Source organism: Pseudomonas sp. NPDC087697 (genome assembly GCF_044743155.1).
Lineage (GTDB): Bacteria > Pseudomonadota > Gammaproteobacteria > Pseudomonadales > Pseudomonadaceae > Aquipseudomonas.
In genome coordinates this window covers 115,343-224,514 of record NZ_JBIUVW010000004.1, presented here as the reverse complement: position 1 = coordinate 224,514, position 109,172 = coordinate 115,343, and the positions used below count along the sequence as shown (strand labels likewise).

At 57.6% G+C, this 109,172-nt stretch carries 92 protein-coding genes and 2 pseudogenes (1 of these 94 cut by a window edge); 43 read left to right on the top strand and 51 right to left on the bottom strand.

All coding sequences use genetic code 11. The features are described 5' to 3' along the window. The first annotated feature begins 217 nt into the window (after window positions 1-217). Window positions 218-448 (top strand): VF530 family DNA-binding protein, encoded by a 231-nt coding sequence (locus tag ACIPIN_RS05405; RefSeq protein ID WP_123425128.1) that lies wholly within the window; start codon window positions 218-220, stop codon window positions 446-448. A gap of 9 nt (window positions 449-457) precedes the next feature. Next, complete coding sequence (locus ACIPIN_RS05400; protein WP_401116304.1) at window positions 458-1,117, top strand: Pr6Pr family membrane protein; 660 nt, start codon at window positions 458-460, stop codon at window positions 1,115-1,117. Between the two features lie 95 nt (window positions 1,118-1,212). Here ACIPIN_RS05400 and ACIPIN_RS05395 read toward each other — a convergent pair whose 3' ends face one another. Both ACIPIN_RS05395 and ACIPIN_RS05390 read right to left on the bottom strand, forming a co-directional pair. After that, entirely contained in the window at window positions 1,213-1,998 is a 786-nt protein-coding gene (locus tag ACIPIN_RS05395) for a siderophore-interacting protein (protein WP_401116301.1), read from the bottom strand. Then, a complete protein-coding gene (locus ACIPIN_RS05390) occupies window positions 1,995-2,573 on the bottom strand; it encodes a PadR family transcriptional regulator (protein ID WP_401116298.1) in 579 nt (192 codons plus the stop codon). The genes ACIPIN_RS05395 and ACIPIN_RS05390 overlap by 4 nt, the downstream gene beginning before the upstream one ends. Before the next feature lie 534 nt (window positions 2,574-3,107). Between ACIPIN_RS05390 and ACIPIN_RS05385 the strand changes: the two genes are divergently transcribed. From ACIPIN_RS05385 to ACIPIN_RS05360, 6 genes are all read left to right on the top strand, one after another. Beyond that, a complete protein-coding gene (locus ACIPIN_RS05385; RefSeq protein ID WP_401116295.1) occupies window positions 3,108-3,596 on the top strand; it encodes a CS1 type fimbrial major subunit in 489 nt (162 codons plus the stop codon). Window positions 3,597-3,705: 109 nt separating this feature from the next. Then, window positions 3,706-6,228 (top strand): CS1-pili formation C-terminal domain-containing protein, encoded by a 2,523-nt coding sequence (locus tag ACIPIN_RS05380; RefSeq protein ID WP_401116292.1) that lies wholly within the window; start codon window positions 3,706-3,708, stop codon window positions 6,226-6,228. Window positions 6,229-6,251: 23 nt separating this feature from the next. Further along, window positions 6,252-7,508 (top strand): hypothetical protein, encoded by a 1,257-nt coding sequence (locus ACIPIN_RS05375; protein WP_401116290.1) that lies wholly within the window; start codon window positions 6,252-6,254, stop codon window positions 7,506-7,508. A gap of 59 nt (window positions 7,509-7,567) precedes the next feature. Then, window positions 7,568-8,311: a molecular chaperone gene (locus ACIPIN_RS05370; protein WP_401116287.1), complete on the top strand. Its 744-nt coding sequence runs from the start codon at window positions 7,568-7,570 to the stop codon at window positions 8,309-8,311. Between the two features lie 40 nt (window positions 8,312-8,351). Next, window positions 8,352-8,840: a CS1 type fimbrial major subunit gene (locus tag ACIPIN_RS05365; protein ID WP_401116284.1), complete on the top strand. Its 489-nt coding sequence runs from the start codon at window positions 8,352-8,354 to the stop codon at window positions 8,838-8,840. 62 nt (window positions 8,841-8,902) lie between these two features. Further along, window positions 8,903-9,976, top strand: coding sequence for a hypothetical protein (locus tag ACIPIN_RS05360; protein ID WP_401116281.1), 1,074 nt, complete (start codon window positions 8,903-8,905; stop codon window positions 9,974-9,976). A gap of 292 nt (window positions 9,977-10,268) precedes the next feature. Here the strand turns inward: ACIPIN_RS05360 and ACIPIN_RS05355 are convergent, their stop codons facing one another. Both ACIPIN_RS05355 and ACIPIN_RS05350 read right to left on the bottom strand, forming a co-directional pair. Beyond that, a complete protein-coding gene (locus ACIPIN_RS05355; protein WP_401116278.1) occupies window positions 10,269-15,416 on the bottom strand; it encodes an NEL-type E3 ubiquitin ligase domain-containing protein in 5,148 nt (1,715 codons plus the stop codon). 82 nt (window positions 15,417-15,498) lie between these two features. Then, a complete protein-coding gene (locus tag ACIPIN_RS05350; protein ID WP_401116275.1) occupies window positions 15,499-18,642 on the bottom strand; it encodes a transglycosylase domain-containing protein in 3,144 nt (1,047 codons plus the stop codon). A 562-nt stretch (window positions 18,643-19,204) separates the two neighbouring features. Here ACIPIN_RS05350 and ACIPIN_RS05345 point away from each other — a divergent pair. Next, a complete protein-coding gene (locus tag ACIPIN_RS05345; RefSeq protein WP_401116273.1) occupies window positions 19,205-20,623 on the top strand; it encodes an amino acid permease in 1,419 nt (472 codons plus the stop codon). A gap of 142 nt (window positions 20,624-20,765) precedes the next feature. On the opposite strand, the gene ACIPIN_RS05340 is transcribed toward ACIPIN_RS05345, so the two are convergent. Continuing rightward, a complete protein-coding gene (locus ACIPIN_RS05340; RefSeq protein ID WP_401116270.1) occupies window positions 20,766-21,890 on the bottom strand; it encodes an OpgC family protein in 1,125 nt (374 codons plus the stop codon). A 199-nt stretch (window positions 21,891-22,089) separates the two neighbouring features. Here ACIPIN_RS05340 and ACIPIN_RS05335 point away from each other — a divergent pair, with 199 nt between their 5' ends. The 5 genes and pseudogenes from ACIPIN_RS05335 to ACIPIN_RS05315 form a co-directional block, all read left to right on the top strand. After that, window positions 22,090-22,566, top strand: a complete 477-nt coding sequence (locus ACIPIN_RS05335; protein ID WP_401116267.1) for a GtrA family protein — start codon at window positions 22,090-22,092, stop codon at window positions 22,564-22,566. Then, entirely contained in the window at window positions 22,563-23,504 is a 942-nt protein-coding gene (locus ACIPIN_RS05330; protein ID WP_401116265.1) for a glycosyltransferase family 2 protein, read from the top strand. The genes ACIPIN_RS05335 and ACIPIN_RS05330 overlap by 4 nt, the downstream gene beginning before the upstream one ends. Before the next feature lie 40 nt (window positions 23,505-23,544). Then, window positions 23,545-25,050 (top strand): glucosyltransferase domain-containing protein, encoded by a 1,506-nt coding sequence (locus ACIPIN_RS05325; RefSeq protein WP_401116262.1) that lies wholly within the window; start codon window positions 23,545-23,547, stop codon window positions 25,048-25,050. Continuing rightward, on the top strand, window positions 25,044-26,576 hold the full coding sequence (locus tag ACIPIN_RS05320; protein ID WP_401116260.1) for a glycosyltransferase family 39 protein: 1,533 nt from the start codon (window positions 25,044-25,046) through the stop codon (window positions 26,574-26,576). Before ACIPIN_RS05325 ends, ACIPIN_RS05320 begins: the two co-directional genes overlap by 7 nt. 166 nt (window positions 26,577-26,742) lie before the next feature. Next, window positions 26,743-27,426 (top strand): annotated as a pseudogene (locus tag ACIPIN_RS05315) (glycosyltransferase family 39 protein); the annotation flags it as partial. A 1,189-nt stretch (window positions 27,427-28,615) separates the two neighbouring features. Here the strand turns inward: ACIPIN_RS05315 and ACIPIN_RS05310 are convergent. From ACIPIN_RS05310 to ACIPIN_RS05300, 3 genes are all read right to left on the bottom strand, one after another. Beyond that, entirely contained in the window at window positions 28,616-28,900 is a 285-nt protein-coding gene (locus tag ACIPIN_RS05310; RefSeq protein ID WP_401116257.1) for a putative quinol monooxygenase, read from the bottom strand. Between the two features lie 56 nt (window positions 28,901-28,956). After that, a complete protein-coding gene (locus tag ACIPIN_RS05305; RefSeq protein ID WP_401116254.1) occupies window positions 28,957-30,573 on the bottom strand; it encodes an FMN-binding glutamate synthase family protein in 1,617 nt (538 codons plus the stop codon). A gap of 114 nt (window positions 30,574-30,687) precedes the next feature. Next, window positions 30,688-31,488: a response regulator transcription factor gene (locus ACIPIN_RS05300; protein ID WP_401116251.1), complete on the bottom strand. Its 801-nt coding sequence runs from the start codon at window positions 31,486-31,488 to the stop codon at window positions 30,688-30,690. A 125-nt stretch (window positions 31,489-31,613) separates the two neighbouring features. On the opposite strand from ACIPIN_RS05300, the gene ACIPIN_RS05295 reads away from it, so the two are divergent. Both ACIPIN_RS05295 and ACIPIN_RS05290 read left to right on the top strand, forming a co-directional pair. Continuing rightward, complete coding sequence (locus ACIPIN_RS05295; protein WP_401116249.1) at window positions 31,614-32,435, top strand: carbon-nitrogen hydrolase family protein; 822 nt, start codon at window positions 31,614-31,616, stop codon at window positions 32,433-32,435. A gap of 206 nt (window positions 32,436-32,641) precedes the next feature. Further along, window positions 32,642-33,967 carry an APC family permease gene (locus ACIPIN_RS05290; RefSeq protein WP_401116246.1) on the top strand — a complete coding sequence of 442 codons (1,326 nt, stop codon included), beginning with the start codon at window positions 32,642-32,644 and terminating at the stop codon, window positions 33,965-33,967. A 70-nt stretch (window positions 33,968-34,037) separates the two neighbouring features. On the opposite strand, the gene ACIPIN_RS05285 is transcribed toward ACIPIN_RS05290, so the two are convergent. From ACIPIN_RS05285 to ACIPIN_RS05265, 5 genes are read right to left on the bottom strand one after another with little or no spacing between them, the layout of a single operon-like run. Continuing rightward, window positions 34,038-35,423, bottom strand: a complete 1,386-nt coding sequence (locus ACIPIN_RS05285; RefSeq protein ID WP_401116243.1) for an ATP-binding protein — start codon at window positions 35,421-35,423, stop codon at window positions 34,038-34,040. Continuing rightward, on the bottom strand, window positions 35,420-37,231 hold the full coding sequence (locus tag ACIPIN_RS05280) for a DAHL domain-containing protein (protein ID WP_401116240.1): 1,812 nt from the start codon (window positions 37,229-37,231) through the stop codon (window positions 35,420-35,422). Before ACIPIN_RS05280 ends, ACIPIN_RS05285 begins: the two co-directional genes overlap by 4 nt. Continuing rightward, window positions 37,228-38,187, bottom strand: a complete 960-nt coding sequence (locus ACIPIN_RS05275; RefSeq protein WP_401116237.1) for a cytochrome-c peroxidase — start codon at window positions 38,185-38,187, stop codon at window positions 37,228-37,230. Before ACIPIN_RS05275 ends, ACIPIN_RS05280 begins: the two co-directional genes overlap by 4 nt. Before the next feature lie 48 nt (window positions 38,188-38,235). Further along, entirely contained in the window at window positions 38,236-40,107 is a 1,872-nt protein-coding gene (locus ACIPIN_RS05270) for a putative bifunctional diguanylate cyclase/phosphodiesterase (protein WP_401116234.1), read from the bottom strand. Further along, entirely contained in the window at window positions 40,104-42,410 is a 2,307-nt protein-coding gene (locus tag ACIPIN_RS05265; RefSeq protein WP_401116231.1) for an EAL domain-containing protein, read from the bottom strand. The genes ACIPIN_RS05270 and ACIPIN_RS05265 overlap by 4 nt, the downstream gene beginning before the upstream one ends. Window positions 42,411-42,673: 263 nt before the next feature. On the opposite strand from ACIPIN_RS05265, the gene ACIPIN_RS05260 reads away from it, so the two are divergent. The 5 genes from ACIPIN_RS05260 to ACIPIN_RS05240 all read left to right on the top strand — a co-directional run bounded on the left by ACIPIN_RS05260 (window position 42,674) and on the right by ACIPIN_RS05240 (window position 47,573). Beyond that, window positions 42,674-44,008: an HD domain-containing phosphohydrolase gene (locus ACIPIN_RS05260; protein ID WP_401116228.1), complete on the top strand. Its 1,335-nt coding sequence runs from the start codon at window positions 42,674-42,676 to the stop codon at window positions 44,006-44,008. A gap of 148 nt (window positions 44,009-44,156) precedes the next feature. Beyond that, on the top strand, window positions 44,157-44,591 hold the full coding sequence (locus ACIPIN_RS05255; RefSeq protein ID WP_401116225.1) for an NUDIX domain-containing protein: 435 nt from the start codon (window positions 44,157-44,159) through the stop codon (window positions 44,589-44,591). 25 nt (window positions 44,592-44,616) lie between these two features. Next, window positions 44,617-45,255, top strand: a complete 639-nt coding sequence (locus ACIPIN_RS05250; protein WP_401116222.1) for a LysE family translocator — start codon at window positions 44,617-44,619, stop codon at window positions 45,253-45,255. Window positions 45,256-45,260: 5 nt separating this feature from the next. Continuing rightward, window positions 45,261-45,758 (top strand): GNAT family N-acetyltransferase, encoded by a 498-nt coding sequence (locus ACIPIN_RS05245; protein ID WP_401116219.1) that lies wholly within the window; start codon window positions 45,261-45,263, stop codon window positions 45,756-45,758. A gap of 192 nt (window positions 45,759-45,950) precedes the next feature. Beyond that, window positions 45,951-47,573 (top strand): hypothetical protein, encoded by a 1,623-nt coding sequence (locus ACIPIN_RS05240; protein WP_401116216.1) that lies wholly within the window; start codon window positions 45,951-45,953, stop codon window positions 47,571-47,573. A gap of 117 nt (window positions 47,574-47,690) precedes the next feature. Here ACIPIN_RS05240 and metR read toward each other — a convergent pair whose 3' ends face one another. Next, window positions 47,691-48,608, bottom strand: a complete 918-nt coding sequence (gene metR, locus ACIPIN_RS05235) for a transcriptional regulator MetR (RefSeq protein ID WP_103400858.1) — start codon at window positions 48,606-48,608, stop codon at window positions 47,691-47,693. Between the two features lie 108 nt (window positions 48,609-48,716). On the opposite strand from metR, the gene metE reads away from it, so the two are divergent. Further along, window positions 48,717-51,026 carry a 5-methyltetrahydropteroyltriglutamate--homocysteine S-methyltransferase gene (gene metE, locus ACIPIN_RS05230; RefSeq protein WP_401116213.1) on the top strand — a complete coding sequence of 770 codons (2,310 nt, stop codon included), beginning with the start codon at window positions 48,717-48,719 and terminating at the stop codon, window positions 51,024-51,026. Between the two features lie 229 nt (window positions 51,027-51,255). Continuing rightward, a complete protein-coding gene (locus tag ACIPIN_RS05225; protein ID WP_401116210.1) occupies window positions 51,256-52,290 on the top strand; it encodes an alpha/beta fold hydrolase in 1,035 nt (344 codons plus the stop codon). Window positions 52,291-52,406: 116 nt separating this feature from the next. Here ACIPIN_RS05225 and ACIPIN_RS05220 read toward each other — a convergent pair whose 3' ends face one another. From ACIPIN_RS05220 to ACIPIN_RS05195, 6 genes are read right to left on the bottom strand one after another with little or no spacing between them, the layout of a single operon-like run. After that, window positions 52,407-53,804, bottom strand: coding sequence for a sigma-54-dependent transcriptional regulator (locus ACIPIN_RS05220; protein WP_401116207.1), 1,398 nt, complete (start codon window positions 53,802-53,804; stop codon window positions 52,407-52,409). Further along, window positions 53,794-55,572 (bottom strand): ATP-binding protein, encoded by a 1,779-nt coding sequence (locus ACIPIN_RS05215; protein ID WP_401116204.1) that lies wholly within the window; start codon window positions 55,570-55,572, stop codon window positions 53,794-53,796. Before ACIPIN_RS05215 ends, ACIPIN_RS05220 begins: the two co-directional genes overlap by 11 nt. Further along, window positions 55,572-56,696, bottom strand: coding sequence for a GNAT family N-acetyltransferase (locus tag ACIPIN_RS05210; protein WP_401116201.1), 1,125 nt, complete (start codon window positions 56,694-56,696; stop codon window positions 55,572-55,574). The genes ACIPIN_RS05215 and ACIPIN_RS05210 overlap by 1 nt, the downstream gene beginning before the upstream one ends. Before the next feature lie 14 nt (window positions 56,697-56,710). Beyond that, a complete protein-coding gene (locus tag ACIPIN_RS05205) occupies window positions 56,711-57,574 on the bottom strand; it encodes an alpha/beta hydrolase (protein ID WP_401116198.1) in 864 nt (287 codons plus the stop codon). Then, complete coding sequence (locus ACIPIN_RS05200; RefSeq protein WP_401116195.1) at window positions 57,571-58,965, bottom strand: aspartate aminotransferase family protein; 1,395 nt, start codon at window positions 58,963-58,965, stop codon at window positions 57,571-57,573. Before ACIPIN_RS05200 ends, ACIPIN_RS05205 begins: the two co-directional genes overlap by 4 nt. Further along, window positions 58,958-59,668, bottom strand: a complete 711-nt coding sequence (locus ACIPIN_RS05195) for an MtnX-like HAD-IB family phosphatase (protein ID WP_401116192.1) — start codon at window positions 59,666-59,668, stop codon at window positions 58,958-58,960. Before ACIPIN_RS05195 ends, ACIPIN_RS05200 begins: the two co-directional genes overlap by 8 nt. 228 nt (window positions 59,669-59,896) lie before the next feature. Here ACIPIN_RS05195 and ACIPIN_RS05190 point away from each other — a divergent pair, with 228 nt between their 5' ends. Both ACIPIN_RS05190 and ACIPIN_RS05185 read left to right on the top strand, forming a co-directional pair. Continuing rightward, the gene (locus tag ACIPIN_RS05190; RefSeq protein ID WP_401116189.1) at window positions 59,897-60,667 is read left to right on the top strand and encodes a MipA/OmpV family protein; all 771 of its coding nucleotides are present in this window, start codon (window positions 59,897-59,899) and stop codon (window positions 60,665-60,667) included. Between the two features lie 176 nt (window positions 60,668-60,843). Continuing rightward, the gene (locus ACIPIN_RS05185) at window positions 60,844-61,716 is read left to right on the top strand and encodes a fatty acid desaturase family protein (protein WP_401116187.1); all 873 of its coding nucleotides are present in this window, start codon (window positions 60,844-60,846) and stop codon (window positions 61,714-61,716) included. A gap of 47 nt (window positions 61,717-61,763) precedes the next feature. On the opposite strand, the gene ACIPIN_RS05180 is transcribed toward ACIPIN_RS05185, so the two are convergent. The 14 genes from ACIPIN_RS05180 to ACIPIN_RS05115 form a co-directional block, all read right to left on the bottom strand. Beyond that, the gene (locus ACIPIN_RS05180) at window positions 61,764-62,147 is read right to left on the bottom strand and encodes a transporter (RefSeq protein WP_401116184.1); all 384 of its coding nucleotides are present in this window, start codon (window positions 62,145-62,147) and stop codon (window positions 61,764-61,766) included. Between the two features lie 31 nt (window positions 62,148-62,178). Beyond that, window positions 62,179-62,553, bottom strand: a complete 375-nt coding sequence (locus ACIPIN_RS05175) for a transporter (protein ID WP_401116182.1) — start codon at window positions 62,551-62,553, stop codon at window positions 62,179-62,181. Next, window positions 62,550-63,470, bottom strand: coding sequence for an arginase (locus tag ACIPIN_RS05170; protein WP_401116179.1), 921 nt, complete (start codon window positions 63,468-63,470; stop codon window positions 62,550-62,552). Before ACIPIN_RS05170 ends, ACIPIN_RS05175 begins: the two co-directional genes overlap by 4 nt. Before the next feature lie 170 nt (window positions 63,471-63,640). Continuing rightward, a complete protein-coding gene (locus ACIPIN_RS05165; RefSeq protein WP_401116308.1) occupies window positions 63,641-63,970 on the bottom strand; it encodes a GlpM family protein in 330 nt (109 codons plus the stop codon). A gap of 28 nt (window positions 63,971-63,998) precedes the next feature. Beyond that, window positions 63,999-65,327: a sigma-54-dependent transcriptional regulator gene (locus ACIPIN_RS05160; protein ID WP_401116176.1), complete on the bottom strand. Its 1,329-nt coding sequence runs from the start codon at window positions 65,325-65,327 to the stop codon at window positions 63,999-64,001. Next, window positions 65,324-67,225 carry an ATP-binding protein gene (locus tag ACIPIN_RS05155; protein WP_401116173.1) on the bottom strand — a complete coding sequence of 634 codons (1,902 nt, stop codon included), beginning with the start codon at window positions 67,223-67,225 and terminating at the stop codon, window positions 65,324-65,326. The genes ACIPIN_RS05160 and ACIPIN_RS05155 overlap by 4 nt, the downstream gene beginning before the upstream one ends. Before the next feature lie 163 nt (window positions 67,226-67,388). After that, the gene (locus ACIPIN_RS05150; protein WP_401116171.1) at window positions 67,389-68,123 is read right to left on the bottom strand and encodes an amino acid ABC transporter ATP-binding protein; all 735 of its coding nucleotides are present in this window, start codon (window positions 68,121-68,123) and stop codon (window positions 67,389-67,391) included. Beyond that, window positions 68,120-68,791 (bottom strand): amino acid ABC transporter permease, encoded by a 672-nt coding sequence (locus ACIPIN_RS05145; protein ID WP_401116168.1) that lies wholly within the window; start codon window positions 68,789-68,791, stop codon window positions 68,120-68,122. Before ACIPIN_RS05145 ends, ACIPIN_RS05150 begins: the two co-directional genes overlap by 4 nt. Then, window positions 68,791-69,537, bottom strand: coding sequence for an amino acid ABC transporter permease (locus tag ACIPIN_RS05140; RefSeq protein ID WP_401116165.1), 747 nt, complete (start codon window positions 69,535-69,537; stop codon window positions 68,791-68,793). The genes ACIPIN_RS05145 and ACIPIN_RS05140 overlap by 1 nt, the downstream gene beginning before the upstream one ends. Before the next feature lie 348 nt (window positions 69,538-69,885). After that, window positions 69,886-70,800 (bottom strand): glutamate/aspartate ABC transporter substrate-binding protein, encoded by a 915-nt coding sequence (locus ACIPIN_RS05135; protein WP_401116163.1) that lies wholly within the window; start codon window positions 70,798-70,800, stop codon window positions 69,886-69,888. 449 nt (window positions 70,801-71,249) lie between these two features. Continuing rightward, on the bottom strand, window positions 71,250-72,788 hold the full coding sequence (gene glpD, locus ACIPIN_RS05130) for a glycerol-3-phosphate dehydrogenase (protein WP_401116160.1): 1,539 nt from the start codon (window positions 72,786-72,788) through the stop codon (window positions 71,250-71,252). A gap of 273 nt (window positions 72,789-73,061) precedes the next feature. Then, a complete protein-coding gene (locus ACIPIN_RS05125; RefSeq protein ID WP_071553568.1) occupies window positions 73,062-73,817 on the bottom strand; it encodes a DeoR/GlpR family transcriptional regulator in 756 nt (251 codons plus the stop codon). A gap of 95 nt (window positions 73,818-73,912) precedes the next feature. Then, the gene (glpK, locus tag ACIPIN_RS05120) at window positions 73,913-75,418 is read right to left on the bottom strand and encodes a glycerol kinase GlpK (RefSeq protein WP_401116157.1); all 1,506 of its coding nucleotides are present in this window, start codon (window positions 75,416-75,418) and stop codon (window positions 73,913-73,915) included. Between the two features lie 77 nt (window positions 75,419-75,495). Continuing rightward, complete coding sequence (locus tag ACIPIN_RS05115) at window positions 75,496-76,347, bottom strand: MIP/aquaporin family protein (protein WP_401116154.1); 852 nt, start codon at window positions 76,345-76,347, stop codon at window positions 75,496-75,498. A 370-nt stretch (window positions 76,348-76,717) separates the two neighbouring features. On the opposite strand from ACIPIN_RS05115, the gene ybaK reads away from it, so the two are divergent. Continuing rightward, on the top strand, window positions 76,718-77,188 hold the full coding sequence (ybaK, locus tag ACIPIN_RS05110; protein ID WP_401116151.1) for a Cys-tRNA(Pro) deacylase: 471 nt from the start codon (window positions 76,718-76,720) through the stop codon (window positions 77,186-77,188). Window positions 77,189-77,285: 97 nt separating this feature from the next. After that, window positions 77,286-78,068: a PhzF family phenazine biosynthesis protein gene (locus ACIPIN_RS05105; protein WP_401116148.1), complete on the top strand. Its 783-nt coding sequence runs from the start codon at window positions 77,286-77,288 to the stop codon at window positions 78,066-78,068. Between the two features lie 135 nt (window positions 78,069-78,203). On the opposite strand, the gene ACIPIN_RS05100 is transcribed toward ACIPIN_RS05105, so the two are convergent. Next, a complete protein-coding gene (locus ACIPIN_RS05100) occupies window positions 78,204-79,313 on the bottom strand; it encodes an ABC transporter ATP-binding protein (RefSeq protein ID WP_401116145.1) in 1,110 nt (369 codons plus the stop codon). Beyond that, window positions 79,310-80,230 carry an ornithine carbamoyltransferase gene (argF, locus tag ACIPIN_RS05095; protein WP_401116144.1) on the bottom strand — a complete coding sequence of 307 codons (921 nt, stop codon included), beginning with the start codon at window positions 80,228-80,230 and terminating at the stop codon, window positions 79,310-79,312. Before argF ends, ACIPIN_RS05100 begins: the two co-directional genes overlap by 4 nt. 415 nt (window positions 80,231-80,645) lie before the next feature. On the opposite strand from argF, the gene ACIPIN_RS05090 reads away from it, so the two are divergent. From ACIPIN_RS05090 to grxD, 3 genes are all read left to right on the top strand, one after another. Continuing rightward, entirely contained in the window at window positions 80,646-80,936 is a 291-nt protein-coding gene (locus ACIPIN_RS05090; RefSeq protein ID WP_401116141.1) for a hypothetical protein, read from the top strand. A gap of 124 nt (window positions 80,937-81,060) precedes the next feature. Next, window positions 81,061-83,169, top strand: a complete 2,109-nt coding sequence (locus ACIPIN_RS05085) for a molybdopterin oxidoreductase family protein (protein WP_401116140.1) — start codon at window positions 81,061-81,063, stop codon at window positions 83,167-83,169. 97 nt (window positions 83,170-83,266) lie between these two features. Continuing rightward, window positions 83,267-83,608: a Grx4 family monothiol glutaredoxin gene (grxD, locus tag ACIPIN_RS05080; RefSeq protein ID WP_401116137.1), complete on the top strand. Its 342-nt coding sequence runs from the start codon at window positions 83,267-83,269 to the stop codon at window positions 83,606-83,608. 194 nt (window positions 83,609-83,802) lie between these two features. Here grxD and bfr read toward each other — a convergent pair whose 3' ends face one another. Continuing rightward, window positions 83,803-84,276, bottom strand: a complete 474-nt coding sequence (gene bfr, locus ACIPIN_RS05075; protein WP_401116134.1) for a bacterioferritin — start codon at window positions 84,274-84,276, stop codon at window positions 83,803-83,805. Between the two features lie 199 nt (window positions 84,277-84,475). Continuing rightward, window positions 84,476-84,694 (bottom strand): bacterioferritin-associated ferredoxin, encoded by a 219-nt coding sequence (locus tag ACIPIN_RS05070; protein ID WP_123425188.1) that lies wholly within the window; start codon window positions 84,692-84,694, stop codon window positions 84,476-84,478. Between the two features lie 315 nt (window positions 84,695-85,009). On the opposite strand from ACIPIN_RS05070, the gene ACIPIN_RS05065 reads away from it, so the two are divergent. Next, window positions 85,010-85,612 (top strand): peroxiredoxin, encoded by a 603-nt coding sequence (locus ACIPIN_RS05065; protein WP_019693358.1) that lies wholly within the window; start codon window positions 85,010-85,012, stop codon window positions 85,610-85,612. Between the two features lie 74 nt (window positions 85,613-85,686). Here the strand turns inward: ACIPIN_RS05065 and rnt are convergent, their stop codons facing one another. Both rnt and pyrC read right to left on the bottom strand, forming a co-directional pair. Beyond that, window positions 85,687-86,364 carry a ribonuclease T gene (rnt, locus tag ACIPIN_RS05060; protein WP_401116130.1) on the bottom strand — a complete coding sequence of 226 codons (678 nt, stop codon included), beginning with the start codon at window positions 86,362-86,364 and terminating at the stop codon, window positions 85,687-85,689. Further along, the gene (gene pyrC, locus ACIPIN_RS05055) at window positions 86,361-87,407 is read right to left on the bottom strand and encodes a dihydroorotase (RefSeq protein ID WP_401116127.1); all 1,047 of its coding nucleotides are present in this window, start codon (window positions 87,405-87,407) and stop codon (window positions 86,361-86,363) included. The genes rnt and pyrC overlap by 4 nt, the downstream gene beginning before the upstream one ends. Before the next feature lie 156 nt (window positions 87,408-87,563). On the opposite strand from pyrC, the gene ACIPIN_RS05050 reads away from it, so the two are divergent. After that, window positions 87,564-88,472 (top strand): OmpA family protein, encoded by a 909-nt coding sequence (locus ACIPIN_RS05050; protein WP_401116125.1) that lies wholly within the window; start codon window positions 87,564-87,566, stop codon window positions 88,470-88,472. Window positions 88,473-88,601: 129 nt separating this feature from the next. Beyond that, a complete protein-coding gene (locus ACIPIN_RS05045; RefSeq protein ID WP_262113379.1) occupies window positions 88,602-89,819 on the top strand; it encodes an argininosuccinate synthase in 1,218 nt (405 codons plus the stop codon). A gap of 196 nt (window positions 89,820-90,015) precedes the next feature. On the opposite strand, the gene ACIPIN_RS05040 is transcribed toward ACIPIN_RS05045, so the two are convergent. Further along, complete coding sequence (locus tag ACIPIN_RS05040; RefSeq protein ID WP_401116124.1) at window positions 90,016-90,771, bottom strand: hypothetical protein; 756 nt, start codon at window positions 90,769-90,771, stop codon at window positions 90,016-90,018. A gap of 598 nt (window positions 90,772-91,369) precedes the next feature. Here ACIPIN_RS05040 and ACIPIN_RS05035 point away from each other — a divergent pair. Beyond that, window positions 91,370-91,996, top strand: coding sequence for a response regulator (locus ACIPIN_RS05035; protein WP_401116123.1), 627 nt, complete (start codon window positions 91,370-91,372; stop codon window positions 91,994-91,996). Window positions 91,997-92,219: 223 nt separating this feature from the next. On the opposite strand, the gene ACIPIN_RS05030 is transcribed toward ACIPIN_RS05035, so the two are convergent. The 8 genes from ACIPIN_RS05030 to metG all read right to left on the bottom strand — a co-directional run bounded on the left by ACIPIN_RS05030 (window position 92,220) and on the right by metG (window position 99,391). Then, the gene (locus tag ACIPIN_RS05030) at window positions 92,220-92,399 is read right to left on the bottom strand and encodes a PA3496 family putative envelope integrity protein (protein ID WP_401116121.1); all 180 of its coding nucleotides are present in this window, start codon (window positions 92,397-92,399) and stop codon (window positions 92,220-92,222) included. A 107-nt stretch (window positions 92,400-92,506) separates the two neighbouring features. Beyond that, window positions 92,507-93,145, bottom strand: coding sequence for an endonuclease III (nth, locus tag ACIPIN_RS05025; protein ID WP_123425196.1), 639 nt, complete (start codon window positions 93,143-93,145; stop codon window positions 92,507-92,509). Between the two features lie 25 nt (window positions 93,146-93,170). After that, window positions 93,171-93,761 carry an Rnf-Nqr domain containing protein gene (locus ACIPIN_RS05020; RefSeq protein WP_401116118.1) on the bottom strand — a complete coding sequence of 197 codons (591 nt, stop codon included), beginning with the start codon at window positions 93,759-93,761 and terminating at the stop codon, window positions 93,171-93,173. Then, window positions 93,758-94,363, bottom strand: a complete 606-nt coding sequence (locus tag ACIPIN_RS05015) for an RnfABCDGE type electron transport complex subunit G (RefSeq protein WP_401116115.1) — start codon at window positions 94,361-94,363, stop codon at window positions 93,758-93,760. Before ACIPIN_RS05015 ends, ACIPIN_RS05020 begins: the two co-directional genes overlap by 4 nt. Beyond that, on the bottom strand, window positions 94,360-95,358 hold the full coding sequence (locus ACIPIN_RS05010; RefSeq protein WP_401116113.1) for an RnfABCDGE type electron transport complex subunit D: 999 nt from the start codon (window positions 95,356-95,358) through the stop codon (window positions 94,360-94,362). The genes ACIPIN_RS05015 and ACIPIN_RS05010 overlap by 4 nt, the downstream gene beginning before the upstream one ends. Then, entirely contained in the window at window positions 95,345-96,559 is a 1,215-nt protein-coding gene (gene rsxB / locus ACIPIN_RS05005; RefSeq protein WP_401116110.1) for an electron transport complex subunit RsxB, read from the bottom strand. Before rsxB ends, ACIPIN_RS05010 begins: the two co-directional genes overlap by 14 nt. After that, window positions 96,556-97,143, bottom strand: a complete 588-nt coding sequence (locus tag ACIPIN_RS05000) for an electron transport complex protein RnfA (protein ID WP_401116107.1) — start codon at window positions 97,141-97,143, stop codon at window positions 96,556-96,558. Before ACIPIN_RS05000 ends, rsxB begins: the two co-directional genes overlap by 4 nt. Before the next feature lie 196 nt (window positions 97,144-97,339). After that, window positions 97,340-99,391 carry a methionine--tRNA ligase gene (gene metG / locus ACIPIN_RS04995; RefSeq protein WP_401116105.1) on the bottom strand — a complete coding sequence of 684 codons (2,052 nt, stop codon included), beginning with the start codon at window positions 99,389-99,391 and terminating at the stop codon, window positions 97,340-97,342. 259 nt (window positions 99,392-99,650) lie between these two features. On the opposite strand from metG, the gene apbC reads away from it, so the two are divergent. Beyond that, window positions 99,651-100,745 carry an iron-sulfur cluster carrier protein ApbC gene (apbC, locus tag ACIPIN_RS04990; RefSeq protein ID WP_401116102.1) on the top strand — a complete coding sequence of 365 codons (1,095 nt, stop codon included), beginning with the start codon at window positions 99,651-99,653 and terminating at the stop codon, window positions 100,743-100,745. Between the two features lie 150 nt (window positions 100,746-100,895). Here apbC and ACIPIN_RS04985 read toward each other — a convergent pair whose 3' ends face one another. Then, window positions 100,896-101,654 carry an SDR family oxidoreductase gene (locus ACIPIN_RS04985; RefSeq protein ID WP_401116100.1) on the bottom strand — a complete coding sequence of 253 codons (759 nt, stop codon included), beginning with the start codon at window positions 101,652-101,654 and terminating at the stop codon, window positions 100,896-100,898. Window positions 101,655-101,819: 165 nt separating this feature from the next. On the opposite strand from ACIPIN_RS04985, the gene ACIPIN_RS04980 reads away from it, so the two are divergent. The 8 genes and pseudogenes from ACIPIN_RS04980 (at window position 101,820) to ACIPIN_RS04945 (ending at window position 107,958) form a co-directional block, all read left to right on the top strand. Further along, window positions 101,820-102,551 (top strand): HugZ family protein, encoded by a 732-nt coding sequence (locus tag ACIPIN_RS04980; protein ID WP_401116097.1) that lies wholly within the window; start codon window positions 101,820-101,822, stop codon window positions 102,549-102,551. Between the two features lie 66 nt (window positions 102,552-102,617). Next, a complete protein-coding gene (locus ACIPIN_RS04975) occupies window positions 102,618-103,094 on the top strand; it encodes an FxsA family protein (protein ID WP_401116095.1) in 477 nt (158 codons plus the stop codon). A 246-nt stretch (window positions 103,095-103,340) separates the two neighbouring features. After that, window positions 103,341-103,634 carry a co-chaperone GroES gene (locus ACIPIN_RS04970; protein ID WP_008032125.1) on the top strand — a complete coding sequence of 98 codons (294 nt, stop codon included), beginning with the start codon at window positions 103,341-103,343 and terminating at the stop codon, window positions 103,632-103,634. A gap of 48 nt (window positions 103,635-103,682) precedes the next feature. Further along, window positions 103,683-105,326, top strand: coding sequence for a chaperonin GroEL (groL, locus tag ACIPIN_RS04965; protein WP_216744733.1), 1,644 nt, complete (start codon window positions 103,683-103,685; stop codon window positions 105,324-105,326). A 284-nt stretch (window positions 105,327-105,610) separates the two neighbouring features. After that, window positions 105,611-106,294, top strand: a complete 684-nt coding sequence (colR, locus tag ACIPIN_RS04960; RefSeq protein WP_054593790.1) for a two-component system response regulator ColR — start codon at window positions 105,611-105,613, stop codon at window positions 106,292-106,294. Beyond that, window positions 106,284-107,564 (top strand): sensor histidine kinase, encoded by a 1,281-nt coding sequence (locus ACIPIN_RS04955; protein WP_401116092.1) that lies wholly within the window; start codon window positions 106,284-106,286, stop codon window positions 107,562-107,564. Before colR ends, ACIPIN_RS04955 begins: the two co-directional genes overlap by 11 nt. A 47-nt stretch (window positions 107,565-107,611) precedes the next feature. Further along, window positions 107,612-107,725: pseudogene (locus tag ACIPIN_RS04950) on the top strand (InaA protein); the annotation flags it as partial. Window positions 107,726-107,727: 2 nt separating this feature from the next. Then, a complete protein-coding gene (locus ACIPIN_RS04945) occupies window positions 107,728-107,958 on the top strand; it encodes a hypothetical protein (RefSeq protein WP_401116089.1) in 231 nt (76 codons plus the stop codon). 80 nt (window positions 107,959-108,038) lie between these two features. Here the strand turns inward: ACIPIN_RS04945 and ACIPIN_RS04940 are convergent, their stop codons facing one another. Further along, window positions 108,039-109,172, bottom strand: the final stretch of a protein-coding gene (locus tag ACIPIN_RS04940) for a multidrug efflux RND transporter permease subunit (RefSeq protein ID WP_401116086.1). Its footprint extends 1,893 nt past the window's final position; 1,134 of the gene's 3,027 nt are visible here — the last part of the coding sequence; the start codon falls outside the window, past its right edge — the gene reads right to left on this strand; it ends in the stop codon at window positions 108,039-108,041.

Genomic DNA, 109,172 nt, shown 5'->3' with positions numbered 1-109,172 from the left:
GCCTAAGGAGCTGCGCGGCTTCCAGGTCCCTCCCTCGATGATCAGTCGAGAACTATCGCTCCTGACGGAGCGATAGTCGAGATACAAGGAGCTGCCGAAGGCTGCGATCTTTCAGGAGTCACCTACATTTAACGGTTAGCGCACAGAGTTCTTCCACCGCACGACACCCTCGGCTAAGGTGCGCGCCTTCCTTACTTATTTTGTTCAAAGGCCCGGCATGACCGAACAGAACACCAATCCGCTGCACGGCGTGACCCTCGAACAGATCCTCAATGCGCTGGTTGAGCACTACGAGTGGTCGGGGCTGGCCGAGCGCATCGACATTCGTTGTTTCAAGAGCGATCCGAGTATCAAGTCGAGCCTGACCTTTCTGCGCAAAACCCCGTGGGCCCGCGAGAAAGTCGAAAAGCTCTACGTAAAGTTGATGCGCACTAAACGTCCGCTCTAAGGAATATAGATGCCCGCCGAGCTGACTCGACCGTTACCCATCGTAAGAAGTTTGACCTGCTCGGCCGCCGTGCTTGGCTGGCTGGGATTGAGCATTCAGCTGTACCTGGTGTTTTACGGTCGCTGGAGTGTCGACGCCAGCCTGCTCGGTGGGCTGGTGAGTTACTTCAGCTACTTTACGGTACTGACCAATACGCTGGTGGCAGTGGTGCTGACCTGCGCCGTGACTGCGCGTGAATCGAAAGGCCGCGTGTTTTTTTTGCAGCCATGGGTCAGCAGCGGGATCGCCGTGAGTATTACGCTGGTCGGCCTGGCGTACAGCCTGTTATTGCGGCATTTGTGGCATCCGCAGGGTTGGCAGTTCATCGCCGACGAGCTGCTGCATGACGTCATGCCGCTGCTGTTTCTGTTCTATTGGTGGCGGTGTGTGCCCAAGGGCACCTTGCGTCTGAGCCACATCGGGTTGTGGGTGATTTACCCGGTGATGTATTTCGCTTATGCCTTGCTGCGTGGGCACTCGCTGGGGCTCTACCCCTATCCGTTCATCGATGTTGAAAAGCTCGGTTATCCACAGGTGTTTATCAATGCCAGCGGAATATTGCTGGGGTTTGTGGTGATTGCGCTGGTGGTGGTCGGGCTGGATCGGTGGCTTCGGTCGCGAGCGGCGTAGGAGCCAGATCAAAAGATCGCAGGCTTCGCCAGCTCCTACGGGGGGGATGTGGCTTCTGCGTAGGAGCTGGCGAAGGCTGCGATCTTTTTAATCCGTTATTCCTCGTCGCTGTCGTCCAGTTTCCAGTAACCTACGGCTTTCACCTGATCCTGATTCAACCCTTTCTCGTCCAGCAGCACGCGTCGAATCTGTCGTGAGACTTTGGATTCCGTCGCGATCCACGCATACAACTCGCCGCTCGGCATTTGCAGCTGCTGCACGGTCGTCAGCAGGTGATTCTTTCCGCTTTCGCGCAAGACCCAGATCACCTTGACCTCTGCCGGGCTTTCGAGGATTTGCTGTTCAGCGCCGTTCTCGATTTCCACCACCACCAGCGCACGCCGGTTGTCTGTCAGGCCTTCGAGGCGGCGGGCGATGGCGGGCAGGGCGGTTTCGTCGCCGATCAGCAGGTAGCTGTCGAAGATGTCTGGCACCACCATCGACCCCCGTGGCCCGCCGATGTGCAGATACTGACCGGGTGTGGCCTGCGCCGCCCAGGTCGCGGCGGGACCATCGCCGTGCAGCACGAAGTCGATGTCCAGCTCCAGCGTATCCAGATCGTAGCGACGGGGCGTGTAGTCGCGCATTGCCGGCAGCGGGCCGTTGTCTTTACCGGCGCCGAGCACCAGGGTTTCCAGCGCCGCGTGTTCCGTCGCGTTTTGTGGAAAAAACAATTTTACGTGGTCGTCCGTTCCAAGACTGACAAAACCAGCCAGCTCCGGTCCACCGAGAGTGATCCGGCGCATGCGTGGGGTCAGGTCGACCACCCGCAGCACTTCCAGACGACGGCGTTTGAGTTCGTGGCTGACACGGTGAATGGTTTGCACGATGACTTCAGTCATTCGGCCTTCTCCTGAACGGGTTGAGCGATCGGGCCATCAACGATGGCTTTGGCGGTGTTGTTGAGCAGGTCGCGCACCCGCAGGATTTCATCCGGGCTCCAGCGTCCGTGATGCATTTGCAGGGCATGACGCAGGTTGTGCACTGCTTCGTGAATTTCGGCGGGTCGATCCTGGCCACGCAACGAGCGCTTGCTGACCTCGATACGCATGCGCACGCCATCCAGCGCAATCGCCTGTTCGCTTAACGACAGACGTCCGGCATCGGTGATGCTGTAGCGTTTTTTTCCGCCTTCGGCATCGCCGAGGATCATTTCGCTTTCTTCAAGGAAGGTCAGGGTCGGGTAGATCACGCCGGGACTGGGGCAGTAGGCGCCGTCGAACATGCTTTCGATCTGGCGGATCAGGTCATAGCCGTGGCACGGCTGCTCGGCGATCAGTGCCAGCAGCAGTAATTTCAGATCGCCCGGGGCGAATACTCGGGGGCCGCGTCCACCGCGCTCGCGACCGGGCCCTGGGCGTTTTTCGAAGCCGTCGCGGCCCTCGCTGTGTTCTCGATGGGAATGATGGTCTCTCATTTTTTCGTTCTCTCGTCGTGTTTAGATACAACTTAAGATATATCTTTACGAAAAAGCAAGGGCGCAGGACCAACGGTCGAGCACAGGAGCGGGGGAAGGCAAGAGTGCTACTTGTAGAATTGTCGGACAATTCAATATCAATAAAATGCGGGTTTTAATCCATGCGAGTGTTTTGAAATTAGTGTTAACTCTCTAATAGTTCGGTTCAGGCCTTTATTTGCTAGTTATGAGGTATTGGTATTACGGACAACGCATTGTCTGGAGTTCTGTATTGTTTTTTTAACTTTTCTGTCTGTAGTCTGACTCTTACAGTTACTCACTGTTTTTTGTGGTATTCCGGGTTTTGTCACTCTTTGTCTGCGGCGTCCTGGCTACAGGCTCGCCGGAACTTTCCTGCTTACTTTCCATGGGAATTGCCTGATCATTTGTCGGCGTCGAAAGTTGAGATAAAACGCTATCAAGGCGCCTGATTGATCTTCGCTTTGTTGCAACTTTTAATGATCAAATCCTTATTTAAAAGACAGGTATCGAACGATGTTCAAGAAAATCGCAATTGCTGCTCCTTTGGCTGTTCTGGCGCTGAGTTCTTCCGTCGTGTTTGCTGCCGGTGAGGCCAAACACTCCATCAGTCTGGTGGCCCACGTTCCGACCAATGGCTTCTACGTCGTTCCAGTCGATCCAGACCTGGTTAACAAGGATCAGGACATGAGTCACAACCCGGCAACGGGCGCCATGCGCCAGGTCAACGGCTTTCTCGACATGCGTAACATCAACGGCTCGGTTCACGCCAGCGTGGAAGGCACACCGAAACTCATCTCCGGTGCCAACACCATTGAGTTGCTAGTAGAGGTCAGCAACAAAGAGCTCAACAACACCCCACAAATGGTCGCGGGCGAAGTAGAGTCGAACGTGAACTTCCGCGCACCTCTGCGTATTAGCGCAAAAGGGACGACCTTTGCTCCGGGCGACTACACCGGTGCAGTCACCATGATGTTTGATGCTGTTCCCCCTGTTGCTCTCTGAGTTTAAAGCAGGACAGTAAGCGCTTACTTGCCTAAGTAACGTAACCGGTTGGCAAGCACTTCTGTTTGTCGACCGGGCTTTGACTTATTCGTAATTAGAGAACTCGTTCATGTTCCCGATGACGCCCATCGCGGCTGCACTTGCGTTGCTGTTTTGTAGCAGTGCATTGGCAGCGCCCGATCCTGTTGGTAATACACCGAGAAGTTTGTTGGCCCAGGCCAAAGGCTTACCGGCGGATTTCGAAGAACACTTCTTCGATGTGCCGTTGGCCGTTCGGGTTGAACTTGATCAACAGCCGCTCGGTGAGGCCATGATTGTGTTGTCCCGCGATGACCGCATCACCTTGCTCGAATTTACCGATACCAGCGAAAGCAGCTACAGCGCCAGCGAGCGGGAAACCTGGGCCGACTACCTCAAGCCTGGGGTGGCCTTGGGCGCCTGTAGCGGCACCTGTCCAGAGCAGATGCTGGCGATCCACTACAACCTCGAAAATTCATTGGTGTCGATCGTCACTGAAAATGCCGAGCGCGACACTGAAACCAAGCGTTATTACGACCAGCCCGAAGGCGGCAGCAGCGGCCTGATAGTGCGCAACCAGCTCAATCTCAATGGCGGGCAGGATCAGGATCCGGGTGGGCGTTTTGGTCTTGAGGCCAGCGGTAGCCTGGGCAACTGGAGCCAGACCCTCAACCTGCAACTGGCCCGTCTCGGAGGGCCGGATGACAAGCTCTATCACTCGATCTACGAGCTCTACACCCAGCGCGAGTTGCAGGGCAGTTTTGCCCGGCTGGGCTATTTCACCCCGAACTCCGAAGGGCTGACACGCCAACCACGCTCGTTCGGCAACAGTCCCGATACCGCCGTGGGGGTGATGTTCGGCAGTTCCGACAGCCTGGCGATCGACAGCCTGAAGCCCAGCGTTTATCCGATTTATGTCACTGCCAATCGGCAGGCCTCGGTGGAGATCTACCGCGACGGCCTGCTGATCAATACTCAATCGGTGCCCGCTGGCCTGCAGACCCTCGACACGCGACCGCTGCCCGGTGGGATCTACGAAGTGGAAGTTCGCTTGATCGAAGACGGTCAGATCACTTCGACGACCCTGGAGCTGGTCTACAAACCGAGCAACTGGCGCAACCACGATGAGCGCTGGCGCTACAACCTGTTTGCCGGGCAGGAAACCAAACTGCTCAGCAACTGGGACCAACAGGCCAGTGGCAGTGCAACCGCGGGGGCTTCGATCAACTACCTGCTGCACCCACGCGTCATTCTTGGCCTGTCGGCGCGTCAGGTGCGGGAAAAAATGCAATACGGCAGTTCCATCGACTGGACCCTGGCCAACAGCACCAGCCTGTACGCCAACGTTTACCAGACCGAAGACCACGGCACCGGCGCTGATCTGCAAGGCCTTTACAACTATGGCGCCGGCAGTCTGGTGATCAGCCACAACCGCAGTTGGCTCGACACCCGCGACACGTTTGACACCCTGCCCGACGGCACCCGTGTGCGCCAACGCAATGTGTTCACCGGGCAGACCAGTAACTCATCGCTGGCGTTGAACCATCGGATCAGCCGTAAAAGCTCGCTTAACGCGCGGGTCTCCCACAGTGAGGGCAACACCGAGGGTGTAGGCGTGGACTTGGGCTGGAGCCAACGCAACGTGGTGTTTGGCAGCGACGCCCAATGGCGCTTGTCGCTGTTCGACCGCCCCGGCAGTTTCAGCAGCGGTGACGCGCGCAATCGCGGGGTCGACCTGAGTATCACCATGGCATTGGGAGGGCCGGGGCAGCAGTGGTCGGGCAGCCTCGGTTCGCGCACGGCGCGTGACGGCAGCCGCGACAACAACGCCTCGCTCGGCTACCGCAAAGACTTGCAGGACCATGTGCTGCAAAGCGTCTCGGCCACGGCGATCACCGATACCTATGGCATCGGCTTGTCCAGCCTGGCGAACTTTCGCACCGACGTCATCAATGGTGACGGGTTTATCCAGCGCTCCTCCTTTAACGGCAACTTTACCGGTGGCCTGAACCTGGACAGCACGGTGGCCATCGGTGCCCGGAATATAGTGATGACCAGCCAGTATCAGGGGCGTGGTGCGGGGATGATCGTCGACGTCGAGTCCGACATCGATGGTATTGCCTTGCGCGCCGACGACCTGAGTGGCGGCAGCACGGCCTTGCGGCCGGGGCGCAATTTTGTGCCGATCACGGCGTACAAGAGCAGCTCGGTGAGCTTCGACTTTGAAGGCAATCACGTACCGGCCGCAACCATTCAACCGGCACGCAGCGCCTATCACCTGAACAAGGGAGGCGTGGACTATCGCAAGGTCCGCGTGATGCGAACCCTGACCGTGCTTGGTCGCTTGCTCGATCCGCAGGGCCAGCCGCTCAAGGGCCATCACATCATTAACCACGCCAGCCGCGGAGTGAGTGAGGTCGACGGGTTCTTCTCCATGGAAATGAACGCCGGTTCGCCGACCCTGGAAGTGCGCTACGGCAATCAGTTGTTGTGCCAGTTCCGTCTGGACCCCAAAGCGGGGCGTACGGAAAACAATGTGCTGATGATCGGGGATTTGCGTTGCACGCCGGATACCTTGGCGGATGTGGCTAATAAAGCTGACACATCGACTTGACGGGCATTATTAGAGGAATATTCATGATGAAGGTGAAGGTTTTAATACTCTTGATAAAGAGCACTGCGTTGTTTAGTTCATTGTGTTTCGTGTCTTCGACAAACGTTGTTGCGCTCACGCAGGAAATAACTGCCACATTTAATCCTGACTCGGCAAATCCGCAACATAATGAATTTATCAATAAAACACCCAATAGCGGTTACTGCAGTTCGTATTTGGTCGACTGTAAAAATTTAGGCATATTCAGTCTGAGTATTCCAGTCTCTTTTTATTCTCAGACTGCAATCAGGCCGAATGAAGATGACCCACGACAAAATCCCATGTTCAAAGTGCCTTCCACCTGGCGAAGTGTAAATGTCAGAAATACTGTTACCGGGGAGTCCGAGACGGTTGAAGTGCGAATTGCAGGAGTAGGTAGCGTCTATCACCTTCCTGTACCTGTCGAGGACCTTACGGGGGGCGGCAATCATCATGCCCTGTGGAAGGGCAACAGTTGGTCATATCCCGCACCGCCTTGTGTCCGTACTGATCTAGGTTATGGACATAGCACATTGTTTGTATCGTTTTGGACGGTTCCAGAGGGGAGCAGGGTTTGTTTCAAGCAGGCACTCTTCATGATTCCGAACTTCAGGTATTCCGAATTTCAATTTTCCTATCAGCTTAAAACGCCCAAGCCGTTGACAATGTCCTCAGGACACTATGTGGGAACATTGAATTACACCATCGGCCCCGGTGGGGATTTCGACATGGGCGATGTCATGCAACCCGACGACACGGCATTGACCTTGAATTTCACGCTGGATGTTCAGCACACCCTCAAAGTCGATTTGCCCCCCGGCGGTGAAAAAATTCGGTTGGTTCCGCCAGGTGGCTGGCAAAGCTGGTTGCAGGCGGGACGCAGGCCCGTGCGGCTGTCCAGGGATCAGACCTTCAATATTTCGGCGTCGACACGCTTCAAAATGTCTTTGGAATGCGAGTACAGCTCGTTTCCCTACGACTGCATAATCAGAGATCTGGTATCAGGACATTACACCCCATTGATCGTCCGCATCAGCCTGCCCAACGGCCTGACGGACCTCGCCGGGCAGTCGGTCAAGCACCGTCGATTATTCGCCGGACCGGCCAGTGCGCAGCATTTTCAACCTGGTTTCTACGTGGACAGGGCCCCTGGCATCCTGCACTTCGAGGTTCCAGAGGACCAAATGTATTCAATGATTCAACCCGGTGTCGCGCGCACCTATTCCGGCAATGTCACGGTGATCTGGGATTCGGAAGCCTGATGGGCCGCGTATCGATCGGTCAGGCGAGTGTTGTGTTCAATGTCATGAGGTTCAGGGTTATGAGGCGTCTGGTAGCACTGTTGGGTTTGAGCGGGTTGTCCCTGGCGATCCAGGCTGCACCGAATATCAATGTCGGGACGGTCTATGACTATCTGGATGGCGATAAAAGTACTTACTTGAAGCGAGTGTTCAATGGCGGTGACAGCACTGCCTTCGTCAAGGTCAACGTACTGGAAATTATCTATAACGCCGATGGCACGACTACAGAAGTCCCGGTCAAGACTCAGGCGGATGCCAGTTCACGCGATGGCCTGATGGCCAGTCCCGCTCGCCTGATCGTACCGGCCAACGGTATGCAGGGCACGCGTCTGCTGTACATGGGCGAACGGGAAACCGAGCGCTACTTCCGCGTGCGTTTCGTGCCGGTGGTGCCGGAAAAGGAGGACGAATTCGCGGTGTCCAGCGAAGAGCGTGAAGACTACAGGAAACACCTGAGTGCCAGGGTCAACGTCATGGCCGGTTTCGGTACGGTGTTCTTCGTGCGGCCGAAAAACAGCCGTTTCGACAGCGTGATCGATGACAGCGCCGGCACGTACCGGATTCGTAATAACGGCAACACGGTGGTGGTGATCGATGAGTTCAAGAACTGCTCGCGCGCAGTCGAAACCGACTGCGAGCCGACAACCAAGCACCACCTTCTGGCGGGCAAGGCCTTTGAGTTCCAGAAGCAGGCGGGTCGTGAGTACCGCTTCAACCTGATCGAAGGGTCGTCAAAAAAGGCGCTGCACATCGCCGGCCAATAGCGTTCGCGCAGGTTTCTCCTTGAGGCAACAGGTAGCAGACATGATCAAGCAACGGGTAATCGTGGCGTCGATGGGCGTCATGGCGCTGACGAGTTCTTGGGTATTCGCGGCGCGCGAAGAACACATCTTCGAGGTGTCGGTGGATATCCCCACCCTGGGGTTCTACGTGATACCGGCCGAGGCCGACTGGATTCATCGCGAGCAGATTCTGCCGTGGAATCTGAACACGTCCAGCCTGGGTGGTTTGCGCAAGACCTTTGACGTCAAGCACGACTCCAGCGCGATTGAGGCTCGCCTGGAGAGTGAGCCGTATTTGTCCAATGGCAGTGACGATATCTATTTGCGCGTGCGTTTCAACGACAAGGAACTGAGCCATGACCCGCAGCCCCGGCAAGTCGTGTCCGCCGCAGAAGCCATGGCGGGGAGCCGCGTACGCCTGGACATCGATCCCAAGGTGCCGACGGGCGGTTATAAACCGGGCAGCTATTACGGCAATGTGATGTTGATCTTTAGCGCTGCGGCCCCGTGATTCATCGAGACGAAACCGGCTACTTGAATGCTTGATTGAATTGAAGAAATGGTTAATCACCGATGAAACTTATAAGTGCATGTAAAAAACAGGCAAGACGCGCTGTTTGGTTGGTCATGTTGTCTGGATTGATCGTTGAGCCTGCGAAAGGCGCGATCATGGAGATCAAAGCAACATTCCGCCCTGATCCGTCAAAACCCATGGACAACAAGTTCATCAATGAAACGCCCGTCACCGGGCATTGCGAGTTGCAACCGGAGTTTTGCCAAGGAAGAGGTTTGTTCTCTTTGTTGACTCCCATCGAGTTTGAATCCATCGCGGCGATTGAGGCCAGGCACACCGACAAGCGAAAGGGGGCGATGTTCAAGGTTCCAGGTGAGTGGCGAATGTTGAGTGTCAGAAATGTCGAGACGAATGAAAGTTCTGAACTCGAGGTACGCATCGTTTCTATAGGGGGGCGCTATTACCTCAACGACACAGTACAAAACCTGGTGGGTGAAGGTGAGCCTTCCGATGACAACTCGGTCTGGCACCGACGTTTATGGGGTGGGACTGACTGGACATGGGCCCCACCCTCGCCTTGCTCAGGGTCAGGTGGAGGTATGTATGTGTATCCTACCTGGCGTTCTTTTTTCTGGATGACAGCGAACGCGAGCGAGTGCGCTCCAACGGCTTTTTATCGGATCGCGAGTTTCAGGTATGACCAGGTGCAAATCGGTTATGAATTGATGACCCCCAACCCGTTGAAAATGTCCGCAGGACACTATATCGGTCGTTTGGATTACAGCGTCGGCCCGGGAATGGACTTCGACATGGGCGATATCATGCACCCCAGTGACTCCACGCTGACGTTGAGTTTCACGCTTGATGTTCAACACACACTCAAGGTCGATATTCCTCCAGGCGGTAACAAAATTCAGTTGGTGCCGGCGGGGGGCTGGCAAAGCTGGTTGCAACAAGGTCGCAAGCCGACGCGCTTATTCAGGGATCAAGCATTCAATATTTCAGCGAGTTCGCGGTTCAAGATGCAACTGGAGTGTCAGTACAGCCAGGATGGGAAAACATGTTCCTGCGAGACCCTGTCTCCGGACATGTTGTGCCACTCGATATCAGGGTCAGTCTTCCGCCTGGTTTGACCGATGCGGGCGGGCAACCGGTCAAGCAGCGGCAATTACTGCGCGAAGGTAGTGGGACAGAACGGTTTCAGCCTGATGTTTATGTAGACCGAAAGCCGGGGACGTTGCACTTCGAAATTCCTTCAGGCGAAGTACCAGAGATGATGTCCTCGGGACAACAACGGCAGTATTCCGGTCGAGTGACCGTTATCTGGGATTCGGACATTTAAGCGTGCTCAACGCGTCGAGGTTCGAAAGATGAAAGCGCACTTTCACCTTTCGAGTACATCGCTGTGAGGGCAAGATCAGCCTGTTACAGGCCGGCTTTTTTCAGTGCGTCGTGTGTCAGGCGTCTGCTCAGGTGCTTTTCCTGATCGTACATTTCATTGTTCAGGCGATCCTCTGTTCGCAGGGACATCGGCTGATCGTTAAAAACCTCCTCGTGAGGCATCGATAGCCTGTCCGCCAGGACTTTCAAGCGGTCCTGCAGCGCGGTTCGTTGCTCGGTGCTCAACCCCTCGGAAGCGACCCACTCCCGTTGCGCGGTAATCAAGTCGGTCAACAGCCCCGACCTGGTCTGATACAGCGCTTCATTTTCTCTGAATTCGCTCGGGTAACGCTCATTCAGATAGTTGATCCAGAAGTCTCGCTCATTCATCGAGTCCACCAGACCGTTGCCTTCCTCGAGTTCAGTCACTGTTTCAAAGGCTTGCTCGATGTTGGCTTCGCTGACCCCGGCAACGGTCCGAAAGAGCATTTGTTGTGACTGCCACGGCAGATCCAGGCGCTGGGCCAGGGAGGTCTGGTAGGCCAGATAGACTTCGACGTCATCCGGGTTGCCCCCTCGAGCCTGGATATCGGCACGGGCAATCTCGTTGACCCGCTCCAGGCGTGCAGCCCCCCTGGCCAACGTCACCAGTTTGGTTTCCAGCACGGCGTTCGAGGTCGAAAACGCGTGCGCCTCGGCGGCCAGCACTTGCACGCCCATGTTGTTGAAGAGTTGAGCGCCAGCATCGGCGCAGGTGGCGGGGGTGGACGCCATGGCGAAGAGTTTTTCGCGCAACCCGGGGTTCAGGTCCATGGCATCGATGGTTAGCCACACCCGTGAAGACAATTGCTGGCGTGCCTCGCCGTCGGCGCGGTAGTCAGCAGACTGCGTAAGGCTATCGATGACGGTGAAAAAATCAGTTGAGCCGGGTTCAGCGCCCAGATCAGACCAGGCTTCGGGCCGGGCAACGCCTTGCCCATCGAGAGGTCCCCACCAGCCACTATCTTTGGATCTTGGCCATTTTTCCCGGGCGTTTTCGGCGAGTGTGTTATAGGCATGACGGCGGGGTATTCCCACCGACGTACGATAGTTTTCATAGCGCAGTCGATTCGGCTCCGACAGGTCCATTGTGTTGAGGCGTGTGCGCGCCACGATGAAGGCATCATCGGACCCCGGAACGACCTGAGGAATCCTGGTAATGGCGTTAAACCTCATGTCGAGGAAAAAACCACGGGGGCGGGGTTTGGCCCGGAGCCCTTCTGGCCAGGTGTCGATGTTGGTGTTGAACAGCGTCAACTCGCGCAACGCCGGCATGCGTCCGACGTCGGGAGCCCGACCCAATGGATTGTTATCGAGCCTCAGGACTTCCAGGCGGGTCAGGTCCTTGAGTTGCTGAACATGCTCTGCCGTCAAGGGGATGAAGTTGTCGCTCAGCCGTAGCATCTTGAGGAAGTGCATCTGGGCGATGTGTTCAGGCAACGCAGTCAATCGGCATCGGCGTGCCGACAAGCTGCGCAGGTTGCGAAAGTCTTTCAGCAGGCCATTGGCTTGCGCCGGAAACGGGGTGCTGTCCAGGTTCAAGGCGGTGACTTTATCCAGATACTTGCCCAGTTCCGGCAGGGTTTTCCACCATTGGCCCAGATTGATGTCTTGCCTGTAAGCGCTTGACAGATCCAGGGTGTAACCGCTGTCCAGCTGCGGTCCCGGTGCATCGTCCGCTCGGGTTTGCCGTTCGAAGCATTTGATCAGTTGCCTGGCAATGTATCGCCCCCCGCCGTCGACAAAGTTCTGGCCACCGGGACCCCAGCGTTCGGGCTGTCGATAGCGCCATTGATTCAGGCTGACGCGCAGTTCGTGGAGTTCTCGCTCAAGTTGCTCGACGGCTGCGATGGGCTCGGGGTGACGGTTCAAGGAATCAACGAATGAGGCCACTTCATGGGGATTCATGTTCGGGTAGAGGTCCTGGACCCTTTCGGTCAGGGTCTTGCCTTCTCTGCTCTGGGTCCCACCGCGAAGCAAAAGCAGGGTCTCGCGACGCGGAGCTCCCCGCACTGGCGGTTCGGCCAGCAGGGTGCGACGCACGCTTGGCGGTTCGGTTTTGGCCATGACCCATTGTTTGAAGAACTCGCCCTGGCCAACCCGATAGCCCAGGGCTCTGCGTTGTTTATCGGGCAGTGCATGCAGGAGTGATTCATAGAAGTCATCGGCCGGGTGCAACAAGTTGTGCGCTGCATCGCGGACCTCGTACCGCTGCGGTTCCTTGTTGATCAGCAGCCTGACGGTCGAGGCATCCTGCACACCTGCCTCGCTACTCAGCGGACCGTCGACGCTGCCCACGCGGACCTCGATTCGTAGATCACCAAAGGTGTCGGTGTTCTGGCGCAGAGCCCCGAGCACCAGCCGTTCGGTGTTCTGGGTAAACAGTGAGTCGCGAATAAACCCTTCACTGGCCCGGGTCGCCCGGACCTCGGATTGCAGTTCCCGGGCGATGTTTTTCAAACGCAGGGGAATGCGCTCTTCGTCGTTGATGGCGGCCCCTTCCAACGGGTCGGCATGGGTTAACAGCCGTTCGATCAGTGGTGCGGGAAGTTCAGGGAATTGGCGTTTGATCACCTCGTTAGGCTTGTCGCCGGTATGGCCGCGGTTGGCGTAGTCGCCATTGAACAGCGCTGCCCGGTTTTGCTGGGCAAGTGCGGCCAGTGTCTGACGCAGCTGTCGGGTACGGACCTTGAGTGGGGCTCGTGGGGCATCAAGCGGCTGGTCGAGAATGACCGACGTCGCATTGGCATCGAGTGTTTCCATCACAGTGTCCAGCAGCTTGCCCTCCAGTAGCTGTCGTTCACTCAGTTGCACGATCAGTTTGCGGCCATGCGCCGCTTTTGAGCTGGTGTGCTCCCAGAGGGGACGGAACTGATTGTCGATGATTCGCATCGAGACACCGTCGGGCCAGAGGCCGTAGCGCGTCATGAGGTGCATTTGAGTGATCGGGTTTGCCTGGGCGTAGACGGCGGGATCGGCGCTTTTCATCTGATCGATGAAGGTTTGCACGTCGTTGTCGATGCTCAACCGGGTGAGGGTGTCCTCGAACAACAGTGGGGGTGTGGTGTTCTCGGCATACATCCTGCGCAGTTCGTCGGGCTGTGTGCCGCTGGCCTGCCGGACCTCTTCACGTTGGCCCTCGCTCAGGTCGCTCACCGAACGCCCCATCCGGCGTAGCAGGGTTGGCGTGTCCCATGTCCGCGACTGCTCACCTTCGAGCACGTAAGCGCCAGAGCCGTTATGGTTGAGTGCCGGTTGGTAGCCGTCGGTGCGAGCGGGGTGCTGGAGGTGTTGTCGGCCGGTCTGCGAGTTGTCCTTGACCTCATAGAAGTGCGTATCGAGCTGCACAAGGGTTTTTCCGGCATGTCGGTACACACCCGGTTCAATCGGGGTAAGGTTTTCCGGCAGTCGGCCCTTGAAGCGGTAAGGTTCAAGATCGGGTTTCCACAAGCGGGTGTTGCCATTGGGCAATTTGATCGGCTTCAAGCCTTCGATAAAAGGTGAAACCGTGTAGTGGAACACGGGTGCGAGGACGATGGCGGTGGCGACGTTTTCGATGACGTCGGTGATGTGCGCCCAACCGGCCTCGCGGTCACCTTCGCTGAGTTCTATGGCGCCTTCGAGGACTTCTGAAAGCAACTGGCCGGCGATGACCACCAGCATGACCTCGCCGAGACCCGGCACGAACATCGCAAATACGCCAACAGCGGTGAAGCCGATGTTCAGGTAGTTGGCCCAGCGCGCTGATCGGGCCTTGGCATCCTGATCCTCGGTGGGGACGGCCATGATTCGAGCATCTTCAAACAGACGATCCAGCTTGATGTCGTGAAGTAGTGACCAGAGGTCGAAAGACTCCCACAACCCTTTGCCTTTCATGGTCAGGCCCCGGACATAAAAGTAGGGGTTGTCTATCGGATCGCGGCGCGTGGCCCGATCCGGCGGTCCTGGCATCTCGGAGTAGAGCAGTGCTTGTTCGGCTATCCGTACCAGTTCATGACGCCGCCAGGTGACCGCAAATGACTCCGGCGGTCCGTCGCTGGCCTTCTCGGTAAAGCGACTGAAGTAATAGGATTTGTCTCGCTCGGCCACGAACCGGCTGAAAAAAACCTGGTAGTCGGTCGGTTCCAGAGCCGCTTGCGCGCTGGCACTGCCTTGCGGGCGGATCATGAATTGCCGGGTCAACTCCTGCTCGAACTCGGAAAACGAAGCATAGCGCTTGACCGGATGTTCAGGGTCATCGGGAATGTAGGCAATCACATAACCGTGGTGATAGCGATGTGGAACGGTGGGCGTGAAGACCATACAGTCGGACAGCCTCAGGCCCATGACACTCAGGCTGGTGAAGAAAACCTGTTTGTCACCCTCCATGATTTTTTGTTGACCCGCGACCACCTTCAGCAGCAGCTCGTAATCGCGTTGCTCAATGTCTTTTTTGACCAGTGCCATGTACGCCGCTGCTTTCAGGGCATTCTTCTGATGGGTTGTCACCTTGCTCTGCAGAAACGTGCGAGCGACCGGGTCTTCAGGGCGCAGAAAACCCTTGAGGTAAGCCTGGTACTTTCCACCAATGTCCAGGGTTCGGCATAGACGCGTGAAGGTCTCGATGCCAAGCGAGGTCCGGACGCGATCAAAGTGTCCTCGCGTGTCGGGTTGGCTGATGAAACCAGAACTCGTGTCAAAGAATCCGGGCTCAACTTCCCAGGCTTCGAAGTTGTGCAGCGCAGCTTGCAACAACGAAAACGTCTTGACGGCAAAGCCATCGCTCTTGATGCCGAACAGGCCCAGGCTTTTTGGGGCGTAGAGCCTCAGCCAGGTCCTGTCGGGGTCGAGGTTGGCATCCAGCCTGTTCAGTTCCGGCCGTAGCAGCTCCCTGGCGAAGTCATGAATGTTTTTCAGGGTTTTCTTGAAAATCCGGTCCTGCTCGTTCTGGGACTTCAAGAGTGCGTCATTGTGGATTTTCAGTTGGTTCTTCTGTTCTTGTGGCGCGTTGTCGTACCACGGCGGGGTTATCGGTCGGGTTTGCTTGAGTGCCGCACGTCGATCGGCAGTCGCCTGGAAATGGTGCTGCGAAATGGCATTTTTGATGCTGTGAAAATGTGCGCCCTGTTCTCTGAGGGCGGACAACTCGCGAGGGATTCCTGGAAATTCAGACACTGCTCATCTCCTTGAGTCAGGTGGGGAAAGCCCAGCCTACCCAGATGAGCAGCGCACATGAGTTACATAGTTATCGTGATGGTCAACGGTCGGCCATGGTTGTCTGACACAGGGTGTGGGTGCCGGGTTGCAAGTACGGTGTGAGAATCGGCGCCATGCCCTTGAGCACCTGCACCGGCAACGCCGAGGTGAATTTGTAGGCTTGCGCGGAGGCGCCGGGGACGAACGCGGTCAAGGTCCCAAAGTGGTTGTTACCGATATAGAACACGAAGGTCGCGGTGCGGTTGATCGATTTTGAGCTCAGCACCCGCCCGCCGGAACCGAAGGCTTCGATGCGGTTATCACCCGTGCCGGTCTTGCCACCCATGGCCAGGGGAGTGCCGTCCGGCAGTTTGAAAGTACCGGCGACCCGTTTGGCGGTCCCGGCATCCACCACTTGCGACAACGCTTCACGCATCGCCGTCGCCACTTCGGACGGCATCACGCGTTTGCCTTTGTTCGGGTCGTTGATCAGCGTTGTTTCATAAGGCGTGTCGGCGGCGAAATGCAGACTGTCGATGCGCAGGGTTGGCATACGCACGCCATCGTTGAGGATCGTACCGACCAGTTCCGCCAGGGCTGCCGGACGATCGCCGGAGCTGCCGATGGCCGTGGCCAGCGACGGCACCAGGTGATCGAACGGGTAGCCGACTTTCTGCCAACGCTGGTGAATGTCGAGGAACGCTTCGATCTCCAGCATGGTCCGGATACGGCTGTCGCGGGCACTCCTGTGCCGGCTCTTGAACAGCCAGCTGTAGACTTCCTGACGCTCGAACTCACTGGCTTTGACGATCTGGCTGAACTTGGCGTCGGGGTTGTTCAGCAGGTAACCCATCAGCCACAGGTCCAGTGGGTGGACCTTGGCGATGAAGCCTTGATCGGGTAGATCAAAGGCGCCCGGCCCGTAGGTTTTATAGAGTTTTTCGAGGCGCTCGTCAGTGAGTTTTTCGTTGGGTTTTCCGGTGAGTTTTTCAATATTTTTATCGGTTTTTTTGGCTGTTTTCAGATGCGCGCGCACAAAGCTGTTGAAGCTTTCCTGGCTGGCCTCGGGCAGCAGGTAGCGGTGCACCGCCGCGAGACGAATCGCCGTCGGGTGCATGCCGTCGAGGAAGGTCTCGAGGCGAGCCTGGGTGTCCTTTTTCTGGTACTTCTTCCAGAAGCGCAGTAAAAACGCGGTGCCCTCGTGGTCGGCGAATTGCGCCAGATACTCCTGGCGCCGCGGGTTGTCGTCATCATTGAGCAATTGGCCGCTGCTGTTGGGCCCCGAGTAAGTGCTGTAGCGCACCAGGTCGCGCATCAAGCGAATGAACGGCAGGTTGATCGATTCGCGCAGGGCATCGCGCAGGGTCGGGCTGCGGCCGTTGTCTTCTTTGCGGAAGTTGTGAAAGGTGTGCAGGCCGCCGCCAGTGAAAAATGACTCGCCGGGGTTGGCCGAGTAGGTACGGTTGAGCGCCGCATCGAGCATTTTCGGCAGGCTGCGGTCGGTGTTCTGAGTCAGGTAATCGACGGCCCAGCGGGATATCCGGTCCTGCTCGGGGACCTCGGTTTTCTTCAACTCGGCCGGTGTCTTGGCGCCATAACGGTCGTGCAGCTCGGAGATGATCTGCAGGTAGCTGGTGAGCACCCGCAGTTTGGCGGTGGAGCCCAGTTCCAGTTTGCTGCCCTCGTTGATGTCGAAGGGCTGATCGGTGCTGTCGGTTTGTACGCGCACACGCGAGCCATCAGGGGTCCGCTCGAACAGGGTGAAGCTGTAGCGCACCTGAGTCGTGCTGGTGGGGGTCAGCAGGTGTTCGCCAAGCAGGCCCAATTGCGCCGCGTAGGTTGGGTCGGCCAGGTGCTTGAGGTACTCGGTGGCCTTGGTTTGCAGGTCGTATTGCAAGGTGCTGGTGGCCGACAGGTCGAGGCGATCGAGGTCATACAGAGGGCGATTGAGCAGGGCGCCCAGTCGACTGCGGGCGACGCTGATGCCCTTGTTGCCCTCGATCGGCTGGATGGTCGGTTGCAGTTGCCAGTCGCGGTAGGTCACCTTGCTGGCCAGCGCGGCGTCAGCCAGCGGGGCGTCGATCACAGCGTTCTGTGCGAGCAGGCGGATGTGGCTGTCGGTGAGGTCTGCCAGTTCTTCTCGACCCTTGGACAAATAGTGTGAAGGCCGGCGCTGGGCGATCATCAGCGACAGCACCTGACGCAGGGCCAGGCCGCGTTTGGACAGGCTCAGCGGATCACTGGCAACACTCCTCAGGTTTTCGTTGACCTGGCTGAAATCGGCGCCGTACCAGACGCGCAGCCCTTCGGCCATACCATGCACTTCACCGTGGCCGGGCACCGCCGACAGCGGCACACTGTTGAGGTAGTCGCGCACAATGTTTTGACGAGCCGCGACAGTGTGCGGGCCATCTTGATAAGCACGCACGCTGGCGGAAATCATCTGACGTATTTTTTCACTGCCTGACACTGTGAGGCCATCGGGCGAGTGGCGGTATTTTTCCAGCTGAGTGGCCAGGGTGCTGCCACCGGCAGTCTGGCCCGGCAGGTGCAACAGTTTGGCGACTTGCGACCAGGCGGCTTTGCCAAAACGCGGCCAGTCCACGGCAGGGTTGGCCAAGGGTTGATTGGGGTCGAGCAGGTCACGGTTCTCGATGAACAGCAGGCTGTGCACCACCAGCGGCGGGATCGCAGCAAAGCTCGAATACAGCTGCTGCGGATAGTTGTACTGATACAACGGCGCGGCGCGGCAGTCGGTAATGGATAAACCAGCCTGAATTTTCTCCGCGTAGGGCACGAAGAAGCCCTTTTCGCTGTAGTCGAACAGTTTTGGTGAGAAGCGGGTTTGCGCGGTGATCATGTAGTCACGCTTGAGCAAACGCGGCAAAAACTCGCCCAAAGAACTGTAGCCCAGACGTTTGTCGAAAGGCCCATCGCCCGGATAGAAAATCGAATCGCTGGGACCGGGTTGCATCGAATAGCTCAGCGATGCGGCAAATTGGCTGAATTCGCGCGCCTGCAGTTTCGAGGTGCGCATTTCCTTGGAGGCTGCAAAACCGAGCGCGACCAGAATGATCAATAACAACAACCAGAACAGCCTCCATCCATAACGATGGCGGCGAGGTTTTTTCGGTAAAGGCGCTTCTTCCACGCGATCAGTTGGTTCCACAGTTTTACTCGAATCAGATTGCCATAAAGCGCCCATAGTCGATTGATCCATTCACGCAGATTTATCGGACTTGTCTGAAGCTTAGACGCTGGTTGGAACTGGTGAAAAATTTGTGAATGACTTCGTCGACGAACAATGCTGCCCTTGCGTAGGAGCTGCCGAAGGCTGCGATCTTTACTTGGTCGGCCCAAGAGCGAAAGATCGCAGCCTTCGGCAGCTCCTACAGAGGCGGATTGGGTCGTAAGTATTGAGATAGAGCCATCAGGCCGGTAAATACGGCCTGGGTAGGGGCATGACGCTGCACCATTGCTGTGCAATACTCGGTGCCGCTTCATTGGCGAGTTGAAGCCTGAATCCCAGGTAATGCACCTCCGCAAATGCGGATTTTACCGAGAATTCTAGCTGAATATTGTCGTTTATAGAGTGAAAAACCCTGTAGGGAGCTTTTTATACTGCACGCCCCGCTGATCTTGCAGGTTTTGTCCTACAAGACGGATCTACCCACGAAGTGGATCCGGTATCAGGAAGTTCAGGCTTATCGGTCTGCGCTTCGACACTCGGTGGTCATATCCAATAACAATATGGAGGTTGTACCCCTATGCCCGTTGGCAATCACCAGCCCCACGGCGAGACCGCTCAGGGCGGCCCGCTCAAACGCGAACTCGGCGAACGGCATATTCGCCTGATGGCGCTCGGCGCCTGTATCGGTGTCGGTCTGTTCCTCGGTTCAGCCAAGGCCATCGAAATGGCCGGCCCGGCAATCATGCTGTCTTACATCATCGGCGGTCTGGCGATCCTGGTGATCATGCGCGCCCTCGGCGAAATGGCCGTGCACAACCCGGTCGCCGGCTCGTTCAGTCGTTATGCACAAGATTATCTCGGCCCGTTGGCAGGCTTCCTCACAGGGTGGAACTACTGGTTCCTGTGGCTGGTGACCTGCGTTGCGGAAATTACCGCGGTGGCGGTGTACATGGGCATCTGGTTTCCCGATGTGCCGCGCTGGATCTGGGCGCTGGCGGCGTTGGTGAGCATGGGCTCGATCAACTTGATCGCGGTCAAGGCCTTCGGTGAATTCGAATTCTGGTTCGCCCTGATCAAGATCGTCACCATCATCGCGATGGTGGTCGGTGGTATCGGCGTGATCGCATTCGGCTTCGGCAACGACGGCGTTGCGCTGGGGATTTCCAACCTGTGGAGTCACGGCGGCTTTATGCCGAATGGCGTGCAGGGCGTGTTGATGTCCCTGCAAATGGTGATGTTCGCCTACTTGGGCGTCGAGATGATCGGCTTGACCGCCGGTGAAGCGAAGAATCCGCAGAAGACTATTCCGAATGCGATCGGCTCGGTGTTCTGGCGCATCTTGCTGTTCTACGTCGGCGCGCTGTTCGTGATTCTGTCGATCTACCCGTGGAACGAAATCGGCACTCAGGGCAGTCCGTTTGTGATGACCTTCGAGCGTTTGGGTATCAAGACCGCTGCCGGCATCATCAACTTCGTGGTGATCACTGCCGCGCTGTCGTCCTGCAACGGCGGCATCTTCAGCACCGGGCGCATGCTCTACAGCCTGGCGCAGAACGGTCAGGCTCCAGCCGGTTTCGCCAAAACCTCGAACGGTGTGCCGCGTCGCGCCTTGTTGCTGTCGATCGGCGCGCTGTTGCTCGGCGTGTTGCTCAACTACCTGGTGCCGGAGAAAGTCTTTGTCTGGGTCACCGCCATCGCGACCTTCGGTGCGATCTGGACCTGGGTGATGATCCTGCTGGCGCAGCTCAGGTTCCGCAAGGGCCTGACCCCGGCTGAACGTGCCGGCCTCAAGTACCGCATGTGGCTGTACCCGGTGAGCTCGTACCTGGCGCTGACGTTCCTGGTGTTGGTGGTTGGCCTGATGGCCTACTTCCCGGACACCCGCGTCGCGCTCTATGTGGGGCCTGCGTTCCTGGTGCTGCTGACGGTGCTGTTTTACGTGTTCAAGTTGCAACCGACCAACGTCTCGCAAGGTGCGGTGCGCTCGGTTTCTTGAGTGCGTAACGCCTGAAATGCAAAAGCCCCGGTCTTTATGAGCGGGGCTTTTGTTTTTGAAGATCAAAGGATCGCAGCCTGCGGCAGCTCCTACGCTGATCGTGTTCCCTGTAGGAGCTGCCGCAGGCTGCGATCCTTTGATCTTAAGCGGCTGCCGCTTGCATCGGTCGATTCAAGCGTTTGTTCCAATCCAGCCACGCGGCCAGTACGGCCATCAACCCCACTCCCAGCAACGCACTGAAAACCTGTATCGCCAACGCATCTTCTGCCAGTGAGTTGAGCATGTCCGCTAACGGTGCCAGCAGCACCCCCAAACAAAACACTTCCAGCGAATAACGGCCCATGCGGCAGCTTTGCCGCGCCAGCCAGTTTTGCGTCCAGCCGCTGTTGGGCAAGAGTTTGGCAATGACATAGGCCAGCGCCAAAAAGTGCAGCAGTCGCGCCGGTGACAGGTTGGTCTTGCTGATCGGGTACAGCCATTCGCCAAGCATTCGGGGCATGAATGCGTCATGCACCGTCGGCCATTTCCACGACAACGCAATCAGTCCGGAGATCAGCAGATAGGTCGCTGCCGCAACAAACAATGGCTGATGCGGCAAGGTACGGGTGTCCGGTACAAGGGGGCGCTGACCGTGAATCGCCGCAGCGCCACCGAGGATAAACAGCAACTGCCAGGCCATCGGGTTGAAGAACCATACGCCGCCGTCGGTGGCCGCCAGGTTCCACTGAAACCATGGCGCCAGCATGTACAGCACCACCGACAACCCCACCACGTACTCGGCCTTGCGCAGCAACATCGGCAGTACCAGCGGCAGCCCGAGCAACAGCAGAATGTACAGCGGCAACGGGTCCATCAAGTTGGGTTTGAAGCGCAGCAGCAACTCATCGACCAAGGCCTGTTGCGGGTTGCTGAGAAAGTACTGCAGACCCATTTCCTGCACCAGGTCACGGGTTTCCACGTGACTGTTGGCGAAGAACACGATGCCCATCAGCACCGCCAGCAGAAAGATATGCACCACGTACAGCACCCAGGCGCGGCGCAGGATTTTCACGGTGGCGATCAAAAAACCATCGCGCCGGGCAATCTTGCCGTAGGCCAGTACCGCCGCGTAGCCCGCCAGAAACACGAAGATTTCCGCCGCATCACTGAAACCGAAATTGCGCACCGTGATATGGGCGAGGGGGTTCTGTGGCACGTGATCCCAGAAAATGAAGATCAGCGCCAGTCCGCGAAAGAAATCGATACGAAGGTCGCGTCCTTGGGTCATGACAACGGGCTCTTGAAAAGGGGAGAGTAAAGAGTGGTCAGCGGCGCAAAAGGTTGCGCGCCGCACATCGGCGGCGCGCAGGGTGGCGTGATTTGACGGTAATTGCAAAGCTCGGCTATTACCGGATGTCTCAGCGGCGGGAGGGGCAGGGCAAGGGCATGCAACTGATAGTTGACGCGAGTCGGTAGAACGGCATTTTTTGGCCATTGGTCTAATCGTTGACTGGAAAGTAGACAAGTGGGGCAGGGGTGCCAAGCTCTCTCCAGGGCGCGCGTTCAAATTGGAAACAAACGCAATGAACTTGAGAGCCGCATTTCACGGTTTTCCCGGATTCGTGTCGGTTGGCCTGCTTAATACGTTGATCCACTGGTCGACGTTTTTTGTTCTGCACACGGTCATGAGTTTTCGTCAGGCACCCAGTAACTTCGTGGGTTTTTGTCTGGCTGTCTCTTTTTCCTTTTATGCCAATGCGCGATACACCTTCAAACAAAAAACCAGTGTTTTACGCTATCTACTGTTTGTCGGGTTCATGGGCCTATTGAGCTATGGCGTGGGGTATGTGGCGGATCAGTTACTGCTGCCGGGGTTAGTGACCTTGGTGGTCTTTTCCGGCATCAGTCTGGTCTGTGGTTTCTTTTATTCGAAGTTTTTCATCTTTCGGGAGCGCGAGCAGTGAAGATCTCGCTGATTGTCCCGGTGTTCAATGAAGAGCAGGCGATTGACCTGTTTTATCAGGCTGTGCGTCAGGAACTGTCGATCGCTGATTGTGACGTCGAGATCGTGTTCATCAATGACGGCAGTTCCGACCAGACTGCGGAGCAGGCCAAGGCCCTCGCGTTGGCGGATGAGCATGTGCTGGTCATCAACTTCTCGCGCAACTTCGGCAAGGAACCCGCGTTATTTGCCGGGTTGGAGTACGCCAGTGGCGATGCGGTGATACCGATGGATGTCGACTTGCAGGACCCGATCAGCGTGATCCCGCTACTGATCCAGGAATGGAAGAACGGGGCTGATGTGGTTCTTGCCAAGCGCCACGATCGCACCGCCGACGGTTATATGAAACGGCAGAGCGCGGCACTGTTCTATCACCTGTTGAACCGGATCGCTTATACCCGGATAGAAGAGAACGTCGGTGATTTTCGGTTGATGGACCGCAAGGTCGTGAACGTGATCCGCACGCTCCCGGAACACAGGTTATTCATGAAGGGCATCCTGTCGTGGGCGGGTTTCAATACGGTGGTCGTCGAATATGAACGGGCCCAACGCGTGGCGGGCACGTCCAAGTTCAATATCTGGAAACTCTGGAACCTGGCGCTGGAAGGTATTACTTCTTTTAGTACGGTGCCCTTGCAGTTGTGGACGTATGTCGGTAGTGCGATTTCCCTGTTTGCAATTTTTTATGCGATTTATATGGTGCTGGACAAGATTTTCTTCGGTAATAACGTGCCGGGTTATCCTTCATTGATGACCGCTATTCTGTTTCTCGGTGGTGTGCAACTGATCGGTATTGGCATATTGGGTGAGTATGTCGGTCGAATTTATATTGAGTCGAAACATCGGCCGAGGTATGTGGTGAAAGATATTATTGGCGGCAAAGGAAAGCGCGAACTGTAAGAGAAGTCTGTGAAGTCAGGGCTGGGAAAGGAGCGCCGAAATGAGGGTGGCGAATTTTTTGACTAAGGAGTTGCTCGGTCGTGAAGTGTTCGTGTTTTTTTTACTGGCCACTGTTGTTTACGTATTTCCTCTGATACTGGTTGATTACTACTATATAGACGATAGCTGGCGGTCCTTGGCTGCCGGTACTGCCTGGACGGAGCAGGGGCGTTTATTTACCGAGTTGTTTTACAATGCTTTGACCTTCACCTCGGGCGCGCCCAATATTTTCCCGTTACCCCTGTTGATCGCCACGCTTGCCATGGCTTTTGCCTTGACGAAGCTGACGATGCATTACTACAAAGTACCCAATCTCTCATGCTGCCTGGTACTCCTGTCACTGTGGTATAACCCGTTTTTTTTGCAGAATTTATCTTATCAATATGACGGGCCAGCAACGGCGTTGAGCCTGGTGGCGGTTATTTATGCAATTGTATTTCAAAGCAAAACTACTGCCGTTCAGGTAGGGGTGTCCGGCGCATTTATTGCTGTTGGGCTCGGCTTGTATCAACTGAGTATCAATGTGTTTTTGGGGCTGTGCTGCATTGAGCTCGTTAGAGGTCTTAATAATAAAGAGTCCCTTGCTTGTCTAGCGTCAATGGCAGGATTGAAAGCGTTGCAGTTGCTAGCAGGATTGATCATTTATTTTTTGCTGGCCTATCCATTCATGACCCAAGAGCGCGTGGAGATGATTCCGTTCAATGTGAGCGGGCTTTGGCTGATCCTGAGTAATGGGGGATTATTAGTCGAAAAAATCGGATTGCTTTTTCAGGGCGGAAATCGTTGGTTGTCGTGGGCTGTATTGTTGTTAGCGGTCGTTGGAGGAGGGCTGGTTGGGCGAAAAATCACTCAAGGAAAAGAGACGTTGTTAAAAAGGATGCTGTTGGTTTTTTTGTATTTGTTGCTGACTTTATTCCTGGTTTTTTTGGTCTCAGGTTCGGCCCTGTTATTCAGGTTTTTCAATGAGGGCGCCAGAACGTTATTGGGTTTTGGTGTGCTTCTGGTGTTTTTGTTTTATCTGGTTCATCAGCTGTTAGTGACGGTTAACGCCAGGCTCGGTGTTTTATTGGTTGTGCCGTTGCTCAGCATGCTTTCGATTTCGTATGCGTATGGGCGGGTGCTGAATCTGCAGAAAGAGTTCGGACTGAGTGCTGAGTTCAATATGGCCTATGATATTGCTTCCCATCAGCGCTTGCGCGAAGCGAAGCGAATATACATGGCAATCAACTATTCAAATAGTTGGTTGCTAAGCGCTAAGGGAAGCTTTGAACAGCTCCCGGTGCTGAAATATATACTTAATATTGATTTTTATATGCTGTCCGAAAATCTACTCAGGGCGGGCATTACCAATGTCGTTCCAGAAAAGGAACGGAGAAATGCGACGCTGGTAGGTTATCGAAGGTACACGCCCGTGGTGAACAGTAAGTTTTATTCGATTTATCTGATTGGCGATTATGGCTTTATTGTTATGAGAGAAGTGCCCTCTTCTGGAGAAGATAAGTGGTAAACAGAATCAACAGTTCGAGTGCCAGTACTCTCCAAGGTAAGTGCTGGGCACTGTCGATTATTCTATTGGCGGCATGGGTGCGTTTTCACGACCTGAGCAAACCGGCTATCTGGGCTGATGAAGGCTTTACCTTGCTGCTGAGTTCATATTCTCCGTCTCAAATCCTGTTTCATACCGCTCGAGATGTGCACCCACCGCTGTATTATCTGATATTGCATGAATGGATGAGTGTGTTCGGGAATGGCGTTTTTGCTGCCCGAAGTCTGAGTGCGATGGCGGATGTCGCGACCGTCGCGCTGGGTATCTGGCTGGTTCGTTTGGTCAGTACACGACGAGCGGCGATGCTGGCCGGCATTATGTTGGCGTTACTGCCAATAGCGGTTCGCTACAGTCAGGAAATTCGCATGTATGCGTTGCTCGCACTGTTAATGGTCGGTGCGACGATTGCTTTCGTTTTCTGGGTAAAAGGCTCGGGCGGTCATTGGCCGCTTGCGGTCTATGCGTTGCTGATGGTGGCAGGACTTTATACCCACTATTTTGCGGCGGTGTGTATGGCATCGCATTGGGCCTATCTGTGGGTGCTGAGGTTTTCGCACGATGTAAAACATCAACCGTTATTAGCGCCCGCGTGGTGGGTGGCCAATGGGACCGTTATATTGCTTTTTGTGCCCTGGATTCCCAGCCTGATAAATCAGTCAAGACTTTCCGGTTTCAACTGGATAGTGCCGCTGGACGTTCCTACTGTGGTTTCAGCGTTCTGGCAGTTTGTGAGCTATAGCGAAGGTCCAAAAGAGTCGATTGGGATGTTCTATAGCTTGCCACTTTTATTCTTGGCGGTTTCGGTAGTGATTGTCATGCGGGACAGGAGTGAGAATAAGTTCGGCATGCTACTCGTCATGTATACCTGGATTCCGCTGGCTTTGATTGCGATTGTCTCACTCATTCGACCACTGTTTGTTTATCGTTATTTTGTATTCGCTGCGTTGGGCCTGCCGATGATCGTTGCGGTTGGACTGGATGTACTGTGGGAGCGCGGAAAAGCGTTGTCTTTTATTCTGCTGGTATTGATGGTGTCTACAGAAAGTGTCGGGTTATATAACATCTATCACAAGGGGCATATTGTGTATGCCGAGGTAAACAAGGTGGATGCCCTGGCAGAACACATCAATGCACTGGCTCGTGCTGATGACGGTGTAGTGGTTGCGAATATGTTTCTTTACTATCCATTCGCTTACTACAACAAGACCGGGGTGACGCCGATGTTTTATACGCCACCGCATCAGGACGGTACTTCCGGGCGTCCTGACGGCTATATGACATCGACGCTGATTCAACAAAACGCAGATAAGGTCTATCTCGATAACCTTGAATGGCTAACGCCGAGCTCAGGTCGGGTGTGGGTTCTGGACGGTCGTGGTGACGGGGCGCAAAAGGTAGTTATCCCTGAACACTGGCAGTTGCTCGACACCTTTACCGCGGGTGATGGAGACGTCCGGCTGTTTTCAGTGGGTCCCGGGATTCCGTGAAGCAGCTAAAAAAAACCGACCTGAGCAGCCTTGTTAGCTAGCCTTTATCAATGACAGCAGTCCGTTTTATCGAGTGCGTTTAGCGTAAACACGGATCCACGGCGAAGGTCAGCAGTCCGTGGTCAGGTACCTGTTTCTATCAGGTTTACGTTGTCAGGGGGGGCATATGGGTCTTCAACATCGTGGCGGTACAGGGTTTCTATCCCAGCGCTTATCGGTAGGTAGCGGTGGGTGGGTGCTTGTCATGATGCTTGCGCTCATTGTGCGGTTTTACGACATCAGCCTTCCCTATTTCTGGACCGATGAAGCGTTCTCGGCATTGGTGGGGGTTCAGTCGCCGGAGCGTATCTGGTTTCACCTGGGGCATGACGTTCATCCGCCGCTGTATTTTTTATTGCTCCATGCCTGGATGTCTGTTTTTGGTGAGGGAGTGTTTGCGATTCGGGCCATGAGCGCGCTCGCGGGTGTCGCGACAGTCATGCTGGGTGTTTGGTTGATGCGATTGATCACCACGCCAAGGGTGGCCTTGTTGGCCGGGCTTTTTCTGGCCTTGTTGCCGATATCAGTTCGCTACAGCCAGGAAGCCCGGATGTATACGCTGGAGGGGATGTGGCTGCTGGGAGCAACTATTGCCCTGGTTTATTGGATCAAAAGCGCTCGCAATCGATACCTGGCAGGCTATGTCGTGCTCATGATGGCCGCCTTATACACACATTACCTGGCTGTTTTATGTTTGCTGTCTCACTGGTTATACCTCGTTGTCTTGCGCCTTCAGCGAGATGAAACGCTTCATTACCTCTCACGGCCGATATGGTGGGCCGCTAATGTGCTCATTGTTTTTCTTTATATCCCTTGGTTGATCAGCCTGGGTAATGAGGTGTTTTTAAATACAGAGAAGTTAAAGACGGGAGGGGATATTTACTGGATACCTGAATTGACGATTTATACGTTGCCTTCAGCGGTCTGGAAATTTTTAACGGTGAAGAATGGGCTGGAGTTTGCAAGCCCGGTTTATGTATTGCTTCCGGCGCTGGTGCTGGCATCGGTGGTGTGGGTCGGGCTCAAGGCACGAAGCAGGTTGAAACTTGAGTTATTGCTGGTTATCTATGTGCTGTTGCCGGTGCTGATTATTTTTATGGTGTCATTCGGTTTTCCCATATTTGTTGAACGGTACATGGCATTTGCGGCGCTTGGCTTGCCGATGATTGTAGCGTTGGCAATAAGCCGGGTTGCCCGTCGCACACGTGTCCTGGCATGGGTGTCTGTCCTGTTGATGGTCGGAGTTCAGCTCATGGGGCTGAATACTATCTATAAACAACAAGATGATCTGGATGATCCGCGTAATGAATCCATTTACCCGCTTGACAATATTGTGTCGCGTATCAATGAGAGCGCTGTCGCAGGCGACAACATCATTGTGGATGGCGCGTACTGGTATTACAGCGTTGCTTACTACAATCGCTCCGATATTCAACCACGGTTGTATCAGGCGCCCTGGGATAACAGCACGGATAACCGACCCAACGGCTATGGCGCGTCCACGTTGATTTACCAGGATCGGGATAAAGTCTTTCTCGACAACCTTGTCAGCGTATCGCCAGACATCAAGCGAGTGTGGTGGGTGACATCGACTCGCCTGGCGGATGATGAAAACCATTTTCCAGGCAATTGGCAATGCGTGTTCGCGCAAGGCGAGGGGGACATGGAGCTTCGACTCTATTTGACCAGCGCCTCTGCAAACCAAACCACCAGTGGCTGTTCTACTCAGCCACCTGATGGTCACGAGTATGCGTCACACAGCATTGGCCTCAAAGCTGTCAGCCCGCGCCATCTGCCACATCCGTGAATAGAACTCGCCATTTACCTCTCCAGTGAGCAACTTCCAGGTGTGCGATGGGATCGCTTGTCCGAAACGATGGGCTACCCATTATTTCTGACAGTAAACGGATGCCTCGTATGGTGGCTACAGACGCCGGCTGGAAAGGGACGCGGCGGTTGAGTGTGTTTAATTGTCCCGTTTTTCGTATCTCGAATGGAGGTCAGAACTCATCCATCAGCACAACAATGCAATCTTTGGCCTGATAGCGGTTGATCTGCGGCACCAACCGTCTGAAGTGCTCCGACTGGCAATGAGCATCCAGCGCGGCCTGATTCGGCCATTGCTCGACGAAGATGAAATGCCCCGGGTCTTTCTGGTCGACGAATAGGACATAAGCGATGCAATCCGGCTCCTGTCGGGTTTTCTCCACCAGTTCGGTGTACCACGGGCGGACGGTTTCGATATGTTCGGGTTTGATGAAATCCTGGGCAATCACTTTCAGCATGGTTTCTTCCTTGGAAAAAGCGCCAACCTCGCGACGAGGTTGGCGTAAAGCTATCTTCAAGCGGCCACTTCATTGGCCTCAAAGCTGTCAGCCCGCGCCATCTGCCACATCCGTGAATAGAACTCGCCATTCACTTCACCCGTCAGCAATTCGCCGGGTTTGAGGAACACATGCAGTTGGGAAAACAGTTTGATCTCGGTGGCCGACATCCGCCGTACCAGATGTTTGGCCGACAGCTGCGACGGGTGTTCGAGGCCGGCAGCGGCGAGCATTTCAGCCAGGGCCTTGAGGGTGCTGCGGTGGAAGTTGAACACGCGCTGGGCCTTGTCCGGCACCACTAGCGCACGTTGGCGCAGAGTGTCCTGAGTGGCGACGCCGGTCGGGCATTTGTTGGTGTGGCAGCTTTGCGACTGGATGCAGCCGATGGCGAACATGAAGCCACGGGCCGAGTTGGCCCAGTCGGCGCCGATCGCCAGAACGCTGGCGATGTCGAAGGCACTGACGATTTTGCCGCTGGCGCCGAGTTTGATCTTGTCCCGCAGGTTCAGGCCCACCAGGGTGTTGTGCACGAACAGCAGGCCTTCGCGCATCGGCACACCGATATGGTCGGTGAACTCCACGGGTGCTGCGCCGGTGCCGCCTTCCTTGCCGTCGACCACGATGAAGTCCGGCAGGATGCCGGTTTCCAGCATGGCCTTGGCAATGCCCATGAATTCCCACGGGTGGCCGAGGCAGAACTTGAAGCCCACGGGTTTGCCACCGGACAGCTCACGCAGTTGCTTGATGAAGTGCATCATTTCAATCGGCGTGGAGAATGCGCTGTGGCGTGACGGCGATACACAGTCCTGGCCCATCGGAACGCCGCGAGTATCGGCGATTTCCTGGGTCACTTTGTGCTTGGGCAGGATGCCGCCGTGGCCGGGTTTGGCGCCCTGGCTCATCTTGATTTCGATCATTCGAACTTGCGGATCCTGGGCCTGAGCGGCAAAGCGTTCCGGGTCGAAACGACCGTCGGCGGTGCGGCAGCCGAAGTAGCCGCTGCCCAGTTCCCAGGTCAGGTCGCCACCGTGTTCACGGTGGTAGGGGCTAATGCTGCCTTCGCCGGTGTCATGGGCGAAGTTGCCGAGTTTGGCGCCCTGGTTGAGGGCACGGATCGCGTTGGCGCTCAGCGAACCAAAACTCATGGCCGAGATGTTGAACACTGAGGCCGAGTACGGTTTTGTGCATTGCGGGCCGCCGACAATCACTCGAAAACCGCTCGGGTCGCTCACGGGCGCCGGGCGCATGGAGTGACCGATGAACTCGAAACCCGACTGGTACACGTCGATCAGCGTACCGAAGGGTTTGTCGGCGCTTTCGTTCTTGGCCCGCGAATAGACCAACGAACGCTGGGCCCGGGAGAAGGGCAGGGCGTCGCTGTCGGATTCGAGCAGGTATTGGCGGATTTCCGGGCGAATGCCTTCCACCAGATAACGGATATTGCCCAGGATCGGGTAGTTGCGGCGTACCGCGTGGGGGCTTTGCAACAGGTCGAAAATACCCAGCAGGCTCAGCAGGCCGGTGACGATGGAGATTGGCCAGAGCCAGTCGTATTCAAGAAACGGCAGGCTGGCGAGGGTGAAGATCACGCAGACGGCAAAGAAGGCGTAGCGGCTCAGGAGTGACAGGCTCATACGGGTTCCTTTGGTTCCGGTCGTTAGTTGTAAAAAGATCGCAGCCTTCGGCAGCTCCTACGCCGAACGCGTCCCCCTGTAGGAGCTGCCGAAGGCTGCGATCTTTTCAGGTATTCAGGTGTTTTGTGCCTGGAGAAATATAGAGAACAGTTCGGACTGGGATTTGATCCCCAGCTTGCTGTAAATATGTTTCTTATGGACTTTCACGGTTTCGGCAGATATTTCCAGCTTACGAGCGATTTCCTTGCTGGAGCAACCGCTGAGCATCAAACGCCCGACATCTAGCTCCCGGGCGGTCAACTGCGCACCTTTGAGTTGCTGCACCGAGGCTTCCAGCTGCACCCGCCAGTCGGCTTGCGGCGGAGCGGGTGCCAGCGCCATGACTTCGTTGATTTCATAGGGCAAGCGCTGGCGCAACAGACCCAGCACCCAAGGTTGGATCAACGACAGCAAGGCGATTTGCTGGCCGCTGAAACGCTGTTTACTGCCCAGCGACAGGCACAGCGTGCGGTCGCCTTCGAGCTGGCAATTGAACTGGATTTCATCGGCCACCACATTCAGACGAAAGTAGCGCTGGTAATACTCGGTCAACTCGAAGTGCTCGGGTGCCACTTCCGACAGGCGATAGAGCCCGGTGCGCGACTGTTCGCGGCAGGCGATGTAGAACGGGTCGAGCAGGTATAAGCCGCGCAGGTAATCCTGGAACAACTGATCGGGGTTGCCATCCTCGCCGGGGCATTCGGCGAACACCTGTGGGTGGCGGTCGGCGCTGAATAGCAGCGCCACCCAGCTGTCGAAGGGCACGTACTGATCCAACAACCGTACAAGCTGCGTCCAGAAATTGGGCTTGTCCAGGGCGTCGATCAGTTGCCCCACCGAGCGGTGCCAGGTGATGTCGTCTAACGAAAGTGTCATGCATCTACCCCTATAGGGTTACCCCAGCCGCGTAATTCCCTGGCCGGTTGCTTGCTGCGCATACTGGCGCACAGACACCGGCCGAGCAATCTTTCCCAGCCCGGCGCTCAGAACAAGGACTACAGATGAAAGTCGAACTTGCCCAATTGGCGGGCCGTGACAACGATACGGCTTACAACCTCGAACGCGCCTTGGCGGCGATTGCTGCCTGTGCTGCCGATACGCAGTTGATCGTGTTTCCCGAAACCCATCTGATGGGATTCCCGTCCCTTGAAGCTCTGGCCCGGACCGCCGAACCGCTGAATGGCCCGACCGTCAGCGCGGTGCTGGCTGCGGCCCGTGAGCGCAACATTGCCGTCGTGATCGGCACGGCCGAGAACGACAACGGTCGTTTCTACAACACCACGCTGATGATCACCCCCGAAGGCATTGCGCTGAAATATCGCAAGACGCACTTGTGGGCGTCGGATCGCGACGTATTCGAGGCCGGTGACCGTTACGCCACTTGCCTGTGGAACGGTGTGCGGGTCGGCCTGCTGATTTGTTACGACATCGAATTTCCCGAGACCGCCCGGGCCCTGGCGCAACTGGGCGCCGAGTTGCTCATTGTCACCAACGGCAACATGGACCCCTACGGCCCGACTCACCGCACCGCAATCATGGCCCGCGCTCAGGAAAATCAGGTGTTCGCGCTGATGGTCAACCGGGTGGAAGAGGGCGATGGCGGGTTGTTGTTTGCGGGCGGCAGTTCGTTGGTGGATCCGCTGGGCACACTGCTGTTCGAAGCCGGGCGTGAGGAGGGTCAGTTTGCGGTGGAGCTGGATCTGAGTCAGTTGGCGACGGCGCGGCAGGATTATCGGTACCTGGATGATCAGCGGCTGAAGTTGTCGGGGGAGATGGTTGAGCATGCTTCTGGATTGCGGGAGCTGCTGATTCCTTCGAACTGATTCGGTTTCTGTGTCGTCAGGGCTGACGCTATCGCGAGCAAGCTCGCTCCCACATTTGGAATGCGTACCCCTGTGGGAGCGAGCTTGCTCGCGAAGAGGCCCTCACAGACAACACACCTGTTTGCCCCAAGAACAACAACGCAACACCCGTAATTTGCGCCGAACTCGGCTCTGCCATAAATCTAATAAATTCGGAGTAGTCGCTCATGGTTAGTTTGCAACGCACCCTGTCATTGGGGTCGGTGGTGCTGTTTGGCATCGCATATATGACGCCGATCATTGTGCTCGGCACCTTTGGCATCCTCGCTCAATCCACCGCCGGCATGGTCCCGGCCGCTTATCTGGCGGCGCTGGTGGCGATGTTTTTCACCGCCATGAGCTATGGCCGCATGGCCGCAGCGTTCCCGGTGGCCGGCTCGGCCTACAGCTATGTACGCAAGGCCATCAGCCCGAAACTCGGTTTCATCGCCGGTTGGGCGGTGTTGCTCGATTACCTGTTCCTGCCCATGGCAATCTGGCTGATCGGCGCAGCCTATCTCAACTCCGCGTTCCCGGCGGTGCCGCAGTGGATCTGGGTGCTGGCGTTCATCGGCATCACCAGTGCGATCAACATCGTCGGCCTGAAACTGGCCAACGGCATCAATGCCTTGCTGATGCTGGTGCAGTTCCTGGTACTGATAGCCTTCGTAGCGCTGTGCATCCATTACATCGGCGGCGATGCGAGCACGCCGCTGTGGACGGTCAAACCGTTCTTCAACGGCGACATGCAAATGCCGTTGATCATGAGCGGCGCGGCCATTGCCTGTTACTCGTTCCTCGGCTTCGACGCGGTCAGCACCCTGACCGAAGAAACCCGCGACCCGCGCCGCACCATCCCACGGGCGATCATGCTGATTACCCTGATTGGCGGGCTGATTTTCGTCGGTGTGTCCTACTTCGTGCAGATCGCCCACCCGTCGTTCCAGTTCGACAATGCCGACTCGGCGGCCTACGAGATTGCTCGCAACATCGGTGGCGACCTGTTCGTGTCGATCTTCCTGATCGGCCTGATTGTCGGCCAGTTCGCATCGGGTCTGTCGGCCCAGGCCAGCGGTTCGCGATTGCTGTTCGCCATGGGCCGCGATGGTGTGCTGCCCAAGTCGTTCTTCGGCACTTTGCACGAGCGCTTCGGCACGCCGGTCAACAGCATCCTGCTGTGCGCGGTGGTGGCCTTGCTGGCGCTGAAACTGGACGTGACCACCTCGACCTCGTTCATCAACTTCGGCGCGTTCCTGGCCTTCAGCCTGGTGAACCTGTCGGTAATCTTCCACTACTGGATCGGTGGCGAGAAACGTGGCACGCGGGAGTTTGTGCTGTTCCTGTTGTGCCCGTTCATTGGCTTGGTCGCTGACCTTTGGCTGATGGTCAGCCTCGATCATTTGGCAATTTACCTGGGCCTGAGCTGGCTGACGATTGGCGTGGTTTACCTGGCTGTGCTGACTGGCGGGTTCCGCCGTCAGCCACCAGAGATGGATTTCCAGGAAGCTACATAACCCCTGCCTGGTGAGTAACCTGTGGGAGCATCGGAACGCCGCCCGGCCCGCTCCCACATTTGTTTGTTGCTCAGCTGGCGGATTTGGTTTGACGCATCGGCAGCTCGATCCGAAAGGTGGTCCCCACCCCGACTTCGCTGCGCACCGTAATATCCCCGCGATGTTTTTTCACAATGCCGTAAGACAATGACAGGCCTAACCCCGTCCCTTGGCCCACCGGTTTGGTGGTGAAGAAGGGATCAAAAATTTTCTGCAGGCTTTCGGGCGCGATGCCCGAGCCCGTGTCCGCGACTTCAACCCAGACGTTTTCCCCGGCAACCCCGTTACTCAGGGTAATGGTCCCGCGTTCGGGTCCCATGGCCTGGGCGGCGTTGACGATCAGGTTCATCACCACCTGATTGATCTGGGAGGGCAGGCACTCGATCTCGGGAAGCGGCTGATATTCCTTGATCACGTCGGCCTTGTACTTTAATTCGTTGGCGACGATGTTCAGCGTCGAATCAATGCCCACTTGCAGGTTGACCCACTGCCACTCCTGGCTGGTGTCTACGCGTGAGAAGTCCTTCAGGTCCCTGACGATTTGCCCGACCCGGTTGATGCCGTCCTTGGATTCCTTGATCAGCAGCGGAATGTCTTCACACAGGAAGTCCAGCTCCACCTCTTTGCGCAGCGCTTTGAGGCGATCGCGAAGCTCAACGGAGGCAATGGCTTCTTCGGCACTCTGATAGGCGTCGAGTACGTTCTGCAATTGCTTGAAATAGCCATCCAGGCTGCCGAGGTTCGACGAAATGAAGCCGATGGGGTTATTGATCTCATGGGCGACACCGGCTGCCAGTTGTCCAAGGGAAGCGAGTTTTTCCGACTGTATCAACTGACTTTCGAGTTGCTTGCGCTCGTCGATTTCCTGTTGCAGTTCCGCGGTGCGTTGGACTACCAGATGCTCCAGATGATGCATCTGGACGGTGGCGCGCTCGGTCATGTCCCACTTGCTGGTCAAAGTGTTGGCCATCTGCTGGACTTCGATGTTGTCGAAGGGTTTTTTCAGGATCAGCAGTCGGTCGTGGGCCTGCAAGCGATTGAGCAGTTCATCCCAGGAGTAGTCGGAATACGCCGTGCAGACCACCACCTGCAAGCGCGGATCGGTTTGCCATAAATGCTCGATGGTCTCGGCGCCGTCCCAGCCCTGGGGCATGCGCATGTCGACGAACGCCAGGGCGTAGGGGCGATTGTCCTGTAAGGACTGGGTCAGTTTGCCCAGACCTTCCTGGCCAGCATAGGCCGAATCCAGTTCGTAGCGGGTGCTCGTCGCTTTGACTTCGGTGCCGAACAGCGCTGACTCCATCTCGTCCAGTTCGCCGTGTTGTGGCGGCGCAGGGGTAAGTATCTTGCGAAAGTCGTCATGGATCGACGGTGTGTCGTCGATCAGCAGGATGCGTCGGTTCGATGACTCGCTCATGTTTCACCTTCGGCGATTTTCAACGGGATTTTCAAGGTGAACAGCGCACCTTTGCCCGGACCGTCGCTTTGGGCCGTCAGGTGGCCATTCATCTCGATGGCGGCGAGGGCACAGCTGTGCAGACCAAAACCGTGACCTTCCTTGCGGGTGGTGAAACCGTGGGCAAAGATTCGGGTCATGTTTTCGGCAGAGATACCTTCGCCTTCATCCTTGACGCTGACCTGAAGGACGGTGTCGTCGACTACCTTGACCCCGAGGGTCATTTCCCGAGGGCGGTCGCTGAGGTCGGACATGGCGTATTTGGCGTTGCTGATCAAGTTGATCAGAATCAGTAACATCCGGTGTTTATCGCCCATCACTTTGGGTACTTCGGCGTAGTCCTTGACCACTGTTACATGGTGTCGGGTCAGGGCGCCCGAGTTCATTCGCAGGGCGTCTTCGAGCAGTTCGCTGACTTGCAATGGTTCCATCAGGCTGCTGGCGCCGGCGTAGGACTGTTGAGTGGCAACGATGTCCTTGATGTGGTCGACGCTTTTACTCAATTGCGCCAGTTCGTCGGTGATGCCCTGTTGCTCAAGGGCAATGGCCTCCACCAGTTGATTCAGGTATCCGGGCAGCAATTTGCCTTTTTCGTCTTCGGTGATGAAGTGGCCAAGGTCGCCCTGGTGCTCATTGATCAGTTGCATCGCCTTGCCCAGTCCCAGAGCCTTGCTGGTGCGCAGTTTGCGGGTGACCAGGTCGGCGGAGATATTCACGCTGTTGAGCACATTGCCGACGTTGTGCAGAACGTTGGTGGCGATCTCGGCCATCCCGGCCTGGCGTGCGGTGTCCAGCAGTTCGCTTTGGGTGTCCTTGAGTTCACGGGTACGCTCTTCGACCCGCTGTTCCAGACCTTCATTGGCTGCTTTCAGGTCCTTGTTGACCCGGTTGATTACCGTGAAGCTGCGCAGTAACCCGATGGCCAGATACACCAGCAGCAGCACCAGAAGCGCTGAAAACGCCAGCATGTACAGGTGATATCGCTGCTGGTTCTCGTCGCTTTGTTGCTCGTCTTGATTGAACAGGTCGGTGATATCGTCCAGGCGCGCGGCCACCGGTATCGCTTCGATCCGCGTCAGGAGGCTGTTGACGATCGGTTGTTCGCGCAGGATCAACGCGATGTGGTTGCCCAGAATATCCACCTGCGCATGAAGCTCGTCGGGCAGGCGCAGTTTGTTCACCGCCAGTTTGTTCTGGCCTACCAGAATGTCGGCGGCCTTGTCGGCGGAGGCGACCTCGGCGAACTCCAGGCTGCTGAGCAACAGGTCGTAGGTGTCGGTGGCGATGTTCTGCAGTTGCAGTTTGTCGTGATCCGGGAGGTGGGCGAGCTGGTTCTGGATGTCATCTTCGGCGGTCGGCAAGAATGCCAGGGAGTTGCGCAATACCGCGTTGTGGGACTTGAACTGTTCTACCAGGCGGGTTTTTTCCTTGATTGAAGTGAGGTAGGCGTCATAACGGGCCTGCCAGATTGCTGAGTCACTGCGTTCGTGGCTGGGTTCGAGAGCCTCGAATTGTTGCCACAGGCGGGTTATCTCGGTCAGGGGCGAGACCAGCGGATCATAGTCGTGGCTGATGGCGATCCTGGCCTTGAGAATCTCGGTTTCCCATTGTGCATTGAGCTGCTTCATCCGGCCGATCAGGTCTCGAGATTCGGGATAGCTTGAGGCCTGGTCGGAGCTGGCCTTGATGTACAGGAACACCAGTGTGGAAGCGAGCAACAGGGTCATGCCACTGAGCAGCAGCAGGCTGAGTCGACGGGACACTTTCATAACGGTTTGCCTTCCCACTCGCCAGTCAGGGTTCTGAGGAATTTGATGATCAGAGCCTTGTCTTCTTCGGAAGAGATGCGTCCCAGCTGAAACTTGAACATCACATCGACGGCTTCTTCGAGGGTTTTCGCCGAACCGTCATGAAAGTACGGCGCGGTAACCGCGACGTTGCGCAGGCTGGGGACCTTGAATACGTTGCGGTCTTCTTCGTCCTTGGTCACCAGGTAACGCCCCAGGTCCGACTCGGTCGGATTGCCCCGCGCCTGGAAGTAGTCGCCCATGACCCCGAACTTCTGGTACATGTTGCCGCCGATGTTGACCCCTTGGTGGCAGGCAATGCAGCCGTAGTCCTTGAAGCGTTGGTAGCCGTACTTTTCATCGAGGCTGAGAATGTCGGTGTTGCCCAGCAGGTACTGGTCGAAGCGCGAATTGGCGCTGAGCAATGTGCGCTCATAGGTGGCCAGGGCGTTTTGCACATTGGCCGCCGTAACCCCGTTGGGGTAAGCGTTGCCGAACGCCGAATGGTAGGCCGGGTCAGTGGACAGCATTTGCACCACGTGTTCCCAGTTGCTGCCCATTTCAGTGGGGCTTTCCACCACTGCGTGAGCCTGGTCTTCCAGGGTAGCGGCGCGACCATTCCAGAACTGCCTGAAATTCAGACTGGCATTCAACACGCTGGGCGTATTGACGCTCAGCGGCTGGCCGTTGAAACCGTTGGAAAATGCCTTATTGTCGCCCCCGCCTGTTTCCAGGTGATGGCAGCTGGCACAGGACAGGCTGTTGTTGACCGACAACCGCGTTTCGTTGAACAGCTGACGACCCAGCTCGACACGCTGAGGGTCTTGCATCGGTGCCGGTGGCAGCGGTTTGAGGGGTTCGTCCAAAGGCTCGGTGCTCGCCGTCGGGCAGAGTCCGAACATCAGTGTGATGAGCAGCGTGAATCCATAGGGCGACATCTGATGGTTCCTTGGCTTTATAAGTGCCTGCACCGTTGGGTCGTCGGTCTACGTACGCAGTGGCGTCTGCTGGTTGTCGGTAAGAAACTGCACGAACTCCCCCGGGAGCACGGCTTTGCTGAAGAAGTAACCCTGACCTTCCTCACACTGAAGGGCCTTGAGAAAGTCCAGTTGTTCCAGGGTTTCCACGCCTTCGGCAATGATATTGAGGTTGAGGCTCTTGCCCAGACTGATGATGGCGCTGACCAGCGCGGCGTCGTTGTTTTCTGTGCTCAGCCCGCGAACGAATGACTGGTCGATTTTTAGCACATCGACGGGGAACCGTCGCAGGTAGCTCAGGCTGGAATAGCCGGTACCGAAGTCATCAATGGCCAGGCGCACGCCCAATGCCTTGATGGCGTGCAAGGTCTGCACGGTGGCCTCGACGTTCTGCATCAGCACGCTTTCAGTGATTTCGAGTTCCAGCAGTGTTGGGTCGAAGCCCGTCTGTTCCAGGATCTTCACTATACCGTCAACAAAGTCGCGTTGACGGAAGTCGATGGCGGAAACGTTGACGGACATGCTGATCGGTGGCAATCCTGCCAACTGCCAGGCGCGGGCCTGTTGGCAGGCCTGGGTCAACACCCATTTGCTCAGGGGAACGATCAGCCCACTGTCTTCGGCCACCCCGATGAAGTCTGTTGGATACACCCAACCGTAACCGGGTTTAAGCCAGCGGATCAAGGCTTCCGCACCGACCACCTTGCCGGTGCGCAGATCCAGTTTGGGTTGGTAATGCACAACGAACTCATCGCGCTCCAGCGCCAGACGCAGGCCCGATTCGATGTTTTGCTGTTCACGGGCACGCTGATTCATGTCGTCGATGAAAAAGCTGAAATCGTTGGTGCCACTCTCCTTGACGTTGTGCATCGCAGTTTCGGCTTTCTTGATCAGCGGCACGGCATCGAAGCCGTCGTCCGGGTAGATGCTGATGCCCAGGCTGGCGGTCACGCTCAGGTCATGACCGGCAATGTGCTGCTGGGTACTGACGGCTTTCAGCAGCTTTTCGGCAACCCCTTTGGTTTGCTTGGGATGGTTGATGTCCGCGAGGATCACCACGAACTCGTCGGAACCGTAGCGAAATACCGAATCGGACTCACGCACTGTAGACACGAGGCTCTGGCCGACCCGTTTGAGCATTTCGTCGCCAATCGGATGGCCCAGTGCGTTGTTGATGCGTTTGAAGCGGTCCAGCCCCAGAAATATCACCGCCAGTTGTTTGTCGTGTCGCCGCGAAAGAGCCAGGGACTGAGTCAGCCGGTCACCCAGCAAGGTGCTGTTGGGCAGGCCGGTGAGTACATCGTATTGCAGCAGATGGGAGACTTTGAGCAGCTCCTGAACGCGGTCCTCGATGGTTCGCTCCAGGCTGAGCATTTTAATCGCAGCATCCTGGGCCATCTGCCATTTCCAGGTCAGGGCACTGGCCATCTGGCGAATTTCCAGACTGTCGAAAGGCTTTTTCAGCACCAGTAACTGGTCGCCGAATTCCAGCCGTTCGGCCATCGCCTCCCAAGAGTAGTCGGAGAAGGCGGTGCACAAGGCGATTTGCAGATGCGGGTCGGCCTCCCAGAGTCGTTCGATGGTTTCCAGACCGTCCCAACCCGGCGGCATGCGCATATCGGTAAACGCCAGGGCGTAGGGACGGCCTTCGGCCTGGGCACGTTTGACCAGCTCCAGCGCTTCTTCTCCCTGGTAGGCCGAGTCGAGGAGAAACGTCGGGCGAGAGGGTTGTTTAGTGCCGAACAACGCCTCTTCGGTACTGGACAGGCTCTGCTCGTCTGGCGCGTCGGGGCTGAGGATCTTGCGAAAGTCCTGATGGATCGAAGGCATGTCATCGATGATCAGGATGCGCCGGTTGGTGGGGGCGAGCGATAGTTTCATCCCCGGTCCTCCGGTGGGTGGGGCGAGTCTTCGAGCATCGGGTTTGTTGCGCCGGGGAACGTCGGTGGCACGATGCTGCCGGCCATCAGCAACGCAGCTGCCTGCTGGCTGCTGACGGCTTTACTGAAGTAGAAGCCCTGGGCGTTCATTGGCGAGCCGGTGGAGATCAGCGAACTGCGCTGTTCCTGGGTCTCGACACCCTCGGCAATGATGCCGATCCCCACTTCGCGGGCAAAATTGATGATCGCGCGCAGGGTCGTGGCGCTGGCGGGATCGCGGGTCGCGGTGTCGATGAAGGCCTGGGCGAGTTTGAGGTGATTGACCCGATAGGTCTTGAGGTAGTCGAACGAGGAGTATTCGGTACCGAAGTCATCGATGGCTATTTTCACCCCCAGCTCACGCAAGCGTGGCAGCACATCGTTGTGGGTCCATTTGGTTTGCGCCAGCGTCGCTTCGGTAACGTCGAAGCGCAGGTCCCAGGGGCAGAGGTTCCACAGGGCCGTGGTGCGCAACACGTCATAGATCAGGTCCGGGCCGCTCTTGAGCTGGGCCAGCGAGAGCTTGATCGCAATCACCGGTGGCGCCATGCCCTCGTCGCGCCACTGACGCATTTGCTGACAGGCCCGATCCAGCAACCAGTGCCCAAGCGCGATGATGACACCGGTTTTTTCCGCTGCGGGAAGAAACATGTCGGGCTCCAGCAACCCTCGCTCTGGATGACTCCAGCGGACCTGCGCTTCCATGCCGAGGATTTTCCCGGTACTCAGGTCGACTTCAGGCAAGTAATGCAATTCGAGCTCGTTTCGGTCGATGGCTTGTTTCAAATCGTGGGCAATCGACACCCGTTCGAGTACTTCCTGATTGATCTCCTCGGAGTGGAAGTGGTACTGGTTGCGGCCTTTTTCCTTGGAGCGGTACAGCGCCATGTCGGCTTGAGCCAACAGACTCTCGGCGCTTGAGCTGCTATTTGTGTAGGTGCTGATGCCAATGCTGACCGAAACCCGCACATTGTTGCCATCGAGTGTGTAGGGCAGCACCAGTTCATCGCGGACCTTGCCTGCCAGGCTCGCCGATTGTGTCGGGTCACCGGCGTCGAGCTGCACGATTGCGAACTCGTCCCCGCCCAGGCGCGCCACTATGTCGTTTTCGCGGACACAGGCCTTGATGCGTCGGGCGACCTCCTGCAACAGCAAATCCCCGATGGGATGGCCAAGGGTGTCGTTGATGCGTTTGAAATGATCGAGGTCCAGGTAGAACACGGCGAATGTCGTCGCACCCCGACGCGCGGCAGCGAACGCCTGGTGCAAGCGTTCGAGGAGCGTCGCGCGATTGGCCAGCCCGGTCAGCCCGTCGGTCCGTGCCAGCAGGGAGATCTTCTCTTCCGCCAGCTTGCGTTCAGTGATGTCGATGATGATGCCTTCGACTTCCAGCAAGCGTCCGTCGTTGTCACGCACCGGCACGTAGCGGTTTTCGACCCAGCGCCAGTCGCCTGTGCCGGTGCGCAGACGGAACTCGATGGACGCCCCGGCGGCGTGCCGGTCGAGGATCCGGGCCATGGCGTTGTCGACTTTCCCTTGGTCCTCGGGATGAATCAGCTCCTGAGCCCAGTTTGCCGAGGCCACCAAATGCGCTGCCACGTGACCGAACTTGGTGATGTTGTGGGAGATGTACATCAACGGGAACGATGGTTCTCCGCGCAGTCGATACAGAATGGTCGGGCTGTTCTGCACGATGATATTGGCGTCGGACAGCTCGCGGGTTCGCTCTTCGACCGCCTGTTCCAGCAGGTTCATCTTCAGTGCAGCCTCTTCGGTCATTTGCCATTTGACGGTCAGGGTGCTGGCCATCTGACGGATTTCGATGGCATCGAAGGGTTTCTTCAGGATCAACAGGCGATCGCCCAGTTCCAGTCGCTCGGCGATATCGTCCCAGGAGTAGTCGGAATACGCGGTACATAGCGCGACTTGCAGCTTTGGATCGACCTGCCAGAGCCGTTCGATGGTTTCCAGACCGTCCCAGCCGGGCGGCATGCGCATGTCGATAAAGGCCATCGCATAGGGAAGGTCCTTGGCCAGGGCGGCTTCGACCTTGCCCAAGGCTTCGAGGCCCTGAAAGGCGCTGTCGAGCACGAACCCCAGATCTGAAGCCACCACTTGAGTGCCGAACAGGGCTTCTTCGGTGCTGCTCAGTGCATTGTCATCGAGCGCGTGGGGGCTGAGGATCTTGGCAAAGTCCTGATGGATAGAGGTGGTATCATCGACGATCAGGATCCGCCGGTTTTTTCGCGCAAACGGTGCCTTCATTGCAATGCACCGTTGCAGATGACCCATCGCTGCGTTGTGTTCATACGGCATCCCTTCCTGATCGCAGAGTGCTACGGGTGCAGATGTTGGATCCAGGTACCCAGAGCATAGTCCGCTGCTGTTGAGTTCGCTGCCCGCTGTTCGGCAAATCTATTGCGAACTGTGCTGAAAAAACGTCTAGCCTGTAGTTCAGGCCCATGGAGTAGGGGAAATTCCCTTGGGCGCTCACGAAACGATTGTTCTGTTCCAGCTGAGGTAATGCCATGGATGAGCTGCTTAAATCCCGAGTGCTGCTGGTCGATGACGAGGAATCGATCCTCAATAGCCTGCGTCGGCTGTTGCGTGGCCAACCCTATGAAGTGCTGTTGGCCACCAGTGGCGCCCAGGCGCTGGAGATCATGGCGCAGCAACCGATTGATCTGGTGATGACCGACGCACGCATGCCCAACATGGACGGTGCGACCCTGCTGACGCATATCCACGAGCGGCATCCCGACACCGTGCGCATCCTGCTGACCGGGTATGCCGACCTGTCGATGATCATCAAGGCGATCAACGAGGGGCAGATCCACCGTTACATCAGCAAACCCTGGAACGATGAGGAAATGCTGCTGACGTTGCGTCAGTCGCTGGAGTATCAACAGTCCGAGCGCGAGCGGCTGCGTTTGGTGCAGTTGACGTGGGATCAGAACGAGAAGTTGAAGCTGCTCAATACGTCCCTGGAAAAACGTGTCGCGGCGCGCACTGCCGAGCTGCAGCAGACCGCTGACATGCTCGACCTGGCCTACGAAGAGCTCAAGCACAGCTATGTCACTGGCACCGAGGTGTTTTCGCTGTTGGCCAACCTGCGTCTGCCGCCCTCAAAGCAAACCAACCGACAGATCATCGATCTGGTGCGTATCTACTGCCAGACCCATGGGCTGGACGAGGCCAGCAGCCGAGACCTGACCATGGCCGCGGCGCTTTACAACATCGGCAAGCTGAGCTGGACCGACAGCATGATGACGGCCCCTTCGGACCTGCTGCACCACACCGAGCGGGAGCTGTATCGCGGTTATCCGAAACAGAGCGAATCGCTGCTGATGACCCTTGATCCGATGAAGGATGCCGCACGCCTGATCCTGCACCATCAGGAACGCTGGGACGGCACCGGATTTCCCGACCGTCTCAAGGGGGAGGCGATCCCTTTGGGTTCGCGCCTGCTGAAACTGACCGTGGACTTCGTCGAATTGCAGCGCGGGCTGATCCTTGAGCGACACATGAACAGCGATGAGGCGTTGGTGTTCATCCGCAAATACAGCGGGCGCTTCTACGACCCGGAACTGGTGGAGGATTTCGTTCAGGTCTGCGCCACGTACCTGCGTGATGTCACGCTTGGCGATCCGACAGTAAAGGTGCTGACCACTCGCGATCTGGTGGCCGGGATGGTGCTGGCGCGCAACCTTAATGCCGACAACGGCATGCTGTTGCTCAATGCCGGCAAGGTGCTCAATGGCCCGCTGGTGGAAAAACTGATCGCTTTCGAAGCCATGGAGCGCGCCAAGTACAGTGTATTTGTCTGTATGCCCGAGGAGCCGGAAACGGCGATTTCAGCGTAGGAGCTGCCGCAGGCTGCGATCTTTAGGTTACACAGATCAAAAGATCGCGGCCTGCGGCAGCTCCTACGCAGGGGTGGTCCTTTCGACGTGACTGAACACCTGAGCCCATGTGATCCTTGGCTCTTTTGTCCAAGGCTATCGTTGATCCATGACGCTTTCATCATATGCTTCACCCCGTATTATCCGCATCGCCGCCGCCCTGCTGATCGGCCCGGATGGCCGAACCCTGCTGGTACGCAAGCGCGGCACGCAGGTCTTCATGCAGCCGGGTGGCAAGATTGATACCTGCGAGCAACCGGTCGATGCGCTGGCCCGCGAACTGGAAGAAGAACTGGGTTTGATCATCGACACTACTCAAGCGAGCTATCTGGGCAAGTTTTCTGCCCCGGCAGCCAATGAGCCGGGGTTTGTGGTCGAGGCCGAGATTTTTCAGCTGGATATCCTGCAACACGTCTCTGCGGCGGCAGAGATCGAAGAACTGCTGTGGATTGATCCGCACAACGTGGTTGATGTAATGCTGGCACCATTGACACGGGACCTGATCCTGCCGTTTTATCGAACCTCCCTGAAGGCTCTGGCCTGACCCTTTCAACGACAAGGATTGCGTCATGATTCCAACCCACGATCTGTTGATTTTTGCTGCTGCGTCGCTGCTGTTGGTGCTGACACCGGGACCGAACATGATCTATCTGATCTCCCGTTCGATCTGCCAGGGACGCAAGGCGGGCGTGACCTCGTTGCTTGGGGTGGTCGCGGGTTTTTTCGTGCATCTGTTTGCCGCTGCGGCCGGTTTGACCGCAGTGTTCATGGCGGTGCCGATGGCTTACGAGGCGCTCAAGTGGGCCGGTGCCCTGTATCTGCTGTGGATGGCCTGGCAGGCAGTCAAACCGGGTGCGCGCTCGCCATTTGAGGCTCAGCAACTACCACCGGACTCTTCTCGAAAACTGATGCTGATGGGCTTCTTCACCAGCGCGCTGAACCCGAAAATCGCGGTGTTCTATCTCTCGGTGTTCCCACAGTTCATCAGCCCGGAGCACGGCTCGGTGTTCACCCAAAGTATCGCCCTGGGCCTGACCCAGATCAGCGTGAGTTTCACGGTCAACCTGTTGATCGCACTGTTTGCTGCCGGGATTGCCTCGTGGTTCGTCAACAACCCGACCTGGCTGGCGGTTCAGCGCTATTTCATGGGTTTCGTGCTGGCTGGCCTGGCGGTGCGCCTGATGTCTGAACAGCGGCGTATGGCCTGAATAACATGGCGATCCAACGGCTCGATTCCAGTCATGCGCTCGCTTACCGGGCGCTGATGCTTGAGGCTTATGACCGTCATCCGCAGGCGTTCACCTCCAGTGTTCGCGAGCGTGCGGTCATGCCATTGAGCTGGTGGGAGTCTCGATTGACCAGCCCGCTGGACCTGCTGTTCGGCGCGTTTGAAGAGGGCGAACTGGTGGGCATTGTCGGCCTGGCCTTCGAGGCACGGGAAAAAGCCCGGCACAAGGCAACGCTGTTTGGTATGTACGTGTCAGGCACGGTCAGGCAGCGCGGGCTCGGTTATCAGCTGGTTCAGGTGCTTTTCGACGAGGCACGAGGGCGGCCAGGGTTGAAAGTGATTCAACTGACCGTCACCGCTGGCAATGACGCCGCGTTCAAGCTGTATCAACGCTGTGGTTTCGTGCAATTCGGGCTCGAACCGCTGGCGGTGCGGGTGGGTGAAGACTATTTCGACAAGATCCATATGTGGAGGCAGTTATAAGCCGCAAGCCTGGGGGCGCCATTCAGATCCCGTGTCGTGAAGGCTTCGGCCATCAAACGCCCCTTGCCGTTTGTCTGAAATCACTGCCTACCTGTTATTTCTGACAGTAGGCAGCGTATCGGAACCGGGTGTTAGATGAGCGTCAACGCTGCTGCTCCCGAGGCGGTGACTCTTGCGAGAAGGAGATTGCTCATGACCGCTCAAGAAACGGCTCCCCAGACACACGCACCGATCCCGGATCTCGACCAGTTGAAGGTCGAGCCGTCGGATGATGTCAGCCTGGAGCCGATCAGCACTATTTCCCAGTTCAGAGCGCTGATACCTACGGCGAAACTGCTGCCTGGTGACAAGTTCTATGTCGAGATTGCAGGTGAGCCCGGCACCCCGGAAGGTGGGAAGTCCAAAAGCGCCACGTTGCCTCTGGGGTCGACAAACCCCAGGTCCCTGAATTTGGAGAAGAAGGTCGTTGCGTTCCTTCTGGGCAAAAAAATGAGGGTGACGTACACCATCATACGGGACGGTGAGGACGATAAAACCTCTGACCCGTCACTGGTTCTCAACGTGCTCCCCCTGCCAAAGAGTGAGTTGAAAGCGGCCCTGATCCGTGAGGCGGAGAACGGCGGTAACGGGCCTGGACTGGACCTGACCAGCAGTTCCAACGACCTCACGCTGCGCCTGGGAATCTGGCCGTTGATTGCCGAAAAGCAACGGTGCTGGATTGACCTGGTGGGCGAAAAATCCGGTGGTGAGGAGCACAGTCTCCCTGTGCTGCAATCGGATCCAGTGGATGGGGTCTGGATCACTCGCGGTTATCGCGAGGTGAAGGTGCCTTACGACTACTTCAGAAAATTGCTCAATGGCTCGCCGTTGAAGGTCATCGTCAAGGTCGCGCTGAATCAGGTGGCTGATAAGACTCAGGCGTTTGACTTCGAGGAGCGGGTTTATACCGTTAAAAATGTCGTGTTAGTGAAGCCCACGATTGGTGAGGTGAAGGACTCCGCAGGCGCGACGATTGCCAATCCCGGCACGACCACCAAAACACCGTTAAAGCTCAAAGGCACGGTAGCTGCCGGTAAAAAAGTCGACATTTACAATGGTACCAATAAGCTGGGCGCGGCCACGGTGACGGGGACGGCATGGGCGTTCGACACGCAGGTGTTGCCTGTAAACGTGTATGTGCTCAAGGCCAAAGAGCAGGATGGCGATGAGCTGGAATCAGACAGCTGGACCGTTACTGTGGCGGCGGTGGTGAAACCCACGATTGGCGAAGTGAAGGATTCCGGAGGCGCGACGATCAGCAATCCCGGCAAGTCCAGCAGAACGCCGTTGAAACTCACAGGTACGGTGGTTTTGGGGGAAAAGGTCAAGATTTATAATGGCGCTACTCTGTTGGGCGAGGGCAAGTCGACGGGGCCCACTACATGGGAGTTCGAGACGTTGTTATTGTCTCCCGCAGAGTATGTGTTCAAGGTCATAGGGCAGCATGACGACTTGCCGGAGTCAGGTACCTGGACTGTCACAGTAACGGAAGGGACGGTGGTCATCACTGAGGTCAGGGACGTGTCGGGTCAGGATGTTCCATATGGCAGCACCATCACCGTATCCGAAGTTATTGTATTTGGCAGAGCGGTGGCAGGCCGGACACTTCATATTTTTGACAATGGTGAGTTGAAAAAAACAGAATGGGTCCCCGAAAATAGAGAATGGAGGTGTGGTTTAGCAAACTTGAGTAATTCATCTCATGAGATTGAAGCCATATGGGCAGGCAGTGGTCATGGCTCAAATGTTTGGAAATTTACTGTGGCAGTGAAGTAGACGAAGACGGGGATTACTGCAGTCAGAGACTTTGAGGATGCATTTATCACCTTATAGGACTCTGCCAGACGAAAAAAGCCAGCTGAGGGTTGTTCCCTCTGCTGGCTTTTTATTGAATCAGCGCACCGCGCTGACACCATCCAGGGTCGAGAACGAGGTGTCCTTGGCCGTCAGTAAAAAGTCGCGCATGTACGGCGCGTCGAGCATGTCGGCGCGGATTCCGGCGTACAGCGTGGCAAACAAACCTTTCTCTCCCAGCCGCTTGGCCTTCACGTAACCCCGTGAGCTGTACTCATGCAGCGCCCAATGGGGCATGCCGCAGACGCCACGGCCGCTGGCCACCAGTTGCATCATCATCACCGTCAGCTCGGAGGTACGGACCTGCGCAGGTTCGATGTCGGCCGGTTCCAGGAAACGGGTGAAGATGTCCAGTCGATCCCGTTCCACCGGGTAGGTGATCAGGGTTTCGCTGAGCAGATCTTCCGGGACGATGTAGGGCTTACTCGCCAACCGATGCTGATTGGCTACCGCGAGCATCGCTTCGTAGGTGAATAACGGCACATAGGTGATCCCGGCGAGTTCCAATGGGTCGGACGTCACCACCAGGTCCAGGTCGCCACGGGCCAGGGCTGGCAGCGGAGCGAAGGAGAAACCCGACGCCAGGTCCAGCTCGACTTCCGGCCAGGCATCGCGGAACTGGTCGATGGTCGGCATCAGCCACTGAAAGCAGCTGTGGCATTCGATCGCCATGTGCAGCCGTCCGGCGGTACCACCGGCCAGGCGCGCAATGTCACGTTCGGCGCCGCGTAGCAGCGGCAGAGTAGCGTCGGCCAGTTGCAGCAGGCGCAGGCCGGCGCTGGTGAAACGCACCGGTTTGGTTTTGCGCACGAACAGCGGCATGCCCATGCGCTCTTCCAGCTCTTTGAACTGGTGGGACAGGGCAGACTGGGTCAGGTGCAGACGTTCGGCGGCTTCGACCAGACTATCGGCTTCGCGCAAGGCGTGCAGGGTCTTCAGGTGACGGATTTCGAGCACCGGGGTCTCCATGAGTAAATTTTGTGATCAACACGAAAAGGTTGAGTTTGTCTCATGTTGGGTTGGCTGTCGACAATAGGGCCATCTTTTACTCAGGAGTTACACGCCATGGCCTTGGCCCACACACTCGGGTTTCCACGTATCGGCGCAGACCGTGAACTGAAAAAAGCCCTGGAATCCTATTGGAAGGGCGACCTCGATCAGGTCGGGTTGCAAGCCGTTGGTCGCGAGTTGCGGGCCAAACACTGGCAATTGCAAAAAGACGCCGGCATCGATTTGCTGCCCGTGGGCGATTTCGCCTGGTATGACCAGGTGCTGACGCACTCGCTGACCTTCGGTGTGATTCCCGCGCGCTTCGACAGTGCCAGGGATACTCAGGGCCTGCCGACCCTCGACACCTTGTTCGCCATGGCCCGTGGCGCCACGACGTGCTGCGGCGGTGAGCCTGCCAAAGCGCAATACGCGCAGGAACTGACCAAGTGGTTCGACACCAACTACCACTACCTGGTCCCGGAATTCAGCGCTGACCAGTCGTTCACGTTGAGTTGGGAACAACTGTTCGAGGAAGTCGACGAAGCCCACGCTCTCGGGCACAGCGTCAAACCGGTGATCATCGGCCCTTTGACTTATCTGTGGCTGGGCAAGGCCAAAGGCAACGACTTCGACAAGCTTGATTTGCTCGAACGCCTGCTGCCGCTGTACGGCGAGATCCTCAATCGACTCAAGGCTCAAGGTGTGGAATGGGTGCAGATCGACGAACCGATTCTGACCCTCGACCTGCCGCAAGCCTGGAAAAACGCTTTCGAACGCGCTTATCACATCCTTCAGTACTCGCCACTGAAGAAACTCGTGGCCACCTATTTCAGTGGCCTGGAAGACAACCTCGGGCTGGCCGTGAGCCTGCCGGTGGACGGCCTGCACATCGACGCGGTACGAGCACCGGAGCAACTGGGCCAGGTACTCGATCGTCTGCCGACCTACAAAGTGCTGTCGGTGGGGCTGGTCAACGGTCGCAACGTCTGGCGCTGCGAGCTGGAACAAGCGCTGGCGCAACTGAAACCGGCGCAAGAGCGTTATGGCGACAACCTGTGGGTCAGCAGCTCGTGCTCGCTGCTGCACAGCCCGGTGGACCTGGATCGCGAAGATAAACTCGACGCGGAAATAAAGAGCTGGCTGGCGTTCGCCGTGCAAAAGTGCGGTGAAATTGCCGTACTGCGTGATGCCCTCAACGATCCGCAGTCGCTGAAGGTTAAAGCCGTATTGGCACACAGCCGCGCCGTGCAGGCCAGCCGTGCACAATCGCCACGCATCCATAAAGCCGAGGTGCAGGCGCGCATCCTGGCCATTCGCGACACCGACAGCCAACGCCATTCAGCGTTTGCCAAGCGTATCGAGTTGCAACGCGCACGCCTGAAACTGCCGGCATTCCCGACCACTACCATCGGCTCGTTCCCGCAGACCGCATCGATCCGTCTGGCGCGCCAGTCGTTCAAGCAGGGCAAGCTTTCGGTCAACGATTACACCGACGCCATGCACAGCGAAATCCGCCACGCGGTGCAAATTCAGGAGCGCCTGGGTCTCGACGTGCTGGTGCACGGTGAAGCCGAGCGCAACGACATGGTCGAATACTTTGCCGAGCAACTCGACGGCTACCTGTTCACCCGTTTCGGCTGGGTTCAGAGCTACGGTTCGCGCTGTGTGAAACCGGCGATCATCTACGGCGACCTGAGCCGTCCGAAGGCCATGACCGTCGACTGGATAACCTACGCGCAGAGCCTGACGGACAAGGTCATGAAAGGCATGCTGACCGGTCCCGTGACCATGTTGATGTGGTCGTTCCCGCGCGAAGACGTATCCCGTAAAGTCCAGGCGCAACAGTTGGCGCTGGCCCTGCGTGACGAGGTGGTTGACCTGGAGCAGGCCGGGATCAAAATTGTCCAGATCGACGAAGCCGCATTCCGCGAAGGCTTGCCGCTGCGCCGGGCGCAATGGCAGGAATATCTGGACTGGGCGGTGGAGGCGTTCCGCTTGAGCGCATCGGGTGTGCGCGATGAAACCCAGATCCACACCCATATGTGCTACAGCGAATTCAATGACGTGATCAAATCCATCGCGGCCATGGACGCTGACGTGATCACCATCGAAACCTCGCGTTCGGACATGGAGTTGCTGGAAGCCTTCGAGGCTTTCGACTACCCGAACGACATCGGTCCGGGCGTCTACGACATCCACTCGCCACGGGTGCCGGACACTACCGAAATGGTCAGGTTGATGAGCAAAGCGGTCCAGCGGATCCCGGCCGAACGGCTGTGGGTCAACCCGGATTGCGGTTTGAAAACCCGCGCGTGGCCGGAGACGGAAGCGGCGTTGGTGAATATGGTGGCCGCCGCTCGCCAACTGCGTAACCAACTGGCTTAAGGACGCCATCGCGAGCAAGCTCGCTCCCACATTTGATCGGTGTCGTACACAAACTCTGGATCCGGCATAAATCCTGTGGGAGCGAGCTTGCTCGCGATGAACGATAACGCGGTCTTGAATACGACCGTTCGGCACCCTTCATCAAACTGTCACGTAACTGTGGCAGCGCGCTTTAACAAAGTTCATCAGACTCGCGCTCTACTGGGGTTCTGCGTTTCGGTGTTTTTTCATGCGGGTACGATTTCTTTCTACTGCGGTTTTTCTGGCCGCACTGCTGCTCGGCCTACCGTCTTTTGCGGCGTCGCGCTGCGATGTCAATGTTCCGACCGAGCGGGTCGATCTGGCGCAGGTGAGCCTGGCGTATCAGAGCATCGGTCGTGCGTCTGATCCAGCGTTGCTGCTGGTGATGGGCCTGGGTGGCCAGTTGATTCACTGGCCGGACGAGGTGGTGGTTGCGCTGTGCGAGCAAGGTTTTCGGGTGATTCGCTACGACAATCGAGATGTCGGGCTGTCGACCTGGCGTCGGCTACCTGCCAATGCCAACCTGACCTTTGAGGTGCTGCGTTACAAACTCGGATTGCCGGTGGCGGCGCCGTACACCCTGACCGATATGGCTGACGACGCACTGGGCCTGATGGATGCGCTGCATGTGGAGCAATTCCATGTGCTGGGCGCGAGCATGGGCGGGATGATCGCCCAGCACATGGCAGCAATGGCGCCGCAGCGGGTCGAGAGTCTGACGCTGATCATGACCAGTTCCGGTGCTGAAGGGCTGCCGGCGCCGAACGCGGCGCTGGTGCAATTGCTCTCACGGCGCAGCGCGCCGAACCGTGAGGTAGCGCTGGAGCAACAGGCCGATCTGCTGGCAGCGCTGGGCAGCCCGCAGGTGAGCGATGATCGTCAGGTTCTGTTGCATCTGGCGGCGGTGGCGTACGACCGGGCGTTCAATCCCGACGGCGTGAAACGCCAGATCATGGCGATCCTCGCCGAACCAAGCCGAGTTGCGCTGCTCAACCAGTTACGGGTGCCGACCCTGGTGGTGCACGGCACCGCCGATCCGTTGTTGCCAGTGATGCATGGCATTCACTTGGCGGCGCATATCCAGGGCAGTCAGTTGAAGCTGATTCCGGGGCTGGCCCATCGTTTTCAGGAAGCGTTCAAGGCGCCGTTACTGGCGGCGGTGTTGCCGTACTTGCAAACCCATCGTGAAGACACCTCGCATTGGGCGCAAATCGATCCGGTACGGACACCGAATCTGTTGTAACGAGAAGATCAAAAGATCGCAGCCTTCGGCAGCTCCTACGGGATTTGGGTACACCCGGGATATTCGCTAATCCGTAGGAGCTGGCGAAGCCTGCGATCTTTTTCCTGACGTGGCGCTCAGCGAACGATCTTGTCCACATGAATCCCCAGTTTCTTCAGCCGATACCAGAAGCTGCGCTCCGAGATGCCAATCAACTGCGCGGCGGCCGCCTGCACGCCGTTGCTTTGTTGCAGGGCAGCCAGGATGTAGTTCCTTTCGACTTCGGCCAGTGCGGCGTCGAGGTCGGATGGCACACCGGTACTTTCGTTGAGGACCGCGCTGGCGCCGTCGCCGGAGCGCCTTGAGGCGAACAGATAGGCCGGAAGATCGTCTTCCTCGATCACCGCACCCGAGGCCACGATGGTGGCTCGTTCAACGCAGTTTTGCAGCTCGCGGATGTTTCCCGGCCACGAATAATCGGTCATGGCCTGCAAGGCTTCCGGGCTGAAACCGTTGATGCGTTTGCCGGCGGTGGCGCCCATGGTGTGGGCGAAGTGTCGGGCTAATGCTGCAATGTCTTCGACCCGTTCACGCAAGGCGGGAAGGGGGATCGGGAACACATTGAGGCGATAGTAAAGGTCTTCGCGAAACTCTTTGTTGGCCACCGCTTCCAGCAGGTTCTTGTTGGTGGCAGCGATCACTCGCACATCGACCTTGCGTTCGCGTGGATCGCCCACCGGTTCGATCACGCGCTCCTGCAAGGCGCGCAGAATCTTCGCCTGCAATGCCAACGGCATGTCGCCGACCTCATCGAGAAACAGCGTGCCCTTGTCGGCCTGCATGAAGCGCCCGACGCGGTCGGCCACGGCACCGGTAAATGCGCCTTTGCGATGGCCGAACATCTCGCTTTCCAGCAAACCTTCGGGGATTGCCGCACAGTTCACTGCGACGAAGGGCTTGTCGGCACGGTTGCCGTGCTTGTGGATGGCTCGTGCGACCATTTCCTTGCCGGTACCGCTTTCGCCCGTGAGCAGAATGGTCGCGTTGCTGTCGCGCACCGAATCCACCGCTTGCAGCACCTGGCGGAAGGTCGGACTGTCGCCTACCAGGCTGTCGATTTGCGCGTGCTCCTCAAGCTCGGCGCGCATGCGCTGGTTATCTTTGAGGATGTCGCGAAATTGCAGGGCCTTGTTGACGGTGATGTCCAGTTCATCGATGTCGAATGGCTTGGCGATGTAGTCGAAAGCCCCGTTGCGCATTGACTGCACGGCGTTTTTCACCGTGCTGTAGGCGGTCATGACGATCACTGGCAGTTGCGGATAGCGCACTTTGACTTCGGCCAGCAACTGTGGCCCGTCCATGCCAGGCATACGCCAGTCGCTGATCACCAGGTCAATGTCTTCCTGTTCCAGCACTTTGAGCGCGTGCAGGCCATTGCTGGCGGTGAACACCTGGAGATCGTTCTGGCTCAGGGCCGACGCCAACAAGTCGCAGAGCTTGGGCTCGTCATCGACCACCAGAATGTTATGCGTCATCACTGTCCTCGTCGTAGCTGTTGTCTTCACCATTGGCCGGAATGTACAGGCTGAATGTTGAACCAGCATCTTTTTCGCTGACGCATTCGACCCGACCGTCGTGGTTTTCCATTATCGAGAAGACTTTTGCCAGCCCAAGACCCGTACCTGAAGCCTTTGTGGTGACGAACGGTGTAAAAATCCGTTCGAGCATGTCCGGTTCGATGCCCTGGCCAGTGTCGGAAACACTGATGACGGTGTATTCCTTGTCGCTGGCAATGCCCAGGGTCAGGCGACCACCCTCGGGCATCGCGTCGATGGCATTGAGCACCAGGTTCAGGCAGGCCTGTTTGAGCTGTCGTGCGTCGGCATGCATGGTTGCGGCGGGGGCATTGTCTTCGATCCGGGCGTCGATGTTATGGGTCGCCAGTTCAGGTGCACAAAAACCGATCAATTCATCAACCAGTGGCCGCACCAGTTGGGTGGAACGCATGGGCGCGCTGGGCTTGGCAAAGTCGAGGAATTCGGTGATCAGGTCGTTGATTCGGCTGACTTCGCTGACCACATATTCCAGGTGGCGTTTGTCGGTCTCGGGCAGATCGGCGCGACGGTGCAGCAATTGGGTCGCGGTTTTGATGATGCCCAGCGGGTTGCGGATTTCATGGGCCAGTCCCATCGCCACTTCACCGAGCGCGTGCAAGCGATCGCGGCGGCGCAGTTGCGATTCCAGGTGCTGCAATTCACCAAGGCGTTCGGTCATGTGGTTGAAGGTGCTGCTCAGTTCGGCCAGTTCATCGCTGCCGGTGACCGGTATCCGCTGGCGATAATCACCGTCGATCACCGCTCGTACTCCTTGGGAGAGGTTGCGCAAGGGTAGGGTCAGGCGTTGCGAGACGAGCCAGCCGACGCACAGCGACAGGGCCGAACCCAGCAGGAAGATCGCCAGGAACAGGTTGGTCTGGTTGACCAGACCCACCAGGCTGTTGTGGCGCAGCAAACCGCTGAAAATAACCCCTTGCAGCTCACCGTTGTTATTGAGAATCGGCCGATAGAGCCCGCTGTAGCGGTTGGTAAACTGCTCGATAGGCTGCTTGGTCTGTTTCAGTGCCGCTTCGATATTCTCAGGCATGTGAGCCGGACGATCCTCGAAGCGCTGGCTGGCGAAAATCTCGGAGAAAGTATCGCCCTTGGCCAGGTACAGGCGCAGGTCCAGGGAGTGCACGTCGGCAACGCTGGTCAGGAAGCTGCTGTCCAGATAGGTCGCTATCAGCATCTGGTAGTCGACGCCATCGAGCGTGGTGCGGAAGGTCGAGACCACCGTGCCGGTCGAAACCCCATTCATCTGAATAGTCTGCAGCACCGCATTCGGGGCGGTGCTGATTTGTTCGACGATGTTTTCGTCTGCCGTGCTGAACACGATTTTCTTATCGCTGATGCGAATCAGCGCCACCAGATCGATGCCCATGGCATCGGCGATTTCGGTGGTCATTTTGTCGCGCCTGGCGGCGGAGCGGTCAGTCGGTGGCCGGGTAAAGCGCAGGAACAAACGGGCGATCCGTGCGTTGCTGTGCACGATCTCGCTGATTTCGTCCTCGACGATCTTGGTCGACTCCTGCAACCAGATCCGCACGTTGCTATCGAAAATCTGTGAAAGCGTGGTGGCCGCGAGTTCGGCGGCAATCATGGTCGGGATCACACTGACCAGCCAGAACGCCAATACCAGCTTGCGTTGGACACTCCAGCGGGAGATGGCGAAGGGCAGGGCTTTACGGCGTCGGTCTGGTTTCATCAGGTTTCGCTTATCGCAGCAGCCATGGCAGGGTCGGATTTATCCGGTCGAACAAACAGTTTCACGAGTTTGAGCAAAGCGTTGAGCAGCGCGTTACGGTGGTGAAAAAACAGTGTATTGCCTTCGAACTTGCAGCCGAGCCGCAGCTTACTGGCATAGCCAGCCTGGCCACACTCATACAGCGGGATTTTGTGCTGAATACAATAGTCGACATTGGCCAGCCAGCTTCTGAAGTACAGGTTGTGCTCGTGGGTCTGTTCCAGGTCGTGGGCAAAAAACTTGTCCACCAGTCGATGTTCATCCAGCAACAGCAGATTGAACGCCACCAGTTGCTCGTCCACCCAATACAGCACGCACGCGGCGCGTTGGTCGAGGTGCTTGAGGATGTTGGTGAAGTACTCTGCTGACAGTCGTTCGAACTCCAGATCACTGCGCGCCAGGGTGGCTTCATACAAGCGCATCATCTGTGGCAACACATCGTCGACCGAGCGTCGCCATTCGATCCGCGGGCCTTGCGCCCGAAGTTTGCGGCGCAAGTTTTTGCGTGTGGACTTGCCCAGCGTGCCAAGGTAAGCGTCGAGTGACCCAAATGAAATCGGCAATATCGCACTGGGTAAACCAGGCATGGTTTGCAGCCCGGCCTCGCGGCAGACGTCAATCCACTGCTGATCATGGCTGGGCGCATCCTTGACCGCCAACAGGCCGATTCCAACCTCGTTGGCATCGCTGCGCGCCAACGCCAGCAACCGGCGTAGCAGTGCCGGACGCTGATCGTCGGTGATGTGGCTGGCGGTGCCTGCGTGGCATTGCTCGGTCACTGGCGATCCCAAGGCATATAAGCGAATATCCAGCACACCCGGCAACCATTGGCGCAAGCGCTGGGTGATGCGTTTGCCAATGCCCTGCACCGTGGTGTCGAGCGAGTATTGGGTGGTAAACGCCGCCGCCGCGGCAATCAACGTGCTGCCTTCATAGAGCGCGAGGTAACGCCACTGGAAGTCGGCGACACCCGCCTGTTCAACGGCCCGATAGTAATCCCAGTCCTCCAGTTCCCCGGGGAAGCAGTCATTCCAGGCAAAGCGTTCGATGGCCTCGATGGTTGAATAGGCACGGGCGGTGATCACTTCAAATCCTTAAGCTACGCCAGTTGTCGATACTCTTCGCGTTCGCCCGGCTTCATGGAAAGCTGTTGGACAAAGTCCGCGCTCAGATCCACAACGCGGCGGTACTCCAGGTCGACCGTGATCATGTGATAGCAGTTGTCCAGCAGGACCTTGGTGACCGGGCCGCCGAGATTGCGCTCGACGTAATCGGCGTTCCAGCGGCTGGTAATGTCATCCTCGATGGAGTGCAGCACCAGGGCCGGTGTTTTGATCGATGGCATGCGTTTCTTGACCACCGCATTCATCCGGTGCAATTCGCGCACGGTAACGCCTTCCATGGTCAACAGCCCGGCATTGCTGCTTTCGCCGTCCTTCATCTGGCGTTCGACGATCGCCCGCAGACGCTCGTTCTTGATGCCGTAGGGCGGCTTCTCTTCGAAGCTGCAGATGCGCACGCCGAATGGAATCTTCATCAACAAGGGGGTCAGGAACGCCAGCTTGTGGATGCTCCAGCCGTCGTAGCGAAGAGTGGTTGAATACATCAGCAGGCCGGCGACCTGCCCCGGATGCTCGGAGGCGACGTACATGGACATGACCGCGCCCATGGACAGACCGCCGACGAACACCTGCTCGTGCCGCTGGCGTATGCCAACGAACGTCTTGCGTACACCTTCGTACCAGTCCTGCCAGCCAGTGGCTTGCAGGTCGGCGTTGTCACCGCAGTGCCCGGCCAGGGTTGGCACGTACACTGTGCAACCCGATTTGGCCAAGCCGATGGCAACCCGACGCAACTCCGTCGGGGTGCCGGTCAGGCCGTGGATCAACAACACCGCGACCTCGCCACTGCCGAGAACGAAACCGGTGCTACCTTCGCCCAGATCGATCTCTGCTTGATTCATCGTTTCATGGCTCGCGCAAGCAAGCGGTCGAGCAGGGCGATGCCCAGATCGATTTCCGCGTAGCTGATTTCCAGCGACGGAGCCAGGGTGATGACGTTCTTGTAGTAGCCGCCCACATCGAGAATCAGGCCCAGACGCTTGCCGTCGATTTCGATGTCGCCCTTCATGCCTTCTTCAACCATGAAGTCCAGGGTGGCCTTGTCCGGAGTGAAACCATCCGGGCCGCAGATTTCGCAGCGCAGTGCCAGGCCCAGACCGTCGACGTCGCCGATGATCGGGTAACGTTTCTGCAGGTCCTGCAGACCGTCCAGGAAGTATTTGCCCTTGGCCATGACCATCGAACCGTAGTCGACTTCGTGGGTCATCTTGAACATTTCCAGACCGACAGCCGTACCCAGCGGGTTGGAGGCGAAGGTGGAGTGAGTCGAACCTGGCGGGAATACCTTCGGGTTGATCAGCTCTTCGCGAGCCCAGATACCGCCCAGTGGGTTGAGGCCGTTGGTCAGCGCCTTACCGAAGACGATCACGTCCGGTTTGACGTCGAAGTGTTCGATCGACCACAGCTTGCCGGTACGCCAGAAGCCCATCTGGATTTCGTCGACGACCATCAGGATGCCGTGCTGATCCAGCACTTGCTTGAGTTCGCTGTAGAAGTTCATCGGCGGAATCACGTAGCCGCCGGTGCCCTGGATTGGCTCGACGTAGAAGGCTGCGTATTCGCTCTGGCCGACTTTCGGGTCCCAGACGCCGTTGTATTCGGTTTCGAACAGACGGGCGAACTGCTGCACGCAATGGCTGCCGTATTCTTCCTTGGTCATGCCTTTCGGGCCACGGAAGTGGTACGGGAACGGGATGAAGTTGGCGCGTTCACCGAAGTGACCGTAGCGGCGACGGTAGCGGTAGCTCGAGGTGATCGCCGAGGCGCCGAGGGTACGGCCGTGGTAGCCGCCTTCGAAGGCGAACATCAGGCTCTTGCCGTTGGTGGCGTTACGCACGACTTTCAACGAGTCTTCGATCGACTGCGAACCGCCGACGTTGAAGTGCACGCGACCGTCGAGGCCGAACTTGTTCTTGGCGTCGACCGCGATCATTTCCGACAGCTCGATCTTGCCTTTGTGCAGGTACTGGCTGGCGATTTGCGGCAGGGTGTCGATCTGTTGTTTCAGGGCGTTGTTCAGGCGCGGGTTGGCGTAACCGAAGTTGACCGCCGAGTACCACATTTGCAGGTCGAGGTAAGCCTGGTCTTCGGTGTCCCACACGTAGGAACCTTCGCAACGGCTGAAAATTCGCGGAGGATCGATGTAGTGAACGGTGTCGCCGTAGGAGCAGTACTTGGCTTCTTTATCCAGAAGAACCTGGTCTTCTGCGGTAGCAATTCGGATATCAGACATGGTGGAAGAGTTCCTGTGTTTCAGAAGAGTGTTCAAGCGCGAAGGAGGTGGCGTTGGCCGCGCTGCCGGCAGGCAATTTGGCCAGCAAGGCCGGAAGTTCGGCGAAGCTGTCGAAGCGGGCGTAGGCGATGCCATTGCGCTCGCAGTGTTCGGCCAGGCGATCCTTGGCGAATACGAAGTCAGCGGTGGACGCTACGCACATGTCGGATTGACCGTCACCGATCACCAGCACACGTTTGCTGCTTGGGGTGGATTTGCATTTGCAGTTGCCGGACGCAGCACGGCAGGCGTCGCTCGAGTACGGGAAGTCGATCCGCCAGCTGTTGTGGTCGACTTGACGCAGGCGGTTAGCGAGAATCGGCAGCAGGCTGACGTAGTTACGCGCCAGAATCCGCGCGATGCCTTGCTCGATGCCGTCACTGACGACTTCGATGGAGGCGCCCAGACCGACCACGTGGTCGACAAAATCCGGGAAGTCGGCATCGATTTCGACACTGTCGAAGAACCCGAGCAGTTCGTTGGGGGTTGCCTTGACCAGCGATAGCTGGCGGCTGAGGCATTCACGCGAACCGATAGCACCGCTCAGCCACTCGTCCTCGATCGCTTCCCAGCTCGGGTCGGCGAAACGCTGGAGAATGCTGTCGATCACGTCGGTCCGGGTGATGGTCCCGTCGAAATCACACACGATATGCCAATCAATCATCTGCATTACCTATTGGGGCAGGGGCGCGCTGATGCGCTTGCAACGGGGTAGAGCAGGGAGTGTGCCAAGTTGTTTCAAGCCCTGTTGGCTGGGGCTCTGAGGTATGCTGTGCGGGAAATGTGTCCACCGAGCTACAAATTTTGTAGGTCGCTACAAACAACATGAGTGCTTGCGCAGGAAAATCGGCCCGGGAGTTGATGCGCGCATGCACTGATAAGGAATCGCTCTATGCTCAGGATTACCTCTGCTGTATTTGCTGTCCTGGTATGCCTTGGCGGCTTTTGCGCCACCGTTCAGGCGGCCGGAATAACCGGTGAGGCCGGTCTCGGCATGAGCAATCAGCCTTATGACCCCACTGGCAGTCGTTATGAGACCGTGCCGGTGCCTTACTTTGATCTGGACTGGGGCGATGTCAGTCTCAGCACCGACGACGGTTTGACCTGGAGCGCCTTGAAAGCCAACGGCTTCAGCGCCGGGCCGTTTATCAGCTACATTCCGGGACGCAACTCCAATGGCACGCTGCGTGGCCTGCACAATGTGTCGGCCATGGGCGAGGCCGGTGGCTTCGTTCAGTACAGCCCGGCTGATTTCTGGCGAATTTTCGCTTTTGTCGGCCATACCGTGGGTGCTAATCGCGGCCAGGGTGGTGTGCTCGGTCGTGTGGGCGGGGAAGTGGGTTATCCGCTGGGGCTGGGGATCATTGGCAGTAGCGAACTGACCGCGAAATTTGCCGATGGCCAGCAGACTCAGACGTTCTTTGGCGTTTCAAACAAAGATGCCCGGGATTCGGAGTTCAGTCCGTACAAGGCCAGTGGCGGCTTGCAGAATGTAGCGTTGACCCAGAGCTTCGAGTTCCCGTTGGCAGCACAGTGGTCGCTGGTGACCAGTGCCAGCTGGATTCACCTGACCAACTCGGCGGCGGACAGCAGTATCGTCAAGCAAGAAGGCCGCGTGAACCAGGGCGAAGTGCAGGCGGCGATCAGCTACAAATTCAATTGAATCGATGACCGGTAGGAGCTGCCGAAGGCTGCGATCTTTTTCTTTAGACCACTTGAGTCTCAAACAAAAGATCAAAAGATCGCAGCCTGCGGCAGCTCCTACGGGCGGGATTCGCCTTCAATCTGGTCCGTCCTTTGCAGACCCTGCCATGAACTCAATTTCTCAGGAAGTTCTTCATGGCTCGTCCCGCGTATCGTCTCCTCGCCTATTCGCTGTGGGATCTGGTCCCGATTGCGCTGGGTGTGGCTCATCTGGCGTTTGTTCTGTGGTTGGTGCTGGCCTTCCATGACCTGTCGTGGTGGGCCATCGTGCCGCTGGCACTGGTCTATGCCGTCAGCCTGTCGTGGAGCATCAACAGCATTTCCCACAACCAGATCCACAACCCGTACTTCACCATTGCCTGGATGAATCGGGCATTCGACCTGTTGTTGTCGGTCACTATCGGTTTCTCGCAAACCCTGTACCGCGACATCCACAATCGTCACCACCGTGGTAATTCAGACCTGCCGGATGCGCACGGAAAAACCGTCGATCCGCTGTCGATCTACCTGCGTGGCAAGAATGGGCAACCCGAAAACCCTTGGTCGTACACCTTTCTCAGCTTTTTCCGCGATGATCCCAAGCCGTTCTACGAAGAAATGCAGCGCAAGCGGCCCAGCGATGCGCGTTGGGTCAAGGTCGAGATTTATGTGACGGTGGCCGCTTATGTAGCGCTGGCGTTCTATGACTGGCATGCAGTGGTGCTGTTGCTGCCGTTCTGGTATCTCGGCCAGGCGCTGTCTTCGCTCAATGGCTATTACGAGCATCTGGGCGGCAATCCGGACTTGCCGATCGCCTGGGGCGTGAGCAGCTACAGCGTGCTTTACAATCTGATCTGGATGAACAACGGCTATCACGCCGAGCATCATTATCGGCCGAAAATGCACTGGACCCAGGTCAAGGCATTCCACCGCGAGATCGCCGAGCAGCAACGCACGGCGGGGGTGAAGGTGATTCCGGTGTCACACGGTCTCGGTTTCTTGGTGACCCACCACACCCCGAAACGCTGATCCCTCGTAGGAGCTGCCGCAGGCTGCGATCTTTGCCCTGCCAGTTCCTACGCCTCTTCGCCTTCAGCCAGCAACGCTATCCCGCCCATGATCACCGCCACGCCCAGCCAGTGCAGCAGGCTGATCTGTTCGCCGAGGCCGAGCCACGAGCCGAGCAGTACGCCGACAAATACCAGCGAACTCAGCGGAAACGCCAGCGACAGGCTGCTGCGTCGCAATATCAGCATCCAGACGAAGAACGCCCCGATGTAGCAGGCGATGGCCGTCAGCACCCCGAGATTACCGGCCACGGCCGCCAGCCATTGGAGGTTGAAGTCCATCTGCCCCAGTTGGTCACCGCCGACTTTGGTGGCGATCTGACCGCCACTTTCAAAACCGATCAGCAGCATCCAAAGCACAACAGTGCCCAGACGTCCGTGCAGCCAACCCATAGCGCTGTTCCTTTCGATCATCGATTGAATTTCAGACATGGGCGACACACACGAGCATCACGCCCGCCGTAATCACCAGGGTGCCGAGCCAGCGCCTGCGGCTGACGGTTTCACCCAGCACCACTTTACCGGCCAGCACCACGCCGCAATACGCCAGCGCCGCGGATGGAAACAACAGGCTCAGCGGCGCGCGGGACAGGGCTTCGAGCCAGACAAAGAACTCGATCACGTAGGCGCCGATGCCGCACCAGAGCAACGGTGCATTGAACACCTGGCCCCAGAACGCATTAAGTCGGAAGTCGCCTTCGAGCTCCGGTAAGCGGTCCAGGCCCAGCTTGAAACAAAGCTGGCCGATGACGTCGAGGACAATCGAAAACGCCACCAGTAATACTACGGTCAGGGTCACGGGAATAACTCCTCGAACAGGCTGATCAGTGCCTGATTGGTGGCTGCATTACGCAGCAGATCGTCTTTGCTCCAGCGCTCGGGCGGTGGCTGGTCGGACTTGGCTTCCCAGCGTTTGAACGCATTGCTGAAGGCCGGTTGGGCGAACTCGCCGCAGACATCGATGCCCAGGATACGTTTGCTCGCGGCCAATGCGCGCAGGGCTTGCAACAAGTGGGTCAAGCGCATGCCGCCCTGATCCCAGTTGGTCGCGGCATCTTCGCTGGCGAGCACGTCCTTGTCGATGGTGATCCACACGGCTTCGGTCGGTAGGCTTTCGATTAATTGCTGGAGAAACACTGGCCAGTCGAGGTCCGCCAGGTTGCGCCAGTGCAGCATGTTTTCCAGCTGTTGATGCCCGGCACCATCGCCGATCAGGCCCCAGACCTGGGACGGTGGGTGCTGCCAGGGGAAGAGTTGCAAGTCACCACGCTTCAGCGCGCCGAGGTTACCGCCGCGCAGTTGCGGGTTATGCAGGTCGTCGCTGCACGGCCCGAGGGTGACGATGCGTTTGATGTTCGGCATCTTTAGCGCCCGATTGACCCACGAACCGCAATGCCGACGCGGCGCGAAGCGCACCCAGTCGGGATGGTTGTCGAAATGGATCAGGCTGACCGGCTCGGTAATCTCAGCGAGGAAGGCCGGGGTCAGGTGGTGGTAGTCGCCAGAACCAATAAAAAATATTTCCGGCTGTGGGCCCGTATGAGGTGGCCGTTGGCGCAGGCGTTCGGAAAAACGTCGGTAGTTTTTCTCACTGGACCACAAACGCAGTTTGGGTCCCAGATCGAGCAGGTCCAGACGATTCGCGCGACCGCTTTCCAGCAGTCGGGCAATCGGCGCCTGGGCTGTCAGGCTGTGGTCGAGATCCAAGATATTCAAAACGTATTCTTACCCATGGCAGCGCCCCTCCAAAGCCGGCGCGGTCGATTACGAGCGCAGGCCGGGCGGGCTTTAGGGGGTAAATGCAAGGGACGGGCCAGACATTAGAAAGATCGCGTACACCCGTAGGAGCTGCCGCAGGCTGCGATCTTTTGGAGAACCGCACGTTATCAGGCGTGAATACGCACCCAAACACTGACCAACACTGTCGCCGCCATCAGCCACGCGAGCGCCGCCACAGCCAGTGATGCCTCCAACCGCAGCCGATCCACCATCACATACAACGTCGCCAGGTAAACGAAGTACGGAATGATCGACCACATGCCAAACACGATGGTGGTCTTCAGGTCGTCCAGCGAGCGGCCCTTGCCGACGATGTAATGGGCAATCAGCGCGAAGGTCGGAAACAGCGGCACCAACCCTGCGATGTAATAGTTTTTGGTTTTGGCGAGGAAGGCGAGGATCACCACCACCGCGGCGCCCAGTGCAGCTTTCAACAGTAGATCCACGGATGTTCTCGATGCAGGGTTAGTGGCTCAAGCCGTATTTTTTGACCTTATCGAACAGCGTGGTCTTGGCCATGCCCAGCTCCAGGCTGGCCTGGGTCAGGTTGCCGCCGCTGCGCTGCAAGGCGTCATTGAGCAGGTTGCGCTCGAAGGCTTCCACCGCTTCGGAGAATGCCAGGCCTTGGGCGGCGCCACCGCTGCCGGATTTCTTGAAGGCCGGCAAACCGAGGGCAAAACGCTCGGCGACGTTGCGCAGTTCGCGCACGTTGCCGGGCCAGTCGTGGCTCATCAGGTTCGACAGGGTCTGGTTATCCAGCTCAGGCAGCGTACGGTCAAAGCGCAGGGACGATTGCTGCAGGAAATGTTCGAACAATTGGAGGATGTCTTCGCGGCGTTCACGAAGCGGTGGAAGTTCCAGGGTCACCACGTTCAAGCGGTAATACAGGTCGCTGCGAAACTGGCCGGCCTTGCTCAAGTCGTCGAGGTCGGACTTGGTCGCCGCGATCACCCGGCAGTCGACCGCAACGCTCTGGTTCGAGCCAAGCCGCTCCAGCGTGCGCTCCTGCAAGACCCGTAGCAGTTTGATTTGCAGCGGCAATGGCATGCTTTCCACTTCATCGAGGAATAACGTGCCGCCGTCGGCGTGTTCGATCTTGCCGATCCGCCTTTTTCCGGCACCGGTAAAGGCGTTGGCTTCGTGGCCGAAGATTTCGCTTTCGAAGAGGTTTTCCGGCAGGCCACCGCAGTTCAGTGCGACGAATTGCTGCGACTGACGGCGACTGAAGTCGTGCAGGCAACGCGCGACCAACTCCTTGCCGGTGCCGGTCTCTCCTTCGATCAGCACGTTGGCCGAGGTGTCGGCGACGTTGGCGATCAGCTCGCGCAGGTGCTGCATGGCGGGCGAGCGGCCGATGATTCGCCCCTCAAGGGAATCGCGTTCGGCGAGTTGTCGACGCAACGAGGTTACTTCGCGGGCCAGGCTGCGTTGCTCCAGGGCGCGGCGCGCGACGTCTACCAGACGTTCGGGGGAGAACGGTTTCTCCATGAAGTCGTAGGCGCCTTTTTGCATCGCGCCGACCGCCATCGAGATGTCGCCATGACCGGTGATCAGCACCACCGGCAGGCTGCGGTCACGGGCCTTCAACCGGCTCAGCAGCTCCAGGCCATCAATGCCCGGCAGGCGAATGTCGCTGATGACAATCCCGGCGAAGTTGTCGCCGACCCGCGCCAGTGCCTCTTCAGCGCTGCCAACGCCTTCACAGGGAATATCTTCCAGAGCCAGGGCCTGCTGGCAACCGAGCAGGACATGGGGATCGTCTTCGACGATCAGCACACTAAGGTCGTTGTTCATATTGGCTCGGCGGGAAGGGGGCTTACCAGCGGTAAACTGAGGACGAAAGTGGTACCACCACTGGCCGGGTGTTCGACGCCCAGGTGTCCGCCAGTGGCGGCGGCCAGGCTCGCCGACAGGGTCAGGCCGAGGCCCAGGCCCTGTTCGCCGGGTTTAGTGGTAAAGAAAGGTTCGAACAAGTGCTTGCGGGTTTCGGCGTCGATACCGTGGCCGTTGTCACGTACGCGCAGGCGATATTTGCCGTCGACGATGTCACCTTCCAGCCATAGTTCGGGCAGTGGCTGCGCTTGCATGGCGTCCAGGGCGTTGCCGATCAGGTTGACCAGGATCTGTTCCAGACGAGTCTGGTCGATTTGCACTTGCACGTCGCTGAACTCGCGGTGCAACCGCAAATGAGCGCTTTCAAGGCGGGCGCCAAGCAGCTGCAAGGCGGCGTCTACCGCTTTGCCGAGGCTGGCCTGGCCCTGGTCGTCGCCGCGCCGGGCAAAAGAGCGCAGGCTGGCAGTGATCCGACCCATGCGGTCGATCAGTTCGTTGATGGTTTTCAGGTTGGCACTGGCGATGTCCAGTTGACCGCGCTCAAGAAAGCGCACGGTGTTGCCGGACAAGGTGCGCAACGCGGCCAGCGGCTGGTTCAATTCATGGGCAATGCTGGTGGACATCTGGCCGATGGCCGCGAGTTTTCCGGCCTGTACCAGTTCATCTTGAGCCCGGCGCAGCGTTTCTTCGGCCTGGCGACGTTCGCGGATCTGGCTTTTCAGGCGTTCGTTGCTGGCCCGCAGATCGGTAGTGCGTTCGGCAATCTTGCGTTCAAGCTGGTTGTTGGCTTCTTGCAGCGCTTCACGGGCGGCGAGGCGGGTGGCGATGACTTTGCGTCGTTCGTTCCAGGCGATCAGCAGGAACGCCACCAGCGCGAAGGCCACAGCGACGAGAATGCCCTGATTGATCGCTTCACGACGCAAATCCTGAAGCGGTGTGAGCAGGGTGAAATTCCACGGTGTATCACCGAGCGGCCGGGTCTGTGACAGGTAGCTGATCTCCTGTTCATCGGAGACCAGTTCGGTGTTGGCCGGGAAGGTTATTTTTTCCACGCCTTCGGACAGCCGCTCACGGGCCAGCGGTTCCAGTTCGTTGAGCGGGAACCAGTAATATTGCAGGCTGCGGGCCAGGCGTTCTTTGGTGTCGTCGCTGAGCGGGCGAACCGATTTGAGTCGGCGCGCCGGGTCGCTGGACAGAATGATGATGCCATTCTCGTCGCTGACGAAGGCTTCCAGGCGTGCACGCTGCCAGCGCTCTTCCATGGCTTCGAGGCGGACTTTGACCACTGCGACGCCGATGATTTTGCCTTGCTCTTCCAGGCCATGGGCCAGGTAGTAACCGGGTTCGCCGTTGGTGCTGCCGATGCCGTAGAAACGCCCCGGCTGGCCGCGGACGGCATTCTGGAAATAGGCACGGAAGGACAGGTCTTCACCCAGGTAGCTGTCGACATCACGCCAGTTGCTGGTAGCCAGCACCCGACCGGTGGTGTCCATCACGTAGATTGCCCGACTGCGGCTGCGCCGGTTCAGGCCTTCGAGGTAATCATTGACCGCTTGCCGGTGTTCAGGCGACGGGTCGGCCAGCAGTTCGGAAACACTCGACTCGAGTTCCAGAAGGCTGGGCAGGTAAGTGTATTTGCTGATTTCGCTTTCGACCGCGCGGGCATGCAGTTCCAGCTGACGTTGACCGTTCTCGCTGAGGCTGCGAATACCGTAGTGTTCGCTGACCCAGAAGCCGACGTAACCCAGCCCGACCATCAACAGGATGACCAGCGGTGGCAGAAACAGATGGCGAATCAGACGGGGTTTCACGGCGAGTGATGGCGGCGCGGCGCGATAGAGAGTGGGGTCGCATTTCATCACAGATGCCTTGGGTCAACCACAACACAAATCTCCAGACCACCAATGGCCCTTGTGGGAGCGAGCTTGCTCGCGATAGCGGACTGACAGTCGACATCATCATTGACTGGTAGGCAGTCATCGCGAGCAAGCTCGCTCCCACAGGTAGGGAGCGGTGCTGTTGTTAGTGCTGCAGAATCTTCTCGAGGAAATGCTGCGCACGGTCGGAGCGGGCGTTGATGTCACCGAAGAACTCTTCTTTTTTGCAGTCTTCGATGATCTTGCCCTGGTCCATGAAGATCACCCGGTCCGCCACCTTGCGGGCGAAACCCATTTCGTGGGTCACGCACATCATGGTCATGCCTTCGTGGGCCAGTTGCACCATCACGTCCAGCACTTCGTTGACCATTTCCGGGTCCAGCGCCGAGGTCGGTTCATCGAACAGCATGACGATCGGGTCCATGGCCAGCGCGCGGGCTATAGCCACACGCTGCTGCTGCCCACCGGAGAGCTGGCCCGGGTGCTTGTGGGCGTGAGCCGAGAGGCCGACGCGCTCAAGCAGTTGCAAGCCTTTCTTGGTGGCTTCTTCCTTGCTGCGGCCCAACACCTTGATCTGCGCGATGGTCAGGTTCTCGGTGATGGTCAGGTGCGGGAACAATTCGAAATGCTGGAACACCATGCCGACGCGCGAGCGCAGTTTCGGCAGGTCGGTCTTCGGGTCGGCGATGGACGTGCCATCGACCACCACATCGCCTTTCTGGAACGGTTCCAGGGCGTTGACGCATTTGATCAAGGTGGATTTACCGGAGCCGGACGGCCCGCACACCACAATCACTTCGCCTTTTTTGACCTCGGTGCTGCAATCAGTCAGTACCTGGAAGTCGCCATACCACTTGTTGACGTTCTTGATAGAAATCATACGGCAAACCTTTTTTGCAGATGCTTGACCAGCCGCGAGGCGGCAAAGCTGATTGTGAAGTACACGAGACCTGCGATGATCAGGAACTCATTGGAGCGGCCGATGATGTCGCCACTGGCCCGCGAAGCATTGAGGAAGTCCACCAGGCCGACGGTGTAGACCAGCGAGGTGTCCTGAAACAGGATGATGCTTTGTTGCAGCAACAGCGGTGTCATCTTGCGAAACGCTTGCGGCAGGATGATCAGGCGCATCATCTGGCCGTAGCTCATGCCCAACGCCTGGGCTGCGCCCATCTGACCTTTGGGAATCGACTGCACACCGGCACGGACGATTTCGCAGAAGTACGCGGCTTCGAACATCATGAAGGCCACGATGCACGAGGTGAACGCGCCGATCGGCGTGTCTTCGCCGGTGATCCAGCGCAGCACGAACGGTACCGCCAGGTAGAACCAGGTGATCACCAGCAGCAGCGGGATCGAGCGGAAGTAGTTCACGTATATGCCGGCGATGTTCGACAGCATTTTGCTGTGGGACAAACGCATCAACGCCAGGATAGTGCCCAGGATGATCCCGCCAACGACGCCGAGCACCATCAGTTGCAGGGTCATGACCATGCCGTTCCACATACCGGGGACGGCATGGACGATTCCACTGAAATCGAGGTCCATTATTTACCCCCCACGGAGATCAGGCCAGGCACCGCAACTTTCTTCTCAACCATGCGCATCAGCAGCATCAGGCTCATGTTCAGGGTGAAGTAGATCAGTGTCGCAAGGGTGAAGGCTTCGAACAGGTTGGCGGAGAACTCGGCGGTCTGTTTGGTCTGCGCGAGCAGTTCCATCAGGCCGATCAGCGAGGCTACGGACGAGTTCTTGAAGACGTTGAGAAATTCCGAGGTCAGCGGCGGAATGATGATCCGGTAGGCTTGGGGCAGCAGCACGTTCCAGTAGATTTGCGGCAGCTTGAAGCCCATGGCGCGAGCGGCCGATTCCTGGCCACGCGGCAACGCCTGGATGCCGGTGCGCACTTGTTCGCAGACTCGGGCGGCGGTGAACAGACCCAGGCAAACGACAACGCTCAGGTAAGCCGAGGTGGTCGGGTTAAGATCCTGTTTGTACCACTGTTGCAGGTTTTCGGGCAGCAGATCGGGCACCAGGAAGTACCAGATGAACAGCTGAACCAGCAGCGGCACGTTACGGAACAGTTCCACGTAGCAGGTGGCGATGCCCGATACCACGCGATTCGGCACGGTGCGCATGACACCGAGCACGGAGCCCAGTAGTAACGCGACGATCCAGGCCACGACGGCGATGGCGATAGTCCAGCCCAAACCTGTGATGTACCAGTCGAGATAGGTCTCGCTGCCCACGCCGGTGGACTTGAAGAACACGCCCCAATCCCAGTTGTAATTCATTAGGGTCTCCCCTCAGATCGATCGATGTACAAGTGCCCGCCTGGGAAACTCCGTTCCCTTCTGACTTGGTGGCCTGTGTGGTCAGTTCTGTTAGTCAACTTCGTTGCCGAGCCCATATCCTTCGTTGCTGTTCCTCGCCATAGCGAGCTATGACTCGTCACAGCGCCTTGGATATGAACTTCCGGCATCCGAATTTGAGCTAACGAACTAACCGTACAGGCCACTCCGGTCAGGCACACGCGATCGGCTCGACAACCACCGGTTCGAGTGCTTCCAAAAAGTGCCAGCAGGTAGTGACAGCCTCCTGAAAGGGCGCGGGCCCTGTCAGGAGGTAAGGTTAGTCAGAAATCAGGATTTCTTTTCGTCAGCCGCTTTGTCGGTCGGATTGGCGATCAGTGCCTTGAGCTCGTCGCTCATCGGGAACATCAGGTTCAGGCCTTTTGGCGGGATTGGCTGCATGAACCACTTTTCGTAGATCTTGTTGATCTCGCCGGACTTGTAGGTCGCGATAATGGCGTCGTCCACAGCTTTCTTGAACGGCTCGTCGCCCTTGCGAACCATGCAGCCGTAGATTTCGTAGGACTGTGGAGTGCCGGTCACGGCCCAGTCAGTCGGCTTCTTGGCCTTGGCCATTTCACCGGCCAGCAATGCGTCGTCCATCATGAAGGCGACCGCACGACCCGACTCCAGCATCTGGAAGGATTCGCCGTGGTCTTTGGCGGAGATGACGTTCATGCCCATCTGCTTGTCGGCGTTCATCGACTTCAGAATGCGCTCGGACGTGGTGCCGGCGGTGGTCACGACGTTCTTGCCCTTGAGGTCGGCGAAGTCTTTGTAGGTCGAGTCTTTTTTCGACAGCAGCTTGGTGCCGATTTCGAAGATGCCAACGGAGAAGTCAACTTGTTGCTGACGCTCGACGTTGTTGGTGGTGGAACCGCACTCGACGTCCACAGTGCCGTTCTGCACCAGTGGAATACGGGTTTGCGAGGTGACCAGGTTGTACTTGACCTTCAGGTTCGGCATGTCCAGGTCTTTTTTGATGGCTTCGACGATTTTCAGCTGAATATCGTGGGAGTAGCCGACCGGTACGCCGGAAGCGTCTGCAATGTAGGAAAACGGAATAGAAGCGTCGCGATGCCCCAGAGTAATGGTGCCGGACTCTTTGATCTTCTTCAGGGTGCCGGTGAGTTCGGCGGCGAAAACTGGCGTGCTGATCAGAGCGGCCGCAATGGCTGCGCCCAGGATATGGGGAACGATGCGCATCAAATTTTCCTCAACATTGTTTTTATATGGAGCCAGTTCATCGGCCCTTATGTACTGCGGAATGCCTTGACGGCTCCTGAAGTGTTGGCACATCAGACATTCGTCCCAGAGTGTAGAGCATGACTCGTGCCAGGCCTGGCGTATTCAATCAAGCTATTGATTTTAAAAGTTATTAAATATTTATGGTGTTGTTTTTCAGGTCGGATTATCCGGTTTACCGAATCGACTGACGGGTCTCGTTCGGAAAACCGAATGCAATCTCCCGGTCACCAAATACCCTGTGGGAGCGAGCTTGCTCGCGATAGCGGTGTGCCAGGCGACCTCGATGTTGGATGTGCGGGACTCATCGCGAGCAAGCTCGCTCCCACAGGGTATTTGTGATGTGCATCAGAATGCAAAAAGCCCCTGAATCGTGAGATTCAGGGGCTTTCGTTGAACCGGATTACCGATCAGGCCGCTTCGATCTTGCTGCGGTTCTGTTCGACCTTATTCAGGTACAGCTGCACGTTCTCTTGTTCCGCCTTGGTGGTGAACAAGCCAAGTTTGCTGCGACGCCAGAGAATGTCGTGAGCGGTGGTTGCCCATTCTTCGCTGCACAGGTAATCGACTTCGCGGCTGTAGAGACCGCCACCCAGGTGTTCGCCCATGTCGTTCAGGCTCTGTACACCTTCGAGCATGCGCCAGGTGCGGCTGCCATAGGTGGTGGCCCAACGTCGGGCAATTTCCGTCGGCAGCCAGTCGAATTTGTCGCGAATCAACGCGCTCAATGCCTGCGGTGTGGTCATGTCTTCGCCGCCTGGCAGGGTCGCCTGCGCGGTCCAGCTCGGCTTCATGTCCTTGAAGTACGGTGCCAGTTGCGCCATGGCCGACTCGGCCAGTTTGCGGTAGGTGGTCAGCTTGCCACCGAACACCGACAGCAGCGGGGCTTCTTCAGCGCTGCCGGACAGCGCCAGGGTGTAATCGCGGGTCACGGCCGATGGATTGTCGGATTCGTCGTTGCACAGCGGACGAACACCGGAATAGGTGTGCAGGATGTCGCTGCGGCTGACTTGTTTCTTGAAGTGCGCGTTGACTACTTTCAGCAGGTAGTCGGTCTCGCCTTCGGTGATTGCGACTTTCGCCGGATCGCCGGTGTATTCGCGGTCCGTGGTACCGATCAGGGTGAATTGATTGAGGTACGGAATGGTGAACACGATGCGCTGGTCTTCGTTTTGCAAGATATGCGCGTGTTCGCCTTCGTACAGCTTCGGCACAATCAGGTGGCTGCCCTGGATCAGGCGGATGCCGTAAGGCGATTCCATCTTCAGGTCATCGCGAATGAACTTGGCGACCCATGGACCGGCGGCGTTCACCAGCGCCTTGGCGCGGATCGAGAACAGGCTGCCATCGGCGCGTTCCAGGTTCAGCTCCCACAGACCTTTGCTACGACGGGCGCTGACGCAGCGGGTCTGGGTGTGGACGTGTGCGCCTTTTTCGCGAGCGGCCATGGCGTTCAGCACCACCAAACGGGCGTCATCGACCCAGCAGTCGGAGTATTCGAAGCCTTTGGTGATCTCGCTTTTCAGCGCACTGTCGGCGCCGAACTTCAGGCTTTTGGAACCGGCGAGTTTCTCCCGCTTGCCAAGATTGTCATAGAGGAACAGGCCGGCGCGGATCATCCACGCCGGGCGCAGGTGCGGACGGTGCGGCAGCACGAAGCGCATCTGCTTGACGATGTGCGGGGCCTTGGCCAGCAGCACTTCACGCTCGGCCAGGGCTTCACGCACCAGACGGAATTCGTAATGTTCGAGGTAGCGCAGGCCGCCATGGATCAGCTTGCTGCTGGCGGACGAGGTGTGGCTGGCCAGATCGTCCTTTTCGCAAAGGAACACCGAAAGACCGCGGCCGGCAGCATCCGCTGCAATCCCCACACCGTTAATCCCACCGCCGATGACGGCGATATCGTAGACCTCGGCAAGAGGGGGCATAGGCAAGGTTGAAGTGGGCATCGGCGGGCCTCGGTCATTCTTTTAATATTTGAATTCGAACATTAATGTTCATTTGCGAAAATGGTAGCGCATAAATCCGGGCACAGCTAGCCGACTTCGATTGAAAATACTGATCGAAGGGAGGTGAAAGGAAAATTTCCGAACATTAAATGCAGGCGCGAGGGGGAGTGGGTCGCAGATTATGTAGGAGCACGGCTTGCCGGCGATGGCGATCTTGAGTAGGCCATCGCCGGCAAGCCGTGCTCCTACGGTCGTTTAACCGCGTTCCGCGGTTTAAACGACTTCCAATCGAATCTTGTGCTGGCTCAGCAGTTGCGCCAATGCCGGTACTGGAGCGTGGTCGGTCACCAGGCAGTCGATCAGGCTGATCGGTCCCAGGCGGACCATGGCGTTGCGGCCGAACTTGCTGGAGTCTGCCGCCAGCAAGACTTGCCGGGCATTGGCGATGATCGCCTGGGAGACCCGCACTTCCTGGTAGTCGAAGTCGAGCAGGCTGCCGTCTTCATCGATACCGCTGATGCCGACCAACGCAAAGTCAACCTTGAACTGGTTGATGAAGTCGACGCAGGCCTGACCCACCACGCCGCCATCACGGCGTACGTTGCCACCGGCCAGCAGGACTTCGAAGTCATCCTTGGCGCTGAGGATCGAGGCGACGTGCAGGTTGTTGGTGATCACCTTGAGCTGGCTGTGATTGAGCAGCGCCCGGGCGATGGATTCGGTGGTAGTGCCGATGTTGATGAACAGCGAGGCGTGATCGGGGATCTGTGCGGCGATGGCTTCGGCGATGCGTTGTTTTTCATCGCGCATCTGATCGGCGCGCATGGCGTAGGCGGTATTTTCGACACTTGAATCGTAAGCTGCGCCGCCATGATAGCGACGCAGCAAATTCACTTCCGCCAATTGATTGATATCGCGGCGGATGGTCTGCGGTGTAACGACGAACAGCTGAGCCATTTCCTCGATACTGACGTAACCGCGTTCGCGGACCAGTTCGAGGATTTGCTGCTGACGGGGAGGCAGATTCATGGGGCTTCCTTTGGGCTGCCGTGCAAAATTTGCCCATGATGCCGTACGAATCTGCTCCCGACCAGTTACATACCGATACGAATCCGCTACTTGGCTTATTCAGCGCCTTCGTGCGGTTCCCAGTCGCGGGTGCGGCTGACGGCTTTTTTCCAGCCGGCGTAGAGTTTTTCCTTCGCGGTTTCGTCCAGTTGTGGATCGAACTCGCGCTCGATTACCGCCTTGCCGCGCAGTTCATCCAGGCTGCCCCAGAAACCGCAGGCCAGGCCGGCCAGGTAGGCGGCGCCCAGTGCAGTCGTTTCACGCATTTGCGGACGTTCGACCTTGGTGCCGAGGATATCGGCCTGGAATTGCATCAGGAAGTTGTTCGCTACCGCGCCGCCGTCCACGCGCAGGGCCTTGAGGCGTTCGCCGGAGTCCTGTTGCATGGCGTCGAGTACATCGCGGGTCTGGTAGGCAATCGACTCCAGTGCTGCACGAATGATGTGATCCACGCGTACGCCGCGAGTCAGGCCAAACAGCGCGCCACGGGCATACGGGTCCCAGTACGGAGCGCCCAGGCCGGTGAAGGCTGGCACCAGGTACACACCGTTGCTGTCCTTGACCTTGTTGGCGAAGTATTCGGTGTCGTGAGCGTCGTTGATGATCTTCAACTCGTCACGCAGCCACTGAACGGTGGAACCGCCGTTGAACACCGCGCCTTCCAGCGCATAGGCGACTTCGCCGCGTGGGCCGCAGGCGATGGTGGTGAGCATGCCGTGCCTGGATTTCACCGCTTTGTCGCCGGTGTTCATCAGCAGGAAGCAGCCGGTGCCGTAGGTGTTTTTCGCCTGGCCCGGTTCAACGCACATCTGGCCGAACAGTGCGGCCTGCTGGTCGCCAGCGATGCCGCCAATGGCGATGCCGCTCTTGGTGTGGCCGTAGATTTGCGACGACGACTTGACCTCCGGCAGCATCTCGCGCGGGATGTCCAGCACCTCGAGCATCTTCGCGTCCCACTCCAGGGTGTGGATGTTGAAGAGCATGGTGCGCGAGGCGTTGGTGTAATCGGTGACGTGGGTCTTGCCGCCGGTAAATTTCCAGATCAGCCAGCTGTCGATGGTGCCGAACAGCAACTCGCCTTTGCGTGCACGTTCGCGGCTGCCTTCGACGTTGTCGAGGATCCACTTGAGCTTGGTGCCGGAGAAGTACGGGTCGGTAACCAGGCCAGTGGTCTCGCTGATGTACTGCTCATGGCCATCGCGTTTGAGCTGCTGGCAGATCTCGGTGCTGCGGCGGCACTGCCAGACGATCGCGTTGTAGATCGGACGGCCGGTGGTCTTGTCCCACACCACGGTGGTTTCACGCTGGTTGGTGATGCCGATGGCTGCCACTTGATCGTGATGCAGGCCGGCTTGCGCCAGGGCCTCGACCATCACGGCGCTTTGGGTGGCGAAGATTTCCATCGGGTCGTGTTCGACCCAGCCAGCTTGTGGGTAATGCTGGGTGAATTCGCGTTGTGCGGTGCAGACCACGTTGGCGTCACGGTCGAAAATGATCGCCCGGGAGCTGGTCGTACCCTGATCGAGGGCAATGATGTAGTTCTTATTCTGAATGTCGGTCATGTCGATTGCCTTGAACGAAATAAGGGAGTGGGTTGGGGCGCGTGATCAATGGTGGGCAGGATCACGTGCCGCCGCTTTCAGGAAATTCGTGCTTTGCCGTCAATGGCAGGTTCTGCATCCTTTGTAGCAGGTATGGCGATAGGCAGATGACGGGCAATCAGCCCGCGATAAGCCGCAGCGCCGAGGCAGGCACCGATGATCGGTGCAAAGATCGGAATCAGGAAGTACGGGATATCACGTCCGCCAGTGAAGGAAATTTCACCCCAGCCAGCGAAAAAAGTCATCAGTTTAGGGCCGAAGTCTCGTGCCGGGTTCATCGCAAAACCGGTCAGCGGGCCCATCGAGCTGCCAATGACGGCGATCAGCAGGCCGATCAACAGCGGCGCCAGCGGACCCTTTGGCAGACCATTGTTGTCATCGGTCAGAGACATGATCACGCCCATCAGGATGGCAGTGATGATCACCTCCACCAGAAACGCCTGACCCGTCGACAGGGCGGGGTTCGGGAAGGTCGAGAACACCGAGGCCAGTTCGAGGCTGGCTTTTGTGCCACGAACCATCTGGTGAGTTTGTTCGAAATCGAAGAACAGGTTGCTGTAAAGCGTGTAAACCAACAACGCTGCACAGAAGGCGCCAGCGACCTGGGAGAAGATGTAGAACGGCAGTTTACGCTTCTCGAAATCGGCAAAAATGCACAGCGCGATGCTGACGGCCGGGTTCAGGTGAGCGCCGGAAACACCCGCGGTCAGGTAGATCGCCATGCTGACACCGATCCCCCAGATGATACTGATTTCCCATAGGCCAAAGCTGGCACCCGCGACTTTGAGCGCGGCAACACAGCCAGTACCAAAAAAAATCAATAAGGCAGTACCCAGGAACTCGGCCATGCATTGGCTCGAGAGCGATGGTTGTTGTAATGCAGTTGTCATTGGAAACATCCTTTTTTTGTTGTTGTTGGGCGCTTTTTCCGAAAGGGTTGAGCGCGATTTTCACCGAGGCAGGATCCCCATCCTGGTCTCGGCCTACTGCCGGGTGCTGCTTAGAAATTTTTGCACACTATTCAGATTCGAAAAAATATAGACAAGAAACACTGCTGTCAAAGGTCGAAAGTGAACCATTGGTCATATTTAAACTATTATTCAGGTGAATGATCATTTGGGTGGCCCTTGGACGTTGCCGGATTTTCTCCTGTGTTTGCCTGCCATTAATGGATTCAAGCCCGGTAATAGAGCCTTTTGCTCTGTGATGACCTAGAATTCAGCGCAGTATTTTTCTTCTATCGCCAGGCTTGGAGCTGCCATGACCCCCGCATTGGATCTGTTGAAAAAAGTTCGTGCCGAACATCGTGTGCACAGTTATGAACATGATCCGAAGGCAGCATCCTACGGGTTGGAGGCTGCGGAAAAGCTGGGGCTGGATCCGGCACAGGTGTTCAAGACGCTGTTGGCCGCGAGTGAGAAGGGGGAATTGCTGGTGGCCGTCGTGCCGGTCGTCGGAAGCCTGGACTTGAAGGCGCTGGCGCATGCTGCCGGGGTGAAAAAAGTCGAAATGGCTGATCCCGCTGCAGCGCAACGGGCGACCGGTTACTTGCTGGGCGGAATCAGTCCATTGGGACAGAAGAAGCGTTTGCGCACCTTCATCGATAACAGCGCTCAACCTTTCGCGAGCATCTACGTCAGTGCTGGCCGGCGTGGTCTGGAAGTCGAACTGGCCGCGACGGTGCTGGCCGAGTACACCCAGGCCAAATTCGCCGATATCGGTCGGGTCTGACTGCTGCGCTGTATGGTGAAAATCGGCGGGTTCTGTCTCTGGTTGCCATGCCGTGACTGATGCATGCTCGTCCTCACCTACAAGAAGGAGAGCGTCCATGCAGCTAGCGTTTCATCAGGTCGATGCATTCAGCGACCGACCGTTCAGTGGTAATCCGGCAATGGTCTATCGGCTCGACGCCTGGCTCGCCGATGACCTGATGCAAAAAATCGCCGCCGAACACAATCTCGCCGAAACCGCCTTTGTGGTGCGTGAGGCGCAAGGTTGGCATATCCGCTGGTTCACGCCGACCACCGAGGTGCCGTTGTGCGGCCATGCGACGCTGGCCAGCGCTTATGTATTGTTCGAGGTCTATAAAGAACCGGTTGAACGGCTGGATTTCATCAGCAAGTCGGGCCCCTTGAGTGTGAGTCGGGAAGGCGAACGACTATGGCTGGATTTTCCGGCGATTGAGCTGCGCGAAGTGGGCGCGACCCTCGATGTGGAGCGGGCGCTGGGCGTGCAGGCGGTTGAGGTGCGGGGTTCCAACGAATTGTTCGTGGTGCTGGAGTCGGAGCAGGCAGTGCTCGATTGCCGGCCGGACATGGTCGCGCTGGCGAAGTTGCCCTGGCTTGGCGCAATCATTACGGCGCGCGGAACGCGGCATGATTTCGTCTCGCGGTACTTCGCGCCGGCCATCGGTATCAACGAGGACCCGGTCACCGGTTCGACTCATTGCTTGCTGATTCCTTATTGGTCGCAGCGTTTGGGCAAATCAAGCCTGACGGCGTATCAGTGTTCGGCGCGGGGCGGGGAGTTGTTCTGTCGCCTGGAGGGAGAGCGGGTGAAAATCGGTGGTAGCGCGACGCTGGTGGCCAGCGGGACGTTGATGCTCGGTTAACTGACAACGACAATCCAATGTGGGAAGGGCCGGGCGACGTTCGCTTGCTCGCGAAGGCGGTATGCCAGTCAACGATGATGTCGTCTGACAGTCCGCTTTCGCGAGCAAGCCCGCTCCCACATTAGTCCGTAGTCATCAACTAGCGGTGCTGTACCGGCGAACCCCGAATTCTACCGCCGGAATCTGCGCCGCCGTGCTGCCGGGTGCCTGGAACAGCACCAGGTGTTCGGCGGCTACGCGAATTCCGACATCGGCGCCGACCAGATGATCGGCATGGCTCGGGAAGATCGATTCCAGTTGGCTGCCGGTCGGCAACTGCAAGCGATACAAAGTCGATGCGCCCAGAAAGGTCTTGCCAACGATCCGTGCTTTCAGTGAGCTGTCGGGCGCGTAAACGATATCGTCGGGACGTAGCAACACATCCACCGCGCCACCGGTCGGCCAGGTGTATGCGCGATTACCGCGCAGCACGCCCAGTTCGGTCTGCACCGATTCCGGGCTCTGCAGTTGACCGCGAATGAAGTAACCCTGACCGATAAAGCTCGCCACAAACGGTGTTTGCGGTTCGTGGTACAGGTTGTAAGGCGTGTCCCACTGCTCCAGGCGACCTTCCTTGAAAACACCGACCTGATCGCTGACGGCGAAGGCTTCTTCCTGGTCGTGAGTCACCAGAATTGCACTGGTGCCGCGAGCCTTGAGGATGTCCCGGACTTCATGGCTGAGTTTGCGGCGTAATTCGCCATCGAGGTTGGAGAAAGGTTCGTCGAGCAGCAGCAGTTGCGGTTCCGGTGCCAATGCCCGGGCCAGCGCGACGCGCTGTTGCTGACCGCCGGAGAGTTCGTGAGGGAAGCGCTTGCCGAGGTTCTTCAGGTTGACCAGTTCAAGCATTTCTTCGGTGACCCGATCTTTCTGTGGATGCTTGCGTATGCCAAAGGCAATGTTCTCGGCCACACTCAGGTGCGGGAACAGCGCGTAGTCCTGGAACACCATGCCGATCCGGCGTTTCTCCGGCGCGAGGGTGAAACCGGCGCTGGAGATGGTTTCACCCGCCAGCTGGATTTCCCCTTCGTGAATCGGTTCAAAGCCTGCAATCGCACGCAGGGTGGTGGTCTTGCCGCAGCCAGACGAGCCGAGCAGGCAACCGATGTCACCGGCATTGAGGTGCAGGTTGAGGTTCTGGACGACTCGCTGGTCTTGATAGCCGCAGGCCAGATTGCGCAGGTTCAGCAGCAATGAATGACTCATGCGTGGTGGTATGCCGGCTCAACGAGAAACTCGAGCAGGGCCTTTTGCGCATGCAGACGGTTCTCGGCCTGATCCCAGGCGACCGAGCGCGGGTCGTCGAGGAGGTCGACGCTGATTTCTTCGCCACGGTGAGCGGGCAGGCAGTGCATGAACAATACATCCTCGGCGGCCAGGTCGAGCAGGGCACGATTGACCTGGAATGGCGCGAACAGTTTGAGGCGTTTGGCGGTTTCTTCTTCCTGGCCCATGGAGGTCCAGACGTCGGTGCTGACCAGATGGGCGCCGAGTACCGCATCCCGAGGATCGCGGACGATGGTCACTCGATCGCCTGCTTTGGCGACGAATTCCGGGTTCGGCTCATAACCTTCGGGGCAGGCGATGCGCAACTGGAAGTCGAACTGAATGGCGGCTTCTATATAGCTGTTGCACATGTTGTTGCCGTCGCCGATCCAGGCCACGGTCTTGCCCTGGATCGAACCGCGATGTTCGAGAAAGGTTTGCATGTCGGCCAGCAACTGGCACGGGTGCAGGTCATCGGACAGGCCGTTGATCACTGGCACGCGCGAGTTGGCAGCGAATTCGGTCAGGGTGCTGTGGGCAAAGGTACGGATCATCACTGCATCGAGCATGCGCGACATGACGATGGCGCAGTCGCCGATCGGTTCGCCCCGACCCAGTTGGGTGTCACGGGGCGACAGGAAAATCGCCTGGCCGCCAAGCTGGATCATGCCGGCTTCAAACGACAGCCGGGTACGCGTCGAGGATTTTTCGAAAATCATCCCGAGCACACGGTTTTTCAACGGCTCGAACAGTACGCCGCGGTTACGCAGGTCTTTGAGCTCAATGCCTCGACGGATCACGCTGACCAGCTCTTCGGGCGTGCAATCCATCAGGGAGAGAAAGTGCCTTGCGCTCATCATTGACTACCTTTTTGCAACGGACCGCAGATACTCAAAGCCTTGTTTAACTGAAAAACGGGCGAGACCTGCGGCGTAAGCCGCACGGGGCGACGAAATAGGGGAAGGCGCGATCTTATAATTAAATGTCGCGTCTTACCAATAGGGCTACGGTTTTTAGGGGATTTCAGAGGGGCTACGGGATAACCGCAGTAGCGCTTTTGAAGCCTGTTTCCTGACAGCAGCAACCCCTTTGTACACTGCCCTCGCGCGCCTTGGCAATCAAGCGGAGCGGGCAAAGCACAGTCCCGGTCGGTTTCTGACCTGTCGGCCAGGGTGATTGCAGGCAGGATCCAGCCTGCCTTCGCTTGAAACATTTGCTTATGTAAAGTGCTGGGTTATAACTAAGTCACGAGCGACACAGGAAGCCTTTGGAATGGAATCGAAAGAACAGCAATTGTTGGAGCTACTCGGGCTCACGGCGCGCTCCCTGACCCACCTGACCGCTTCCATGACCTCAATGTCCTTTGAGTTACTGCGCAGCGAGGACGAAGTGACCAAGGCTGCGGGGCGACGGATGATCGACCGCATGGCTACCGTCAGTGCCGGGCTCGACGAGCACTGGCGCCTGATCGGCGAGCTCACGGGGGTGCACATTGCCCAGGAGCAGATCGAAACCATCCAGGAAATCCAGCTGCAAGCGCCGCCCAGGCTTCCACAGGGCTGATATCGGCGGGCCTGATGGCCTTCGATTCACAAGACGAACATCGCTGGCGCAGCGCTCAGTCACGGCCCATAGTTTTGTTCCCGCAACCTGATGCCGGTTGCCTCGAATAAAACAGAGAATGGCCATGACCAAGACTCTTCATCACCGTGCCTGCCACCTGTGTGAAGCCATTTGCGGCTTGACCATCGAAACCACCGCAACCGACGACGCTGGCGTGCAAATCACCTCGATCAAGGGTGATCCGCAGGACAGCTTCAGTCGCGGTCATATCTGCCCCAAAGCGGTGGCGCTGCAAGATATCCAGAACGACCCCGACCGCCTGCGACAGCCAATGCTGCGGGTCGGCAGCGAGTGGCAAGCGATTGCCTGGGACGAAGCGTTCACTCTGGTGGCTGAACGCCTGTCGGCGATTCAGGAGCGCCATGGCCAGAACGCCGTCGCGGTTTATCAGGGCAATCCCAGCGTGCACAACTATGGGTTGATGACCCACAGCAATTACTTCCTCGGCTTGCTCAAAACCCGCAACCGGTTCTCTGCAACCTCAGTCGATCAATTGCCTCACCATCTCACCAGTCATTTGATGTACGGCCATGGTTTGCTGCTGCCGATCCCGGACATCGATCACACCGATTTCATGCTGATCCTGGGCGGTAATCCGCTGGCCTCCAACGGCAGCATCATGACCGTGCCGGATGTCGAAAAGCGCTTGAAGGCGATTCAGGCCCGAGGCGGCAAAGTGGTGGTGGTCGATCCGCGTCGCAGCGAGACGGCAGCGATTGCCGATCAGCATGTGTTCGTCCGTCCAGGTGGCGACGCAGCTCTGTTATTCGGGTTGCTCAATACTTTGTTCGCTGAAGGTCTGACCTGCGACAGTCATTTGCCGGTAGACGGGCTGGAGGAGGTTCGTCAGGCCGTCGCATCCTTCAGTGCTGAGGTCATGAGCCCTCTGTGCGCAGTGCCGGCCGAGCAGATTCGTCAGCTGGCGCGAGACTTCGCCGCCGCGAAGACTGCAGTTTGTTATGGCCGTATGGGCGTTTCGACCCAGGCGTTCGGCACCTTGTGCCATTGGTTGGTACAACTGATCAATCTGGTCACCGGCAATCTTGATCGGGTGGGCGGCGCGCTGTGCACCGAGCCTGCGGTCGATCTGGTGGCGTCCACCTCGGGCGGGCATTTCAATCGCTGGCAAAGTCGTGTGTCTGGCCGTCCGGAATACGGCGGTGAGTTGCCGGTGTCGGCGCTGGCCGAAGAGATGCTCACCGAAGGCGAAGGGCAGGTGCGGGCGCTGATCACCGTGGCCGGTAATCCGGTGTTGTCGACACCTAATGGCCGGCAATTGGAGCAGGCGCTGGACGGGCTGGAGTTCATGCTCAGCATCGACCTGTATATCAACGAGACCACGCGTTACGCCGACTTGATTCTGCCGTCGACCTCGGCGCTGGAAAACGATCATTACGACACCACGTTCAATATGTTCGCGGTGCGCAACATCAGCCGTTTCAACCGGGCAATCCTGCCCAAGCCTGAAGGTGCGCTGCATGATTGGGAGATTTTTGTGGGGCTGGCCAAGGCTTTTGCCGCGAAGACCGGCAAAGAACTCAAGCCCACGATACCGCCGGCTCAGATGATCGATCTCGGTTTGCGGGCAGGGCGATACGGTGATGCGTCGCCGCACAAGTTGTCGGTGGCGAACTTGTTCGATCATCCTCATGGGGTCGACCTTGGTGCTCTCCAGGCAAACCTGGCGCCGCGTCTGAAAACCGCCAATCAGCGCGTGCAGGCGGCGCCACCGGTGATCCTGGCTGATCTGGCGCGATTTGCCGCGTTGCAAGCGCCACCTGCCGATGAGCTGTTGATGATCGGCCGCCGTCATGTGCGCAGCAATAACTCGTGGATGCACAACTACCGCCGTCTGGTGAAAGGCAAGCCGCGTCATCAGTTGCTGATGCACCCGGACGATCTTTCCAGTCGCGGGCTCAGTGATGGGCAGCGGGTGCGGGTCAGTTCACGGGTCGGGGTGATCGAAGTCGAAGTGCTGAGCAGTGTCGAGATGATGAAAGGCGTGGTCAGTCTGCCGCACGGTTGGGGTCATGCCCGGCCGGGTGTGCAGATGACCATTGCCATGGGGCAGCCGGGCTCCAGTGCCAACGACCTGACCGATGAGCGCCAGCTCGATGAGTTGTCCGGAAATGCGGCGCTTAATGGTGTTCCGGTGACTGTCGCGGCGGCGTAAGTATGTCTGTCGGGGAGACCGAGCATGGCGCTCGGCTTTCCGTTACAATGCGTCACCGTGCCGACAACTGAGTCGGAAAGTTCAGCCGAGGTGCTCCATGGATATCATTGAAACTATTAAAGAGCAGATTGCTAACAACACCATTCTGCTTTACATGAAAGGCTCGCCGAATGCCCCACAGTGTGGCTTCTCCGCGAAAGCCGCTCAGGCCGTCATGGGCTGTGGTGAGAAGTTCGCTTACGTGGACATCCTGCAGAACCCTGAAATCCGTGCCAACCTGCCAAAGTACGCCAACTGGCCAACCTTCCCGCAACTATGGGTGGGTGGTGAACTGGTCGGCGGTAGCGACATCATGACTGAAATGGCTGCTGACGGTTCGTTGCAGGCGCTGATCAAAGAAGCTGCTGCAAAAGCTGCTGCTGCCAAGACCGAAGCCTGATCCGCTTTTGTGGGAGCGAGCCTGCTCGCGAATGCGGTCTGTCAGTCAATTGTGATGTCGACTGACACGACGCTATCGCGAGCAGGCTCGCTCCCACAGGGATTTTGGTAAAGACCGGAATTCAGGTAATAAAAAGCCCCGCTTCTCGTAAGAGAGCGGGGCTTTTTATTGAGTCGAGATTAGCGTCGTAGAAGTTATTCGTCGCCCATCTGCAATTGCAGATAGTTCTCAAGACCCACTTTATCGATCAAGCTCAGTTGAGTTTCCAGCCAGTCGATATGTTCTTCTTCGGACTCGAGAATATCTTCGAGCAGTTCACGGCTACCGAAGTCACCGACTGTTTCACAGTGAGCGATAGCCACTTTGAGGTCGGCATGGCCGATGCGCTCGATGCGCAGGTCACACTCAAGCATTTCCTTGGTGTGCTCGCCGATGTGCAGCTTGCCCAGGTCCTGGACGTTCGGCAGACCTTCGAGAAACAGGATGCGCTTGATCAGCTTGTCCGCGTGTTTCATCTCGTCGATGGATTCGTGGTACTCGTGCTTGCCGAGCTTGTTCAGGCCCCAATCTTCATACATGCGCGCATGCAGGAAGTACTGATTGATCGCGACCAGCTCATTGGCAAGAATCTTGTTGAGGTGCTGGATGACTGTGATGTCGCCTTTCATGATGGGGTCCTGCCCTTTAATTACCCTATATAAGGCGGAGTTTGAGCTGAGCGGTTGTTAGTGTCAAACCTAAGTTATTGAATCCTATATGAAAATTAATCGGAATAAGAATGTTTGTGTTCTGCATCCTGGCGCTAAGCGATTGAATTACGGGCATAAAAAAACCGGACACTAAGTCCGGTTCTTTAGAATGTTCTATTTACGCTGCCGAAAATTCTACAGGGTAGGGGATCGCCGCCTGGCTCAATTGCAGGTCAGCCAGGGTTTCGCGAACCACTTGTTTGGCAAGGCAGGCACATTTGCCGCATTGGCTGGCAACGCCGGTGGCTTGGCGTACCTCGCGGTAGCTGCAGCAACCTTCATAAATCGCATCGCGGATTTTGCCGTCGGTGACGCCAGTGCAGAGGCAGACATACATAAAGTGAGAACCGTCGTTGGTTATGGCTCAATTGCGACGGATCTTAATGTTAACGAGAATGATTGTCAAAGTGGTTTCGGCAGGCTTTGCATCAGAGTGGTGTCTGCCTGACGAACGGCATAGCGAGGTCCGGGATCGTGTGGTGAAAACCGGCGCCGAGGTTTTTGATGCTGTTGTAAAAAGCGCTAAGGACTGGTCAAAAACGCGGTGTATGATGGCCGGTCCTTGCGAAGGGCACTCGATTCATGAACCTGTCGTTTATCCGCGACAGACTGGTTCGATACCGTTCTTCACCACCACACCAGGAGATATCCAATGAGCGTACTCGTAGGCAAACAAGCCCCTGACTTCACCGTACCGGCCGTACTCGGCAATGGCGAAATCGTTGACAGCTTTACCCTGTCCTCGGCCATCAAAGGCAAATACGGCCTGGTGTTCTTCTACCCACTGGACTTCACCTTCGTCTGCCCGTCCGAGCTGATCGCTCTGGACCACCGCATGGCTGACTTCAAGGCACGTAACGTTGAAGTGATCGCTGTTTCGATCGACTCGCACTTCACCCACAACGCCTGGCGCAACACCCCGATCAATGCCGGCGGCATCGGTCAGGTTCAGTACATCATGGCTGCTGACATGAAGCATGATATTGCCAAAGCCTACGACGTTGAGTCCGAAGGCGGCGTGGCTTTCCGTGGCGCATTCCTGATCGACGACAAAGGCGTTGTTCGCTCGCAGATCGTCAACGACCTGCCACTGGGCCGTAACATGGAAGAGCTGATTCGTCTGGTCGACGCCCTGCAATTCCACGAAGAGCACGGCGAAGTTTGCCCAGCCAACTGGAAAAAAGGCGACAAGGGTATGACTGCTTCGCCAGAAGGCGTTGCAGCTTACCTGACCGAGAACGCTGGCAAGCTGTAAGCCACGCGTCAGGCATAAAAAAACCGGCTGCTGAGGCCGGTTTTTTTATGGGCGGGATAAATCCAGCGACTGAATCAGTCGTTGAAATCTTCCCAGCCGCCCATTTGCTTCCAGCGATTGACGATGCCGCAGAACAGATCGGCCGTCTTCTCGGTGTCGTAGCGTGCCGAGTGAGCCTCGCGGCCGTCGAAGTCGATGTCTGCTGCCTGGCATGCCTTGGCCAGGACCGTTTGACCGTAAGCCAGACCTGCCAGCGTCGCGGTGTCGAAGCTGGAGAACGGGTGAAACGGATTGCGCTTCATGTCCAGGCGCGTGACGGCGGCGTTGAGGAAGCCCAGGTCGAAGCTGCTGTTGTGGCCAACCAGGATCGCCCGCTTGCAGCCGTTGGCCTTCAGAGCCTTGCGCACACCACGGAAGATGTCGGTCAGAGCCGTCTCTTCACTCACGGCCATGCGCAGTGGGTGATCGAGCTTGATCCCGGTGAACTCCAGCGCTGCGGCTTCGATGTTGGCGCCTTCGAACGGTTCTACACGGAAGAAGTAGGTGTGATCAGGGAACACAAAACCTTTTTCGTCCATGCTAATAGTCGTGGCGGCAATTTCCAGCAGGGCGTCAGTGGCACAGTTGAAACCACCGGTTTCAACGTCGACGACGACTGGCAGGTATCCACGGAACCTGGCTGCCATCGGGTGGCGTGAACCACCTCCGCCGCCATTACCGTCCTGTTCGTCGTCGAAATGGTCTTCACTCACGCGTGTTCCTCCAGCAGGCGCCAGCGCAGTTTTTCACCGGCGCGCAGCGGGATGACAGTCAGCTCGCCGAACGGCAGGCTGGTTGGGGCGGTCCATTCTTCGCGGACCAGGGTAATGCGATCGGAGTTCACCGGCAGGCCGTAGAAACGCGGGCCGTTGAGGCTGGCGAAGGCTTCGAGCTTGTCCAGCGCATTACGCTGTTCAAAGGCCTCGGCGTACATCTCGATCGCGGCATAAGCGGTGTAGCAACCGGCACAGCCACACGCGGCTTCTTTGGCATGCTGGGCGTGCGGGGCAGAGTCAGTGCCCAGGAAGAACTTCTCGCTGCCGCTGGTGGCGGCATCAAGCAGGGCGACCTGGTGTGTATTGCGCTTGAGAATCGGCAGGCAATAGAAGTGCGGACGAATCCCGCCCACCAGCATGTGGTTGCGGTTATACAGCAGGTGGTGAGCGGTGATGGTTGCGCCAACGTTGGCCGAAGCTTCGTTGACGAACTGCACGGCATCGCTGGTGGTGATGTGTTCGAACACCACTTTGAGCGTTGGGAAACGCTCCACGACCCGGCGCATGTGCTCGTCGATGAAGATTTTTTCGCGGTCGAAGACATCGACGTCGCCACGGGTGATTTCACCGTGAACCAACAAGAGCATCCCGACCTCGGCCATGGCCTCGATCGCAGGGAAGATCTTGTCGATGCTGGTGACACCAGAATCCGAGTTGGTGGTCGCGCCAGCCGGATAAAGCTTGGCGGCGTGAACGAAACCGCTGGCCTTGGCCTCGCGAATTTCATCGGGGGTAGTCCGGTCGGTCAGGTAGAGCACCATCAACGGTTCGAAACGGCTGCCGGCCGGGCGCGCAGCGAGAATGCGCTGGCGATAGGCGTCGGCTTCAGCGGCGTTACGCACCGGTGGTACCAGGTTAGGCATGATGATGGCGCGACCAAAGGTGCGCGCGACATCCGCGACAGTATTGGGCAACACAGCACCATCGCGAAGATGAATATGCCAGTCGTCGGGACGCAGCAGGGTCAGGCGGTCGGACATTGGGGATTCCAGGCGGGTCAAACTCAAGGGAATGCTACCGGAAAAGACTCATCCAGGCACTCGCTATCAAGTTTTGCAGCAAGCTTCCGATATGACAAAGGTATGCCGTAATCATGTGTATCGGTCTTTTTGTTGTAGAAGCCAGTGGAGCCTCCCGTGCGCCAGCGTTATTTAGCCTTGCTCAGCGTGTTTGCCAGCCTTCCTGCGATGGCGCTCACTTTCCAGACGCGTCTGGAAAGCATCGAGTGGACGGTCGAAGGCGACAAGTTCGAATGTCGCCTGATCCAGCCGATTACTGATTTCGGCTCGGGTGAGTTCGTGCGGCGCGCAGGCGAGCAGGCAACCTTTCGTCTGAAGGCTTACAACCCAATGATCGCGGGCGGTTCGGCGACCTTGCTGGCTGCCGAGGCGCCTTGGCAGCCTGGGCGTGGTGATATCAATCTGGGTTCGGTCAAAGTCGGCAGCGGCGAGGTGCTGTTCAACAGTTCGCAGCTCCAGGCCGGACGCCTTATTGGTGGCTTGATGGACGGGCGCAGTCCGTTGGTTCGTCATTACTCGCGCGATGGTGGGGTGTCGGAAGTCCGTTTGTTGCCGGTCAAATTCAGCAAGGCCTACGCCGATTACCAGGCGTGTGTCGCCAAGTTGCTGCCGATGAATTATGAGCAGGTGAAGCAGGCTGAGGTTGGTTTTCCGGGCGGAGGTATCGATCTGGACGCGCAAGCCAAAGCCAAGCTGCAGGTCATGCTGACATTCATGAAGGCCGACCCGACGGTCAATCACATTGAGCTCGATGGCCATTCCGATAACAGCGGCAATCGTCTGACCAACCGTGATCTGTCCCGGCGCAGAGCGCTGGCGGTGATGGACTTCTTCAAGGCCAATGGTATCCAGGAATCACAGATCACCCTGCGCTTTCACGGCGAACGTTATCCGTTGGCTCCCAACACCAACACCACCAATCGGGCCAAGAATCGCCGGGTCAACGTTCACCTTGAGCGCGTCGCACCCACCGACAAACCGGCCCCGCAAGTCAGTTCGACAGGCACCGCTGCGGCGACCTCCTGAACCGGCTGAAATCGTCGCTCGCTCGACATAATCTGTCGCTTCGTCATCATAAGCTGTCGCGCCACTGTAAATTATCCTCTCGCGGCGGTAGACTTCTCTGCTTTCCGTAGAACCCCGTGGAGTGATGGCATGGCGGACGTAAACAAGGTCGTTCTGGCGTATTCCGGCGGCCTGGACACTTCGGTGATCCTCAAGTGGCTGCAGGATACTTATAACTGTGAAGTGGTGACCTTTACCGCTGACCTGGGTCAGGGTGAAGAGGTCGAGCCGGCCCGCGCCAAGGCACAAGCCATGGGCGTAAAAGAAATCTACATCGACGATCTGCGCGAAGAATTCGTGCGTGATTTCGTTTTCCCGATGTTCCGCGCCAACACCGTTTACGAAGGCGAGTACCTGCTGGGTACTTCCATCGCTCGTCCGTTGATCGCCAAACGCCTGATCGAAATCGCCAATGAAACCGGCGCTGACGCCATTTCCCACGGCGCGACCGGCAAGGGCAACGACCAGGTTCGCTTCGAACTGGGCGCCTATGCGCTCAAGCCAGGCGTGAAAGTGATCGCTCCCTGGCGCGAGTGGGACCTGCTGTCCCGCGAGAAGCTGATGGATTATGCCGCGAAGCACGCGATCCCGATCGAGCGTCACGGCAAGAAAAAATCCCCGTACTCGATGGATGCCAACCTGCTGCACATCTCCTACGAAGGCGGCGTGCTGGAAGACACCTGGACCGAGCACGAAGAAGACATGTGGCGTTGGACCGTCTCCCCGGAGAACGCTCCTGACAAGGCGCAGTACCTGGAACTGACTTACCGCAACGGCGACATCGTTGCACTGGACGGCGTCGAAATGACCCCGGCTACCGTGCTGGCGACCCTGAACCGTATCGGTGGCGAACACGGTATCGGCCGTCTGGACATCGTCGAGAACCGTTACGTCGGCATGAAGTCCCGTGGCTGCTACGAGACCCCAGGCGGCACCATCATGCTGCGTGCTCACCGGGCGATCGAGTCGATCACCCTGGACCGTGAAGTGGCGCACCTCAAGGACGAGCTGATGCCTAAATACGCCAGCCTGATCTACACCGGTTACTGGTGGAGCCCGGAGCGTCTGATGCTGCAACAGATGATCGATGCTTCCCAGGCGCATGTGAACGGTGTGGTTCGCCTGAAGTTGTACAAGGGCAACGTGATCGTCACCGGTCGTAAATCCGACGAGTCGTTGTTCGACGCCAACATTGCTACCTTCGAAGAAGATGGCGGCGCCTACAACCAGGCTGATGCAGCCGGCTTCATCAAGCTGAACGCTCTGCGTATGCGCATTGCCGCAAACAAGGGCCGCAAGCTGTTCTGATGCTTTTGGTATGATCAGTAATTGTGGCCCCGCTTGTAGCGGGACCACAATTCGATCGAAGAATTCGTGTCTGGGTATTTGTATCCTGAATCTGCGTCACTAAGTCTGGGCCTTGATTGCCTGGATTGTCGGTACCTCCTTTCTGCTCTGTCTTTGTCAGAGACTATTTATTCTGTTGCTCGATGCGGGACAGGTATCAGTTCTGGCTGACGACTGTCATCGCCAATGTGCTCAAGTTATAAATCATATAAAGAGAGTCTTTGGACTCTGGTATTTTTGCATCTGATTTTTTGAGTGCTCTTTCGTTAATCAGATGTTCCGACTCGCCGCTCGTAAGAAATACGATCGTTTCACTGTGGCTGTGTTTTCTCAAATAGAGCGTTGTCATCAAATTGCCGAGATCTTTCTTTTTTCGTATCCATCGGGCATCAATGATCCGCATGCCGTGCATCGAAGCAGGTAAAGGAACTTGGTGCCGGGTGAACTGATTAGCGATAAACGTTATATAGGCGGGTGGGTCTTGCGCGCTCTGAAGCAGATAGTCGGGTTTACCTCGCTTGAATGTGGATTTTACAGAGGAGTGGCTGTGTAGTTCGTCAAACTGGGCGTGAGCGCTTTCCTTGATAGAGTTCGGTTGATTATCCTTTTCAATAGGGTCGTTGATGGAGGTTTTTTTGTTTTTTTCTGGCCGGGCAGAGTCGTCGATGACTTTTATAAACTGCTTGCTTTTTTGAAAGTCAGAAGGTGCATACAATGATTTGTAGTTGAAGTTTAGTGTGATAAAGAACAGGAAGAGCAGGTAAAAAGGAAAGCTGATCAGAAACCAGATGTAAGTCTGGCGCTCCTGGTTGTCGAGGAAGGGCAACGATACAGCCGCCGACGTTTCGGAGAGTGCCGCGAATATCGCAATTATAGTCATCGGGTTGGTTATTTTCTTTTGAGGTTTTGTCATTCTGATTGCTCGTTAAAAGTGTTCTCTAGTGGATTCCTTATGGGCGAAAGATGTTAAGTGATGGTGGTTGTATAGTGTGGATTGATCACTGACTGTAAAGCGGTTTTTGGATCGCTCTGCTTTGCAGTTTTATCATTATTTAGAGTGGTTCAATAGCTTTCTTTTAGTGTGATTTATCTGGGTGTCGAACGTCAGTTTTTTTATATCCTTGGAGGCTCGGGAAGGTAAGTGAATGTTTGAGATTGCCGGGTGGCGCGCTGGCGGTTTTGCGGGTTTTTGTTTGGTATCAGTTTGGAGCTGGAACTCACCGGTTATTTTTGATAATAGACCAGTGTCCCAGACTTGCCGGGATAGATTGCATGCTGCCAGATAATTTTCTTCGATGCCCGCTGAAGAAAACAGTTTGCCAGAGGAGGGTATGATCTCGAGTAAACTTTAAGAGACATAGTTTTTTATGAGTTCTTGTAGGGCGAATCCTTGTTTTTTGTAGGGATTGTCTCTCGGTGTGGGTGGTTGGGGTGGGCAGCATCCCAAGGGCGAAACGACTACGCTATTGTGCGAGCTCTAAAAATTCGAACAGCGAAAATTGGACTTGCCCATGAATAAAGTGCTGATCGTGGATGATCACCCCGTCATTCGTCTTGCTGTACGTATGCTAATGGAACGTCATGGCTACGAAGTTATTGCTGAAACGGACAATGGTGTAGATGCATTGCAACTTGCCCGTGAACATATGCCGGATATAGTGATACTGGATATCGGTATTCCGAAACTCGATGGCCTGGAAGTTATTGCACGCTTGACCTCGACCGCCATGCCTTTGAAAGTACTGGTCTTGACTTCGCAAGCCCCCGGACATTTTTCAATGCGTTGCATGCAGGCGGGGGCTGCCGGGTATGTCTGCAAGCAGCAGGATCTCACCGAGCTGCTCAGTGCAATCAAGGCTGTACTGTCCGGGTACAGTTACTTTCCAAATCAAGCCTTGCACTCGGTTCGCTCAAGTTTGGGGAATGCGAGTGAAGCAGACATGGTGGATCGTCTGTCTGGAAGGGAGATGATGGTTTTACAACAGTTGGCCCGAGGCAAGACCAACAAAGAAATTGCCGATGGAATGTTCCTCAGCAATAAAACCGTCAGTACTTACAAAACGCGTCTGCTATTAAAGCTCAATGCTCGCTCGCTGGTTGACCTGATCGAGCTTGCGCAGCGTAATGGTCTGGTTTGATTCTCTCGGGGCGAGTAGTGTCTTGCGCATGGAAAACGCTTGAAGGTAAGCGCAGATCTGGTCGGATCTCGAGCCACCAGATGGCTTGCCTTGATGTCACGGCCGCTCTGGATCCATTGAGCCAGTGAGCGTTGCTCCAGTGATTGATGAGGTGCGGTGTGCGACTTTTTTGCAGCGGTTGAGGGCTTGGTGAAAAGCCTCCATTTCGGGAGGCTTTCAGGTGTTAAAGGTCAAAATCGTAATCGGCCAGTTGCTTTTGCAAGCGGCGCTCCTCCAAGAGATTATCGATGGTGCGACGTTTGCTCAGGTTGGTCTTCGCTACCTCTACCACAGGCTCGGCATCATCGGCCTCGGCAGCGATGAAGTCGTCTTCTGTGTCCAGTTGTTCTTTGCCAGTGCTCATAAGGTTAACTCCAGGCTAAGACTGCCATTGGCGCCTCTTATATCGACAATCTCCTGGCGGGTAAAAAAGATTTTTTCAATCGGTAAATCAATAAAAGCAATAGAACCTCAATCGTCAGAGGTCTTTTGCTTGTATTCGCACAGGTCTTCGATCCGACAGCTGCCACAGCGGGGCTTGCGGGCCAGGCAAACATAACGTCCGTGGAGGATGAGCCAGTGATGTGAGTCGAGCAGAAACTCCTTGGGAACGAACTTCATCAGTTTCTGTTCCACCTCGACGACATTTTTGCCTGGCGCTAAACCTGTGCGATTACTGACCCGGAAAATATGCGTGTCAACGGCCATGGTCAGTTGACGGAAAGCCGTGTTGAGCACCACGTTCGCAGTCTTTCTGCCTACCCCAGGCAGCGCTTCCAGTTCCTCACGGGTTTGCGGTACTTCGCCGCCATGAAGCTCTACCAGCATTCGGCAGGTTTCGATGACGTTTTTTGCCTTGCTGTTGTACAGGCCGATGGTCTTGATGTAGTCGGACAATCCTTCTACACCGAGCGCATGAATCGCTGCCGGCGTATTGGCTACCGGAAACAGTTTGGCGGTGGCCTTGTTGACGCCCACGTCAGTGGACTGAGCAGAAAGAATCACTGCGATCAACAGTTCGAAGGGCGACGAGTAGGCCAGTTCGGTTTTCGGTTCCGGATTGTCCTCGTGAAGCCGACGGAAAATTTCCAGGCGTTTTGCGGCATTCATGGGTAGAGCATTTCCTTCAAGGCGGTCAGTGTGAGGTTGAGGCGCCAGGCCAGGCTTGTTTGGCGGCTATGAGCAGTCCCAGCAGGATAAACCCGCCAGGAGCGATGACGGCCAGTCGTATGCCGCCGTCTGCGGACAATAGCCAACCCTGCCAGTTCGATTCTGTAAGTCCGGTCAACCAGGACACATGGCTGGCGAAAGACCCGCTGCCAAAACCTTCGCGCACTAAACCGAGCGTAATCATCAGCCCCAAAAACATACCGTACAAGCGAATCCGGTCGATCATGCCTGCCTGGGTGAAGAAGCCGTTGTACTCCAGCGCGACGCACTGCAGGGCAATCAACCCTACATAAAATCCCAGATGTTGGTGCAGTTCAAAGGCCCAGGCCTGCAATGCCAATGCTGCGAGGCTGGTCAATGTGGCGGCGAGCGCAATGCTGGTGATCAACTGCATGGACGGAACGATCCGCGGCCGCAACACACTCATCTTCAGGCCGTAAACACCAATGACCAGCAGCGACAGCAGCGACAGACCCAAGGCTTTTACCAGGGAGTCGCTCGCGCCGATCAACGGGGTCAATATCAGCGAGTTCTGCAGCATCGAGGACTGCTTCATTGTCCGCTCCCGATCAGCTGTGGCTGATGCTCGTCGAAATAGCGTAACGCATCATGGATCGCACTGATCACTGCTCTGGAAGTGACGGTTGCGCCGGTCAACTGGTCGAATTGCCCCTGATCTTTTTTCAGCGCCCAGCCGCTGTCGCCAGGGTCATTGCGCGACTTGCCGAAAAAAACCTGTAGCCAGGGGTTGGGCTGGTCGGCGATTTTTCCACCCAGCCCCGGTGTTTCCGATTGCTTGAGGGTTTTCACACCCAGCAGCTTGCCGTTGATGTCGATCACGATCAGCAGTTCGATTGCGCCTTCGTAGCCGATTGTCTGACTTCGCAGAATAACGGCGCTGGGCTTACCGCCCGCAGTTGCCAAATAACCGCCCAGCAATGTGCTTTTGCTCAGCTCGATACCTTTGAGCGCGAGTGGCTGGTCCAATGGCTGATTGTCGTAGCTGCCGGCTGGCAGCATGTCGAAGAGCCTGCGGCTTTCAATCAAGCGCTGTTCAGCCGATATCCGCGGTGCGGTGGCGTGTTGCAGGAAAAATGTCGCGCCTGCACCCAATCCGGCCACGACCACCAGCATCAGCACACTGAGATTGCGGTTCATGGCGTACGAGGCTCAGGTTGTGCAGTAGCGAGGCGTTCCAGGGCCGGTACGCAGAGATTCATCAGCAGTACCGCAAAGGCCACCCCGTCGGGATAACCGCCCCAGGTTCGAATCAGGTAGGTCAGCAGGCCGACGCCCACGCCGAACATCAGCCGGGCTTTGGGACTCTTTGCCCCGGATACCGGTTCGGTCACGATAAAGAATGCTCCGAGCATGCTCGCGCCTGTCAGCAAGTGAAAGAGCGGGGAGCCGTGGGAGTCCGAACCCGAGCCGTTCCAGCACAGCAGGCTGATGACGAACAGACTGCCGAGCATGCCGGCCGGCGCATGCCAACTGAACACTCGTTGCTGCAACAGAAACGCACCGCCCGCGAGAAAGGCCAGGTTTACCCATTCGACGCCTTTACCGCCAACGTGGCCGAACGCCGGGTTGCCGGCGAAGAGTTCGTCCATGGTCAGGCTTTTGTTGATTCGCAGGCTATCCAGCGCCGTGGCCGTCACCCAGGCGTCGGGCTGTTCGATACCGCTGAAATTGAAACCGAAAATCTGTTGCAGGCCGGCGAGCAGGTTCATCCCGTGGGACGTCGGCCAGTGGGTCATCTGTCGTGGAAAACACACCAGTACCAGCGCAAAACCGAGCATGGCCGGATTGAATGGGTTTTTGCCCACGCCGCCATACAGGTGCTTGCCGAAAAACATCGCAAATGCCGCAGCGCTGACGGTCAGCCACCACGGGCAATAAGGCGGCAACGCCAGCGCCAGCAAGGTGGCACTGACCAGCGCGCTGCCGTCGCTCAGCGTTGGCTTGATCGGATACCTGCGCAAGCGCAGTACCGCGGCTTCAACTGCTAGCGCGCTGCCGCAGGCCAGCAGCAGATTGATCAGAACGCCCCAGCCAAATAACCAGAACAACATCAGCATGCCCGGCACGGTGGCCAATAAAACCCGCTTCATCGCCTGTTGCAGGCGATCATCGACCGGCTCAAGGGGCGACATAGGCGTTCACCTGACGCTCGGCTTCGCAGAGCCTTTCGCGGGCCTTGGCCAAGAGTTCCGCCGGTGTATCCGGGCCTCGCTCAAGCTTGCTGACGTCGGCGCGAGCGTAAGCCAACTCGGTTTTCAGTTGCCGCAGATGAGCGTCGATGGGGCGTTTTTCGACGCGCACAAGGTCCGGCACCGGTTGCCCGCTTGCGCCTTCGGCATCGTGCAGTGCTTGTTCTGCTTGAGCCAAGGCAGCGCCGAGCGCCTCCAGTTGCTCGGCCGGGGCTTCGCTGGTCTGGGCTTTTTTCAGTTCGGCGCGACGCATCGCCAGCTGGATTTTCGCGCGTTTGAGTTCGGCATCCTTGGCCGGTGCCGGCACTTGCACGGGAGCGGCCGGCGCAGCGCTTTCGAGTTGCGCCAGGGCCTGTTCGGCGGCTTCGAATTGCTGCTGCAAAATGATCAGCTGCGACTGCTGTTCGAAGGTTGGTGGATGCCCGAAAGCCTTCAGCGATTTGTTCAGTTGCGCCCGGCTCATTGCCACATCGATCTTGGCTTTTTTCAGCGCGGCATCGGCGGCAGCAGCTTTCTGTGCCTGAACCCGGGCAATCGCGTCCTGCAGTGGATTGTTACTGGCTTCGCTGTGCTGTGCGGCTTTTTGTGCGCGGGCCAGTCGTTCGGCGTGCTTTTGCTCTTCTTCACGACGCAGGCGCGCATTGCGTTGTTCGAAGCGCTGTCGGGCGTGGTCGCGTTTGGCGTTGCGTGCTCGTTGTTCTTCGAGCGTGAAGGCCAGGCCTCCGACAATCGGCAGAACGTTTGCCAAGGGCAATGGGTGCATTTCGATGCAGTCCACCGGGCACGGCGCCACGCACAGATCACAGCCGGTGCATTCGTCGATGATTACCGTGTGCATCAGTTTTGCCGCACCGACAATCGCGTCTATCGGGCAGGCCTGAATGCACTTGGTGCAGCCGATGCATTCGGCTTCGCGGATAAACGCAATTTGCGCGGGGGCCGAGCCACGGCTGACGTCGAGTTCCAACACCGGGATTTTCAGCAGTTCGGCCAGCGCCGAAATGGTCTCGTTGCCACCGGGCGGGCACTTGTTGATCGCCTCGCCACTGGCAATGCCTTCAGCGTAGGGCTTGCATCCGGGGTGGCCGCATTTACCGCATTGGGTCTGTGGCAGGAGCGCGTCGATGCGTTGAATCAGACTCATGTTTTGATCAGTCCGCTGAAACCGAGAAATGCCACTGCGATCAATCCGGCGCTGATCAAGTCGATCGGCAGGCCACGAAAGGGCAGGGGCACATCGTTATTGAGAGTGCGCTGACGCAGGTCGCTGAACAGGCTCAGCACCAGCCAGAAACCCAGCCCGGCGCCGAGACTCAGCGCTGCGTGATAGCCAAAACCTTTATCGTTCTGCATGCCGAGCAGGCTTAGCCCGAGCACGCCCGCGTTGCCCAGCAGCAATGGCCACAGTCCGCTGAACGGCAACTGCGGCAGGGCTCGCGCCAGCATATTCAGCACGGGTGTGATCAGCAGCACGCTCAAGGGCAAAAACACAAACAGGTGCAAGGACGCCAGCCCCAGCGGTATCAGCAGCCAGTGATAGGCCGCGTAACCCAGCAGGCCGCTGAGCAGCATCAGGCAGGTGGTCGCAATGCCCAGGGCGTGTACCTGGCGCCGTTCGACGGCAGCCTCACGCGTCGACTGCAACAACGGATCGACGCCCAGCGGCCAGTGCAATATGAAGTTATTGATCAGTGCGGTGCTGATGAGCGTGAGCAGAATGTCGGTCATGGGCGTCCATATACACGCGCTGTTGATGGCTGCTGAGTAACTCTGTAGGAGCTGCCGAAGGCTGCGATCTTTTGATCTTAAAAAACAAGGTCAAAAGATCGCAGCCTTCGGCAGCTCCTACGACAGTATGGGCCAGACATGAAAATCCCACAGTCATGCCGGGCACGACTGTGGGATCGGTTCAGCAGGTCGAGCCTTACTTGATGCGCTGACCTGGCTTGGCGCCACTGTCCGGGCTCAGCAGGTAGATTTCTTCGCCGCCAGGGCCTGCCGCCATAACCATGCCTTCGGAGATCCCGAAGCGCATTTTGCGTGGCTTGAGGTTGGCGATCATCATCGTCAGGCGACCTTCAAGCTTGGCCGGGTCCGGATAAGCGCTCTTGATGCCGGAGAATACGTTGCGTTGCTCGTCACCGATGTCCAGGGTCAGGCGCAGTAGCTTGTCCGCTCCTTCCACGGCTTCGGCCTTGAGGATCAGGGCAACCCGCAGGTCGACAGCGGCAAAAGTATCGAACTCGATCTCTGGCGACAGCGGATCCTTGGTCAGTTCGCCGTTACCTTGGGGGGCGGCATCGCCGGTGTCGGTCTGGCTGGCGGCCAGGTCTTCTTTCGAAGCATCGGTCATGGCTTGCACCTTGACCGGGTCGATGCGGGTCATCAGCGGTTTGAACTCGTTCAGCTGATGGTTGCTGAGCAGGGTCGCGTGATCGTTCCAGGTCAGTGGTGCGACGTTGAGGAACGCCTCGGCGTCGGCGGCCAGCAACGGCAGCACGGGCTTGAGGAAAATCACCAGTTGGCGGAACAGGTTGACGCCCAGTGCGCAGATCGCCTGGACTTCGTCTTGCTTGCCTTCCTGTTTGTTCAGCGACCATGGCGCCTTGTCGGCGATCCAGGCGTTGGCACGGTCGGCCAGGCCCATGATCTCGCGCATGGCGCGGGCGAAATCGCGAGCCTCGTAGGCGTCGCAGATGCTCGGCGCGGCGGCCAGGAACGCTTCGGTCAGTTCTGGCGCGGCATTACCAGCCACCAGCACGCCAGCGTTGCCTTTGTGGATGAAGCCTGCGCAGCGGCTGGCGATGTTGACGACTTTGCCGACCAGGTCGGAGTTGACCTTCTGCACGAAGTCTTCGAGGTTCAGGTCCAGGTCGTCGACGCCACGGCCGAGCTTGGCGGCGTAGTAGTAACGCAGGTATTCGGGCGACAGATGGTCCAGGTAGGTCCGGGCCTTGATGAAGGTGCCACGAGACTTGGACATCTTCTGACCGTTGACGGTCAGGTAGCCGTGTACATTGATGCCGGTCGGCTTGCGGTAGCCCGCGCCTTCAAGCATCGCCGGCCAGAACAGTGCGTGGAAATTGACGATGTCCTTGCCGATGAAGTGGTACAGCTCGGCGGTGGAGTCCTTGGCCCAGTACGCGTCGAAGTCCAAATCCTGCCGACGTGCGCAAAGGTTCTTGAAGCTCGCCATGTAGCCGATCGGCGCGTCCAGCCAGACGTAGAAATACTTGCCTGGCTCGTCCGGGATTTCGAAACCGAAATACGGCGCATCGCGGGAGATATCCCACTGTTGCAGGCCGACATCCAGCCATTCGGCGATCTTGTTCGCGACCGCGTCCTGCAGGGTGCCGCTGCGGGTCCATTCCTGCAGCATTTGCTGGAAGTCCGGCAGCTTGAAGAAGAAGTGCTGGGAGTCCTTGAGCACCGGTGTGGCGCCAGAGATCGCTGACTTCGGATCTTTCAGGTCGGTTGGCGCGTAAGTAGCACCGCATTTTTCGCAGTTGTCGCCGTACTGGTCTTCAGTGCCGCACTTCGGGCAGGTGCCTTTGATGAAGCGGTCGGCCAGGAACATTTTCTTTTCCGGGTCGAAATACTGCGTGATCGAGCGCGTGGCGATGTGCCCGGCGTCGCGCAGCTTCAGGTAGATCTGGCTCGACAGCTCACGGTTTTCTTCGGCGTGAGTGGAGTGGAAGTTGTCGAAGTCCACCAGGAACTCGGCAAAGTCGGCGCTGTGTTCAGCCTGGACGTTGGCGATCAGTTGTTCCGGGGTGATGCCTTCTTTTTCTGCGCGCAGCATGATGGCCGAACCGTGGGCGTCGTCCGCGCAGACGTAAGTGCATTGATTGCCGCGATGCTTCTGGAAGCGCACCCACATATCGGTCTGGATGTACTCAAGCATATGGCCAAGGTGGATTGAACCATTGGCATAGGGCAGGGCGCTGGTGACGAGGATCTTGCGTGGCTCGGACATGGGGCTCGGCTACTTGATGAAACGGAGGTCGGCCACTATAAAGCGCCGGCGCATATTTTTCACCCTGTGGGCCTGTTTCATTGGATGAGCAACCGGGGATGCCGAAAAGATCGCAGCCTGCGGCAGCTCCTACAAAAACAACGGGATACGCGAGCCCCGTAGGAGCTGCCGAAGGCTGCGATCTTTTGGGCATCCCGTCGAACCACCAGAACAGGTACGATACCTGTCTGATTTTCCAGTCTTGTTATCGGAGTTGCCCATGAGCGCCGTCAATCGCGCAGCGGTGGAAGCCGTCCTTCGCCAGTACACCGACCCTTACCTGAACCAGGACCCTATCAGCGCCGGTTGCCTGCGCAGCATCGACATCCAGGGCGACCGCGTCAGCGTTCAGCTGGAACTGGGCTACGCCGCCGGTCTGTTCAAGAGTGGCTGGGCGCAGATGCTGCAAATGGCTATCGAAGGCCTGGATGGCGTGACCTCGGCCAAAGTCGAGATCACCACTGTGATTGCGGCGCACAAGGCTCAGGCGCAGATCCCGGGTTTGGCCAACGTTAAAAATGTGGTCGCGGTGGCGTCCGGCAAGGGCGGTGTGGGCAAATCCACCACGGCTGCCAACCTCGCGCTGGCCCTGGCCCGTGAAGGCGCCAAGGTCGGGATTCTCGACGCCGATATCTATGGCCCGAGCCAGGGCATCATGTTCGGCATCCCGGAAGGCACCCGACCAAAGATCAAGGACCAGAAGTGGTTTGTGCCAATCGAGTCCCATGGCGTTGAAGTCATGTCCATGGCGTTTCTGACCGACGACAACACGCCAATGGTCTGGCGCGGTCCGATGGTTTCCGGTGCTTTGCTGCAACTGGTGACGCAGACCGCCTGGAGCGACCTGGACTATCTGGTGATCGACATGCCGCCAGGCACCGGTGACATTCAGCTGACCCTGGCGCAAAAGGTCCCGGTGGCCGGTGCGGTGATCGTCACTACGCCGCAGGACCTGGCGTTGCTGGACGCGCGCAAAGGCGTGGAGATGTTCCGCAAGGTCAACATTCCGGTACTCGGCGTGGTGGAAAACATGGCCGTGCACATCTGCTCCAACTGCGGTCACGCCGAGCATCTGTTCGGTGAAGGTGGTGGTGAGAAGCTGGCCAACCAGTATGGTGTCGAGCTGCTGGCATCGTTACCGCTGTCGATGCTGATTCGCGAGCAGGCCGACGGTGGCAAGCCTACGGTGATCGCAGAACCCGAAAGCCAGATCGCCATGGTTTACCAGGAACTGGCCCGTCACGTCGGTGCGCGAATCGTCTTGCAGGAAGCTGTCGCACCCGCGATGCCGAACATCACCGTCAGCGACGATTGAAAATGAGCGGCTGTCGAAGCCGCTCATTTGAAATGCCATTTAATGTGGGAGCGGGCTTGCTCGCGAAGAGGGCGTGTCAGTCAACGTTGATGTTGTTTGACACACCGCTTTCGCGAGCAAGCCCGCTCCCACATTTGTTTTGCGGTGGCCTTAGATGCGCAAACCGCCATCCATTTCGAGGATCCGGCCGGTGTAATAGTCGTTCTCGAAGATGTACGCCGCCGAATGGGCGATTTCTTCGGGCTTGCCCATGCGCTTGAGCGGAATCCCGGACGTCATTTTCTCCAGCGCTTCAGGCTTCATGCCCAGGGTCATTTCGGTTTCGATGAAGCCTGGAGCGATACCAGCCACGCGAATGCCGTAGCGCGCCAGTTCCTTGGCCCAGGTCACGGTAGCCGCAGCGACACCGGCCTTGGCGGCGGAGTAGTTGGTCTGGCCGACGTTACCGGCGCGGGAGATCGAGGAGATGTTGACGATCGCGCCGCCGGTCTTCAGCTCGACCATCTTCGCCGCTACTTCACGGGTGCACAGGAACACGCCGGTCAGGTTGACGTCGATCACTGCCTGCCATTGGGCCAGGCTCATCCTGGTCATTTCGCCGTCCTTGACCTTGATCAGCAGGCCATCACGCAGTATTCCGGCGTTGTTGATCAGGCCGTGGATCGCGCCGAAGTCTTCAGCAACCTGGGCGACCATGTGGGTCACCTGTTCTTCATTGGCGACGTTGCACAGGTAGGCGCGAGCCTCGACACCGGCGGCTTTGCAGGCAGCGACGGCCAGGTCGAGTTTTTCCTGGTTGAGGTCGACCAGTGCCAGTTTCGCGCCCTTGGCGGCGAAATACTCGGCCATCGAACGGCCTAAACCCTGGCAACCGCCCGTGATAATGATTACTTTGTCAGTGAGTTGCATTCGCATGCCCCAATAGCAGGTCAGAGTGGTTTCCTTTTAGAGCGCCTCTCGATCTGCACCTGATGTGGCCTGGCTGCACATGAGAACTGCCCCGATGGCGTTGCTGGAACTTTGCCCCAGGTGCCTGTCCGTTTTTTCGACGGATTCTATATAAGGAGTCATAAATTGAGCGTTGAAGCTGCCAAGCATGCCCGAGAATTGCTGCTCAAGGAATACCGCGGAGTGCTTTCGACGCACTCCAAGGCGATGCCCGGTTTCCCGTTCGGTTCGGTGGTTCCTTATTGCCTGGACGAGCAGGGTCGGCCGCTGATCCTGATCAGCCGGATCGCCCAGCACACCCACAATCTGCAAAAAGATCCCAAATGCTCACTGCTGGTGGGTGAGCGTGAGGCTGAAGATGTGCAGGCCGTCGGTCGTCTGACCTACCTGGCCGAAGCGGAAAAGATCGAAGACGAAGCAGCGATCGATGCCGCCGCCGAGCGTTATTACCGCTATTTCCCGGACTCGCAGAGTTATCACAAGGCGCATGATTTTGACTTCTGGGTACTCAAACCGGTCCGTCATCGCTACATCGGCGGTTTCGGTGCGATCCACTGGGTCGACCAACTGATCCTGGCCAACCCGTTCGCCGGCAAGGCTGAAGTGAGCATGGTCGAACACATGAACGCCGACCACGCCAAAGCCATCGCCCATTACGTCGACCTGGCCGGGTTGCCGAAAACTTCGCCTGCTCAATTGGCGGGTATCGACAGCGAAGGGATGCACCTGCGTATTGGTCAGGGGCTGTACTGGTTGCCGTTCCCGGAGGTTTGTAATACGCCGACACAAGTACGCGAAGCCTTGGTTTTACTGGCTCACGCCGAGCATTGGCCGAAAAATGCAGTGACTGACGCTTGAAATCACGAAACGGTGACGTCATCTAAGTTCTACTTGCAAGGCATTCTTGCGTTGAGGAACCATTTGATGCGCCCTTTTTTGTTGCTCTTTCTGCTGTTCCCGGTGTTGGAGCTGTTCGTATTCGTCAAGGTCAGCGCGGCCATCGGGTTTTTTCCGGCGCTGCTGCTGATCATTCTCGGCTCGATGTTCGGCGTGTTCGTGCTGCGTATCGCCGGTCTGGCCACCGCATTGCGCGCTCGTGAAAGTCTGAACCGTGGTGAGTTGCCAGCCCAGACCATGCTCGAAGGCCTGATGCTGGCCTTGGGTGGCGGTCTGTTGATCCTGCCAGGCTTTATCAGCAGCGTGATCGGTCTGATCATGACGTTGCCGCTCACCCGTCGGTTGCTGGCCAACACGATGCGCAAGCGCGCCGAAGAACAGGCGATTCGTCAGCGTGCCTTCGCCGATGATCTGCAACCGCGTGGTGGCCCGGCTCCGCGTCAACCGCTGGGGCGTGAGCCGGACGTGATCGAAGGCGAGTTCGAGCACCGCGATTCCAAATAACCGCTTCACTCACACGGCACCTTTGGGTGCCGTGTTCGTTTCTGTGGTCAGTACCGTAAAAAATTTCACTGCCCAGCCCTTGTAATAAGCTTATGCGCCCTTATGTAACGGTCACCGCAAGGTTTCTGGTGAAGATCACCAGACAGACTTCCGCGGTTCGCTTTGCGAACCGCAACCGGCAACGCCGGAATTTAACCCGCCGGGATTACACCGGCCGCTGAAAACCACAATTAGGAGAGATCGACAATGAAGCTTCGTCCTCTGCATGACCGCGTCGTCATCCGTCGCAGCGAAGAAGAAAAGAAAACCGCTGGCGGTATCGTTCTGCCAGGTTCGGCTGCTGAAAAAGCCAACAGCGGTGAAGTCCTCGCTGTCGGTACCGGCCGCGTGCTAGACAACGGTGAAGTGCGTGCGCTGGCCGTGAAAGTGGGTGACAAGGTTGTGTTCGGCCCGTACTCCGGCAGCAACACTGTGAAAGTCGACGGTGAAGACCTGCTGGTAATGGCTGAGAACGAGATTCTCGCTGTTATCGAAGGCTGATTTCCGCTCAATTTCCCGCTACTACAAAGTATTTAAGGAATATCGATCATGGCTGCTAAAGAAGTTAAATTCGGCGATTCCGCCCGTAAGAAAATGCTCGCCGGTGTGAACGTCCTGGCTGACGCAGTAAAAGCGACCCTGGGCCCTAAAGGCCGTAACGTGATCATCGAGAAGAGCTTCGGCGCTCCGACCATCACCAAGGACGGCGTTTCGGTAGCCAAAGAAATCGAACTGAAAGACCGTTTCGAGAACATGGGCGCGCAGCTGGTCAAAGACGTTGCTTCCCGTGCCAACGATGACGCAGGCGACGGCACCACCACCGCTACCGTTCTGGCTCAATCGATCGTCAACGAAGGCCTGAAAGCCGTCGCTGCCGGCATGAACCCGATGGACCTGAAGCGCGGCATCGACAAAGCGACCATCGCTATCGTCAAAGAGCTCAAAGCCCTGTCCAAGCCATGCGCTGACACCAAGGCAATCGCTCAGGTCGGCACCATCTCGGCCAACTCCGACAGCTCCATCGGCGACATCATTGCCGAAGCCATGGAAAAAGTCGGGAAAGAAGGCGTGATCACCGTTGAAGAAGGCTCGGGCCTGGAAAACGAACTGTCGGTTGTAGAAGGCATGCAGTTCGACCGTGGCTACCTGTCCCCGTACTTCGTCAACAAGCCAGAGACCATGACCGCCGAACTGGACGGTCCGCTGATCCTGCTGGTCGACAAGAAGATCTCGAACATCCGCGAAATGCTGCCAGTACTGGAAGCCGTTGCGAAAGCCGGCCGTCCTCTGCTGATCGTTGCCGAAGACGTTGAAGGCGAAGCCCTGGCGACTCTGGTTGTGAACAACATGCGCGGCATCGTTAAAGTTGCTGCTGTCAAAGCCCCGGGCTTTGGCGACCGTCGCAAGGCCATGCTGCAGGACATCGCTGTTCTGACTGGCGGTACCGTTATCTCCGAAGAGATCGGCCTGAGCCTGGAAAGCACTACCCTGGAACACCTGGGTAATGCCAAGCGCGTGATCCTGTCCAAAGAAAACACCACCATCATCGACGGTGCTGGCGTTGAGGCTGACATCCAGGCTCGCGTTGTTCAGATCCGTCAACAAGTGGCTGACACTTCGTCCGACTACGACCGTGAAAAACTGCAAGAGCGTCTGGCCAAGCTGTCCGGCGGCGTTGCAGTGATCAAGGTTGGCGCTGGTTCCGAAGTTGAAATGAAAGAGAAGAAAGCCCGCGTTGAAGACGCCCTGCACGCTACCCGTGCAGCCGTTGAAGAAGGCGTGGTACCTGGCGGTGGCGTGGCGCTGGTTCGCGCTCTGCAAGCTATCTCTGAACTGAAAGGCGACAACGATGACCAGAACGTGGGCATCCAGTTGCTGCGTCGCGCTGTTGAAGCGCCACTGCGTCAGATCGTTGCCAACTCCGGTGACGAGCCAAGCGTTGTAGTCGACAAGGTCAAGCAGGGTAAGGGTAACTACGGTTACAACGCTGCTACCGGCGAATACGGCGACATGATCGAAATGGGTATCCTGGACCCGGCCAAAGTGACTCGTTCGGCTCTGCAAGCAGCTTCGTCGATTGCCAGCCTGATGATCACCACCGAAGCCATGATCGCTGAGATCAAGGAAGACGGTCCAGCTGGCGGCGGCATGCCAGACATGGGCGGTATGGGCGGTATGGGCGGCATGATGTAAGCCAGCCTTACCCTGTACGAAAAAACCCCGCTGGCGTTAAGCCTGCGGGGTTTTTTATTGTCTGTGAACAGCAACGTCAAAAAATCGCAGGCTTCGCCAGCTCCTACAGAGCATGCGTTCGGCGTAGGAGCTGGCGAAGCCTGCGATCTTTTGATCCTCGGTCAGACGAAAACTCGGCGGGCATTCTGACAGGGTGGATAATCAGACAGCCCTATCCCTGAGTCACTCTTGGCCTTAAGCTGCGCGGGCCAAGACGGCCGTAACTGTGTACGGAGCAAGTGCCCATGCGAATTCTATTGGTTGAAGACAACCGCGACATCCTCGCCAATCTGGCTGATTATCTGGGGCTTAAAGGCTATACCGTGGATTGCGCGCAGGACGGTTTGTCAGGTCTGCACCTGGCGGCCACCGAGCATTACGACTTGATCGTGCTCGACATCATGCTGCCCGGCATCGATGGTTACACCCTGTGCAAACGCCTGCGTGAAGACGCCCGGCGCGATACCCCGGTAATCATGTTGACCGCCCGTGACCAGCTGGATGACCGGCTGCAGGGCTTCAAGTCCGGTGCCGATGATTACTTGGTCAAACCCTTTGCCCTGTCCGAACTGGCGGCGCGCATCGAGGCGGTCATGCGTCGTACCCAGGGTGGCGGTCGCCGTGCCCTGCAGGTTGGCGATCTGAGCTACGACCTCGACACGCTGGAAGTGACCCGCGAAGGTCGCCTGCTGAAACTCAACCCGGTGGGCCTCAAACTGCTGGCAGTGTTGATGCAGAAAAGCCCGCACGTATTGCGTCGCGAAATACTTGAAGAAGCCCTCTGGGGCGATGATTGTCCGGACAGCGACAGCCTGCGCAGTCACGTCCATCAGCTACGTCAGGTGATCGACAAGCCGTTCGCCAAACCGTTGCTGCAAACCGTGCACGGCGTCGGCTATCGTCTGGCCGAGGGGCGTGATGGAGTTTAAGCAGAGCCTTGCTCAGCGGATCATTATTGCTTTTGCCTTGATGAGTGCGTTGGTTGCGGGGGCATTCGCCATGGGCATCGTGGCGACCGTGCATCTGGTCGAAGCAAAGCTGATTTCTGCAGGCTTGGGTGGCGATTTACAGCGTTTGCTGTTGATGGACAGCATGGCCGACTGGAACCACCGTCCCGAGCCCGATCAGTTGTTCTACTTCAGCGGTGGCCCCGGCGACTTTGACTTACCCAGGGACCTGCGGCACCTGGATGCGGGGTTCCATGAAGTATTTCGCGAGCATCTGTCATACCACGCGATCGTCGAGATCGTTGACGGCCGGCGTTACGTCTTGCTGCAAGATCAGAGCGATTTCGAAGAGCGCGAGCGGGTGCTGTTTGCCGTGGTGCTGGTGGGGTTCGTATTAAGTCTGGCATTGGCAGTGTTTCTTGGTTGGGTTCTGGCGCGCAAGGTCATGGCTCCGGTGGTCCGGCTGGCGCGTCAGGTGCGTCACCGCGATCAACTGCTCGGTCTGGCACCGCCCCTGGCGCCGGACTATGCCGCCGATGAAGTCGGTGAGCTGGCGGTGGCCTTCGACGCCACGCTGGGCCGATTGCGCCAGGCACTGAGCCGCGAGCGGCTATTCACCAGCGACGTCAGTCACGAACTGCGTACACCGTTGATGGTATTGGCCAGTTCCTGCGAATTGTTGCTGGAGAATCCGGATCTCGATCAGCGTGGTCGCAATCAGGTCGAGCGGATCGCTCGCGCTTGTGAAGAAATGCGCGAATTGGTCCAGACCTTCCTGATGCTCGCCCGGGCTCAGCGCGAAGATGCCAGCATGTCGCCGCAACTGACCCTGGGGCAGGTGGCCGAAGACTTGCTCGGCATGTGGCGCGAGCCGATCGAGGACAAGGGACTCACGCTGTTTTATGAACCCGGCAATCCGTCGGATACGCGCTATAACGCGACATTCCTGCATGCGGTCATGGGCAATCTGTTGCGTAATGCTTTGCACTACACCGACAGCGGGTTTATCCGCTTGACCATTCTGCCCTGCGGTTTTCTGGTCGAAGACAGCGGTGTCGGTATTCCCGAAGAGAAGCGCGAAGCGATGTTCGAGCCGTTTGTGCGCGGTGGCGAGAAGCGTGGCGAAGGGCTTGGGCTGGGCCTGTCGCTGGTGCAGCGGATTTGTGAAAACCAGGGCTGGAGCGTCAGCCTCAGCACCATGGAGCCCAACGGCTGCCGCTTTCATGTCGAACTGGGCAAGACGGATACCTGATGCCTTGGCACGCCTGGGCCACTCCTGCAGAGGCCGATTTTGAGCAGGCGGCGCATGACATAAAACAATTGCGCCGCCATTCGTCGTGGAGCCCGGCAGATTGGGAAAAGCTCGTCTACCTTTATAAGAAAGCGTATGGCAGCTCTATCAAAGGTTTATAGCCATGAAACTAGAAATTGCTAGAGGTTTGTTTATGGCAGGAGCCTTGGCAGTTGTTTCACTGGCGGTGGTATCTCTGGAGCAGCCACGCACGCAAGTCCTTGGCACAATGCACGCCGGCACGCATTGCCCATTGCCACGGGTTGTCAAGTCATCCGTGGCGGCCCACTCCGATAATGATGAGTTGCTGTTGTTCATGTTCGGCATGACTCAGGGAATGAAGCACCAGAGTTGAAACCCCTCAAGCCCACCTAAAAGGCCTCGCACATGCGCGGCCTTTTGTTTTTTAGCTGATGTGGACAGTGGCCTTGATCATCAGGGTTTGTCGGGTCTGGCCAGCAACGTGTAGATGCAGGGCAGCACGAACAGGGTGAACAAAGTCCCGATCGACATCCCGGTGGCGATCACCATTCCGATATCGTAGCGGCTGACGGCACCCGCACCGGTGGCGATGATCAACGGCACCATGCCGAAGACCATGGCTGCCGTAGTCATCAATACCGGGCGCAGACGAATAGCTGCCGCTTCCTCCACGGCTTCGCGTGGTGTCAGGCCCTTGTCCTTGCGCAACTGGTTGGCAAATTCGACGATCAGGATCCCGTGCTTGCTGATCAGTCCGATCAAGGTCACCAACCCAACCTGGGTATAGATGTTCATGCTCGACCAGCCCAGGAACAACGGGATCAGCGCACCGCAAATAGATAGCGGCACGGTCACCAGAATCACCAGTGGATCGCGGAAGCTTTCGAACTGCGCCGCCAGCACCAGGAAAATGATCGCCAGTGCCAAGGCAAAGGTCACCCACAAGGCGCTACCTTCCTGAACGTACTGTCGCGAGGTGCCGCCGTAATCGAAGGCATACCCTGGCGGTGCTTCTTCCTGGGCGATCTGACGTACGGTATCAATCGCCTCGCCCATGCTGACCGTCGAAACACCCGAGAGAATCGCCGAATTGAGTTGCTGGAACTGGTTCAACTGTCGCGGTCGTGCCCGGTCACTGATGGTGATCAAGGTCGACAGGGGCAACAGTTCACCTTTGGTGTTTTTGACGTAGTAGTTGCTCAGCCAATCGGGGTTGTCCCGGTAGGGTCGTTCGACCTGGGCGATGACCTTGTAGCTGCGCCCCTCGATGGTGAAGCGGTTGATCTCGGCTTCTGCCAGCAATGTCGCCAGGGTCACGCCCAGATCCTGCATCGAGACCCCCATCTGCGCTGCCTTGGCGCGGTCGATATCAACCACCACTTCGGGCTTGTCGAAGGCCAGGTCGATGTCGGCGAACGCGAACTTGCCGGACTCCAGCGCACGCTTTTTCACCCGATTGACTACCTCCAGCAGTGACGCGTAGTCATTGGCTGTGTTGATCACGAACTGGAATGGCAGCCCTTCGCCAGTGCCTGGCAGAGAGGGCAGGTTGAAGCCGAAGATTTGCAGGCCGGTGACGCTCGAAAG

Coding starts and splice junctions, on each gene's coding strand:
- ACIPIN_RS05300 (WP_401116251.1), bottom strand. CDS start 31,488: ATGACACTTTCGTTAGACGACATCACCTGGCACCGCTCGGTGGGGCAA.
- ACIPIN_RS05305 (WP_401116254.1), bottom strand. CDS start 30,573: ATGAGCCTGTCACTCCTGAGCCGCTACGCCTTCTTTGCCGTCTGCGTG.
- ACIPIN_RS05085 (WP_401116140.1), top strand. CDS start 81,061: ATGACCAAGACTCTTCATCACCGTGCCTGCCACCTGTGTGAAGCCATT.
- ACIPIN_RS05195 (WP_401116192.1), bottom strand. CDS start 59,668: ATGATTGATTGGCATATCGTGTGTGATTTCGACGGGACCATCACCCGG.
- ACIPIN_RS05115 (WP_401116154.1), bottom strand. CDS start 76,347: ATGACAACTGCATTACAACAACCATCGCTCTCGAGCCAATGCATGGCC.
- ACIPIN_RS05145 (WP_401116168.1), bottom strand. CDS start 68,791: ATGGACCTCGATTTCAGTGGAATCGTCCATGCCGTCCCCGGTATGTGG.
- ACIPIN_RS05280 (WP_401116240.1), bottom strand. CDS start 37,231: ATGAAAGTGTCCCGTCGACTCAGCCTGCTGCTGCTCAGTGGCATGACC.
- glpD (WP_401116160.1), bottom strand. CDS start 72,788: ATGCCCACTTCAACCTTGCCTATGCCCCCTCTTGCCGAGGTCTACGAT.
- ybaK (WP_401116151.1), top strand. CDS start 76,718: ATGACCCCCGCATTGGATCTGTTGAAAAAAGTTCGTGCCGAACATCGT.
- ACIPIN_RS04970 (WP_008032125.1), top strand. CDS start 103,341: ATGAAGCTTCGTCCTCTGCATGACCGCGTCGTCATCCGTCGCAGCGAA.
- ACIPIN_RS05100 (WP_401116145.1), bottom strand. CDS start 79,313: ATGAGTCATTCATTGCTGCTGAACCTGCGCAATCTGGCCTGCGGCTAT.
- ACIPIN_RS05205 (WP_401116198.1), bottom strand. CDS start 57,574: ATGAATCAAGCAGAGATCGATCTGGGCGAAGGTAGCACCGGTTTCGTT.
- ACIPIN_RS05345 (WP_401116273.1), top strand. CDS start 19,205: ATGCCCGTTGGCAATCACCAGCCCCACGGCGAGACCGCTCAGGGCGGC.
- bfr (WP_401116134.1), bottom strand. CDS start 84,276: ATGAAAGGCGACATCACAGTCATCCAGCACCTCAACAAGATTCTTGCC.
- ACIPIN_RS05065 (WP_019693358.1), top strand. CDS start 85,010: ATGAGCGTACTCGTAGGCAAACAAGCCCCTGACTTCACCGTACCGGCC.
- ACIPIN_RS05325 (WP_401116262.1), top strand. CDS start 23,545: ATGAGGGTGGCGAATTTTTTGACTAAGGAGTTGCTCGGTCGTGAAGTG.
- ACIPIN_RS05240 (WP_401116216.1), top strand. CDS start 45,951: ATGACCGCTCAAGAAACGGCTCCCCAGACACACGCACCGATCCCGGAT.
- groL (WP_216744733.1), top strand. CDS start 103,683: ATGGCTGCTAAAGAAGTTAAATTCGGCGATTCCGCCCGTAAGAAAATG.
- ACIPIN_RS05340 (WP_401116270.1), bottom strand. CDS start 21,890: ATGACCCAAGGACGCGACCTTCGTATCGATTTCTTTCGCGGACTGGCG.
- ACIPIN_RS05160 (WP_401116176.1), bottom strand. CDS start 65,327: ATGAACAACGACCTTAGTGTGCTGATCGTCGAAGACGATCCCCATGTC.
- glpK (WP_401116157.1), bottom strand. CDS start 75,418: ATGACCGACATTCAGAATAAGAACTACATCATTGCCCTCGATCAGGGT.
- ACIPIN_RS05045 (WP_262113379.1), top strand. CDS start 88,602: ATGGCGGACGTAAACAAGGTCGTTCTGGCGTATTCCGGCGGCCTGGAC.
- ACIPIN_RS05155 (WP_401116173.1), bottom strand. CDS start 67,225: ATGAAATGCGACCCCACTCTCTATCGCGCCGCGCCGCCATCACTCGCC.
- ACIPIN_RS05400 (WP_401116304.1), top strand. CDS start 458: ATGCCCGCCGAGCTGACTCGACCGTTACCCATCGTAAGAAGTTTGACC.
- pyrC (WP_401116127.1), bottom strand. CDS start 87,407: ATGTCCGACCGCCTGACCCTGCTGCGTCCCGACGACTGGCATATTCAT.
- ACIPIN_RS05310 (WP_401116257.1), bottom strand. CDS start 28,900: ATGCTGAAAGTGATTGCCCAGGATTTCATCAAACCCGAACATATCGAA.
- ACIPIN_RS05030 (WP_401116121.1), bottom strand. CDS start 92,399: ATGAGCACTGGCAAAGAACAACTGGACACAGAAGACGACTTCATCGCT.
- ACIPIN_RS05225 (WP_401116210.1), top strand. CDS start 51,256: ATGCGGGTACGATTTCTTTCTACTGCGGTTTTTCTGGCCGCACTGCTG.
- ACIPIN_RS05180 (WP_401116184.1), bottom strand. CDS start 62,147: ATGGGTTGGCTGCACGGACGTCTGGGCACTGTTGTGCTTTGGATGCTG.
- ACIPIN_RS05015 (WP_401116115.1), bottom strand. CDS start 94,363: ATGAACCGCAATCTCAGTGTGCTGATGCTGGTGGTCGTGGCCGGATTG.
- ACIPIN_RS05070 (WP_123425188.1), bottom strand. CDS start 84,694: ATGTATGTCTGCCTCTGCACTGGCGTCACCGACGGCAAAATCCGCGAT.
- grxD (WP_401116137.1), top strand. CDS start 83,267: ATGGATATCATTGAAACTATTAAAGAGCAGATTGCTAACAACACCATT.
- ACIPIN_RS05140 (WP_401116165.1), bottom strand. CDS start 69,537: ATGAATTACAACTGGGATTGGGGCGTGTTCTTCAAGTCCACCGGCGTG.
- ACIPIN_RS05380 (WP_401116292.1), top strand. CDS start 3,706: ATGTTCCCGATGACGCCCATCGCGGCTGCACTTGCGTTGCTGTTTTGT.
- ACIPIN_RS05190 (WP_401116189.1), top strand. CDS start 59,897: ATGCTCAGGATTACCTCTGCTGTATTTGCTGTCCTGGTATGCCTTGGC.
- ACIPIN_RS05185 (WP_401116187.1), top strand. CDS start 60,844: ATGGCTCGTCCCGCGTATCGTCTCCTCGCCTATTCGCTGTGGGATCTG.
- ACIPIN_RS05285 (WP_401116243.1), bottom strand. CDS start 35,423: ATGAGCGAGTCATCGAACCGACGCATCCTGCTGATCGACGACACACCG.
- ACIPIN_RS05360 (WP_401116281.1), top strand. CDS start 8,903: ATGAAACTTATAAGTGCATGTAAAAAACAGGCAAGACGCGCTGTTTGG.
- ACIPIN_RS05220 (WP_401116207.1), bottom strand. CDS start 53,804: ATGACGCATAACATTCTGGTGGTCGATGACGAGCCCAAGCTCTGCGAC.
- ACIPIN_RS05270 (WP_401116234.1), bottom strand. CDS start 40,107: ATGAAACTATCGCTCGCCCCCACCAACCGGCGCATCCTGATCATCGAT.
- ACIPIN_RS05020 (WP_401116118.1), bottom strand. CDS start 93,761: ATGAAGCAGTCCTCGATGCTGCAGAACTCGCTGATATTGACCCCGTTG.
- ACIPIN_RS05350 (WP_401116275.1), bottom strand. CDS start 18,642: ATGGGCGCTTTATGGCAATCTGATTCGAGTAAAACTGTGGAACCAACT.
- ACIPIN_RS05260 (WP_401116228.1), top strand. CDS start 42,674: ATGGATGAGCTGCTTAAATCCCGAGTGCTGCTGGTCGATGACGAGGAA.
- argF (WP_401116144.1), bottom strand. CDS start 80,230: ATGAGCGCAAGGCACTTTCTCTCCCTGATGGATTGCACGCCCGAAGAG.
- ACIPIN_RS05245 (WP_401116219.1), top strand. CDS start 45,261: ATGGCGATCCAACGGCTCGATTCCAGTCATGCGCTCGCTTACCGGGCG.
- ACIPIN_RS05395 (WP_401116301.1), bottom strand. CDS start 1,998: ATGACTGAAGTCATCGTGCAAACCATTCACCGTGTCAGCCACGAACTC.
- ACIPIN_RS05295 (WP_401116249.1), top strand. CDS start 31,614: ATGAAAGTCGAACTTGCCCAATTGGCGGGCCGTGACAACGATACGGCT.
- ACIPIN_RS05215 (WP_401116204.1), bottom strand. CDS start 55,572: ATGAAACCAGACCGACGCCGTAAAGCCCTGCCCTTCGCCATCTCCCGC.
- ACIPIN_RS05390 (WP_401116298.1), bottom strand. CDS start 2,573: ATGAGAGACCATCATTCCCATCGAGAACACAGCGAGGGCCGCGACGGC.
- metG (WP_401116105.1), bottom strand. CDS start 99,391: ATGTCCGAGCCACGCAAGATCCTCGTCACCAGCGCCCTGCCCTATGCC.
- ACIPIN_RS05370 (WP_401116287.1), top strand. CDS start 7,568: ATGAGGCGTCTGGTAGCACTGTTGGGTTTGAGCGGGTTGTCCCTGGCG.
- ACIPIN_RS05135 (WP_401116163.1), bottom strand. CDS start 70,800: ATGCGCATCGTTCCCCATATCCTGGGCGCAGCCATTGCGGCCGCTCTG.
- apbC (WP_401116102.1), top strand. CDS start 99,651: ATGAGCGCCGTCAATCGCGCAGCGGTGGAAGCCGTCCTTCGCCAGTAC.
- ACIPIN_RS04975 (WP_401116095.1), top strand. CDS start 102,618: ATGCGCCCTTTTTTGTTGCTCTTTCTGCTGTTCCCGGTGTTGGAGCTG.
- ACIPIN_RS05105 (WP_401116148.1), top strand. CDS start 77,286: ATGCAGCTAGCGTTTCATCAGGTCGATGCATTCAGCGACCGACCGTTC.
- rsxB (WP_401116110.1), bottom strand. CDS start 96,559: ATGAGTCTGATTCAACGCATCGACGCGCTCCTGCCACAGACCCAATGC.
- ACIPIN_RS05275 (WP_401116237.1), bottom strand. CDS start 38,187: ATGTCGCCCTATGGATTCACGCTGCTCATCACACTGATGTTCGGACTC.
- ACIPIN_RS05040 (WP_401116124.1), bottom strand. CDS start 90,771: ATGACAAAACCTCAAAAGAAAATAACCAACCCGATGACTATAATTGCG.
- ACIPIN_RS05385 (WP_401116295.1), top strand. CDS start 3,108: ATGTTCAAGAAAATCGCAATTGCTGCTCCTTTGGCTGTTCTGGCGCTG.
- colR (WP_054593790.1), top strand. CDS start 105,611: ATGCGAATTCTATTGGTTGAAGACAACCGCGACATCCTCGCCAATCTG.
- ACIPIN_RS04945 (WP_401116089.1), top strand. CDS start 107,728: ATGAAACTAGAAATTGCTAGAGGTTTGTTTATGGCAGGAGCCTTGGCA.
- ACIPIN_RS05255 (WP_401116225.1), top strand. CDS start 44,157: ATGACGCTTTCATCATATGCTTCACCCCGTATTATCCGCATCGCCGCC.
- metE (WP_401116213.1), top strand. CDS start 48,717: ATGGCCTTGGCCCACACACTCGGGTTTCCACGTATCGGCGCAGACCGT.
- ACIPIN_RS05150 (WP_401116171.1), bottom strand. CDS start 68,123: ATGATTTCTATCAAGAACGTCAACAAGTGGTATGGCGACTTCCAGGTA.
- ACIPIN_RS05290 (WP_401116246.1), top strand. CDS start 32,642: ATGGTTAGTTTGCAACGCACCCTGTCATTGGGGTCGGTGGTGCTGTTT.
- ACIPIN_RS05375 (WP_401116290.1), top strand. CDS start 6,252: ATGATGAAGGTGAAGGTTTTAATACTCTTGATAAAGAGCACTGCGTTG.
- ACIPIN_RS05000 (WP_401116107.1), bottom strand. CDS start 97,143: ATGACCGACATTCTGCTCACGCTCATCAGCACCGCACTGATCAATAAC.
- ACIPIN_RS05405 (WP_123425128.1), top strand. CDS start 218: ATGACCGAACAGAACACCAATCCGCTGCACGGCGTGACCCTCGAACAG.
- ACIPIN_RS05250 (WP_401116222.1), top strand. CDS start 44,617: ATGATTCCAACCCACGATCTGTTGATTTTTGCTGCTGCGTCGCTGCTG.
- ACIPIN_RS05200 (WP_401116195.1), bottom strand. CDS start 58,965: ATGTCTGATATCCGAATTGCTACCGCAGAAGACCAGGTTCTTCTGGAT.
- ACIPIN_RS05125 (WP_071553568.1), bottom strand. CDS start 73,817: ATGAATCTGCCTCCCCGTCAGCAGCAAATCCTCGAACTGGTCCGCGAA.
- ACIPIN_RS05035 (WP_401116123.1), top strand. CDS start 91,370: ATGAATAAAGTGCTGATCGTGGATGATCACCCCGTCATTCGTCTTGCT.
- ACIPIN_RS04985 (WP_401116100.1), bottom strand. CDS start 101,654: ATGCAACTCACTGACAAAGTAATCATTATCACGGGCGGTTGCCAGGGT.
- ACIPIN_RS04955 (WP_401116092.1), top strand. CDS start 106,284: ATGGAGTTTAAGCAGAGCCTTGCTCAGCGGATCATTATTGCTTTTGCC.
- ACIPIN_RS05365 (WP_401116284.1), top strand. CDS start 8,352: ATGATCAAGCAACGGGTAATCGTGGCGTCGATGGGCGTCATGGCGCTG.
- ACIPIN_RS05090 (WP_401116141.1), top strand. CDS start 80,646: ATGGAATCGAAAGAACAGCAATTGTTGGAGCTACTCGGGCTCACGGCG.
- ACIPIN_RS05265 (WP_401116231.1), bottom strand. CDS start 42,410: ATGAAGGCACCGTTTGCGCGAAAAAACCGGCGGATCCTGATCGTCGAT.
- ACIPIN_RS05010 (WP_401116113.1), bottom strand. CDS start 95,358: ATGTCGCCCCTTGAGCCGGTCGATGATCGCCTGCAACAGGCGATGAAG.
- nth (WP_123425196.1), bottom strand. CDS start 93,145: ATGAATGCCGCAAAACGCCTGGAAATTTTCCGTCGGCTTCACGAGGAC.